Origin of the sequence: Pseudomonas sp. WS 5011, from assembly GCF_012985775.1 — a bacterium.
In the GTDB taxonomy this organism is placed as follows: domain Bacteria; phylum Pseudomonadota; class Gammaproteobacteria; order Pseudomonadales; family Pseudomonadaceae; genus Aquipseudomonas; species Aquipseudomonas peli.
In genome coordinates, this window is record NZ_JAAQXA010000001.1 from 344,998 (window position 1) to 458,937 (window position 113,940).

A 113,940-nucleotide genomic window follows, 5' to 3' on the forward strand; every position below is an offset into this window, starting at 1 on the left:
TCTTTGGCGAAACCAAGGCTGACTTGGTAAGCACTTTCAGCAATACCAAGCCCTTGCATGCCCACCATCAAGCGCGCCGAGTTCATCATGGTGAACATGCACTTGAGGCCCTTGTTCGGCTCGCCAATCAGCCAGCCCTGAGCCCCTTCGAAGTTCATCACACAGGTGGCTGAACCCTTGATACCCATTTTGTGTTCAAGACCACCGCAGAATGCCGGGTTACGGCTGCCGTCTTCCAAGAACTTGGGCACCAGGAACAGTGAAATGCCTTTTACGCTGTCCGGTGCATCGGGCAGCTTAGCCAATACCAGGTGCAGGATGTTGTCGGCCAGATCGTGTTCCCCACCGGTGATCCAGATCTTGGTACCGCTGATGGCATAGCTGCCGTTCGCCTGAGGTACAGCACGTGTACGGATCAAGCCCAGGTCGGTACCGCACTGTGGCTCGGTCAGGCACATGGTGCCTGTCCACTCACCGCTGATCAGTTTTGGCAGGTAGCGTTCCTGCAATTCACGGGCACCGTGAGCAGTCAGCGCATTGATCGCGCCATGAGTCAGGCCTGGGTACATGCCCAGCGACAGGTTGGCCGAGCAAACCATCTCCTCAACCATCATGTTCAGCACATGGGGCAAGCCCTGACCGCCAAACTCGGGGGTACAGGCCAGTGCGGTCCATCCGCCTTCGGCGAACTGTTGGTAAGCAGCGCGGAAACCGTCCGGTGCTTTAACCGATTTACTTTCCGGATCGTACTGACAGCCCTGCTTATCACCGGGGCCATTGAGTGGGGCCAGTACGTTCTCCGCCAATTTGGCGGCTTCTTCCAGAATGGCGCCACCGAGGTCGTTTCCGAACTCGCGCTGACTAGGCAGCGACTGCAAGGTGGCATAAGCGTCGAGCACCTCGTCAAAAACGAAACGCATGTCACGAAGGGGTGCACGGTATTGGGTCATGTTGCTGAGTCCTCAAGCTGTACGAATGGATACAGGCTATACACAAACAAAAAATGTATAGCTTTTGTATAGCCTAAAGACCCAGATAGCAAGCAATTTTCTGTACAAGCTGTACAACTAATTAAAAACGACAGTAATTTCTGGGCACACCAAAGCGCGACCACCCGCCGGGAGGCCGCTCAAATTCAGGGGTACTTAGTGGAGAAATCAGGTATCGAGGTGGCCAGCCAGAAACTGCTGCAGGCGGCGCTGCATCAGGCGGCCTTCATTGCCCAAGCAGGCAATCGGTGAGCCGCTGAGACTTTCCTCGGCGAGGTCAGCACCGTCACCGGCCATCACCAGCGGACAATCCAGCGCCAGCGCAAGGCGCGAGAGCACTTTAGGCAGATCATCAGTGGGCGGCTGGTTGGAGAACAGCACGAGCGCCTGGGGCTGCATTTTTTCACAGATCAGCGTCAGCTCTTCCAACGGCTGGCCCAGGCCCAATACGCTGACCGCCGTTTCGGCGCTGCTCAAGAGCAACCCAGCTACCAGCAGCTCCAACTCGCGGCAGTGGCCCGGCAAGGCCGCCAGCAGCACGCGCTCCTCAACCTGAGCGCGCAACACCTGCAGGCGCTGCAACGTACGTGCACGCAGGAAGGTGTCGAAAAACAGCCATTCGCTGGTCTGGCCGTATTCCTCCTGGCGCAGCAACAGCTCCTGCCACAGCGGCATCAGGATGTCCTGAAACACCACGGGCAGTGGATAGCTGGAGAAAATCTGGCCGTACAGTCGATCCAAGCGCACTTCATCAAAGGCACTGATGGCGCGGCGGAGCTGGGCTTGCCACTCGCCCCATTCGCTGGCACTGACTTCTTCATAAACTGGCGAGCTGGCTGATTTGATCGAACTGCTTTTGGCCAGAATCTTACCGACCTTGCTAACTGCAACGCCGCGCTCGATCCACGCCAGGATGCTGCGCACCGACTCGATATCGACCTGTGAATACAGACGATGACCGCTGTCGGTGCGCGTCGGCTGGATCAACCCATAGCGCCGCTCCCAAGCCCGCAGGGTGACCGGATTGACACCAGTCAGGCGCGCCACTTCACGAATGGGAAATAACTCTTCCTGCTTGAGAGCACTCGAAACGAGGGACGCACTACCAACGTGATCGGACATAGGCGCAGGTATCACAGAAAAAATGTTGGCCGCATTGTAACCCAGCTATTTCCAGCATACTTTGTACAAGACTTATACAAAGAGTTAGACCATGAATATGCAACCGAGCTGGCCCCTGACCCTCTACTACGATGGCGACTGCCCGCTGTGCGCCCGCGAGATCAAGTTGTTGCGCCAGCGTGCTGATGTACAACGGCTGTGCCTGGTTGATATCAGCGTCAACGACTTTCACCCCGAGTCCGTCGGATACAGCCGCGAAACCCTGCAGAACCTCCTGCACGCCCGCTTCGCTGATGGCCAGTGGGTCACCGGCCTGGATGCCACGCTATGGAGCTGGCGCGCGGCGGGCCTTGGGCACTGGGCCACGCCGTTGACATGGCCCGCATTGCGGCCACTGTTTGAACTGGGTTATCGATTGTTTTGCCGGCTACGGCCACACCTTGACTGGCTTCCCCACCCGGATGCGAGTCGTCGCTGCAAGGATGCAACATGCGACGTCAGCAAAAAATCGCGTTAGCGCATCAGCGCAGCGTGATCCGCAGACCTGGGTCTGGCTCAAGCAGTACAGGGCGCCCAATAATTTCGTCGTGACTCTCGGGCTGCAGCAAAAGCATTTGCCTGATACCGCAGCCACGCAGACGCGCCTTAAGCATTGCCAACCCAGGCCATAGCTGGCGGCCCGGGGCATATTCCAGCGTGCGCACGCGACCTGCCCTACTGATCACCTGCACCTTGTAGCCGCAGCAGCGCAGCGTGAGCACTTCCACACGACGCACGCGCCCAAACAGCACTGCAACACTCAATTGTCACGGCTTCATACGCTGCATACCTGTACAAGAAAACCAAATTTGTACACGATTAAAACAATTTTATTCAGCCCTCATCCACAAAAAATACCGATACAGCTCAATGAAATAGGCAAATTAAGCCGTTTAGACGCAGTACCCGCACGGGCCGCATGGTTGTACAAAGCACATTGCTGGTATAACTTTACCCCTGGTTCAGTCGAGGCCGCGTCTTACTGGTCAGGTAACCCGGCGCAGCGTCGCTGAACCCACCTTTTTCCTTCTGCCGAGTCGACCATGAGCGCCAGCGCCGCACCCATCCTGATAACCGGAGCTAGCCAGCGTATTGGCCTGTACTGTGCCGAGCGCCTGCTGGATGACGGCCACGCGCTGATCGTGACCTACCGCAGTGAACGCGACGGCATCGATCGACTCCGGCAACGCGGTGCCCTGGCCCTACAGGCAGATTTTGCCGATGAGGCGGGCATCCTGGCGTTTATTGAACAACTCAAAGGACACACTGACAGCCTGCGCGCCATTGTGCACAACGCCTCCGATTGGCTGGTGGAAACGCCCGGCGAAGAAGCCGCGGCGTTTCAGCGATTGTTCAGCGTGCACATGCTCGCCCCCTATTTGATCAACATGCATTGCCAACCCTTGCTGGAACGCAGCTCGCCGGCCGATATCGTGCACATCAGCGATGACGTGGCACGCAAGGGCAGCGCCAACCGGTCAGCCTATTGCGCCAGCAAAGCCGGACTGGACAGCCTGACGCTGTCATTTGCTGCGCGCTTCGCCCCGCAGATCAAAGTTAACGGTATCGCCCCAGCGCTGATCATGTTCAACCCGGACGACACTGCCGAGTACCGCGCCAAAACCCTCAACAAATCGGCACTGGGCATCGAACCCGGGCCACAGGTGATCTACCAAAGCTTGCGCTACCTGCTCGACAACCCCTATGTCACCGGCACAACCCTTACTGTCAACGGCGGCCGTCATCTCAAATGAACCCGGCCGCGAGGATCCTGCAATGACCCCAGAACTGCCCAATCACTACCGTGAGATTCTTCTTGGCGTCGGTGAAAACCCTGAACGCGAAGGCCTGTTGGACACGCCAAAACGTGCTGCCAAGGCGATGCAATACCTGTGCAATGGCTACCACAAAAGCCTGGAAGAAGTGGTCAACGGCGCGCTGTTCGAGTCCGATAACGATGAGATGGTGATCGTTCGCGACATCGAGCTGTATTCGCTGTGCGAGCACCACATGCTGCCGTTTATCGGCAAGGCCCACGTCGCCTACATTCCTACCGGCAAGGTGCTCGGCCTGTCGAAGGTCGCGCGCATCGTCGACATGTTCGCGCGGCGCTTACAGATCCAAGAAAACCTTACCAAGCAGATCGCCGACGCGATCCAGCAGGTCACCAATGCCGCCGGCGTGGCCGTGGTCGTCGAAGCCAAGCATATGTGCATGATGATGCGCGGCGTGGAGAAGCAGAACTCAGTAATGACCTCCTCGGTGATGCTTGGAGCCTTCCGCGAATCCTGCAACACTCGCCATGAATTCCTGCAACTGATCGGACGGAGCAAGTAATGCCGCGACTGGAACCTGGGATGGCCCGCATCCGCGTCAAAGACCTGCGCCTGCGCACTTACATTGGCATCAAGGAAGAGGAGATCAACAACAAGCAGGATGTGTTGATCAACCTGACCATTCTCTATCCCGCCGTAGAGGCGGTACGGGACAACGACATCGACCACGCGCTGAATTACCGCACCATCACCAAGGCCGTGATCCGCCATGTTGAAGAGCATCGCTTCGCCCTGCTCGAGCGCATGACCCAGGAAATTCTCGACCTGGTGATGGCCAACCCGGACGTAGGCTACGCCGAGGTTGAAGTGGATAAACTGCACGCCCTGCGCTTTGCCGAGTCGGTGTCCATCACCCTCGCTGGACATCGCTAGAGAAAACGCTGAAACGGCCTTATATGATCCCCGGTGCGTCCTGTGCCGGGTCGTTGCCGCCGGGCGGGCATGCTTTTATCATCGCCGCCAACGTACTCCCGCTTGCCTTCAGAGAGCATCGCCATGACCGAGCAAGAACGCCTCGAACTTGAAGCCGCCGCCTTCCGCAGCCTGGTGCACCACCTGCGCTCACGCCCTGACGTGCAGAACATCGACATGATGAACCTGGCTGGCTTCTGCCGTAACTGCTTGTCCAAATGGTTTAAAGCCGCTGCCGATGACATCGGCGTTGCCGTCACACCGGATGAGGCACGCGAAGAGGTCTACGGCATGCCGTATGCAGAGTGGAAAGCTAAATACCAGAAGGACGCCAGCGCCGAGCAGCAGGCCGCCTTCAGCAAGGGAAAAAAGTAATGAGCCACCTCAACGACTTTCGCGCCAAACTGCGCAGCGAGCACTTCACCTTCGCCGAGACCCTGGCGTTTATCGCGGAGCACTACCAGTACCAGCCCAGCGCCTTCGACAATGGCGCAGTGCACAACGCCGCCGGGCAAAATGAAGGTTCGTGCAAGACCCTAGGCCTGGCCTTGCTTGAAGGCCTGAGTGTAGAAGAAGCCCTGCTGTGCTTTGGTGAGCATTACCGCAGCGTACTCAATACCCCGAGCGGCAGCGACCACGGCAATATCCGCGCCTTGATGGAAACTGGCCTGGCGGGCGTACGATTCGAACAGCCATCGCTGCAACGCAACAGTTTGTAATCAATCGCGCGAATGCGCGCGCAGAAACTTGCGCAACTGTCGGCAAAGGCTGACAGACATCTGACTTTAATCCTCCTATGCTGCGCGCCATTACTTGAACGAGAACACCAGGGACGGTGCTCCGTGCTGCGTTATGGCCGTGCGCTCCCGGTTTCTTACCCCTACCTGGCTTGGAGTCGCGTAAATGCAGCAGACCTTGGTATGGAAACCATGGCACAACCCCGGCGTGGAAAACCTGCGCCTGAACATCGATGAACACGGCATCAACGCCACCAGCCATCTGATGCAAAGCCTGCAAGGCCACAGCATCGCCGCGACCTACGTGATTAACTGCGACCCGCGCTGGCGCTTTCGCCGCCTGTGGCTGAAGGTCGACAACCACGGTCAACGCAGCCTTAACCTCAAGCGTGACATCCGTGGCAACTGGTTCCACAACGGTGAGCCACGCCCGGACCTCAGCGAATGCCAGCAGGTGATGCTCTCCGAATCGCCCTTCACCCACACCCCTGCCCTGCAGCGTTGTGCTCTGGAAACCGGGCAGAGTGAACTGATGCAAGTCGCCTACGTTGACCTGCTGACCCTCAAAGTGGAAGCACGCAGCCAGCGCTACCAACGTCTGCGCGAAGAAGGCGGAAGAACCCTCTACCGCAGTGAAGCGCAGGGTAAAAAGAGCAGCGAACTGACCGTCGACGAACACGCCCTGCTGGTCAAAGCCAGCGATCAGTTTTTGCGCATGAGTTCGCGGGACTTGAAGCTGAACACCTGGGTCTAAGAAACTGCTTACGATCTGCTGCGCGTCGGCCATCCGGCGTTAAAAACAGCCTCGGAATGCTCATTTACAACTCGTAAACTCCGCTTCCTCGGCTGTTTTTGCCTTGTCTGGCTCTAGCTCGCAAGATCGTAAACAGATTCTAAGCAGACGGCAGACAACAAAAAGCCTCGATTAAATCGAGGCTTTTTGCATTCTCAGACTTACTGACCGTCGAGATAACGCTCCACATCCAGCGCAGCCATGCAACCGGCACCGGCCGAGGTGATGGCCTGGCGGTAAACGTGGTCAGCCACATCGCCAGCCGCAAACACGCCTGGAATGCTGGTAGCAGTGGCATTGCCTTCGCGGCCACCGTTGACCACCAGATAACCGTCCTTGAGCGCCAGCTGGCCTTCGAATAGCGAGGTGTTCGGCGTATGGCCAATGGCGACGAACAAGCCATCAACGTTCAGCTCGTCAAAGCTGCCATCGTTGTTCTTCACCCGCACGCCGGTCACGCCCATGTTGTTGCCGAGCACTTCATCGACCTCGGCATTCAGCTTGAGCACGATCTTGCCTTCGGCGACCCGCGCTTGCAGCTTGTCCTGCAGAATCTTCTCGGCGCGGAAGGTTTCCCGGCGGTGTACCAGGGTGACCTTACCGGCAATATTGGCCAGATAAAGCGCCTCTTCCACTGCCGTATTGCCGCCACCGACCACCGCGACCTCACGGTTGCGGTAGAAGAAACCATCGCACGTGGCGCACGCGGAAACACCCTTGCCCATAAAGCTTTCTTCGCTGGGCAAGCCTAGGTAACGGGCGCTGGCTCCGGTGGCGATGATCAACGCATCACAGCTGTAGGTGCCGCTGTCGCCGACCAGGGTGAACGGCTTACCGGCCAGGTCCACGGCATTGATATGGTCATAGACGATTTCCGTCTCGAAACGCTCGGCATGCTCCTGCATGCGCTGCATCAGCGCCGGCCCCGTCAGGCCATGTACATCACCGGGCCAGTTATCCACCTCAGTGGTGGTGGTCAACTGGCCGCCGGCCTGCAGGCCGGTGATCAGCAAGGGCTTGAGATTGGCACGCGCAGCATAAACCGCCGCACTGTAGCCGGCAGGGCCGGAGCCCAGAATGATCACGCGGGCATGACGATCAGCAGACATCAACAGCTCCTCCCGGCATTGCCGGCAGCAATAAAAAGGGACTTTCGCGAGGACCTAGGGGAAGGTAATAAGGTCGAAAGCCCCACAAAGGGATGCTGCGCAGCCTATGCCTGCCCGACGCACTGCGGAAATATGCTTTGCCAATACTGTGCATAGGCAAGCGCTATAAGCGCACACCGGCAATCGTTAGCGTCCGTTGCAGAGGCTTTCACCTGCCACACAAAGCCGGTAAGGTCGGCGCGATTTCAACTTCCTGGAGACTCCACCCATGCACGCCCCCGTGCTGACCGGCCCGCAATACCTTGCCGAAGGTCTGAAACTGGTCCTTAGCCCCGGCCTGCGGCTGTTTGTGCTGCTGCCGCTGACGATCAACTTGATCCTGTTTACTGCGCTGATTGTGCTCTCCATGCAGCAGTTCAGTGGCTGGGTCGAGACCTTTATGCCCAGCCTGCCGAGTTGGCTGAGCTTTCTTGAATACGTGCTGTGGCCATTGTTTGTCGTGCTGGTACTGCTGATGGTGTTTTTCACCTTCACCCTGCTGGCCAATATCATTGCCGCGCCGTTTAACGGTTTTCTTGCGGAGAAGGTCGAAGTGGTGGTGCGCGGGCAGGATGATTTTCCGCCCTTCAGCCTGGCCGAACTGACTGCCATGGTGCCACGCACCCTCAGCCGCGAGATGCGCAAGCTGGGCTACTTTCTGCCCCGCGCCATTGGTCTGCTGATCCTGAGCTTTATCCCAGTGGTCAACCTGATTGCCGCACCGCTGTGGTTGCTGTTTGGCGTCTGGATGATGGCGATTCAGTACATCGACTACCCCGCAGACAACAACAAGATGAGCTGGCAGGACATGCTCGCCTGGCTGCGTGAGAAACGCTGGCAGAGCCTGGGTTTTGGCGGCATCACCTACGCCGCACTGCTGGTGCCAGGGCTGAATATCCTGATGATGCCGGCAGCGGTGGCCGGCGCCACGGTGTTCTGGGTGCGTGAGCGTCAGGAACAGGCGATCACGTCCACTTCCTAAGTCATCACCCTGCAGGTTGGCTGCGCTCAAGTACCGCGCGCAGCGCCTGCATCGAGGCCAGGGATTCGCGCTCAATGCGCCGGCTTAGAAGCAGGCGGTTGGCCAAACGCATCAGCAGGCCGTCGAAGCCGTATTCCAGGGTGCGGACAAACTCGCAACCGCCCTCCACTTCTATGCACTCGTAGGTCAGCAGCAACGCCAGCCCGTGATCACCACGAGCGCAGGCCTGCCAGCGGCGATCTGGCTGGTAGTCGAGCACATCCCAGCGCAGATGCCCGGCGCGGCCACCGGCATGAATGTCTTCTTCAAATACCTCACCGGCGAGCAATGCACCCTCCCGGCCATAGATGCGCAGTGAGGATGGATGCCATTCGGGCCAATGAATCGGCGCGGCTGCATAACTCAGCACGTCATCCGCTGGGCGGGTGAGACGGATGCGATGCTGCTGGCGATTCTGCTGATAAATCGGCTCCGGTTCCCAGTGCAGGGTGCCGTACAGCCAGTCCATCAGCGGATGGACGATGCCGAAGTTGCGCGCATGCATCAGCTCACGGCGGTGGTGCAACGCATGCAGGCGGCGCATCTGGCGAATCCACGGCAACCGCGCGACGGGATGCTCGGCCGGAAGATGCTCGCAGGCGTGCACCACCTCGTAGCTCATATAACCCAGCAGCATGCTGCCAGCGAACAGCGCGGCGAGGTTGCCGTCGATGTGGGACAGCAACCACCAAATGCCCAGCAGCGGCAGGCTGTAAAGCACGATCAACCAAGCGGGAAAGAGGATCACCCGCCAGTCGCGCGGCGTCTCGTAGCGCATCTGCCCCTCGACAAAAAAGCTGTGGTGATCGCCGGTGTGGCGCTTGTAGAACAGTTGACCGAAGCGCGTCTTGTTGTGCCCCAGGCGCTTGTGCACCTGGTACTCGCCCCAGCTGAAGAACACCAGGCTCAGCGGCACCAGTAGCCATTGCCAAAGCGCCACCGCGTCCAGCGTGCGCCACAGCAGGCTGATGCAGGTCAGGCCATAGGCCAGCACAAAGGCGGCATGCAGCCAGGGGTTGTACAGCGGGTGGATGGCATCCCGATAACGTGTGCGGAAAGCCTGGGCATTGTCATTGTTATAGGCCACGGCATAACTCCTGTGCAGATTGACAGCAGTCTAGGCGCGGCCAGATCATTCCGATAATGGATATTCAGAAAGAGCATTATTCTTGATAACGAATTTGCGTCAGCTCGACCTCAACCTGCTGCTGGTCTTCGATGCACTGATGCAGGAAGGCAACCTGACCCGCGCGGCCGAACGCCTGCACCTGAGCCAGTCAACCGTGAGCAACGCCCTCGCCCGCCTGCGCCAGCAACTCGGCGAAGAGCTGTTTCTGCGCACCGCCCGGGGCCTAACGCCCACCGCCCGCGCCCAGGCGTTGTATCTGCCGGTACGTCAGGCTTTGCGCCTGCTGCAGACCGGCCTGGGCCCGGCCGAGCCGTTTGATCCACAAACCCCACACGCCTTCAGCCTATCCCTGAATGACTACGCACAAGCTGCGCTGCTGCCCATGCTGCAAGCACACCTGGCGCGCAACGCTGCGCAGGTCGAGCTGCTGGTGCAAGCCGATGATGCCGACAGCCTGGTGCAACGCCTGGAAAGCGGTGCGCTGGACCTGGCCATCGACTACCTGCACTTCGATTCGCCTGACCTGCACTACGCGCCGCTGCGTGAAGAACCGCTGGTGGCCATTGGCCGCGCCGGCCACCCGGCCTTTATCGGCGGGCTGAGCTTGGAGGATTACCAACAGGCGCGGCATATCACGGTCACGCCGCGCGCCGGACGTGGCTCGCCGCTGGAGATCGTCCTCGGCTCGGCCAGGGTGCGGCGGCAGGCGGCGTTGCATTTGCCCAACTACCTACCGATCCCGGCCATCGTCGCCCAGACCGATCTGCTCGGCACCGTGCCCGCGCGTCTGGCCAAAGCCTTCGCTCCGGTGCATGCGCTGGAAATCGCGCCGCTGCCCTTCGATATGCCGCCGGTGCAGGTCAGCCTGATCTGGCATCAGCAGCAGCACCTCGACCCGGCGCACGCCTGGCTGCGCCAACAGCTGATCGAACTGCTCGACTGAAATACAAACGCAACCAAAGTGTCACAGTCGCTACATAACGGCAGCGGAGACTGCTGCCATGAGTACAGCTTCCCTGCATATCGTGCTGATCAGCGAAACCTTCCCGCCGGAAATCAATGGCGTGGCCAACACCCTCGGGCGCCTGGTCGACGGCTTGCGTGGCCGTGGCCATCGTGTGCAACTGGTGCGTCCGCGGCAGAACGTCGACCCGCGCGGTGCGGCCGACCAAGATCTGCTGCTGACCCGTGGCTGGCCGCTGCCCGGTTACCCCGGTTTGCAGTGGGGTCAGGCGTCGCTGCACAAGCTGCTGCGCAGCTGGCAGCGGCAGCGCCCGGATGTGCTGTATATCGCCACCGAAGGGCCGCTCGGGTTGTCCGCCCTGCGCGCGGCGCGGCGCCTGCAGATCCCGGTGGTCAGCGGTTTTCATACCAACTTTCAGCAATACACGGGGCATTACGGCTTTGGCCTGTTAACCCGCCTGCTGACCAATTACCTGCGCTGGTTCCACAACCGCTCGCAGATGACCCTGGTGCCCAGCGTTAGCCAGCAGGTCGAGCTGCAGCGGCGTGGCTTCGACAACCTGGAACTGCTCTCGCGAGGCGTCGACAGCCAGCTGTTCCACCCGGCCAAACGCAGCGAGGCCTTGCGCGAGCGCTGGGGCCTGGCGGAACAGGACATCGCCATCTTGCATGTCGGCCGCCTGGCGGCGGAAAAGAACCTGGCCCTGCTCAGCAAGAGCTTTCAGGCGCTGCAACAGGCGCACCCGCAGCGGCGGCTGAAACTGATTCTGGTCGGGGATGGCCCGCAGCGCGCCAGCCTGCAGCAGCAACTGCCCGAAGCGGTGTTCTGCGGCCTGCAGCGCGGTGAAGAGCTGGCCGCGCATTACGCCTCGGGCGATCTGTTTGTGTTTCCCAGCCTCTCGGAAACCTTCGGCAATGTGGTGCTCGAAGCCCTGGCTTCCGGGCTTGGCGTGGTAGCGTTTGATCAAGCGGCGGCCGCGCAACATATCCGCCACGGCCACAACGGCGCGCTAGCGGGAGCTGAGGACGAACAAGGCTTTATCGACGCCGCCAGCTGGCTGCTCACCGACCACGAGGGCCTGCGCCGGGTGCGCCTGAATGCCCGACTACACGCCTCTCGCCAGGGCTGGCCGGCGATTGTCGAGCTGTTCGAACAGCATCTGCGCAGCGCCATGCAACCTGTGCAAGCGTTACCGGCCGGTAGAACGCAGCATTAAAGAGAAACGGAAAGCTCCGTTCCTACAACCGCACATCCAGACGCTTGATCAGCTGCACACCCTGCGCGCTGATCGCCGCGCCGTAAGCCAGCACTTCCACACCGGCGCTCACCGCCTCACGCAAAGCAGCGGCATAGGCCGGGTCGATTTCCTCGGCCGGGCGCACCGCATCAATGTCCGTCAAGTTCACGCAATACAGCTGCACCGCGCGAATGCCCTCACGGGCCAGTGCCGCCAATTCACGCAGGTGTTTGCTGCCACGCTCGGTACGCGCATCGGGAAAGGCTGCGACGCGGCTGTCGGCGAACCCCAAGGTGACGCTCTTAACTTCGACGAACGCCGCACCTGTCGGGTAGTCCAGGCGAAAGTCGATACGACTGCGCTCCTGACCGTAAGGCACTTCGCGCTTGAGGCTGGTAAAGCCGTTCAGCTCGGCGATCAGCCCGGCACGCAAAGCCTCTTCCACCAGGGCATTAGCGCGCCCGGTGTTGATCACCGCCAGACGACCGTGCGGCGTTTCACCGATTTCCCAGGTGCCTGGCAGCTTGCGCTTGGGGTCGTTGCTGCGACTGAACCAGATACGTGCGCCCTCGCTCATGCAATTGAGCATCGAGCCAGTATTGGCGCAGTGGATAGTCAGCAGCTCACCGCTGGCGGTCTCGATATCGGCGAGAAAGCGCTTGTAGCGACGCAGCAGGCGCCCTTCTTCCAGTGGCGGCTCAAACTGCATGGGGCTTCCAGCTGTTCAAACCACGCTTGATGCGATCCACCGCCTGCTGCAGACGCGGCAAGTCCTGGGTGTAGGCAAAGCGCACATGCTGCGCGGCCTGGTAGCGGCCGAAATCCAGGCCGGGAGTGAAGGCCACATGCTCGGTCTCCAGAAAGTGCTGGCAGAAGGCAAAGGCATCACCGCCGAAGGCACTGATGTCGGCATATAAATAGAAGGCGCCCTCCGGCTCCACAGCAATCTTGAAGCCCAGATCACGCAACGCCGGCAGGAGGAAATCGCGACGGAGCTGAAACGCGTGGCGGCGTTGCTCGAGGATCTCCAGGGTATGCGGCTGAAAACACGCCAAGGCAGCATGCTGAGCCATGCTCGGCGCGCTGATATAGAGGTTCTGCGCCAACTTCTCCAGTTCCGGCACGGCGGCCGGTGGCGCAACCAGCCAGCCGAGGCGCCAGCCAGTCATGCCGAAATACTTGGAAAAACTGTTAAGCACAAAGGCTTCGTCATCCACTTCCAGCACGCTGGCGGCGTCTACGCCGTAGGTCAGGCCGTGGTAGATCTCATCCACCACCAGATGGCCGCCGCGCGCCTTCAAAGCCTGCGACAGCCCGCCCAGCTCGTCGCGACTGAGTAAGGTGCCGGTGGGGTTGGCCGGCGAAGCCACCAACGCGCCAACGCTATCTTGATCCCAATAACGCTCAATCAGGTCGGGCGTTAGCTGATAACGCACATCAGGGCCAACCGGAACCAGCTGCGCCGCACCTTCGACCAGGCGCAGAAAATGGCGGTTGCAGGGGTAGCCGGGGTCAGCCAGCAGCCAGTGCTTGCCGGGGTCGACCAGCAGGCTGGTGGCCAGCAGCAAGGCGCCCGAGCCGCCCGGGGTGATCAGAATGCGCTGCGGATCGATATCCAGACCGTAACGCTGGCCATAGAAACTGGAAATCGCCTCACGCAGGGCCGGCAGGCCGCGCGCGGCGGTGTAACGGGTGTGCCCATCGGCCAGCGCCGCCTGCCCGGCGGCAACAATCGGCGCGGCGGTGGTGAAATCCGGCTCACCGATTTCCAGGTGGATCACATCATGGCCGTCAGCCTGCAGCTGATTGGCACGGGCCAGCAGCGCCATCACGTGAAAAGGTTCTATGGCGCGGCTGCGCGCACTGTAGGACTGAGCCATGGGACTGCCTTGGTCTGGATTAAGCCGCGGATTCTAAAGCATACCCAACGCAGCTTCGACAACCGGGAGTGGCGCAGGCTGAGTTGTTCTGGTAAGTTCGCCCGCTTGCAGCCGCAGGGCCAGTTCTACGCGACGTAGGATCGGCAAGGGACACCGTCCTGCGCAGTGGATTAGAGAGAGTGAGAGGCGGTCATCCATGCCCACCAAAGCAAAAGCAAAAAGCAGCCAACTGACTCGTGGTTTTGAGCCCTATAAAGAAACAAAGGGCGAGGAATACATGGGTGAGCCGATGCGCGCCCACTTCACCGGCATCCTCAACAAGTGGAAGCTGGAATTGATGCAGGAAGTTGATCGTACTGTGCACCACATGCAGGACGAAGCAGCCAACTTCCCCGATCCAGCGGACCGCGCCAGCCAGGAAGAAGAATTCAGCCTGGAACTGCGTGCCCGTGATCGCGAGCGCAAGCTGATCAAGAAGATCGACGAAACCCTGCAACTCATCGAAGACAACGACTACGGCTGGTGCGATTCCTGCGGCGTAGAAATCGGCATCCGCCGACTGGAAGCACGCCCCACCGCCACCCTTTGCATCGATTGCAAAACCCTGGCGGAAATCAAAGAAAAACAGATCGGTTCCTGATCTGACCCAGAGGGTGCTTCGGCACCCTCTGTTGTTTCTGCCTCCCTGTGTGTGCCAGACATGAACACACCCGCGTATATCGGCCGCTTCGCCCCCACACCTAGCGGTTACCTGCATTTCGGCTCACTGGTCGCAGCCCTGGCGTCCTACCTTGACGCGCGCGCGGTAAATGGCCGCTGGCTGCTGCGTATGGAAGACCTCGACCCGCCACGCGAAGTCGCCGGCGCCCAAGTAGGCATTCTCAGAACCCTGGAAAGTTACGGCTTCGAATGGGATGGCGAACTGGTGCGCCAGAGTAATCGTCACGGCGAGTACGCCGCACTGGTCGAACGTCTGCTCAGCCAGGGTCTGGCCTACGCCTGCACCTGCTCACGCAAGCAACTGGAAGGCACTCAGGGCATCTACCCCGGCACTTGCCGCAATGCCGGCCACGGCTTTGCCGATGCGGCGATTCGCCTGCGCGTGCCGGAGCTGAGCTACCACTTTGTCGACCGCGTACAAGGCGACTACCGCCAGCACCTGGGCCGCGAGGTCGGCGACTTTGTGATTCGCCGCCGCGATGGCCTGTATGCCTACCAACTGGCCGTGGTGCTCGACGATGCCTGGCAGGGCATCACAGATATAGTGCGCGGTGCAGACCTGCTCGACTCCACCCCGCGCCAGCTGTACCTGCAGGAGCTGCTTGGCCTATCGCAGCCGCGTTATCTGCATGTGCCGCTGATTATCCAGCCCGATGGCCACAAGCTCGGCAAATCCTACCGCTCGCCACCGCTACCGGCCGATCAAGCCACACCGCTGCTGATTCGCGCCCTGCGTGCGCTTGGCCAGCCGTTACCGGACGGCGCCCCCCATGGCCAGCCTGCCGAACTGCTGCGCTGGGCCAGCCAGCACTGGGATGCATCGCTGATTCCGCGCAGCCTGACCCTCGCCGAAGCCCAACTTCGCTAAACGTCGACACATTTGTGCCTATGTCCGCTAGCGAACAGACGCCAGCCAGCAGCGTGCTGTAGGGTGACGACAATGCTGCGACAGCATTCTTCCCGATGGTGCAGGTTTAATTCGCCATCGCGGTACCCGGGTCTTGGGTGTTGACCGGACACACCAGCGTCTGCGGCCAATATGCAATATCAGCACGGCGAAGCAACAGGGGCACGGCAATCGTGACTTCGTAGGTCCGCTGTCGCGGTTTCTCAGATGGGCCTCGCACCTCGACGCCCATCGCGCATGCCAATGATGGCTGGAACCGCGCCCTATGACCTCCGTCTTTTCTGCTCTATTCAGCCATGCCGCTGCACCCTCGCCATGGCTTGATCACGCCCCGGTACGCGAAGAACTGTTCGGCATCGAACGCCTCGAACAACACGCCTACACCCTGGCCGCTGCCCAACCGATCAGCAGTAAGCCGCCCGCCGTACTGTCCTTGCATCGCCGGCTGAACGACAACGCCAAGGTATTGCTTGCGGCCTACCGCGCCAGTGCTGCGGAACTGGCCAACGGCCGTGGAGTGGTACCGGCAGCCGAGTGGCTGCTGGACAACTATCACCTGGTCGAAGAGCAGATTCGCGAGATCCGCGATGACCTGCCGCCGGGCTATTACCGCCAACTGCCGAAACTCGCCAGCGGTCCCTTTGCCGGTTATCCACGGGTACTGGGCATGGCCTGGGCGTTTATCGCCCACACCGACAGCCACTTCGACCCGGACATCCTGCAGCGCTTTATCGTGGCTTATCAGCAGGTCCAGCCGCTGACCATCGGCGAGCTGTGGGCCGTGGCGATTACCCTGCGCATCGTGCTGATCGAAAACCTGCGTCGCCTGGCCGACCAAATGACCGCCGGGCGCAGCGCGCGGGCCGATGCCGACACACTGGCCAGCCGCCTGCTGGGTAAAGACGCCCCGCACGCGGCGCTCGACAGGGAACTGCACGAGCGTGCCCGCACCGCGTTAAGCGAGCCGTTTGCCGCACAACTGGCCAAGCGCCTGCGTGACCATGACCTGCTCACCACCCCGGCACTGGGCTGGTTGGAAGAGCGCCTCGGCGCGCAGGGCAGCAGCATCGATGAAGTGGTGCAGCATGCGCAGCAGCGCCAGGGCGCGTCCAACCTTACGGTACGCAACATCATCAACAGCATGCGCCTGATTTCCTCCATCGACTGGGCGCAGCTGTTCGAGAACGTCAGCCTGGTGGATGCCCGCCTGGGCGCACGCAGCGATTTTGCCGCGATGGATTTTGCCACCCGCAACCAGTACCGCAGCGCCATCGAGCAACTGGCCCGTGGCAGTCGCTGCAGCGAACTGGAAGTTGCCGAACAAGCGCTGCTGGCTACACAGCAGGCCAGTGCAACCCAGAACGCAGATCCGCGCACAAGCGACCCCGGCTACCACCTGATCGCCGAAGGCCGCCTGGCGCTGGAGCAGCGCATCGATTTTCGTCCGCCGCTGCGCCTGCGCATCAGCCGTGGCCATATCCACCTCGGCATGCCCGGCTACGTCGGCGCCATCGTTGGCCTGGCCAGCCTGCTACTGGGTCTGGCGCTGTACAGCCTGGCTAGCCAGGGCGTGACTGCCGGCTGGCTGCTGGCGCTGGGTGTGCTGGGCTTTCTGCCGGCCACTGAAGTGGCCACCGCGCTGGTCAATCGCGCGGTCAGTTCCAGCTTTGGCGCCATGGGCCTGCCGGGCCTGGAGCTGAGCGAAGGGGTGCCCAGCAGCCTGCGCACGCTGATTGCCGTACCGACCCTGCTCGGCAGCGAAGCTGATCTGCTGGAACAGATCGAGCGCCTGGAAGTGCATCACCTGGCCGGGCATGGCGGCGACCTGACCTTCGCCCTGCTGACCGACGGCCTGGATGCCGACCAGGAGCACCTGGCCAGCGACGACGCCCTGCTGCAACTGGCCAGCACCGCCATCGACCAGCTCAACCAGCGTTACGGGCCGGGTATCGCCGGCAGTCGCTTTCTCCTGTTGCACCGCCGGCGGCAGTTCAACCCCAGTGAAAACGTCTGGATGGGCTGGGAGCGCAAGCGCGGCAAGCTGCATGAACTCAATCGCTTGCTGCGCGGTGCCACTGACACCAGCTTTACTCCGGTGCCTGGGCTAAGCCAGCGCGTGCCGGACGCGGTGCGCTACGTCATCACCCTGGACGCCGACACCCGCCTGCCCCGCGATGCAGCGCTGCGTCTGATCGGCAAAATGGCCCACCCGCTGAACCAACCGCGTTTCAACACCGAGCTACAACGGGTGGTTGGCGGCTACGCGATTCTGCAACCCCGGGTGACCCCATCACTGCCGTTGCAGCGCGAAGGCTCGCTGTACCAGAAGGTGTTTTCCAGTCCCGGCGGCATGGACCCCTACGCTGCAGCCGTGTCCGATGTATATCAGGACCTGTTCGGCGAAGGCTCCTTTACCGGCAAGGGCATCTACGACATCGACGCCTTTGAGGCCGCGCTGGCCTGCCGGGTCAGGGAAAACAGCCTGCTCAGCCATGACCTGTTTGAAGGCGTCTTCGCCCGCGCAGGCCTGGCTTCGGATGTGGAAGTGGTCGAGGAATTCCCCTCACGCTACGACGTCGCCAGCAAGCGTCAGCACCGCTGGACGCGGGGCGACTGGCAGCTGCTGCCATGGATTTTCGGGCCGCTACACGGCAAACCGGCGCTGCCGAGCATCGGCCGCTGGAAGATGCTCGACAACCTGCGGCGCTCCCTGCTGGCACCGGCCACCTTGGCAGCGCTGGGCCTGAGCTGGTTGCTGCCGTTTCCGGCAGCGCTGAGCGCCAGCCTGTTGCTGATTGCCAGCCTGCTGATCCCCGCCTTACTGCCACTATGCTTCGGCCTGCTGCCGGCACGCGCCGGTATCCGCTGGCGCAGCCACCTCGGCAAGCTGCGTGATGACCTGCTGTTGGCCCTGCTGCAAAGCGCGCTGAATCTGACATTCCTCGCCGACCAGAGCTGGCGCATGCTCGATGCGATCAGCCGTACCCTGACCCGCCTGCTGATCACCCGACGTAATCTGCTGGAATGGACCACCGCCGCGCAGGCGGCGATCAGCCCGCGCTTGAAACTGCTGGGTTTCTACTGCGGCATGGCCGGCGGCACCACGCTCGGCTTGCTGCTGTGCGCTCTAGCCCTGTTCTGGTCACCGGCCATCTGGCCGCTGGTACTGCCCTTCGCATTGCTCTGGCTCAGCGCACCGGCAATTGCCCTGCTGGTCAGCCGTTCGCCACGCATGGCCAAACGCCTGCTGATCGACACGACGCAACGCAACGAGCTACGCCTGATTGCCCGGCGTACCTGGCGCTTCTTCGAAACCTTCGTCACCCCAGCCGACAACCAGCTGCCACCGGATAACTTTCAGGAAGATCCCAAGCCGGTTATTGCCCACCGCACCTCACCCACCAATATGGGCCTGTACCTGCTCTCCACCACCGCCGCCCGTGATTTCGGCTGGGCCGGCACCGAGCGCACCGTCGCCCGCCTGCAGGCCACGCTGGCAGTCATGGCACAGTTGCAGCGCCATCGCGGGCACTTCTTCAACTGGTACGACACCGAGGATTTGCGCCCGTTGGCGCCGGCCTATGTGTCATCAGTGGACAGCGGCAACCTGGCCGGCCACCTACTGGTGGTGGCCAATACCTGCGAAGAATGGCTGAAAGCCCCCGTAAGTGCGGACGCCCGCCAGGGTATCGACGACAACGTACAACTGGCCCGCACCGCGCTGGCGGCCCTGCCGACTGCCACTAGCGAACGCAGCCAACAACTGCACGAATTACTGCAACAGATCGAAGCCGGCCTGAATGGCGCGCAGCCGCTGTTTAGCCTGCTGCCAGCCCTGCTGCGCCTCAGTGACAAAGCCACGCAGCTGACCAGCGGCTTCGCCCCACTCGACACGGATAATCAGGCCGGCGAACTGCTGTTCTGGCTGCAGGCCCTCACCCAGGCCCTAGGCGATCTGCAGCAGGATGCCGAGCTGCCAGATAGCCAACACACAACCCTGCACGACGCGCTGCGCAGCGTCGCCGAGCAGGCACGCAACATGGCCCTAGGCATGGATTTCGCCTTCCTGCTGGAACCGGAACGCAAGCTACTGTCGATTGGCTTCTGCCTGGCTGACAACAGCCTGGACAGCAGCTGCTATGACCTGCTCGCCTCGGAAGCGCGCCTGGCCAGCCTGTTCGCCATCGCCAAGGGCGATGTCAGCACTCGTCACTGGTTCCGCCTGGGCCGCACCGCCACGCCACTGGGCAGCGGCTCGGCACTGATTTCCTGGTCCGGCTCGATGTTCGAATACCTGATGCCCTCGCTGGTGATGCGTGCCCCAGCCGGCAGCCTGCTGGAGCAGACCAACCGCCTGGTGGTCGCGCGCCAGGCCGCCTATGGCAATGATTTGGGCATCCCCTGGGGAATTTCTGAATCGGCCTACAACGCCCGCGACATGGAGCAGACCTACCAGTATTCCAACTTCGGCGTACCGGGCCTGGGCCTCAAGCGCGGCTTGTCCGCCAATCGGGTGATTGCCCCCTACGCCACCGGTCTAGCGACCATGGTCGACCCGCAAGGCGCCCTGGCTAACTATCGCCGCCTGAATGAAATGGGCGCCCTGGGCCGTTATGGTTTCTATGAAGCGCTGGATTTCACCCGCACCCGCCTGCCGGATGAGCAACCCTTCGCCATCGTGCGCAATTTTATGGCCCACCATCAGGGCATGAGCATCGTCGCCATTGCCAACACCCTGCATGACGGCCAGATGCGGGCGCGCTTCCACCGCGAACCGATGATCCAGGCCTGCGAGCTGCTGTTGCAGGAACGCATGCCACGCAATGTCGCGGTCGCCCATCCGCGCGCTGAAGAGGTCAGCGCCTGCGCCACAGAAGCCGACTGCACGCTGCACAACGAACGCCGACTGAACCACTTCAACGGCAATCCGCCGGTTACTCACCTGCTCAGCAATGGCCGGTACAGCGTGATGCTCACCGCCAGCGGCGCGGGTTACAGCCGCTGGCGCGATATCGCCATCACCCGCTGGCAAGAAGACAGCACCCGCGACTCGCACGGCTCCTTTATCTTTCTCTGGGACACCCTCAACGGCACCCGCTGGTCCCTGGGCGCGCAGCCGAGCAGCAGCAACCCCTATGACGAAGTGGTGTTCGCCGAGGACTACGCCAGCTACAGCCGCCACGACGGCAATCTCACCACCAGCCTGGAAGTGCTGGTGTCCGGCGAGGACGACGGTGAAGTGCGCCGCGTATCGCTGACCAACAGCGGCCGCATCACGCGGGAGATCGAACTGACCTCCTACGCCGAACTGGTACTGGCCAGCGCCGCCAGCGACAACGCCCACCCGGCGTTCTCCAAGCTGTTTGTGGTCACCGAGTACCTGCCAGCCTTCGGTGCGTTGATTGCCACACGCCGGCCGCGCAGTGCCAGCGAACCGTCGCTGTGGGCTGCGCACTTTGCCGTGATTGAAGGCGAAGTGAGTGCCGAGCCGCAGTACGAGTCCGACCGCGCGAAGTTTCTCGGACGCAGTTGTGCGCTGCATGCCGCCGCGGTAATCCGCCAGGGCCAGCGCCTATCGAATACCGTCGGCACGGTGCTGGACCCGATCTTCTCGCTGCGCCAGCGTCTGCTGATCGAACCCGGCAAGATTGCCCGTGTGGCGTTCTGGACGGTGGTGGCGCCTACCCGTGAGGCGCTGCTTGATTTGATCGACAAGCACCACGACCGCAGCGCCTTCGAGCGCGCGAAAACCCTGGCCTGGACCCAGGCCCAGGTGCAATTGCGCCACCTCGACATGCTCGCCGCCGAAGCCGCCGACTTTCAGCGCCTGGCGGCACCGATCCTGTATGCCGACTCACGTTTTCGCGCACCGCCGGCCAGCCTGCTGCGCGGCCTCGGCAGCCAGTCCGGGCTGTGGTCCCAAGGGATTTCCGGCGACCTGCCGATCGTTCTGCTGCGCATCAGTGACGCCGAAGACATTGCCCAGGTACGGCAACTGCTGCGTGCCCACGAGTACTGGCGGATGAAGCGCCTGGCCGTGGACCTGGTGATCGTCAACGAGCATGCCTCTTCCTACCTGCAGGACCTGCAGGTGGCCATTGAAACTGCCGTGCGCAGCAGCCAATCACGCCCACGCTTTACCGCCGAACTGGCGCAGGGCGCGGTATTCGTGCTGCGAGCTGACCTGCTCAGCGGTGAATACCGCGAACGCCTGCAGGCCGTCGCCAGGGTGCTGCTGGTGGCGCATCGCGGACCCATTGCCGAACAACTGGCACGTATCCCGGCCTGCCCCAGCCCCGTCCCGGCAAGCGCCAGCAACCACAGCGCGCAACCCCTGCCGGTATTCCACGCAGCGCCGCCAAGCCCGCTGGAATGTGCCAATGGCCTGGGCGGTTTCGATCTGGATGGCCGCGAGTACGTGGTGCGCCTGGACGCCTGGAGCAACACCCCGGCACCGTGGATAAACGTGATCGCCAATCCGCAGTTCGGCTTTCAGGTCTCGGCCGAAGGCAGCGGCTACACCTGGGCCGACAACAGCCGGGAAAACCAGCTCACGCCCTGGTCCAACGACCCCGTCAGCGACCCGCCTGGCGAAGCCCTGTATATCCGTGACGAAGACAGCCTGGCGCTGTTCAGCCCCACCGCCCAACCGCTGCGCGACAGCGGCCACTATGAAGCGCGGCATGGCTTTGGTTACAGCCGCTTCAGCCATCAGGCCAGCGGCATTGCCATGGAGCTGCTGCAGTTCGTACCGCTGGACGACCCGATCAAAATCTCCCGCCTGACCCTGCGTAACCTCTCCGGCCGCCCACGCCGCCTCAGCGTGACCGCCTATGCCGAATGGGTGCTGGGCAGCACGCGGGCAGCCAGCGCGCCGTTTATCGTCAGTCAGCAGGACAGCGCCACCGGTGCCGTTCTGGTCCGCAACCCGTGGAGCATCGCCTTTACCGGGCGCAGCGCATTCAGCGACCTGGGCGGCCGGCAAAGCAGCTGGACGGCGGATCGCAGCGAGTTTATCGGGCGTAACGGCAACCTCACGCAACCCGCTGCCCTCGCCCGCCTTGCCCCACTGAGCGGCAGCCTGGGTGCGGGGCTCGATCCCTGCACCGCGCTGCAATGTCAGCTGGAACTGCAACCCGGGGAAAGCGTGGAAGTGCTCTGGTTCCTCGGCCAATGCGCCAGCGAACAGCAGGCCAGCGCCTTGATTACGCAGTACCGCGAGGCCGATCTGGACACGGTGCTACTCAAGGTGCAAGCGCACTGGCAGCGCGTACTCGGCGCGGTGCAAGTGCAGACGCCAAGCCGCGCCATGGACATCATGCTCAACGGCTGGCTGCTCTATCAGACCCTGGCTTGCCGCGTTTGGGCGCGCTCGGCGTTCTATCAGGCCAGCGGCGCCTACGGCTTCCGCGACCAGCTGCAGGACGGCATGGCGCTGACCTTCGCCAGCCCGTCGATCACCCGCGGGCATATCCTGCGCGCGGCCAGCCGTCAGTTTGTCGAGGGCGACGTACAGCACTGGTGGCTGCCGCATTCCGGCCAGGGCGTGCGCACGCGCATCTCCGATGACCGGGTGTGGCTGGCCTACGCCACTGCGCAGTACATCCAGTGCAGCGGCGATGCGGCAATTCTCGATGAGCAATTGGACTTTCTCGAAGGCCCGCTGCTGACCACTGGCGAACATGATGCGTTCTTCCAGCCGATGCAGGCCGATGCGCCGGCTTCGCTGTTCGAGCACTGCGCCCGTGGCCTCGACCAATGCCTGCAACTGACCGGCGAACTGGGCCTGCCGCTGATTGGCGGTGGCGACTGGAACGACGGCATGAACCGTGTCGGCGAGCACGGCAAGGGTGAAAGTGTGTGGCTCGGCTGGCTGCTGCTGCGCACCATTGCGCTGTTCACCCCCTACGCCGAGGCGTATGACAGCGCCCGCGTAGCACGCTGGCGCGCGCATGCTGAGCAGCTGCGCCTGGCGCTGGAAACCTATGCCTGGGATGGCCAGTGGTACCGCCGCGCGACCTTCGATGACGGCACCTGGCTCGGCTCGGTGCAAAGCAGCGAATGCCGGATCGACTCGATTGCCCAGTCCTGGGCGGTGCTGTCCGCCAGCGCTGATCCGCTGCGGGCGAACATGGCCATGGCTGCCATGCAAGGCCAGCTGATCCGCGAGGACGACGGCATTGCCCTGCTGTTCACCCCGCCGTACGACAAAACCCCGCTGGAGCCCGGCTATATCAAGGGTTATCCGCCGGGCCTACGCGAAAACGGCGGGCAATACAGCCATGCGGCGATGTGGGCGATTCTGGCGTACTGCCAGCTCGGCTCGGCCAAGCAGGCGTTCGACCTGTTTGATCTGGTCAACCCGATCAACCACGGCAACAGCCCTGAGGCCTGCCAGCGCTACAAGGTCGAGCCTTATGTACTGGCCGCCGATGTTTACGCAGTGGCGCCGCACAATGGGCGCGGCGGTTGGACCTGGTACACCGGCGCAGCCGGCTGGATGCACCGCGCCGGCGTCGAAGGAATTCTCGGCATTCGCCGCGAGGGTGACTGGCTGTTGCTCAACCCCTGCATCCCTCCCGACTGGCCGGGCTTTAGCGCACGTATCGCCCTGGCTGGCAGCCACTACCAGATTGAGCTGAGCAACCCGGCGCAACGCAGCCAGGGCATTCGCCAAGCCTGGCTGGACGAGCAGCCCATCACTTGCCCGCAAGGGCCATTAAAAGTCGCCCTGGATGGCGCGGCGCATCGCTTGCGGATTGAGTTATAGGTCGTTGTTGGCGCAAGGCTCGGCCAGCAGTTCGGCCAGCTCATCGCAACCACTCTGCACCGCTGCCAGGGCGGCGGCGCAGAGGGCGCGGTAGCGCTGCAGAATCAGCTCGCCGGTGGCGGTGAGCTGGGTGCCACCGCCCTGCTTGCCGCCCGCCAGGGTGCTGACCAGCGGATGTTTAAAACTGCGGTTCATGGTTTCCACCAACAGCCAGGCGCGCCGATAGGACATGCCCATGGCGCGCGCGGCGGCGCTGATCGAGCCGTGCTGGGCGATGGCCGCCAACAGCTCGGCCTTGCCAGGGCCGATGGCAATATCAGAACCGTTATGCAGGCGGATTTTCAGATCAAGACGGTACATGCGGCGACCACAGCGAGGGATACGCTGCGCAGACTAACGCCTGAATCACTCAGGCGAAAGCGGCAAACCACTTGCTGCGCAGCGGCCGTGGGACATGTCAGGTAGCGGTTAAATTCGGCCCATTAACAGCAGCACCAACAGCACCACCACCACTACGCCCAAACCGCCCGTAGGCCCGTAACCCCAGCTTCTGCTGTGTGGCCAGGCCGGTATAGCACCGATCAATAACAGCACCAGCACGATCAATAGAATGGTACCCAGGCTCATGGCGTTCTCCTTGATGAGTTGCAACACGCCGGAACAACAGGTGCCGGCATGGCACCCAAGCGCTGCTTCATCCTGTACGCCACAGCGGCAGGTGTCGGTGCGCTATCGCACCGACGGCGGCCCTGCTATTCGGCCACCAGTGCCCCATCCACGATCTGCTGCGCCTCGCTGAAGATGCGCTGCAGGTGCGCCGCATCGCGGAAGCTCTCGGCGTAGATCTTGTAGATGTCTTCGGTGCCCGATGGCCGCGCGGCGAACCAGCCGCCCTCGCTGATCACCTTGATGCCGCCAATCGCCGCGCCATTGCCCGGCGCCTTGTCGAGCACCTGGGTAATGGCATCACCCGCCAGCTCACGGCTGCTGATCTGCGCGGGCGAGAGTTTGCCCAGGGCTTTTTTCTGCGCAGGGGTGGCCGGCGCATCAACGCGGTCGGCATAAATCGCGCCGAACTCATCGCTCAGCCCCTGGTACAGCTCGCCAGGGTCACGCCCGGTTACTGCGGTCATCTCGGCAGCCAGCAGGGCCAACGCGATGCCGTCCTTGTCGGTGGTCCAGACCCGGCCATCACGGCGCAGGAAGGTCGCCCCGGCGCTCTCCTCGCCGCCAAAGCCCAGGGAGCCGTCGAACAGACCGCCGGCAAACCATTTGAAGCCCACCGGCACTTCCTGCATCGGCCGACCCAGGCGCGCAGCGACGCGGTCAATCATCGCGCTGCTGACCAGGGTTTTACCCACCGCTGCTGTGGCGCTCCATTGCGGGCGATGCTGGAACAGGTAATCGATGGCCACACTGAGGAAGTGGTTGGCCGGTAACAGGCCGACGCTCGGCGCAACGATGCCGTGGCGGTCGTAGTCGGTGTCGCAGGCAAAGGCGATGTCGTAGCCGTTCTTCAGGCCAATCAGGCGCTGCATGGCGTGGCTGGAGGATGGATCCATGCGGATCTGCCCGTCCCAGTCCAGGCTCATAAAGGCGAACTGCGGATCGATGATCTCGCTCACCACGTCCAAATTGAGGCCGTACTGCTCGGCGATGCGGCCCCAGTAATGCACGCCGGCGCCGCCCAACGGGTCGACCCCCAGGCGCAGGCCCGCCGCGCGGATCGGGGCGAAGTCGATGACGTTGCCCAGGTCATTCACATAGCTGGCGAGGTAATCGTATTCCTGCACATTGGCCGCCTGCCGCGCCTGCGCCAAAGGCATGCGCTTGACCTCACGCAGGCCGCCTTCAAGCAACGCATTGGCGCGGTTCTGCACCCAGGTGGTGATATCACTATCAGCCGGGCCGCCGTTGGTGGGGTTGTACTTGAAGCCGCCGCTGTCTGGCGGGTTGTGCGAGGGGGTGATGACGATGCCATCGGCCAGGCCAGCACTGCGACCCTGGTTGTGTACCAGGATGGCCTGGCTGATGGCTGGTGTTGGGGTGAACTCACCGCCCGCAGAGATCATGGTCTGCACACCATTGGCCGCCAGCACTTCAATCGCGCTGTCCAGCGCCGGTTGTGACAGCGCATGGGTGTCGGCGCCGATAAACAGCGGACCGCTGATGCCCTGAGCCGCCCGGTAATCACAGATCGCTTGGCTGATCGCCAGCACATGGGCCTGGTTGAAGCTGTGCGCCAGGGAGCTGCCGCGATGCCCGGAGGTGCCGAATGCCACGCGCTGGCTGGCCACGCTCAGGTCCGGCTGCAGATCGTAATAGGCCGCCAGCAGCGCAGAGATCTCGGTCAACAGGGACGCAGGTGCCGGCTGACCGGCCAAAGGGTGAATACGCGGGCTCACAACAGGCTCCAAAAATGATCGGACGGTGAAAAGTGCGCCAGTCTAGCAGCCCGACCGGGTAATCCCGAGAGGCTTTATATCGAAGCGCGCTAGGTGCGATAGCGCACTGACAAGCCCCTGCAAGCAGCGTATCTAATACTCAGCCCCCGTATTTGCGCCCGCATGGGACTTGCTCAGAGGTGACCATGGACAGACCAACCCAGCGCCAACCCGCCCCACACCCGAACGGCTTGGCCCGCTGATTGGCCATGCCGCGCATCCTGAGCGAAAGCCCGCTTAGCGGGCAGTAAACCTATTGCAGTTGTCGACGTTAGCGCGGGTCAGCTCGCGGCCGGACGTTGTGCGTTGGAGAAGGCACGTGAGACACGTCCATAAACGGGGAGGGATGACATGCACAGGCTCGGATACATCCACGCGATAGCCGGCAGCATCGCCCTGATCCTGCCGGCCTTGCTGGCTGGCAACGCCTCTGCCGAGCTATTTGCGCCAGAAGTGTTCGGCCGCGCGCCACAGCACGTGACAACCACAGAACCGGCGCAGCGCAACAACCTGCACAACGCCAGGCTGCAACCGGAACCAGAGAATACTGAACGCACCAGCAGCAAGACGCGTCTATACGACCGCTGGATCAGCCTGCCGGTAAACGCGCCGCAGTACGACCAGCCGCCACCGCCACGGCTGCGCTTCTGAGCGCGCAACCACACAGCACCTCCCACGATGCTTAACGCCATATCGGCAACGCAGGCGCCTCACCCGCACCGCGTAATGTTGTTCACGGAGGAATAGGCATCATGGCTAATCGCGTTCTGATCATTACCGGCAACAGTGACGACGCCGCGACCTTGGAAGATGTTCTGGATAGAGCCCAGGACGGCCCGTTCCTGATTGAGTGGGTGACCAGCCTGGCGCAGGCCCTGCAGCGCCTGAAAAGCCATCGTAAAGAGCCCATCGACGCGATCATGGTTAATCTCGATCTGCCGGACAGCCAGGGTTTGGCCACCTTCGATCAGCTGTTCGTCCTCGCCTCCAGCATTCCGATCCTCACCCTGAGCACCCTCGAAGATGACCAGCAAACCTGGGACGCCATTCAGCGTGGTGCCCAGGGTTGCCTGTCCAAGGGCCACTTCAACAGTTACCTGGTGCCGCAATCGCTGCGCAATATCATCCAGCGCAAGGCCGTGGAAGAGGCGCTGTTCGTCGAAAAAGCCCGCGCATCACTGACCCTCAACTCGATCAGTGATGCGGTAATCAGTACCGACCTGCAGGGCAACGTCGACTACCTCAACAGCGCCGCCGAACATATGACTGGCTGGCAACTCGACGAAGCCCATGGCCTACCGATCGACAGCGTGATGCACCTGGTCAACGATAAAAGCCGCGAGGCGGTGGCCAACCCCATCGTCAAGGTGCTGCAGCATGATGAGAGCAAACTGCTGGCGGCAGGCACGATACTGATCCGCCGCGATGGCAGCGAGTCCGCCATCGAAGATTCCGCCGCGCCGATCCATGATTCGGCCGGACGCCTCAAGGGTGCGGTAATGGTCTTCCACGACATGACCGCCGCCCACGCCATGACCGAAAAGATGGCCCATCTGGCGCAGCATGACGCCCTGACCAACCTGCCCAACCGCGCCTTGCTCAATGACCGCATCAACCAGGCGATCGCTCTGGCCGAGCGCCGCAGTAGCCACCTGGCGGTGCTGTTTCTCGACCTGGATAACTTCAAGCACATCAATGATTCGCTTGGCCACGGCGTCGGCGACCAGCTGCTGCAAGCGGTAGCGCTGCGCTTGAGCGACTGCGTGCGCAGCTCTGACACGGTCAGCCGTTTGGGCGGTGATGAGTTTGTGGTGCTGCTGAGCGAAAGCCACTCGGCCGACGATGCCGCGCGCACCGCCGAAAAAATCCTCAGTGTCCTGGCCATGAGCCACACCATTGGCCAGCAGCAACTGCACATTACCTCCAGCATCGGCATCAGCACCTACCCCAACGACGCCACGGATGCCGAAGGCCTGATCAAGAATGCCGACACAGCGATGTACCTGGCCAAGGAAGAAGGCCGCAACAACTACCAGTTTTTCCGCCAGGAGATGAATGTTCACGCAGTTGAACGCCAGTTGATCGAAGCGCACCTGCGCACGGCCATGGAAAACAGCGAATTTATCCTTCACTACCAGCCGAAGATCGACCTGCACAGCGGCAGAATCACCAGCGCCGAAGCGCTGATCCGCTGGCAGCACCCGGCATGGGGCATGATTCTGCCGGCGCGGTTTATTCCGGTGGCCGAAGCCTGCGGGTTGATCGTGCCACTGGGCCGCTGGGTGCTGCTGCAAGCCTGCGCCCAGGCCAAACGCTGGGAGAACTGCGGCTATGCCCTGGATTCGGTGGCGGTGAACATCTCGGCCCTGGAGTTTCGCCGCAAGGACTTTGTCGACAGCGTAGAAAGCGCCCTGAGGGTCACCGGCCTTAAACCCAACAACCTGCAGCTGGAGATCACCGAAAGCGTGCTGATGCGCGACGCCCAGGCCAGCGCCACGATCCTGCAGCAACTCAAGACCCTCGGCGTGCAACTGGCGGTGGACGATTTCGGCACCGGTTACTCCAGCCTCAGCTACCTCAACCAGTTCCCCATCGATGTACTGAAAATTGATCGTTCCTTTGTGCAGGACATCCACAACAGCAACGGCATTATCGTCAGCGCCGTGATCGCCATGGGCAACAGCCTGAAACAGCGAGTAATCGCCGAAGGGATCGAAGAAACCGCGCAGCTGGAGTTTCTGCGCAGCCATCACTGCAGCGAAGGCCAGGGCTTTCTGTTCAGCCACCCGGTCAGCGCGGAGCAGTTTGCCAATCTGCTGCGCAGCGGCATCAGCTCGCCGATCAATACGCTTTACCAGACAACGGGCACCCTGGGTTAAAACTGCGCGCGGTAGTCGGCCTGCAGCGCGGCATAACACTCGCAGGCGGCCAACTCCAACCCGGCGCGATCAAGGATATGAATCTCACCTCGGCTATAGCTGATCAATCCGCGTGCCTGCATGGCTGCAGCGGCAATCGATACACCACTGCGGCGCACGCCAAGCATGTCAGCGAGGTACTCATGGGTCAGGTGAAAGTTATCGGCATGCGCACGGTCGTGGGTCATCAGCAGCCAACGCGCCAGGCGTGGCTCGATTTCATGGAAATGCGTACAGGCTGCGCTCTGCGACAGCTGCGTCATCACCACATACAGGTAGCGCTTGAGCGCACGTAGCAGCGCCGGGCTACTCAACAGCTCCTGCTTGAATAACTGACTGCTGATACGCAAGGCACTGCCCGAACCCTGCACCACCGCGCGCATGGGCGCCTGGCCAATGCCCAGGGCAAGGGTTGCGCCCAGCATGCCTTCATTGCCGATCAGGCCCATCTCCAGCGGCTGATGCCCATCCAGGGTGGTCACCAGCGAGACAAAGCCACTCAGCGGAAAATACACATGGCGAATCGGCTGGTTGGCTTCATGCAACACGTTGCCGAAAACCAGGTCCACCGGTTCGCAGCCATTCAGCAGTTGTTTGCGTTGTTTGCTGGGCAGCCCTTCGATCAGACGGCTGAAGATTTGCAGCGGTGCTTTAACAGACATTCACTTGTCCCGAGCACGACGCTTGCCAAAACATGGCACGACAACGGTGCTTGACGCTATCGCCGCTGCAGTCTGCCTGAGCATTTGGCAAAGCTCTGTGCGCTGCGGCACTCAAGCCAAGCCATTAAATGGCTAACCGCGCGCGTAACAGATTGGGGCTTTGGATGCGCTGGCTTTAAGGCAGTAGGCGGTCGGTTTCGCGCTTAACCACGGCGTAACACTCACAGCTCAGGCTTTCCAGCTTGGCGCGATCGAGCACGGTGATCAGCCCGCGGCTGTAATCAATTACGCCTTGGCGATGCAGTTTGCCGGCGGCCTCGGTGACGCCCTCGCGGCGCACGCCGAGCATATTGGCGATCAGTTCCTGGGTCATGGCCAGCTTGTTGTCCCTCAACCGATCAAGCGACAACAACAGCCAGCGGCACAGCTGCTGATCAATCGAGTGATGGCGGTTGCACACCGCCGTCTGCGCCATCTGGGTAATCAGCGCCTGGCTGTAGCGCAGCATCAGCTGCAGCATGTCGCCATGCCGGTTGAACTCTTCCTTGAAGCGTTTGCCGAGTACCCGGTAAGCGCTGCCAGCACTTTGTACAAGGGCGCGACTGGTGGTGCTTTCACCGCCCATAAACAGCGCCACACCAATCACCCCGTCATTACCCACCACGGAAATTTCCGCCGACGCACCGCTTTCCATCACATACAGCAGGGACACAATCGAATCGGTGGGAAAGTACACATGCCGCAGGGTATCGCCTGATTCGTAGAGCACCATGCCCAGCGGCATATCCACCAACTCAAGGTGCGGCAACAGACGCTCCAGCACTTCGTTAGTTAAGGCGGCAAGCAGGTGGTTTTGCTGCGGGTTGGGGGCTGCGGACATCACTGTCTCCGGTCTTCTAAGGCCTGTTGGCGATTGATATGCGCTCGCTACAGAGCCTTAACTGCACACAGCAGCATAATCCAATCTGTTTTTATATCTGTACGGTAGCGCACAGACAGCCCCTATGCTGAGCCGCTGCAAGCAGCGGTACGCTGTCCTTCGTGCAGGCCAGAAATAGGCCGATATGCAGCTTCTACAGCCATTTGCGGCTATCCTTGCCGGCCTCTTTTCTGCCGCAGGATGAACCCAATGAAAGCCCAGCTTGAAGAACTGATCAGCAAAATAAGCTCGGGCTGCATGCTGCCGGAAGAAGTCACGCGCATCGCCGATGAAGCCGCCCAGGCCTACGCCGATCCGCAGGCGTTTCTCGCCGCCAACCCGGACATCAATTTCGACGACAGCTTCCCCATTCCACTCGGCGAATGGGTGGTGGTCGGCAGCCTGCCGGAGACTGTGCTGTTTCAGGCCGACAGCTATGACGCGCTGTTCCAGCAGATCACCGAATCGTTCGGACCAGAGGTGAGCTTTGTACTCAAAGCCAAGCAACTGGCCAAGGTCGAGCCGCTGAAAGCGCTGAATCGCATTCAGGTGCAACTGTCCAGCCTGTCACCGGAAACCAAGGGTTATGTGTTGCTGGATTTCAGCGAGCCGCTGGATGACGAGCTGCAAGCCGTACTGGTGTACAGCACGGACCTGGCGCGGGTGATGGAGCTGGCAGTGGAAGTCGGCATCTACGCCGCGCCGGCCTATGAATCACTTAAAGCCGCGCAAGAAGCCGAGTAAACGAGAAGTGCGCCAGGCCATCGGCCTGGCGATCAGGAATGGTTGCGGCGTAACTCAGCCAGCTTGGCCGCCAAAGCGTCCAGCTCGGCGCTCTGCCCGGGCGGCAGTTGGCGCAGTACCGCCTGACTCAGACGCATCTGTTTGATAAACCGCCGGCAGTGCTGACACATCGCCAGGTGCAAGCGCACGGACATGCGTTTACCCAGGCCCAACTGACCATCAATAAATTCACTGGAGTGGGCCACCAACTCCTTACAACTCAACATTGGCCAGTCTCCTCAAAATGCTCCAGGGTGGCGAATACCTTGAGACGCGCGCGGTGCAGCAGCACCCGCACATTGGAGAGCGAGACCTGCAAAAGATTACAGATTTCTTCCAACTCCAACCCTTCACGCTCACGCAGGTGCAGCACGCTGCCCTGCAACTCGGACAGGCTGGCCAGGGTTTTCTCCAGGCATTCGCGTAATTCGTCCTCGGTCAGCAGGGCTTCCGGGGAGTCGTGATGCCAGGCATGCGGCGCCAGCAGCCAATGGCCATCCGAGCTAAATCGCTCATCACCAATGCTGCCGTGGGGCGAGGGAATGTCGTCGAGCAGCACTTCACGGCGATTGCCCTTGAGACGGGTTTTCGCGGTGTTGGCGGTGATGGTCAGCAGCCAGGTCTTCAGGCTGGAGCGCGCCTGAAAGCCATCGAGGCTGCGCACCACGGCCAGCCAGGCGTCCTGCACCACTTCATCGGCATTACGGCTGCCGACAATGGCAAAGGCCACCGCGCGCATTGCCCCCTGATAGGTGGCAACCAGTTCGCGGTAGGCCTTCTGCTCGCCCGCCCGCAGACGGGCCAGCAGCGCCTGATCGGCTGGGTAATCCATTAGTGCTTACGCAGGATCACGCTACCAATCGAATAACCTGCGCCGAACGAGCTGAGCACACCGAGGGCGCCGCTCGGCAGGTCTTCCTGGTATTTGTGCAGGGCGATCACCGAACCGGCCGAGCTGGTGTTGGCGTAGGTATCGAGAATCACCGGTGCTTCGCCTGGCTCAGCATCGCGGCCAAGCAGCTTGCGTGCGATCAGCAGGTTCATGTTGAGGTTGGCCTGATGCAGCCAGAAGCGTTTCACATCGCCGACGTTCAGCTTGTTCTCGGCCAGGTGCGCGGCAATCAGCTCGGCAACCATCGGGCAGACATCCTTGAACACCTTGCGCCCTTCCTGAACGAACAGCTTGTCACGCGCGCCGACGCCCTCTTCCGCACAGCGGTTGAGGAAGCCGAAGTTGTTGCGGATGTTGTTGCTGAACTGGGTGATCAGCTTGGTGCCGACGATATCGAACTGGTAGTTCGAGGTGGCCTGGTCGGCACGCTCGATGATTACCGCCGTGGCGGCGTCACCGAAGATAAAGTGGCTGTCGCGGTCACGGAAGTTCAGGTGGCCGGTGCAGATTTCCGGGTTGACCATCAGAATCGCGCGGGCCTGGCCCAGCTGCACGCTGTTGGCCGCAGCCTGGATACCGAAGGTGGCGGAGGAACAGGCCACGTTCATGTCATAACCGAAACCCTGGATGCCCAGTGCGGCCTGCACTTCAATCGCCACCGCCGGGTAGGCGCGCTGCAGGTTGGAGCAGGCCACGATCACCCCATCGATATCGGCGGCAGTCTTGCCGGCGCGAGCCATGGCGTCCTTGGCGGCGCCTACGGCCATTTCGCAGAGGATGCCCCAGTCTTCATTGCTGCGCTCCGGTAGGCGCGGCGCCATGCGCTTGGGATCGAGAATGCCGGCCTTGTCCATGACAAAGCGGCTCTTGATGCCCGAGGCTTTTTCGATGAAGCCGCTGCTCGACTCGCTCAGCGCTTCGACTTCACCACTGGCGATGGCCGCGGCGTTGTCGGTATTGAATTGCTGGACGAAGGCGTTGAACGACTCGACCAACTCATCGTTGGAAATACTGTTTGCCGGGGTATAGAGGCCGGTACCACTGATCACGACGTTATGCACAGTCATTCCTCTTGTTCTTCGCCGCAGGCAGCGGCCAGTTATGCAATACACCCTGGCAGGCTAGGCCATGGGCAAAAAAACGGCTGACAGGCTCAGCAAACTCGATCCATGAAACGTCCTGTTACGAGCCTTGGAGTTTGCCACAGCCTGGGGTGCTTCGTCCGCTCAGCACGTCTGGGACCTGCAACATACTGCGGACTATTGAGGCAAAGATGCTCACAACGTCGCGCAAGACACATCCCGCCCAGTGCCTTGATCGGAGACGGTGCGACCTCACCCGTCCGGGGGATAGATGATTGTCGGACAATCTATATGCTCGCCTTTCCCTAATAACAAGAAAGGTTTCCGTCATGCGCAAGCTGCTTCTATTGCTGGTGCTGAGTTTTACCTCCCTGAGCCAGGCCGCCGTGGGTGTATTCCCCGACAGCACCTTCCAGAATCTTGACCACGGCCTGTACTGGTTTGGCTACGGCGATAGCTGGCAAAAAGCCGTGCCTGGCCAGACGAATGCCTATTACGTGGCCAGTAAACCAACACTGATCTACATCCACGGCTGGCAGAACGGCTCGACGCAAAAGAAGAACCGCGAAACCTTCAACCGTAAGGATGCCGGCGGCCCCGATCTGGATCTTGCCAACGCTTGGCTGGCAGCGGGCTACAACATGGGCGTGCTGTATTGGAATCAGTTCGCCGATGAAGGCGAAGTCAAAGATGCCGAGGCCAAGATCTGGACCGCCAGCGGCCCACGCGCCATGCGTTGGCGCAACAGCAGCGGGGTATACACCACAGGCCCCAGCCAATCGGCCAGCGACCTGCTGTTCAACAGTTACAAAGCTAACCTGGCCGGCTACAGCGGCAGCAACATCCGCATCGCCGGTCACTCACTGGGGAACCAGATGGCCATCGTCCTGACCAAGAAAATCAGCGATGCCGTCACTGCCGGAACCATCAACAGCAAACTGCTGCCCAAGCGCGTCGCCCTGCTCGATCCGTTCTACTCCAACAACGCGAAAAGCTACCTGGGTAACAAGTGGGTCGGCGAAGTCTGCCGCACCTATGTCAGCGAGCTAAAAACCAAAGGTGTGATCTTCGAGACCTACCGCACCTCCGGGGCCAGCAGCACCGGTTTTATCGGCGACAGCAACACTGGGCTGATGAACATGACCGCCTTCAGCGAACTCAAGCCCTGGTACTTCAACGCCACGCAACTGACCGAGAAGCACAATGCGGCGGTCTGGCACTACCTGTGGTCGTTCAGCAACAACCCGCCGCTGATCAGCGGCACCAGCAACCAGGCCGCCTCTGCCAAAACCAGCGACAGCCGCATCAATACCTTGATGAATGGCAGCAAGAAATTGGTTCAGGATCAGGGCGCCTACAGCAAGGAACCCTCAGACGATAACTTTAAGGAGGCCAATCGCTGATCCCCATGCGCCGCCCAGGCTGATGAATGCGACCGTGCGACTCAAGCCGGCTTGACTATCTGGGCACAGCATGAAAAAACAGAGGCTCGCAGGGCCGCGCAGGCCCTGCACTCTTGCGTTTCTGGATACCTGTCTTATGGCCCTGCATACCTGGCTAATCTTTCTTACGGCAGTGTTTGGCCTGTCGCTGACTCCAGGCCCTAATGGCCTGCTCGCGCTCAGCCATGGCGCCTTGTATGGCCACCGCAAAACCCTGTTTACCGTCAGCGGCGGCGTGCTGGGATTTACCCTGCTGATGGCCTTGTCGATGCTCGGTATCGGCACCCTGCTGCAAGCCTCGGCGCAGGCCCTCACCATCCTCAAATGGCTCGGCGGCGCCTACCTGATCTGGCTCGGCATTCAGCTCTGGCGCGCGCCGCCACTGCACCTCGCGATGGCCGAAAAAGCAGCCGAGAGCAGCGGCTTCAAGCTGTTTCGCCAGGGCCTGCTATCGGCATTGTCCAACCCCAAGGTGATCCTGTTTTTCGGCGCCTTTCTGCCGCAGTTTCTCGACCCACGCGGTGACCTCTTACTGCAGTTCGCCATCATGGCGCTGACCTTTGCCGTGGTCGAAGGCAGCGTCGAATACCTGTTGGCACGCATGGCCCATCGCGTGCGGCCCTGGCTGCAACGCAGTGGCAAAGGCTTCAATCGCTGCTGCGGCGGGCTGTTTGCCTTGATGGGCGCAGCCCTGCCGATGACCCGCTGAAGCGCCTACAGCGCAAAGGACCTCCCTTGGTGTCCAAGCTGTTACCTGCCCTGCTGTTGCTCACCCTGAGCGGCACATCATTCGCCGCCGAGCGCGCGCTGCGCTTCTCGATCAATGACAGCTGGGCCATGCCCATGGTGCGTATCGAAGACGGCAAGGCAGTGGAAGGCATCCTGGTCGACTTGCATCAGCGTCTGGCCGCCAAGGTTGGGCGCAAGGCAGAAATGGTGGTGATGCCGCGTATGCGCGTGCAGCACGCGCTGGATACCGGCGACATTGATGTGCGCTGTTACGTGAGCCCGAACTGGGTCAACAGTGGCCACCATCGCTATATCTGGAGCCTGCCCTTTATGACGCAGCGTGATGTGCTGGCAGGTGTTACGCCCGAGAAACTGGAGCCCGAGCAACTGCTCAATGAGCGCCTGGGCACCGTCCTCGGCTTCACCTATCCGCGCCTGGAGCCGCTGTTCGCCAGCGGCCAGATCCAGCGTGAAGACGCCCGCACCCAGGATCAGGTGCTGCTCAAACTCAGCGCTCGGCGAAACCGCTATGCCATCAGCAATGAACTATCCCTGCACTGGTTCAACCGCCACCAGGCGCCCGGGGAGAAACTGCACCACCTGAGCGAAGTGGCCAGCGATCCCATCGCCTGCATCGTCCGCGATGCCCCGGATGTCCCGACCATGGCCCTACTGCGCGCCATGGTGCAGATGAAACAGGCTGGCGAATTCGACGAAATACTCGCCCGCTATCGCTGACCTCAACCCCCTACGCACGCGCCGCTTATCGTCCACAGCTTGCCACGTCTTATTTAGTTAGTTAGCCTAACGAAATATAACGGAGAGCAAGCATGCCGATCACCGACAGCCTTAAACGCCTGCAATGGCACATGTGGCACCACTGGCGGCAGTACGCCCAACACAGCGGCAGCATGGAACTGAGCAACAGCGAGTTGGACTACCTGTATGCCCTGATGTCCGCCGAAAACGGCCTGCGCCTGACCGAACTGGCCGAACGGATGAACGTCAGCAAGGCCAGTGCCAGCGCCATGGCCAGCAAGCTGGAGGCACGCGGATACCTGCAGCGCCTGCCCTGCAGTGAGGACGGCCGCGCCATGCGCCTGCTGGCCACGGCCAAATCCAACGCGCTGGAACAGGAAGAGCGCGACGTCTACGTGCAAACCGCCGCCAGCCTTGAACAAAACCTCAGCCCTGAAGAAATGCAGCAGCTGAGCCAGCTGCTGGCCAAAGCCTGCCAGACCCTCGAAATCGGCTGACCCAGCCGCGCAACCGTTTACCCGTGAAAACCTTATGAACAGTCAAAGCATCACCCGCACCTTCTGGCGCTACAGCATCCCGGCCATCGCCGCCTTGATGATCAGTGGCCTGTACATGGTCGTCGATGGCATCTTTATCGGTCATGCCATGGGTGCCACCGGCTTGTCGGCGATCAACATGGCCTGGCCGCTGTCTGGGCTGATGCTGGCCATCGGTATGATGATCGGCATGGGCGGCGGCGCTCAATGCTCCCTGGCCCAGGGCGCCGCACAGTGGCCGGAGGCGCGCAGCTATCTGGCTCAAGCCATCTGGCTACTGGTTCTGCTGGGCATTCCCACAGGCGTGCTGGTAGTACTGATCGGCCCAGAATTTATGGCCATGCAAGGCGCCGAGAACGACCTGGCGCAACTGGGCAATGACTACCTGCGGGTGATCGGCTGGGCCGCGCCTTTGGTATTCGGTTCCATCGCCCTGCCCCTGCTGGTACGCAACCTCGGCGCACCACGCCTGGCTACCCTGGCCATGCTGATGGGCGCGCTCACCAACGTGGCACTCGACTACCTGTTTATCATCGTCTGGCAATGGGGCCTGCACGGCGCAGCCCTTGCCACGGTGATCGGCGAGAGCCTGTCGGTGCTGATCTGCCTGGGCTTTATCTGCAGCCGACATAACCCGCTGCAGATGCCCCTGGCCGCCTGCACGCTGAACCTGCGCAAGAGCCTGGACGTGCTCACCACCGGTTTCTCCAGCATGCTGATGTACCTCTACATGAGCCTGGTGGTGGTGCTGCACAACCTGCTGTTTATGCACTACGGCAGCCCCTTGCAGGTGGCCGCCTATGCCATCGCCGGCTACCTGATGGCCTTCTACTACATGTTTGCAGAAGGCGTTTGCGGCGGTATGCAGCCCCTGGTCAGTTACTTCTACGGTGCCCGCGAGCCGGATAAAGTACGCCGAGTGCTACGCCTGGGCCTGCTCACCGCTGTGGGCAGCGGCGTGCTGATGACTGCAGCGCTGTTAATCCTGCCCAGGTTGTTTGCCGGAATTTTTAGCGGCAGCGACCAAGCCCTGCTGGACGCCAGCGTGTTGGGCCTGCGCCTGCATCTGTTCGCCATGTTCCTTGATGGTTTTATCATCCTCGCGGCGAGCTTCTTCCAGGCCATGGGCCAGGCGCGAAACGCTACGTTGGTGACGGTGGGCAATATGCTGATCCAACTGCCCTTCCTCGCAGTGATGCCACTGCTGCTGGGGCTTAACGGCGTGTGGCTGGCCTTGCCGCTATCCAACGTCTGCCTGAGCCTGGTGGTGATCTGGATGTTGCGGCGCCAGTTGCAGCAGCTAAAAACGCTCGATAGCGCTCCCTAAGCGCAAAACCTAAGCAGCCGCTGTAAGTGACGCACGAGCAAGTGCGTCACTTACAGCCTTCAAATGACCACACGCCGTGCCGGCGGCAGCAAGGCCTTCACCTGGGCATCAGAGAACTTCAGCTGCGTCTGTAAATGCTGAGCAATCTGCTCAGGCGTATACCCAGGCAAGGCCCGGCCACTCAGCACAACACGGAACGACACGGCGATCCCTCGCTACAAATTGAAATGAGTCGGCAGATTAACAAAGCGTGCAGCACTCGCGGCCGGTCACATAGGGCTCAGGTCACCGACAGCTGCGCAGTATTTGCAGGGGGCGCACATTCATCTAAAACCCGCGCCTCAGGTTGGCCATTCCAGACCTGCAACGGCCGTTCGACACCCTTCAGTAACCAACCACTGCGCCCACCCACCAAGGTGCTGACTGCATGCGCACGGCCAAATGAATTGTGCCGAGCCAGCAACAGCACGCTGTCACGCAGCCAGGCCAGGCTGCGGCTGTGAGATTGGAACAGTGGCGTGAGCAGGCGACTGGCTTGGCGGTAATAACGCAGGTGATCACGCCGGCTACTGGCATAGGCGGCGAATACCGCTGACCAGTCGCAGTCGTTTGGGGTGCGTTGTGTGGTGATTGCGGCGGACAAGGCAGCCGCATCCACCAGCGCCATATTCGCGCCCTGGCCCAGTTGCGGGCTCATGGCGTGGGCGCAGTCGCCGATGGCGATCACCCGGCCGTCGTGCCACTGCTGCATACGCACATCGGCATACACCGCCTGGCTCAGTTGCTCGGGACGTTCGATCAGTTCAACAAAGGGTTCGGCAGCGCTGCCCGCCAGTTGCAGCACCTGGGCTTTCCAGGCAGCCAAGCCGGCTTTACGCCAGGCGCCGAACTGCGCCACCGGCAGGCTCCAGAACAAACTGCTCAGCGCTTGCTCGCGGTTCAAGTGAGTACGCCCAGTGGGCATGATGCCGAACATCTGCGCGCAGTCCCGATACCACTGCCGCAGGTCCGTGGTATCCGGTGCGTTTGGCGACAAAGCCGGGGTCGGCACAATGCTCCACAACGCGCCCCAAGGGTAAGGCTGCAGCCACTGCTTGACCTTCATCTGCCCACGCAGTGCCGAGCGCACGCCATCAGCCAGCACCAGCGCGGCGAACTCGCCGAATGGCTGCTCCACGCCCTGTTCGTCCTGGCGATACAACTGCACATGGCTGCCGTGCTGGCTGAAACGGCTGATATGCACGCCGGTTTCAACCTGCACACCGGCGTGCCGCGCCGCGTTGAGCAAGGCCGTGAGCAATACGCTGCGGTGAATGCCCATGCCGAAACTGCCGGGCTGCCAATGCGCGTAACGGGTATCGAGAATCACCCGGCCATTGGCCGAGGTGCCGTACAAGCGACTGACAGGAGCACCCAGGCCGCTGCACTCGGCAAATAGGCCCAACTGCTGCAGCACCGCCAGCCCCGAAGGTTGCAACAACACCCCAGCACCCACCGGCTGCAGCTGCGGCACTCGCTCCAGCAGGCGCACGCTGAAACCCTGACGAACGAGGAACAGCGCCGTGGCCAACCCCGCCGTACCAGCACCGACAATGGCAATCGGCAATCCCTTCACGACCCGTCTCCGTTAATTAACCGAGCGGATTCTACCCTTGCCGCTTGCCCGCACGGCCATACGCAGTAACAGATTGCCGCCAGTCTGAGCGCCAGCGCACATCAGAAAAGAAGGTTATCCGGGTGATGCGCGGGCCGATGCAGACGGCAGAAGTAGCCGGCGCCTGAAAGGGCACCGGCTAACTGAGGGTTACTGAGTAACTGGCAGGATGTCGAAACCTTTACGGTTATCGCTGACGATGCGGAAGTTCTGCATCGAGCCCGGCTCAACTTTCACGGCCAGTTCACGACGCAGGCGGCCCATGCCGCACAGGGTGTCGTCCATCTCGTCGATACCAATGCTCAGCACCCGTGTGCCGACCGGCACATGAAAACGCACCTGCTCACCCACGCCAATGCGTGCGGCCACCTTACGGTCGACCAGCACCGCTACATAGCAGCCGCCGCCCATGCCGCCGAAGTCGCGATTGACCTGCAACTGTCCGCCCTGCCCCAGCGGCGCCTGATAGCCCAGTAAACGGTCTGCCGGCACAGGTTTGACATCCTCTGGCGCGGGCTTCCAGGACGAACAGCCGGCCAACAGCAGCAGCGGTAAAACGGCACAAATCAATCGCATGGGAGCCCTCCATGGGCGCAGAAAACAGCAAAGGGGAACAGCCAAAACGGCTTGAGTATTGCCCCTGGCGCGGCCGGCCTCAAGTACAGACTTTTGCGCCGCCGAAACCAGGCTTTTATCAACCGGCGATGCGCTTGAGCAGACGCGCCTGCAGCGCCGCCAGCTCTTCCGGAGTCGCCTTGCCGCCGGCATGCACGCTGAGCGTCTCGCCGGCATAGCGCGGCACGATATGCATATGAATATGGAACACCGTCTGCCCGGCTGGCGCGCCATTGAACTGCGCCACTTGCACCCCGGCTGGCTCCAGCTCATCGACGATCACACCCGTAAGCTTCTGCACCACGGCCATCACTTTGCTCAGGCTGTCACTGTCGATTTCCAGAATAGTGCGCGCCGCCGAGCGCTTGGGGATCACCAGGGTATGGCCGAAGGACTGCGGGAACACATCGAGAAAGGCCAGTACATCCTCATCCTCGTAGAGCTTGTAGCAAGGGGCTTCGCCGCGGATGATCTGGGCAAAGATATTCTGGTTGTCGTATTCGCCGTGCAGGCTCATCGGGGTTCTCCAGTGTGCTGGGGTTGAGATGGCCCCAACCATACCGATTTCTGCGCGCAGGGAAAAACCTGCAACCTGACCAAATGGCCAATCACCGTTATCCTGCGCCTTTCGCCACCTTAATCCGGAGCGCCCATGTCAGCCCTTTCCGCTTACCCCATTACGCAAAAATGGCCTGCCCAGCACCCAGAGCGCCTGCAGCTCTATTCGCTGCCCACGCCCAACGGCGTCAAAGCCTCGATCATGCTCGAAGAAGTCGGCCTGGCCTATGAGCCGCACCTGGTCAGCTTCGACACTAACGATCAGCTCAGTGAAGAATTCCTCTCGCTCAACCCCAACAACAAGATCCCGGCGATCCTCGACCCCAACGGCCCAGGTGGCAAACCGCTGGCGCTGTTCGAGTCCGGGGCGATCTTGATCTATCTGGCGGAAAAGACAGGCCAGCTATTGGCCCAGGCCCCCGCCACGCGCTATGAAACCCTGCAGTGGCTGATGTGGCAGATGGGCGGCATCGGCCCGATGTTCGGCCAGCTGGGTTTCTTCCATAAATTCGCCGGCAAAGACTACCCGGACAAACGCCCACGCGACCGTTATGTCGCCGAATCCCAGCGCCTGCTCGGCGTGCTCGAACAACGCCTGCAAGGCCGCAGCTGGATCATGGGCGAGGACTACAGCATCGCCGATATCGCCGTGTTCCCCTGGGTGAGAAACCTGGTGGGTTTCTACGAGGCTGGCGAGCTGGTGGAATTCGAGCGCTTCACTAATGTGCAGCGGGTGCTGCAGGCCTTTGTCGCTCGCCCGGCAGTCATCAAGGGCCTGGCCACGCCAGCGCGCGGCTAAAATAGATGCCAGCAGCCCAGTCAACGCATAAGAACAGCACCACGAGAACCAATATGAACAACGCTCTTCAACAGCCCGCGGTGACAGCATGATCGAGGTAACCGAGCTTTCCATTGCTTCACTGCGCGCCGCGCTCGAAGCCGGCCAGACCACGGCGGTCGAACTGGTGCAGGCCTACCTCGCCCGCATCGATGCCTACGACGCTGCCGGCACCCCGACCCAACTTAACGCAGTCGTCGTGCGCAACCCCGATGCGCTGAAGGAAGCCCAGGCATCCGATGAACGCCGCGCCCTTGGTGCAACGCTTGGCCCACTCGACGGCATTCCCTACACGGCCAAAGACAGCTACCTGGTCAAGGGCCTGACCGCCGCCTCCGGCAGCCCAGCCTTCAAGGATCTGGTCGCCTATCGCGATGCCTTTACCGTCGAGCGTTTGCGCGCCGCCGGAGCCATCTGCCTGGGCAAAACCAATATGCCGCCCATGGCCAACGGCGGCATGCAGCGCGGCGTCTATGGCCGTGCGGAAAGCCCGTACAACGCCGACTACCTCACCGCGCCCTTCGCTTCCGGCTCATCCAACGGTGCCGGCACCGCCACTGCCGCGAGCTTTGCTGCCTTCGGTTTGGCCGAGGAAACCTGGTCGAGCGGTCGCGGCCCAGCCTCGAACAACGGCCTGTGCGCCTACACGCCATCACGCGGAGTAATTTCGGTGCGCGGCAACTGGCCGCTGACGCCGACCATGGACGTGGTGGTGCCCTACGCACGCACCATGAGCGATCTGCTCGAAATACTCGACATCGTGGTCGCCGACGACCCAGATACCCGTGGTGACCTGTGGCGCCTGCAGCCCTGGGTGCCAATCCCGAAAGCCTCCGACGTGCGCCCCGCTGCCTATGCCGACCTCGCCGCCAAAGCCGATGCCCTGGCCGGCAAACGCTTTGGCGTGCCGCGTATGTTTATCAACAAAGATGACGCCGCCGGCACCAGCGAAAAACCCGGCATCGGCGGCCCGACTGGCCAGCGCATCCACACCCGGCCATCAGTCATTGCGCTCTGGGGGCAGACGCGCAAGGCGCTGGAAGCCGCCGGCGCCGAAGTGATCGAAGTGGACTTCCCGCTGGTGTCCAACTGCGAAGGCGACCGTCCCGGCGCGCCGACCGTGTATAACCGTGGCATCGTCACCCCAGAGTTCCTCCACGACGAGTTGTGGGAACTGAGCGGCTGGGCCTTTGACGACTTTCTGCGCGCCAATGGCGACCCCAAGCTAAACAAACTGGCCGACGTCGATGGCCCACAGATCTTCCCCCACGACCCCGGCACCCTGCCCAACCGCGAGGGCGACCTGGCCGCTGGCATGGACGAATACGTCAACATGGCCAAGCGCGGCTTGAAGAACTGGGACCAGATCGAAACCCTGCCCGACGGCCTGCGCGGCCTGGAACACACCCGCAAGCTCGACCTTGAAGAATGGATGGATAACCTCGGCCTCGACGCCGTGCTGTTCCCCACCGTCGCCGATGTCGGCCCGGCGGATGCAGACGTCAACCCCGCGTCTGCGGATATCGCCTGGAGCAATGGCGTCTGGGTGGCCAACGGCAACCTGGCCATCCGTCACTTGGGCGTGCCCACCGTCACTGTACCAATGGGCGTGATGGCCGATATCGGCATGCCCGTTGGCCTGACCTTCGCTGGTCGCGCCTATGACGACTCGGCTCTGCTGCGCTTTGCCGCAGCGTTCGAGTCGACCGGTTCGAAGCGCTTGATGCCGCCACGCACACCGCCGCTGTCGCGCGGCTAACGCCGCAGACAACAAAGCCGCTCACATGAGCGGCTTTGAGAGGAATACGCCGGCGTGCCCCTCTACAGTGTGGTCGGCTGATACAACTTGCAGAATTATTCACACAACCGAAGACACGCATGAGCAGCCCAACCACGGCGGTAACTCAGCTGCGAGGAAAACGCTGTGGGTCGCGAAATGCCTCAGTCAAGTGATCGAACACCAGGCGTACGCGGCGTGAAACTGGGCCCTGTTGCGGGCGATAAATGAACAGGTCCCAGGGCGGTGGAGCAAGCTCATCCAACACGGTTATGAGCTTGCCGCTGCGGATTAATGGGCTGGCAAGGTAGGCGGGAATCTGGCCAAAACAGGTGCCGGACAAAATCGCCTCCAGCTCGGTATCAGCATCGTCGCAAATCAACACGGGTTGCCGGGGAGTGAAACTCTGGCCATCGGCGAACAGCCAAGGCCAGGGCCTGCCATTGCGCTGGTCGATCAACGCGGACAATGGGCAGGCGTCAAGCGCCTGAATCGAGCGCGGTGAGCCGATCCGCTCGACCAGCTCCGGGCTGGCAACCACATGCATGGGCACGGGTGCCAGTGCCTTCGCAACGTAGCGACGGTCGCGTATCAAGCCGACCCGAATGCCGATGTCGATCTGCGCCTCCACCGAGTCCGTCATCTGGTCTTCCAGCCGCAAGTGGAACTGCAAGTGTGGATGAGCCGCCATCAGCGGCTGCAGAAACGGAATCAGGTAGTGCCGTCCAATAGTTTGCGGCGCGGTAATACCGATACGGCCTGAAAGCTCAGGTTCACTGCGATGCGAGCGAAACAGTGCATCGAAGTGCTCGAGGGCCAAACGGGCTTCCTGTGCATAGCCTTGGCCAAAGGCGGTGATATGCACCTGACGGGTATTGCGGTGGAAGAGTGGCTCACCCAGCTCGGCTTCCAGCGCCTGAACGGCGCGCGTCACGCTCTGCGGTGAAATACCCAGGCGGCTTGCGGCTGCACGGAAGCTGCCGGACTCGGCAGCGGTGCAGAAGATCCTGACCATCTCCATGCGATTGAGCATGTGTTACCCGCCTTTATTCCAAAATAAGGAATAGCTTAATCCAAACATTTCCATTTATTGAGATTCGCAGTGGCTCTACTGTGCTCGCAAGCCAGGGACATCTCCCGGCGTCGTTCAACCTGTCACGATGAGGTTCAGAGCATGAGCAACAATATTTCCGGAAAAGTAGTCATCATCACTGGCGCCAGCAGCGGTTTGGGCGAGGCCACGGCCCGCCATCTGGCAGAAAAAGGTGCGCGTGTAGTCCTGGCGGCACGCCGCAAGGACAAACTGGATGCGCTGGTTGCAGAGCTGGTAAAGGCTGGTGGCCAAGCGGTGGCCTACCAGACCGATGTCACCTCCCAGGATGACGTCAAGGCGCTGATCCAGGGCGCAATAGACACCTTCGGCCGCCTCGACGTGCTGGTCAACAACGCAGGTCTGATGGCCATCGCCCCGCTGAGCGAAGGGCGGGTGGACGAGTGGGACCGCATGATCGACATCAATATCAAGGGCTTGCTGTACGGGGTAGCAGCCGCACTGCCTGTGTTCCGACAGCAGAACAGCGGGCATTTCATCAATATTGCCTCGGTCGCGGGCCTGAAGGTCTTCAGCCCGGGCGGTACGGTTTATAGCGGTACCAAGTTCGCGGTCCGCGCCATTTCCGAGGGGCTGCGCCATGAAGTGGGTGGTCGTATTCGGACCACCACTATTGAGCCGGGCGCCGTCGACTCTGAACTCAAGTTCGGCAGCTCCCACCAGGCCAGCCGCGATTTCGTGGTCGACTTCTACCAGCAGGCCATTCCCGCCGAATCAGTGGCACGCGCTATCGCCTTCGCCATCGAGCAGCCTGCCGATGTCGACATCAACGAAATCGTACTGCGCCCAACCGTGCAGGATTTCTAAACCAAGCAAGGCGCCTGCGGGCGCCTCTGCTGGAAAACCAGCAAGCGCAGGAAGTCGCGATGGTGAGCGAACGAATGCGCACCGAGCATCTGCAAGGGGCATCACGTTGCGACGGCTATTCAGGTAGGCGTTCGATGACGCCCCCCTTCCATGCAGCGCTCAGCCTTTCTGAGTCGGTTGGACTTATAAACCCAATTGCGAAAGCCCCGGATGGTCATCAGGGCGCCGCCCCAATGGCCAGCGGAATTTGCGTTCGGACTCTTCAATGGGCAGGTCATTGATGCAGGCAAAGCGATGCGCCATCAGACCGTTTTCGGTGAACTCCCAGTTCTCGTTGCCGTAGGAGCGAAACCAGTTGCCCGAGTCGTCGTGCCATTCGTAGGCATAGCGCACGGCGATGCGGTTATCGGTAAACGCCCACAGCTCCTTGATCAAGCGGTACTCCAGCTCCTTGCGCCACTTACGTTCTAAAAACGCCTGCGCCTCGGCACGGCTGGTGACGAATTCGGCGCGGTTGCGCCATTGGGCGTCCGGGGTATAGGCCATGGCCACTTTGGCCGCATCGCGGCTGTTCCAGCCATCTTCGGCAAGGCGGACTTTTAAGATGGCGGATTCCCGGGTAAAGGGCGGAACCGGTTGACGAATTTCAGCGGTAGACATGGCGCTGGCTCCTGCACGTGGTGAGGGATGGAATGACGGGCGGCGCTACACGGGGTGTCCGTAAGGCGGCAAACAGCCGCTTCAACACCCCCATCAGCGCAGCATTTACGTCGTGGCCTGAGTACTCAGGACCAGACAGCAACTGCGGCAGTAAATAATTCACCTCCCAGTGCCCTGGCGTTTCACTCGATGCGTCGGGCGCAGCGTAACGGTCCACTTTTTCGCGGTTCATATTGCAGTACCTCGCTAGAGATCAAGCACCAGGGGTTGGATAGCGCCGTCAAGCTCTGCCGGTATGGCGCAGCAGATCAGCACACTGCCGCTTTCTGGCAGTTGTGCCGGTGGATTGGGGTAATGCACGTTGCCGCTGACCAGGCGCGTTTTGCAGGTGCCGCACGAACCACCCCGGCAGCTGAAGTCAGGGCTCAGACCACGGCTCTCGGCCAGCTCCAGCAAGCTGCCATTGCCCGGTACCCAACGTGCCTCTTTCGCCGACGAGGAGAAATAAACCGGCACGGGGACGCTGGCAGCGGGTAACTGAACCGGTGCAGGAGACTGTTCAACCGCTAAACGTTGCAGTGTCGAAGGGCCGAATGCCTCGGCATGGATGCGCTCATCCGGGATATTCAGCGCCCGCAGCCCGTCGTACATGCTCTGCAGAAAACCGCCGGGGCCGCACAGGTAAAAGTCGTAGTCATCCAGCGGCAGCCGCGCCTTGACCTGGGCGAAATCGAGGCGACCGGTTATTTCAAAATCACGCCCCACAACCGCCTCAGTGCCTGGGTTGCTTAATGCGCGGTGGATGTGCAGGTGCTCGCTATCGCGCTGTTGCAGCGCCTGGAGTTCGGCCTGGAATGGCAGGTCCGCCAGGGTTCGGGCGCTTTGAAACAGATACACAGGGCGTTGCCGCGGCGGCTGACTATTCTGCGCAGCCAGCTCGCGAAACATCGAGAGCAAGGGCGTGATGCCCACTCCGGCAGCGATCAACACCACCGGGCGCTCGGTTTCTTCGATCAGGGTAAAGCTACCCATGGGCGGGCGAACTTCCAGCACATCGCCCACCTGCACCTGGCTATGCAGGTGGTGCGAAGCCGGCCCCTGGGCTTTGACGCTGATGCGCACCTGACCGTCAGACGGTGCACTGGAAACGCTGTACGTGCGGACCAGCGGCAGCTCAACACCTGGAATGTGCAGACGCACCGGCACGTGCTGGCCCGGAGTAAACGCTACCGCCGTGCCATCCAGTGGCTGGAGATAAAACGAGCGAATGTCCTGACTTTCCTGCTGCACCTGGGTCACGCGCCACTGTTGCCACTGGCGGCGTTGCTCACTCTGGCGCAGCTTCGCGTCGGCATCCGCCCAGTTTCCGGTGGCCAGGCTGGTCGGTGCGTAGTCGTGAAAGGTCCAGCGCAAGGAGGTTGCCGCCGGGCGCAGCACAGCCTGCTCAACCTCGAAGGTCCACAGGCGCTCGGCACTTTCGAAGGCGTGGATCATCGGGCTATCGAGAATCAGCTCGGTGCGGCCGGTGAGTTGAAGGATGTCGCCGGAGACAAAGTCGACAAACAACAGCCCCGCAACCGGGTTGGCCTGCAGGTTGCCCAAAGTATTGAAGAACAGGTTGCCGGCGTAATCGGGGATGGTCAGACGGTTGCCTTCGACTTTGACAAAGCCGGCACGGCCACCACGGTGCGACACGTCCACCGAGCGATTGTGCGCGTCATGGTCGAAGTAGCTGGCGATAAAAAAGGTGTCGGCCGCACGGATCATCGCGGTGGTGCGGTCATTCAGTTCGGTGAAGTTCTCGCGCTCAGCGCGCTGCTGCAACGGCTCCGATGAGCGCGTGTAAGAGCGCGCCTGGATGTACTTGGGACAATTGCCGTAAGAGTGCTCGACCGCGACGGCCAGGCCATCAGCAGAAACCTGCTGGATCACCCCGTTGATGCGGTTGCGCCGGCGCGTGTGCAGCTCGATGCCGAGCAAGCCAATCGCCTGATCCGCTTGCAGGCCGCTAGCGGCGGGGTCCTGTGCATCAGGTTGTACGGCCAGGAGCAACTGCTGCGGATCAGGCGAGGTGACGAAGCCTTCCGGCCCCTCCAGCAGGGTCGCCCAGGGCCGCCGCTGTGCATCGACCGCACCGACAACCATAAACGGCAGTTGCTGGTAGAACTCGCGGTGCTGGTCGGGCATGTAATCGCGGATGACCTTCTGCCCAATCACCTCCATGCGTTCGGCGACGCTGTAGATGTCCTGAAGCGTTTTTTCCCCGGGATGCCAGGGCGAACGGCGGTGTTTGGGTAGATGATCCATGCAATGCGCTCCTCAAGACGGCTGCCGGGAGACCCGGCAGCCTGCGTCGACTCAGGCGGCTTGTAGACCTGCGGCAGTGCGCTGCATCGGCACAAAACCTGGCAGTGCTTCGACCCGCGCCAGCCAGGCGCGCACATTCGGGTAGGCCTGCAACGAGACATTGCCTTCCGGGGCATGGGCGATATAGGTGTAGTTGGCGACATCGGCGATGCTGGCGGTTGCACCAGCCAGGAACGGGCTGTTGGCCAGCTCGCTGTCCATCACCTTGAGCAGGGCATGGGAACGGGCGATCACATCCTCGGCATTCAAGGGTGCACCGAACACGGTGATTAGCCGAGCCGAAGCCGGGCCGTAAGCCAGCTGGCCCGCTGCCACCGACAGCCAACGCTGAATGCTTGCTGCCGCGAGGGGCTCTTCCGGCAGCCAGGCACCCTTGCCATAAGTTTTCGCCAGATAAACCAGAATGGCGTTGGAGTCGCTGAGAATGGTGCCGTTGTCATCGATCACCGGCACTTGGCCAAAGGCGTTGATGGCGAGGAATTCAGGTTGTTTGTGCGCCCCGTTGGCCAGGTCGACAAACACCAGTTCGGTGGGCAGCTTTAACAGAGAGAGCAGCAGTTCAACGCGATGGGCGTGGCCGGACAGTGGGTGGCGATAAAGTTTGATGGCTGGCTGAGACATGGTGCGGCTCCTTGTAGAGGGTCAGATGAATCAGCGCTGCGTCACCCAAGCTGGGCGGCTTTTGCGCTGGTAGGTTTATGCTGCGCCTGCTCGCGGCTAAGCAGAATCGCCATGCAGAGCAATGCATAATTCCGTTTTATAAAAGAATGCGACCACACACAGGCACGGTCGCGGCGCCATGTCAGTCTAGAAATGCCGGATGAGCCCGCAGCCTTGGCGTGGCGAAGTCGATAAAGGTGCGCACACGCGCCTCGGCCCGGCGGCCGTCGCGGTAGATCAACTGGGCGGGCAAGGCCTGGCTGGCAAAGTCGTTCAATACCGGCTCAAGCAACCCGCTCTGCAATTCATGGTGCGCTTCGTAGCTCATGCAACGAATCAACCCCAGCCCCAGGGTCGCGGCATGGATGGCGGCGCGCTGAGTGGTGCACGTCAGTACCGGCAAGGGTTTCACCAAGCGTGTGGAGCGTTCGCCATGGAAACGCCATTCGCGTTGCTGGCCGCTGGCGGTAGTCAATACCGTACGGTGCGCTTTGAGGTCCTCAGGTGTTTGCGGGCGTCCCCACTTGGCCAGGTAGGCGGGAGAACCGCAAACAATCGGCCGTACCCTGCCCACCGGCATGGCAAACCCGGACGAGTTCGGCAGATGGCCCACCACCAGGGCAACATCAATGTTCTCCTCAAGCAGTTTGGGCACACCTTCGCAGGCCTGAGTGACCAACTGCACCTCAGGGAACGCCGTCAGATAATCGAGGGCAATTGGCATCAGTACCTGCTGATCCATCAGCAGCGGTAACGACAAGGTCAACCGACCAGCGGGGCACGCATGCACGCCGGAGGCGGAGCGCTCGGCAACAGCGGTGTGTTCGAGAATCTGCCGACAGCTGAGGGCAAACTGCTCGCCTGCCGGGCTTAGCTCGACGCCGCGCGGCCCGCGTAGCAACAGCCTATTGTTCAGGCGTGCTTCCAGGGCGGCGATGCTGCGCATAACGGTCGCGGGCGACTGCTCAAGCTGGCGCGCGGCCGCGGCCAGGCTGCCGGTTTGCACCACGGCGGCGAACACCTGCATCTGCCGATAGCGACTCATGGCTTAAGCACCTTCGCCCCTTTGCAGCGCCGGGTCTTGCAGGAAGCGGCTGGCACAGAAATCGACAAAGGTGCGCACCTTGGCGGGTACTCGTCCGCCGCCTTGATAGAGCACATGCACCGGCAGTGCCGCTGCTTCAAAGGGCTCCAGAATGATCTCCAGCTCACCCTTGGCGACCAACTCGGCCACCTGATACGACAACACCCGCGTCAGGCCCCAACCCAGCCGTGCAGCATTGATCGCCGCCTGGTTGGAACTCACCAGCAGGCGCGGTTTGGGATGCAGGGTAAGAGCGCTGGTGCCCAGGTTGAACTGCCAATCGGTGAGCAGGCTGCTGGCCGAGGACATCACGATGGGCGCCGCCAGTACCTCCTTCGGTTCCTGTGGCCGACCAAAGCGTTCGAGAAAAGCCGGCGCAGCGCAGATGACCGGACGAATATGCCCAACCTTGATGGCCTGCAGGCCGGTTTCCGGCAACTGACCGATGCGGATAGCGACGTCCACGCCCTCCTCCACCATATTCACCAGGCGATCCACCAACAGCGCATTGATCGTCACCTGCGGATGCGCCGACAGGTACTCAGTAATCAGCGGAATCAGGTACAGCTCACCGAACATCACCGGCGCTGTCACGGTCAGGTTGCCCCGCGCCCGAATGCTACTGCCGGTGGCCAACTCTTCGGCCTCTTCCAGCTCCAACAGGATGCGCTTGCAGTCCTCCACATAGCGCCGCCCCGCTTCGGTCAGGCGTAGGCTTCGGGTGCTGCGCGCCAGCAACAGCGTGCCCAAGCGCTTCTCCAAACCGGCAATCACCCGGGTCACGCTGGGTGGCGACATACCCACCAACCGGGCACCGCCGGCAAAGCTTTCTGCTTCGGCAACGGCCAGCAGCACCTTCATTTCCTGAAACCTGTCCACGCTCACCGCCCAACGTTGAGACTGACCTAAAAGATGGCCTAATAGGCACTAGCGTAGCGCTTGCGCGTCGCGGCCGACCACCACGCGGTGGCAGACAACCGGTGGATCATCCGCGTTGGTCTTTGCTCAGCAGATGACCCCGAGCCAGCACAGTGAATGCCTTGAGCGCGGCGGAGGGGTTGCGCCGGTTCGGGTAGTACAGGCACAGGTTGTCGCGGGGCGGCGTCCAATCGTCCAGCACCCGCTCGAACTGTCCGGCGTCGAGTTCAGCCTGCACATCCTGCTGCATAAAAAAGCCCAGCCCCACCCCTGCCTGCACCACCGCTTTGGCGACGCTCGGCTCGTCCAGGGTGAGTTGGCCAGTCACATCAAGCCGAGTCACTTCCCCCGCACGCTCGAAATGCCAGGGGTAAATCGCCCCATTGGGCAGGCGGATGCGGATGCACTGATGTTTGAGCAGATCCGCCGGATTATGTGGACGACCGTGCTGGGCGAAATACGCGGGCGAGCCGACCACGGCGTAGCGTTGCGGCGGGCCGATTGGAATCACGATCATGTCGCTGGGCACAAGACTCTCTGCTCGCACGCCGAGATCGAAACCGTCCGCGACGATGTCCACCAGGCGGCCTTCGGTCACCAGGTCGATATGCACCTTCGGGTAACGCTGCAGAAACGCCAGCACCAGCGGCAGCAACGCGGCGCGGGCGGCACTGGCGAAGGCATTGATGCGCAACACACCCGACGGCCCGGCATTGTGCGAACGCACCGCTTCCAGCGCTGCACGTACATCCTGCAACGCAGGACCGACCTGCTCTAGGTACATCGCACCCGCCTCGGTTAGCGACACGCTGCGGGTGGTGCGGTTGAACAGCCGCGTTTCGAGGCTCGCCTCCAGCTTGGCAATGGTGTTGCTCAATGCCGTGGTCGATACATCCAGGTCGATGGCTGCCTGGCGAAAGGACGCACGGCGTGCCACGGCTAGCACAGCTTCCAGCTCATTGAGACCAAGGCGCGAATCTGCCATGCAATTGTCCTGATAATCGGGATAGGTCGTTAACCTCTATCCCAGTTGAGCAAACTATCAAGCGAGCGGCAAGATCACAGTCGTAAACCCCAACCCACTGTGAGAGGAGATCAGGCCATGAACCTGCACCTGCCTGACGCCGTACAGACCTACTTTGCTGTCAGCAATGGCGGCGATATCTCGCGCCTTGCTGCCTGCTTCTGCGCGCACGCCAGCGTGACCGACGAAAACCGCACGCACCGGGGCATTGCCGCCATCGCAGCCTGGCAACAGGACGCCCGCCGGGCCTTCACCTACAGCGTCGAGCCGCTGACGGCGACGCAGAGTGACGATTCGCTGAGCGTCACGGCGCGGCTGGTCGGCAACTTCCCCGGCAGCCCGCTGCAACTGAATCATCTGTTCCGGCTTGAGGACGGCCAGATCCGCTCACTGGAGATCGCGCCATGAACCTCGACCTAAGCGGCAAACGCGTGCTGGTCACCGGCGGCACCAAAGGCGTCGGCCGCGCGCTGGTCGAGCTGTTCCTTGTCGAGGGCGCACAGGTGCTGACATGCGCTCGGCAGGCCAGCAGCGACCTGCCGGCGGAGCAATTCGTACAGGCCGACCTCACGACCCCGGCAGGCTGCGAAACCGTGGTGGCCGCAGCCAAGCAACGACTGGGCGATGTGGACATCATCGTTCACGTTCTGGGTGGCTCATCGGCCCCCAGCGGCGGCTTTGCGGTATTAGACGACGCGCAGTGGCAACGCGAACTCGACCTTAACCTGCTGCCGGCCGTGCGCCTGGACCGCGCCCTGCTCCCGGCGATGCTAAAGCGCCAGAGCGGGGTGATCATCCATGTGACCTCGATTCAGAACCGCTTGCCCTTACCCGAAGCCACCACGGCTTACGCAGCGGCCAAGGCGGCGCTGTCGACCTACAGCAAAAGCCTGTCGAAAGAAGTCTCGCCGCAAGGCGTGCGGGTGGTGCGGGTGTCGCCGGGTTGGATCGAGACCGAAGCTTCGGTGGCCTTGGCAGAACGATTGGCGCAGGAGGCCGGCACCGATTACGCGGGCGGCAAACGCATCATCATGGATGCCCTTGGCGGCATTCCGCTCGGCCGCCCGGCCAAGCCTGCAGAGGTGGCGGAGCTGATTGCCTTCCTGGCCTCACCTCGTGCGGCATCGATCACCGGAAGCGAGTTTGTGATTGATGGCGGAACCGTGCCAACTGCCTAGCGGTTGTACTCAGAACGGGCGCTGCTGCGCGCGTTCTTTTGCTGCAGGATCAGCGAGGCTTCGTTGTAGGCATGCTGAAACGCGTCACTGCCGATCCAGACCACCGCAGCGTCCTCGTCTTCATCGTGGAACATACCGCGATAGACGATCAGCAGGCCCATCATAAAGTCGGTCGCGGCCTCCTCCGCCTCTTCTGCGACAACCAGCTCCAGTACCGGGTATTGCAGAAACACCAGGCACATCGCCAGCAGGCTGATGCCTTCAGCCATCTTCATCGCCTGGAACAGGTCATCGAAGTGCGCGGGGTCGAAGCCGTTTTCCTCGATATCTTTGAAATCGAAGGTACTCAGGTCAATGTCGACATCATCGAACGGCTCATTGATCAGCGGGTTGGCCAACACCGGGTGAATCACATTGGCCTTGGGCTTGCCCATACGGTTCTGCTTGGCCTTAGTTTTAGCCCGTTGGGCGCGTTTTTGCTGTTTGTCTGGGGAAGCCATATTGGCGAGTTCCTTGTCCGGTACAGCCATGTTCATGGCACTGGGATGATGGTGGGCAAATTGTATTCAGTGTTGGTCGCCTGCGGCTGCAAAGGGACAATTTCTTTGTGGCGGCGCGCAACGGCGTTAATCCGGCTTACGCCAGCAACGCCATAATCCACTGCGTCTGCTGAGTGAGTTGCTGCACTTTCGCCTCAGGCACCGTCTGCCGTGCCTGGGCAAAGTCAGCCAGGGTCTGCTGTTTCAGGCGCAGCAGGCGCTGCCACTTGGCCAGGAACGCCGGGCTGCGCGCCTGCATTTGCAGCGGACCAAAGTACAGCTCCTCGGCGCTGTAAGTCACCGAGCCAGAGCGCTCGGCCACGATGATTTCGTAGGCAAAGCGGTTTTCCCGCAGCACTTCCTCACTGAGGATGCGGTAACCATTGTCCATCAGCCATTGGCGCAGCGGCTGCTCGCCGCCGTTAGGTTGCAGGATCAACCGCTCCTGGCCCCTCAGACGCGCCTTGCCGCTGTCGAGGATGTCGCGAATCCGCTCGCCGCCCATCCCGCAGATGCTGATCGCCGTGATGGCATCGCCCGCCTCAATCGCCGCCAAACCATCGGCCAGGCGCACGCTAATGCGCGGGCTTAGGTCGCTTTCACGCACGCTGCGTTCAGCCGCGTGAAACGGCGTCACGGCCACCTCTCCGGCCACGGCGGCCTCGATAACCCCACGGCGCATCAAGGCCACCGGGAGATAGGCGTGATCCGAGCCAATATCCGCCAACCGCGCGCCAGCGGGCACATGCGCTGCCACGCGTTCCAGGCGCATGGATAGTGTCTGCTCGTTCAACTCAAGCCTCTTCTCAACATCGCCACCCGGCCATTGGGCCGAATCGGTGCGCGATTTTGTCGAGCCACAGCGTGCATGGCAACTTTCGGCGACCAGCGCTCAGCGAGCCATGGCTATAGCACCTCACTGACAGACGGTCTTAACCCCACAGGGCTGTACACAGCAGGCGCTTCGATAGCCAGCTTCAGCTGCTGCGCAGGGCTTTAGCCATGGCCTGGTCAACATGCCGACGCCACTCCCGGTCGCGCATGTCGCTATCGTGCAGTTCACGTTCGATGGCGCTCTCCAGCGCGGCTTGGCATTGGCGAAAGCCATCATCCCAACCTTGTGCGTAGAGGGGTTGCTGCAGGTAGCGCGGAACATCTTTGCGGAAGTCGGCCAATGCTCCAGCCGCTTGCCGACCGCTGCTGCACCCGGCTTCATACCCATCAACAAATGGGGCGGGATACCCTTCGGCGATCATGGCCTCGCGCGTGCTCTGGCAGCCACTTAACAGGCAGATGAGCACACTGACAGTCAGCATGTTTACGCTATGCCGGTATACGAGGCGGACAGTACTGCCAGGGTTGCCGCTCATAAGGCATCGCTCCGCCAGGGGTGAGCGGGGAGTTGCGCTGGCGATGCGTCACAGACCGCACTCGGCCGATACAGCAGCCAGCGGTAAAAGAGCGTGCAGATCAGCCAATCGAAGAGCAGGGTCCACAGGTTGTGCGAAAGGAAATGCGCGCCCTGCATCACCCGCCCGATAGAAAAAATCGTACCCAGGCCCAATGCCAGCGCCAGTGCGACCCGGGCGCATCGCGGGTAGCGATCACGCAGGGCAAAGAACAGCGCAATCAGCGAGAAACCGGCAGACGCATGGCCACCCGGCCAGCAACGCCCAGGGTGGTCTGTAACGGCCCGCTCACCCAGTAACGGGCTGAACGCCTCTTCGCCACCGAACTCGGTCAAGCTCCAGGGGCATTGCATCGCGGTCAGCTTTTTCAGCGGTGTGACAATGCTGGTCGATACCGCGAGAGACAGCACCAGATAGCCGAGCGGCAGGCTCCATGCCCGCCATTGCTTAACCACCAAGCTCAGTAACAAGCCGCCAATCGACAGAACGCCCAGAATGATCACGCCCTGTTTGGCGCGGTCATGCAGGATGTCTTCCAGCCAGAAATTATGCCGACCGACAAACCCCAGCCCCGGCTCATAAAACCGATGCGCCAGTGCGAAGTCCACGCCACTGGGGTCCAGCAGTAAGAGCAGCGCCATCAGCGCCAAGGGAATGCCCAGCGCAAGGCGAAAATCAAAGTAGCGATTGGTATGGGCCGTGCGTACGACTGCCATCACTGCACTCCAGTCAAGGCACTGCCGAGGCAGTGCAGGGATTAGCGGTTGCTGAGCTGTGCTTCAGGCAGGGCTGAGGGTTGCCACGCCATCAAGCGTTTTTGAAACGCGTGGCTGGCGCCCTGGTAGTAGGCGATATCCCGGCGCAGCAAACTGTCGCGGACCGTACTTGAAGACTCGTGGCTCAACCCAAGCGCATCGTCATGCCTGCGCATACTCCGGCGCGGGCTGAGAATGGCGAGGTCGTGACCGTCGAACAGCCCAAGGTGCTGGTAGTTACCAATCAGCGCCCGCCCAGGGGCGCGATCTTTACGCAATACGTTGCGGCCAAAAAAGGTTGAGCTGTAATCGATGTTGAGCAATCCCAGCAGGGTGGGTGCCAGGTCTATCTGGCTCGCCACCTCAGTGAATGCCTGGGGTTGGATCAGGGCTGGGGCGTAGATAAACAACGGGATGTGGTAGTTCGCCACCGGCAGGTCTTCCTGGCCCGCACTGCCGGCCGTGTGATCAGCCACAAAGACGAAGACCGTCTGGTTGAACCAGGGTTTAGCTATGGCCTGCTGCAAGAACTGGCCGATCGCGTAGTCGGTGTACTTCACCGCGCCTTCACGACCCTCGCCAGACGGGATGTCGATGCGCCCATCGGGATAGGTATAAGGCCGGTGGTTGGAGGTGGTCATCAGTTGCAGGAAGAAGGGTTTGCCCTGGGCATAATCCGCGTCGGCGACCTTGAGGGTTTGCTGGTAAAGATCCTCATCGGACATGCCCCAGGCGTTCTTGAAGGTCATATCGCCTTCCGCCACGCTGCTCTGGTCGACAACGCGGTAGCCATTGCCGCTGAAGAAGGCATTCATGTTGTCGAAGTAGCCGCGCCCGCCGTAGATAAACACGCTGTCATAACCGCGGGCATTGAACTGCTGACCCAAGCTGCCATAACCGGATTCACGGCCAATGCGCTTGACGATTGAACGGCCTGGCGTGGGCGGTATGGACAAGGTAATCGCTTCCAATCCGCGGTCGGTACGCGTGCCCGTGGCGTAGAAGTTACTGAAGCTCAGGCTCTGCTGACGCAGGGCATCCAGATTGGGCGTCAGGCCTCGCGTATCGCCGAAGCTGCCTAGGTATTTGGCACTGAGGCTTTCGACGGTAACCAGCACCACGTTCATCACCTGTGGCTGACCGGGGTTGTCGATCAACCGGCGAATGTCCTGAGGGTCGTGACCGATAAAGCGGGCATTGGCTTCGCTTACCTCCTCGCGCAACAGGCTGGCCACTTCCGGCGCCGGCAACGTTGCATAGAACTGCGGGTAGTCCAGTTCGTTATTACGAAAGGCCGCGAAGAACTGAAACGGCCCGTTGCTGGCCAGCTCCCGCTGATAGGTATTACCACCCAGGCCACGCGGGCTGTCCTGACCAACCGACAGACCATCCAACCCGACCAGCAGGCACAGCGCTACCAGGGCTGCATAGGCACGGCCGCGGGGCATGAGTGGCGCTTGAAACGCGGCGTCCACCGGCCGATACAATGCGACGCTGACCCCCATGGCGATCACCGCGAGCAACGCAATCAGCGGATAGATCGGGTACGACTCGAGGATGTTGTTGATCACCTCTTCCGAGTAAACCAAATAGTCCACGGCGATAAAGTTGAACCGCACGCCGAACTCATCCCAAAACAGCCATTCGGCAACCGCCGTAAACAGCATCGCAAACACGCTGACGCCGACCAGGCCAAGCAGCAGGCGTTGATGCCAGCGCCGACACCATAGTCGGGCCGGACACACCAGCAGGTACAGCGCCAGGGGCAACGTGGCATACAGCAAAAAGCTCAGGTCGTAGACCAGGCCAACCCCGTAAACACCGACCCATTGCAGCAGGCTGACATCCGCAGCGGCCAGGTGACTGAACAGCAGTAAACTGCGCGTCAGGACGAACACCGCCAGCCAGGCCAGCACGATGATGGACAGGTAGCGCAGTTGGGCGTAATGAAGCTGAGGCATCGTATGATCCTTGCTGGATGAACGAGCCGCAGTCTGTGGCGAGGCCTGTGAGCCAGGCGTCAACGGGATGTGAAGAAAGTGTCAAAACGAGAGAAAGAGTTCTATCTGTGCGCATCCTAGTGATCGAAGACAACCGCGACATCCTCGCCAACGTGCTCGACTACCTGCAGCTCAAGGGGTTCAGCGTTGACTGTGCACAAGACGGCCTGAGCGGTCTGCACCTGGCCAGCACCGGACACTATGACCTGATCGTGCTGGACATCATGCTGCCAGGCATTGACGGCTATCAGGTGTGCAAACGGCTGCGCGAGGACGGCCGCAATGAGGTACCGATCCTGATGCTCACCGCCCGCGACGCCCTGGATGATCGGCTACAAGGTTTGCAGGCCGGGGCTGACGATTACCTGATCAAACCGTTTGCGCTGTCTGAACTGGTGGCGCGGATTGAGGCGATCCTGAGGCGCAGCCAGGGCAGCCGCAAGCGCCAGTTGAAAGTCGCCGACCTTGTCTATGACCTCGACACCCTGCATGTCAGCCGGGCGGGGCAACCGCTCAAACTCAACCCCCTGGGCCTCAAGTTACTGGCCGTACTGATGCAGAAAAGCCCCGCAGTGGTTCGTCGCGAAGCCTTGGAGGATGCACTGTGGGGCGATGATTGCCCGGACAGCGACAGCCTGCGCAGCCACATTCATCAGCTGCGCCAGGTCCTCGATAAACCGTTCGCGTCCCCATTGCTACACACCCTGCATGGCGTCGGTTATCGACTGGCGGAGCAGACCGATGGTGTCTAAACAGCCTTTTTCCAGGCGCATTCTGATTGCCTTCGTGCTGATGACCACCTTGGTCAGCGGCCTGTTTTCGCTGAGCATCGTGGCCGTGGTGCACTTCATTGAGGAAAACCTGGTTTCCGAGGAGTTGAACCGAGAACTGGGCAAGGTGCTTGAGGAAGATATTCAGCATGGGCGCCCGCCCAGGCTCGACTCCATGACCCATTTTTTCAGCTCCGAACAGCCGCAGTACCCGATACCCGCGCGGTTCGCCGATTTGCCGGCCGGCTTTACCGAAGTGGTTGATGGCACCGAAGCGTTCTACGTCTACAGCCGCAAAATGAATGGCCAGACCCACCTCCTGGCGCAGGAACAGCACGAATTCGAAGCCCATGAGCAAGCCTTGTTCGACGTCGTATTGGCGGGGTTTCTGCTTACCGTGGTCGGTGCTTGGGGGCTTGGGTTGATCGTGGCTCGAAAGGTGATGGCCCCGGTGAGTCGGCTGGCACAGCAGGTGCGCCACCGCGACCAGCTGCATGTGCTGGCGCCACCACTGGCCCCCGAATACCCCGACGATGAAGTGGGCCAACTGGCGGCGGCCTTCGACAGCACCCTGGGCCAGGTGCGCCAATCGCTGGAGCGCGAGCGGCTGTTCACCAGTGATGTCAGCCACGAACTGCGCACCCCCTTGATGATCATTGCCACCTCCTGCGAATTGTTGGCCGAAGGCCATTTGCCGCCGCGTGAGCGCGAGCAGATTGAGCGCATCAGCCGGGCCAGTGAAGAGATGCGCGACCTGGTGCAGACCTTCCTGCAACTGGCGCGCGATAAAGCCAACGCCAGTGCCTTTGTGGCGAACAGCAGCCTGGCCGATGTGGCGGCGGAACAAGCCAACCGCTGGGGACCGCTACTCACTGAAAAGGGCCTGGACTTTCAATGCCGCCAGGAGGGGCCGGATGCAGGCCTCTACAACCCGGTTTTGCTCAACACGGTCATGGCTAACCTGCTGCGCAATGCTCTGCATTACACCGAGCGAGGCTTTGTGCACCTGGTGCTGACCACAGGCGGTTTTCGCGTGGAAGACAGCGGCATGGGCATTGCCCCGGAGCAACATGAGCAGATCTTTCAGCCTTTTGTACGGGGCGCGGAAGCACGCGGTGAAGGGCTTGGCCTGGGCCTCTCACTGGTTAAACGGATCTGCAGCAAACAGGGCTGGATGATCTCGGTACGCAACCTGGAGGAAGGCGGCAGCTGTTTTACGGTGGCATTCAACACGGACGCCTAACCCCGACCATCGGGCGCACGCCAGCTTCGTGCGCCTTAGGGCATCAATGCCACAGCCACGGCCTTGGCAGCATCCTCAACCGCGCGCTCATCGTAGGGCGCAAACCCAGCACCCGTCCCGCGAGCATCAGCCAACAGCGGGGCAGCAGAATTGGCTGACCACTTGGGGCAACGGCCTTATCAAGCGGCCATCAGGCCCAATGCGCCGATGCAGACAAATACGGCAATCACGGGGATCAGTACCGTCACCACAAAGATGTCCTTGTAAGCCTGTTTATGGTTCAGCCCCATGATCATCAACATGGCAATCACCGCGCCGCAATGTGGCAGCGAGTCCAGGCCGCCAGCGGCAATGGTGGCGATACGGTGCAGCACCTCAGGCTCCACGCCCATTTCCAGATACTTGGGGGCCAGGGTTTGCATAAAGATCTGCAGGCCGCCGGAAGACGAGCCGACAATGCCTGACACCACGCTGACCGAGGCGAAAATGGACAGCAGCGGCGGCATGTCCACCGACAGTACCCAGTTGACGAACTGGCCGAAGCCCGCGGTCTGGGTGACCACGCCACCAAAGCCGATCACTGCTGCGGTATTGAGCAGCGGCATGATGGAGTCATCGGCGCCCTGCCCCAGCATCGCCACGGTATTACGCCGTAACGCCGGGAACAGCAGAATGGCCGTCAGCGTGGCAATTGTCAGGGCCAGGCTCGGCCAGATAATGGGCTGACGCTGACTGAAGTTCAGCACTTGACCGAGCATGCCCTCACCCGCCGTCACCCCGCCGCTGAGCAACAGCAAACGGGGCAACATGATGACGCCCAGCACCACGAGAATCGGCAGCAAAGCCATGCCCCAATGCGGGCCTGTACCGGGCTCACCTGCCAACTGCTGCATGCGCAAATCCTGAGCATTGCTCTCAAAGCCCTCGCCCCGGGCACGTGCCATACGCCACTCACGCTGCACATAAGCCATACCCAGGATGATCATCACCGCGCTGGCCAACAGGCCAAGCCAGGCACCGGCGAACAAATCGGTGCCCAGGGCGCTGGAGGCGATCACGTTGTGGATCGAGGGTGAACCCGGCAATGCGGTCATGGTGAATGTGCCAGAACCCAAAGCCGTCGCCGCGCAGAACAGCCGTTTGGGCAAGTTGGCCTCGCGCATCAAGGTAATGCCCAGTGGGTACATGGTGAAAATCACCACAAACACCACCACACCGCCATAGGTCAGCAGAGCACAGACCACCATACTCACCCATAGGGTGCGTTGAATTCCCAGGCTCCGGGTAATCGCTTGAGCAATGCTGCTGGCCGCTTGGCTGGCAGCCATGACTTTGCCGAAGATCGCGCCACAAAGAAAAAGTACAAAGAACTTGCCGGCGAAAGTGAACGCCCCTAACGGCCCGAAGGGAAAATATTCGAGCAAAGCCTTGGGGGCTTCCAGCTCGTTGGTTAACGCCACCACCAACGAACACAGCAGCGCGGCAATTAAAATATTGACGCCGCGCAACGCCATCCAGATGAGCAACGCAAGCCCAACAAACAGCCCTAAATCTCCCAACATAACTGCGCTCCTTGTTATTTATTGTTGTCTTGCCACAGCATCACACAGGCGGCGGAGCGAGTAACAGTGCCGTTAAATCAATAGCGATAGCGCTACCTATTTTTCAGCGGGTCGCGTTTACGGCTGTATATAGCGCTGCACAATCCGCTCATAACGGCCATCAACTACCAATTCGCGCAGCGCATCGGCATAGGCCTGGACAAAATCAGGCCCGATTGAGCGCTTGCTGAATGCAATCTCGGCGGCGTCGCTGGACACCACCACAGCCGTGGGCTTGATCAGCTCGCTGAGGCCCAGTTGCTGGATTTCGTAGGCGCCGGTGTTTTCGTCGGCAATCACCCCATCGATACGGCCCTTGCCAACCATGCGCCAAAGGTTGTTGCGGTTGGCCACCTGTACCACCCGCGCGGCAAACGCCGGATCATCCATCAGTTGTGCGTAGCCTGCGCCGTAGACCACGTTGATCTGTGCGCCCAGGCGGAATTCGCTGTGCTGCAGCTCCAGCAGCTGGGTGATGGGCCAGCGCTGAAGTGCTGGGGCATGCATAAACAGAATATTGCGCGAGGGTGGCAGCACCGGGCCGGAGAAATGCGCATAGACCTCGCGCTCTGGCCGGCGAAAGGCGCCAGGCAAAATATCCAGGCGGCCCAGCTCCAGCTCCTTGAGCGCCCGCGCCCAGGGCAGTTTGCGCAGTTTGATCTGGCAGCCCAAACGGGCCAGCGCCGCACGATTGATTTCAACGTCGATGCCAACCACCGCGCCATCCGCCGTTTGCATGCTGAACGGCGGGTCATCGTCCCAGCGCAGCGTCTTCTCACAGGTGGCTGCCGCCAGACCCGGCCAACAGGCCAGCAGCAACAGGGCAAGCAAAAAGCGGAGGCGCAGTAAGGACGAGCGGCGTACATCGACTGCAATCAAGATCATCACTCACGCGGGCACGACGGGATGTGGCCTGAGTCTAGCAGTACCTTCCGGTGATCAAGCAAGCCGCCGACTCAGGCCAATACTTCAGGGGCGCTCAACCTTCGACGCTGCTCCACTGCTTGCTCAGACGCTTGTCGGAAACTGGCAGCTTGGTGCCCAGCTGCTGAGCGAACAGCGACACGCGGTACTCCTCCAGCAGCCAGCGGTACAGCACCAGCTGCGGGTCGCGTTTGCCTTCCTGGCTGTGTTTGCCCAGGCGCGCCTGGTACTGCTCCCAGTAGCCCGCCAGCTCACCGCTCCACACACGGTCGCGCTGCACCTGGCCGGCGATCTTGTCCAAGCGTTGCTCAATGGCCTTGAGGTAGCGCGGCACTTCCTTCAGCCACTGCGCCGGGGTTTCGCGGACGAAACCTGGATAGACCAGATTGCTCAGCTGCAGCTTGATGTCATTCAGCGCCATGGCCTGAGCTAAGTCGATCTTACCTTTGAAGCGCTTCTGCAGGCCGTGCCAGAGCTTGAGGATTTCCAGGGTCAGTTTGGCCAGGCGTTCGGCCTCGCCGGTCCAGTCGCCACGCTTGCGTTCGGCCAGGGCCGCCAGACCCGCACCGTCGCGCGGCAGCGGCTCGCTGCCTTCGAGGATGCAGCTGTCGAGGCTGGCCAGCAGAATGTCCTCAACCAGCGCATCGACCCGGCCCATATCACGGTACAGCAGCGCCAGCTCGGTCAAACCCGGCAACTTGCCGCGCAGGAATTTGGCCTGCTCAGCCAGTTGCTGCAGCAGCAAGCGCTGCAGCGCACGGCGATGCTGAAACTCGGCCTCGGCCAGGGTCGGGAAGCGCCCTTCCTTGACCACGCCTGCCTCCTCCACCAGCGCCGGGTAGACGGTCATGGACAGACCCGCGACCTGTTGCTGAGTCTTCGCCGCCACTTCACTAAAGGCCTTGGCCTCCACCGGTTGCTGGCTCTTGGCGGTTTTCGGCAGGGCCAGACCCGCCTGAGTCGCCTCGCTGAAACGCGCGGTCAGCTCGGCCAGATCGCGGCCTTCGCCCAGGGGCTTGCCCTGGTTGTCGACCACCTCGATATTCATCCGTAGATGGCCTTCGAGCTGCGCGGCGGACTCGGCCCAAGCCTCGTCGCTGACCCGCGTACCGGTCATGCGCGTCAGCTCGCGGCCCAGGGCCTCGGGCAGGCTGCCGTCGGCAAAACTGATCTTGCCCAGGGCGGCGCCGACAAAATCCGGCACCGGCACAAAGTTCTTGCGTAGCGCCTTGGGTAGGCCGCGTACCAGGGCCATGCACTTGGCTTCCAGCAGCCCCGGCACCAACCATTCCAGGCGCTCAGGCGGCAGTTGCGGCAACAACGGCGCGGGCACGCGCAGGGTCACGCCGTCACGCGGGTGGTTAGGCTCGAAGTGATACGAAAGCGGTAGGGTCAGCTCGCCCAGGCGCAGGGTATCCGGGTACTGGGCGGCAGTGACTTCCTTGGCATCGCGGGCGAGCACGTCCTCTTCGCGCATGATCAGCAGCTGCGGATTCTTGGCGCTTTCCGTCTTGTACCAGCTGTCGAAGGTGGCGCTCTGGTAGATATTCGCCGGCAGGCGCGCCTCGTAGTAGGCAAACAGGGTTTCCTCGTCGGCGAGAATGTCGCGCCGGCGTGCCTTGGCTTCCAGTTCGTCGAGTTTTTCCAGCAGCTGACGGTTGGCCGTCAGGCACTTGGCGCGCGAGTTGATTTCGCCACCGACCAGGCCCTCGCGGATAAACAGCTCACGCGAGGCCACGGGATCAATAGGACCGAAGTGCACCGCACGGCGGCCGACCACGATCAGGCCGTACAGGCTGATTTGTTCATAGGCCACGACCTGGCCGCGCTTCTTCTCCCAGTGCGGTTCCAGGTGGTTTTTCTTGATCAGGTGGCCGGCCAACGGCTCGATCCAGTCTGGCTCGATCTTCGCCACCATGCGCGCAAACAGCTTGGTGGTTTCCACCAGCTCGGCGGCCATCAGCCAGCTGGGTTTCTTGCGGCCGATCACCGAGGATGGATGCACCCAGAATCGCCGCTGACGGGCACCGAGGTAGTCGCCGTCTTCGGTCTTCTGACCGATCTGGCTCAGCAGGCCGGCGAGAATCGCCTTATGCACGGCGGCGTAGCCTTTGGCGCGCTGGGCGGCTTGGTCTTTTTCGGCCAGCTCTTTTTCTTTATGGGCCGCTGATAGTTGTGGTCCGGCATTCCGGCGGTCCTGGGTAGTAGGCGCCTGCTCTTTAGCGCGCGGCTCGCCCCTACCCGCCTCGCTCGCCGGTTTGCCTAACTGCAAATCACGGGTAATCAGCACCAACTGACGATGCGCATCGCGCCATTCGCGCAGGCGTAAGTAGTTGAGGAAGTTCTTGCGGCACCAACTGCGCAGCGCGCTTGAACCCAAAGCCTGGCGCTGTTCTTCAAAGCCGCGCCAAAGGTTGATCAGCGCGGCGAAGTCGGAGTCCACATCCTTCCACTGCGCGTGGGCCTGATCAGCGGCCTGCTGACGGTCGGACGGACGCTCGCGCACATCCTGTACTGACAGCGCACTGGCGATGATCAGAATCTCGTCCAAGCTGCCCTGCTTGGCCCCTTCCAGCACCATGCGGCCCAGGCGCGGGTCCACCGGCAGGCGCGCCAATTGACGACCCAACGGCGTCAGTTGCCCTTCGCGATTAACCGCCGAGAGTTCCTGCAGCAGGTTGAAGCCGTCGCTGATGGCCTTGCCATCCGGCGGCTCGATAAAGGGGAAGGCGTCGATCTCACCGAGGCGCAGGTGGAGCATCTGCAGGATCACCGCCGCCAGGTTGGTACGCAGGATTTCCGGATCGGTAAAGGCCGGGCGGCCGTTGAAATCTTCCTCGCTGTACAGGCGGATGCAGATGCCTGGCTCGACCCGCCCGCAGCGGCCCTTACGCTGGTTGGCGCTGGCCTGGCTGATGGCCTCAATCGGTAAACGTTGCACCTTGGCGCGGTAGCTGTAGCGGCTGATGCGCGCCGTGCCGGAGTCGATCACATAACGGATGCCCGGCACGGTCAGCGAGGTTTCCGCAACGTTGGTGGCCAGGACGATCTTGCGCGCGCCCATGGGCGCGAAAATCTTCTGCTGCTCGGCCGGGGTCAGGCGCGCATACAGCGGCAACACTTCGGTCAGGCGCAGGTTGGCTTTGCGCAGCACCTCGGCAGCGTCGCGAATTTCGCGCTCGCCGGGCAGGAACACCAGGACGTCACCGGGGCGTTTGCCTTCGCTCTTCTCGAACGCGCTGATTTCATCCAGCGTGGCGAGGATCGCCTGATCGACCGAGAGGTCTTCCTCAACGCGGTTACCGTCTTCGTCCTGCTCAGCCGCCAGCGGCCGGTACCAGGTGTCCACCGGAAAGGTACGCCCGGACACTTCGACAATCGGCGCGCCGCCGAAGTGCTCGGAGAAGCGCTGCAGGTCGATGGTCGCCGAGGTGATAATCAGCTTCAGGTCAGGGCGACGCACCAGCAGGGTTTTCAGAAAGCCCAGCAGGAAGTCGATGTTCAGGCTGCGTTCGTGGGCTTCGTCGACGATGATCGTGTCGTACTTTTCCAGATAGCGGTCGTGCTGGGTTTCTGCCAGCAAGATGCCGTCGGTCATCAGTTTGATCAGGCTGCGCTCGTTGCTCTGGTCCTCGAAACGCACCTGATAGCCGACCAGCTCGCCCAGCGGCGTGCCAATTTCCTCGGCAACCCGAGTAGCCACGCTGCGCGCGGCCAGGCGCCGTGGTTGGGTGTGGCCGATCAGTCCATGTACGCCACGCCCCAGTTCCAGGCAGATTTTCGGCAACTGAGTGGTCTTGCCCGATCCGGTTTCCCCGGCGATTACCACCACTTGGTGCGCGGCGATGGCGGCTTTGATTTCATCGCGTTTGGCGGCAATCGGCAGCGCATCGTCGTAACGCATGGTCGGCACACTGAGCCGGCGCGCCTCGACCTTGGCACGGGACGCCTCGAAACGCTGCAGCCACTGCGCCAGCTTGGCTTCGTCCACCGGCGTCTGCTTGCGCAGCTCATGCAACTGGCGGCGCAGGCGATGACGGTCGCCCAGCAGGGTCTGGTCGAGGTTTTTCAGCAGTTGGTCAACGGCGGGCGTGGCGTCGGTCATCGGGTAATCGCGGGGTGGGGTCAAGGGGACGAGCAGGAAGGCGGCGATTGTCGCATTTTTGCCTGGGAGAAAACGACTGAAGGACAGAAAGCAAAAAGCCCATCGATGATGGGCTTTTCTACTGCGGGAGTGGGCTTAAACGGCGGACACGTCGTCAGCCTGCAAGCCTTTCTGGCCCTGGGTCACGGCGAACTCGACCTTCTGCCCTTCGAGCAGGGTGCGATGACCTTCGCCACGGATCGCACGGAAATGCACGAAAACGTCCGCGCCGCTCTCGCGCTGAATAAAGCCATAACCCTTGGAATCATTGAACCACTTGACGGTGCCTGTCTCGCGCTCAGCCATTACCTGTATCTCCAGCGTGCAGTTTTTATTGTTTGGCGCGGCCTGCAGGCGAGTGCCCGGCCATCACCGAAGGCCGAGTATAAAACAGCGTTTATGCCTGAAAAGGACTTTTTGCCGGCAGGCTACAGGCCATACAAGACAAGCTATGCAGCGATATATACGGAGAAGAAAGCAGGCAACAGGATGGGCTCACCGTGCAACGGATAACCCATCCCCGACTCAGGGCTAGTCGCGCTCTGACCACATCACGCCACCGGTGGCCCAGTCGCCCTTTCTAACTTCCTCGAAGATCACATCCACCGCGCTGGCATCGCAGCCGAGCACCTTGGTTGAAGCGTCGGTCAGGGCTTTGGCGTACTCGCGTTTGATCTCATCGCTGCGACCTTCGAATATTTTCACCAGGAGGGTAGGCATCTAATTAATCCTCATAACAGATGAAACAAGACTGGTTAGATCGGTCACGGCGATCCGCTTGGCGCATAGGCGCGCGGGCATTATCTGACCGGCAGGACAGAAATACAAAGGGCCGCATCAAGCGGCCCTTTGCAGGTACAGACGGGTTTAGAACCTATTCCAAGGCTCGCGAGCTAGAGCCATGCAAGGCAAAAACAGACGAGGAAGCGGAGTGTACGGGTGTACATGAGCATTCCGAGCCTGTTTTAACGCAGCAGGGCCGACGCGCAGCAGTCTTTGAACAGGTTCTTAGCCGTGCTTGCGCCGACGCCACAACCACAGCGCCAGCACGCCGAGGGTCAGCACCAGCGGCACCAGAGCGATATTGAGGAACTTGAGCGTGCTGCCCAGGGCTTCGATATCGGCATTCAGTTGGTAGCGCACATCGCGCAGTTCCTTGCGGATCGCCAGTTTCTGCTGCACGAACTGCTGTACCGCGGCCTGCTGCTCAGGCGTCAGTTCCAGGGCCTTGCTCGGATCCTGGTTCTGCTGCAGGGCGGCAAGCTTCTGCTCGGTGTCGGCCAGTTGCGTTTGCAGGGCTTGCTCCTTCTCGCGGAACTGCACCTCGGCGTCACGCTGAATGGCGTCTACGACCTCGAATGGGCGGGTAAAACGACCGCGCGAACGCACGCTGATCAGTGCTTCGGAGCCGGCCAGATTGTCCAGCGCGTTGATCGCAAAACCGGCGTTATCCGCCCACGGCTGCGGAATACGCTGACCGAAGAAGTCCTGCACCTGCACCCACATGCGGTCGGTGAGCATGTCGGTGTCGGCCACCACAATCACGTTGATCGTGTCCGCCTGCTTGAGGCCATCCTTCTGCCCCTCGATGCCCTCAGGTAAAGCCGTTTGCGCCGGGCCGCTGATACGTGCGGCCAGGGTATAGCGCTCACCGGTGGGTTCCAGCTCGCGGATCAGCTCTTCCGGATTGGCCAGCATGCCAAAGCGTTTGGCATCAAACGGCATGGCGTACTGCGAGCTGCGAATCAGCGGGGTGAACTGGGTTTTCGCGCCTTCCAGGGGTTCCAGCATGCCGGCGGTGGCCACCGTGACGGTTTCCAGCGAGGCGGTGCTGATGTCCTCGGCATCCAGGGCATTCTTCGGCAGGCTCAACCAGGCGGCGTGGCGTACCGGGCGTTGGCCTTCGCCCATGCTGACCGACATGGCGTAGGAGCCGTCGCCGAGCACTTTGTCCGGCACCATGCGCAGGCCCCAGGCCTTGAACAGTTCCGGCAGGTCAGAGGCCTTGTCGATCACCATCTCGCCGGGCATTTCGGCCTGGGTATCGGCCTCGCTGAACGGGTCGACGAAGGTCAGCAACTTGCCACCACGCAGGACGAACTGGTCGATGGCGTAGAGGGTCTGCTGCGGCAGGTTTTTCGGGTGGATCAACAGCAGCACCGAAACCTTCTCGGGGATCAGGTCGACGTCGCGCTTGAGGCTTTCGATCTGGAACAGCTGGCGAATTTCCTCGATCAGCATCCAGGCCGGCGTCGGCTGACGCGCGGCCATGTCGAACCCACCGTTGACCTGCAGGCCAGACAGCACGCCAACTACCGGGCGCTCGGGCTTGGCCAGGCTCTGCACCAGGCGGCTGAGTTCGTATTCGAGGAACTCTTCCTGATCCAGGGCGAAGAACGGAATCACCTGGGTCAGGCCTTCGGCATTCTTGCCGGCCAGACCGAAGTAGATCGAGTCGCCGCCCTGTTGCAGCGGAATGCCCTGCAGGCCGAACTCGGCGGCCTTGTCTTCGTCCTCGGAGAACGGCGCAGGATCGATGATATTCAGCTTGAGCTTGTCGCCCGCCTCACGCTGATAAGCCTTGAGCATTTCCTCGACGCGCTTGGCGTAGGTGCGCAGCGCCGGCAGGTCCTTGCTGGCAGTGTCGGAATAGAAGAAGTTCAGCTCAATCGGCTCGTCCAGGTCCGCAAGGATCTGCTCGGTACCGCTTGAGAGGGTGTAGAGCTTCTGCTCGGTCAGGTCCAGCCGTGCGCCACTGAGGCTCAGGCTGGAGAACAGGTTGAACGCGAGAAACGCCAGGGCTATGAGTGCGAGCCCGGCGCTGGAAACCATCAGCTTTTTCATGGGCGGCCTCAGTCAGCTTTCTTCAGATCGATAACCACCGCCGTCGCAGCCAACCAGGCGGCGATCAGGGTGAGGAAATACAGCAGGTCGCGCAGGTCGATCACGCCCTTGCTGATCGCATCGAAACGGGTCAGGAAGCTCAGCGAAGCCACGGCATCCACCAGCCATTGCGGGGCCCAGCCGCTGAAACCGTCGAGCACCATGGGAAAGCCGCTGACGATAAACAGGAAGCACACGCTGACCGCCAGGATAAAGGCGATCACCTGGTTTTTCGCCAGGGCCGACATGCACGAGCCAATCGCCAGATAAGCACCCGCCAGCAGCCAGCTGCCGATATAGCCGGTGATGATCGCACCGTTGTCCGGCTCACCCAGGTAATTGACGGTGATCACCATCGGGAAGGTCAGCAGCAGCGCTAAACCGGCAAACACCCAGGCAGCGAGAAACTTGCCAGTGACCGCATCGAAACGGGTGATCGGCAGGGTCATCAACAGCTCGATGGTGCCGCTCTTGCGCTCCTCGGCCCACAGGCGCATGGCAATCGCCGGCACCAGAAACAGATACAGCCAGGGATGGAAGTTGAAGAACGGTGACAGGTTGGCCTGGCCGCTCTCGAAGAAGCCGCCGAGGTAGAAGGTGAACACCCCGGACAGCACCAGGAAGATCAGGATAAACACGTAAGCCAACGGCGTGGCGAAGTAGCTCGCCAGCTCGCGCTTGAAGATCACCGACAACTGACTCATACCACCTCCCCACGGGTCAGGCTGCGGAACACTTCGTCCAACCGCCCGCGTTCGACATTTAATTCCTTAACCTGCCAACCGCGCTCGGCGATTAGCGCGTTGACCTGCGGGAAGATCACTTCACCCGGCTTGGCGAGGATGCTCAGGCTGTGTTCCTGGGTATTTTCTTCCACCCCGGCCACGCCCGGTAATGCAGCCAGCGCGGCTTGATCCAGCGCCTCATTGGCCACCAGGGTCACCGCTTGGTGATAGCGCGAACGGCTTTCCAGCTCCAGCGGCGTGCCATCGGCCAGCAGCTTGCCGTGGGCGATGACCACCGCACGGGTGCACACGGCGGAGACTTCTTCGAGGATGTGGGTGGAAATGATCACGATCTTGTCGTGGGCCAGGCTCTGGATCAGCTTGCGCACCTGGTGCTTCTGGTTCGGGTCGAGGCCATCGGTGGGCTCGTCGAGAATCAGCACCTTGGGGTCATGCAGAATCGCCTGGGCCAGGCCGACGCGACGCTTGAAGCCTTTCGACAGGGTTTCGATCGACTGTTCCAGCACGGCGTCCAGCTCGACTTGAGCCACCGCTTTGGCCACCCGCTGACGCTTCTCGGCGCCTTTGAAACCTCGCACCTCGGCGATAAATTCGAGGAAGCTGCGCACCGTCATATCGCCGTAGCACGGCGCGCCTTCGGGCAGATAACCGATCTGCCGCTGGGCCTTGAGGGTGTCTTTCTGGATATCGAAACCGAGGATGCTGGCACTGCCTGAAGTCGGCGCCAGAAAGCCGGTGAGCATCTTCATGGTAGTGGATTTGCCGGCACCGTTAGGGCCGAGAAAGCCCAGCACTTCACCGGGCTTAACACTGAAGGACAGGTCGTCAACAGCCGTGTGCTGCGCAAAACGCTTGGTTAGGTTTTTTATTTCGATCATGGCCTCTCACCATTGCGGTAACAGACCCTGCTTGCAGCCGGGCAGGCGCAAGCCGGGCGCGCTTAAATGCCGGGGGAATATAAGGAGTCACGCGCAGGCAGCGCAAGCGAAGAACCGGCGGGTCATGTATCTGTTCGCTACAGCGCTGCTCGCCCACGCGAGCAACGCTGGAAGAGCTAGAGATTAGAGGGTGCCGCGCAGGGCTTTCTCGAACAGCTGGCGGTATTGCTGCGCGGTAAAGGCAATCGGGTTGGTGCCGGCGGACGGGTCAACCTCGGCCATCTGCCCGACCTGCTCGATGCGCGTGTCATCAATGCCGATCTCGCCCAGACTATGCGGGATACCGACCTGCTCACGCAGCGCCATCACCCACTCAAGTACGCCCGTAAAACCGGGCTTGGCCAGGTTCAGGTAGCGCGCCATTTTCTCCATCTGCGGCTCGATGCGCTCACGGTTGGCCACCAGCACATAGGGCATCAGCACCGCGTTGAGCAGCCCATGGTGGGCGTCGTACAGCGCGCCGAGCGGATGGGCCAGGGCGTGCATGGCACCCAGGCCGCGCTGGAAAGCGGTGGCGCCCATGCTCGACGCCACCAGCATCTGCAAGCGCGCTTCAACGTCACTGCCCTGCGCCACCGCGCGCGGTAGATACTCCTGCACCAGGCGCATGCCTTCCAGGGCAATGCCTTCGGCCATGGGGTGAAACAGCGGTGAGCAGAAGGCCTCCAGGTTGTGTGACAGCGCATCCATACCAGTGGCGGCAGTGATCTTGGCCGGCAGGCCGAGGGTCAGTTCCGGGTCGAGGATCACCAGCGCCGGCAACATGCGCGCGTGGAAGATGATGCGTTTGATATGCGCATCATCATCGGTGATCACCGAGGCGCGGCCGACTTCCGAACCCGTGCCGGCCGTAGTTGGCACCGCCACCACCGGGGCCATGCCGGCAACATTGACGCGGTTGCAGTTGTCGCCGATGTCTTCGAAATCCCACAACGGCCGGTCCTGCCCCACCATCAGGGCGATGGCCTTGCCGGCATCCAGCGCCGAGCCGCCGCCAAAGGCGATCACCCCGTCATGCTTGCCGGCCTTGAATGCGGCCACCCCGTCCATCACGTTCTGCCCGGTGGGGTTGCCCTTGATGCCATGGAACAACCCGGCCTTGAGGCCATCATCGCGGCAGTGCAACAGCGCGCGGTCGATCATCGGCAAGGCGGCCAGGCCAGGGTCGGTAACCAGCAGCGGCGCGCTCATGCCCAGTTGCCGGCAGGCCGCCGCCAGCTCGTTGATGCGACCCACGCCGACACGCACCGAGGTCGGGTAATTCCAGTTCATGCGGTAATGATTCAGGTCCATGGCGCGCCTCACAGCTGGGTCTTGAAATGGAAGGATTTCGGCCGAGTCACGTGCTCAAAGCCGACACTGGACAGCGTGCAGCCGCGCCCGGAGTTCTTCACCCCGGTCCAGGCCAGTGCCGGGTCAAGGTAGTCACAGCGGTTGAGAAACACCGTGCCGGCCTGTACCCGGTCAGCCAAGGCCATGGCAGCGTCGACATCACGGCTAAAGATCGCGGCCGTCAGGCCAAACTCGCTGTCGTTCATCAGCGCCAGGGCTTCTTCGTCATCTTTGACCTTCTGGATGCCCACTACCGGGCCGAAGGATTCTTCGGTCATCACCCGCATACCGTGGTACACGTTGGTCAGCACCTGCGGCGCGAGGTACTGCGAGCCGGGATGGTCCATGGCAAAGTCGGCCGGTACCAGATGGGCGATGGCGCCCTGCTCGACGGCATCGTGAATTTGCCCGCGGACGAAATCCGCTGCCTCGGCACGTACCAGTGGGCCGAGGGTGGTGTCCGGGTCATCGGAGCGGCCCAGCTTGTACTGTTTGACCAGCGCCACCGCCTGCTCGACGAAGGCGTCATACAGCGATTCGTGTACATAGATGCGTTCGATGCCGCAACACGATTGCCCGGAGTTGAAGAACGCCCCATCGATTGTGGTTTCCACCGCGTGGGCCAGATCGGCGTCAGCACGAACATAAGCCGGATCCTTACCGCCCAGTTCCAGGCCGATGCTGAGAAAGCGCCCCACCGCCACCCGTTCGACCATGGTGCCGCCCGGTACCGACCCGGTGAAGGCCACGTGGGCGATGGTCGGCGCCTGGATCAGCGCCTCGGTTTCACCGTGGCTCAAGTGCAGGTACTGGAATACTCCGTCCGGCAAGCCAGCTTCGCTGAAGGCTTCGACCATGCGCTCGGCGCACAGCGGGGTTTGCGCAGAGTGTTTGAGCAGCACCGCATTGCCGGCCAGCAGCGCCGGCATCACCGCGTTCACCGCAGTCAGGTAGGGGTAATTCCACGGCGCGATCACCAGCGCCACGCCCAGCGGTTCACGGCGGATAAAGCGAATAAACCCGGGCTTTTCCGGCACTTGGATATCGGCCAGGGCGCTCTCGGCAATGTCCGCCATATAGCTGGCCCGCTCGACAAAACCGCGCACTTCGCCAGCGGCATAGCGGATCGGCCGCCCCATCATCCAGCACAGCTCTTCAGCCAGCTGGGTTTCCTTGGCGGCGAACGCAGCAATCGCCTTACGGCCGATGGCGATGCGTTCAGCCAGCGGGGTGGTCTTCCAGGCCTGCTGCGCCAGCTCGGCCCTGGCCAGAGCAGCCTGAATTTCCGGATTGGAGGCCAGATGGCGCTCGACATACACCGAGCCGTCGATGGGGGAAATACATTGCAGTTTGCTCATTGAAAAGACTCCGTAAGCCCAATCAGCCGGGGCTGCGCGCTAGATAATTTCGAAGTAGCGATCCAGTTCCCAGTCGCTGACATGCCGGCGGTATTCGCGCTCTTCCCACTCGCGGCTGGCGGCGAAATGCTCGACAAACTCGTCACCAAACAACTCCCGCGCCGCCGTCGAAGCCTTCAGCCGTTGCGCGGCATCCCACAAGGTGCGCGGCAGGGCCAGCTCCTCGGGGTGCTTCATCGCGTAGGCATTCCCCACCACCGGCTCGGTCGGCTCCCACTGCTGCATCACGCCATACAGACCGGAGCCGAGCGCCACCGACAGGGCCAGAAACGGATTGCCGTCCGCCGCGCCCAGGCGATATTCCTGACGCTGGGATTTATCGCTCCCGGGGATGACCCGCAACGCAGCAGTACGGTTCTCAAAACCCCAGGTGGCATCGGTGGGCGCCCAGAAGCCGGGAATCAGCCGGCGGTAGCTGTTCAGCGTTGGCGCCACCATGCAGAGGAATTCCGGCATCAGACGCTGCTGCCCAGCAAGAAAGTGGCGCTGAATCTTGCTCATATTGTGCGCCTGGCTCGGGTCAAAGAACGCCGACTTGCCGCTGGCCAGATCACGCAGCGACACATGGATATGTCCGCTCTGCCCCGGGTATTTGCCCGACCACTTGGCCATAAAGGTGGCCATCAGGCCGTTGCGCTGGGCCAGCACCTTCATAAAGGTCTTGAACAGCGCGCCCTTGTCGGCTGCGGCTTCGGCACGGTCATAGGCAATCGCCGCCTCCAGCACGCCGGGGCCGGTTTCGGTGTGCAGGCCTTCGATGGGGAAGTCCATGCGTTCGGCCATTTCCAGAATCTCGTGGTACAGCTCGGCGTGTACCGAGTTGCGAATCATCGAGTAGCCAAACCAGTCCGGGGTAAAGGGTTTGAGGTTGCGAAAACCCTTCTCGCGGGCCGACTCCGGGGTTTCATCGAACATGAAGAACTCATATTCCAGCGCAGCGAAGGCATCGAAACCCATGGCTTTGCAGCGCTCAATCACCCGGCGCAGGGTGCCGCGTGGGCAAACCTTTTCCGCTGCCTCGGCAAACTCACAGATAAACAGCAGCATGCCGTTCTCGAAGGGTAAGTCGCGGCAGGTATGCGGTAGCACCCGCACCGGCGCATCCGGGTAGCCGGTGTGCCAGCCGGTGTATTGAGCGTTGTCATAGAGCTGGTCCTTCACGTCCCAGCCGAGCACCACATCGCAGAAGGCAAAGCCGCTGTCGAGGGCAGAGAAGAATTTGCTGCGGCTGAGGTATTTGCCGCGCATCACGCCATCGTTATCGAACACCCCAACCTTGATATGGCTGAGGCCGCGCTCTTCGACAATACGCTTGGCATCCTGAACGGTTTTCACGTCTCGCGGATTGAGCATAAATGCACCTGTCTATTGTTGTTATGGCCGACATCCGGTGTCAGTCCTGCAGGCAACAACAGCGTCTCAAGCGCATCCCCACAACCACTACACAACGCGCCCTGACGACTACCCAACGCCTGTTAGAACACCCGGCAAAAAGCTCCATCAGTGTGGTACAGGTTTGCCAAGTTGGCTGGTCAATTAGGCAAAACAACCCGCACAAGTTGCATCACAGGTGACGGCAGACACTGCTCTGCTGTAAAAGCACAGATCACCGCCCGCCGAACACTTGGCTGCATGCGCCAAGCGGCCGCCAGAAGCCATACCGGAGATTGTTTGAACCCGATGCCCCGCACCCTGCCAGCGCCCGGCCAGACTCGGCATCGCACAGCAGTTGCCGCCGCAGTGGCGCTGGTACTGGCTGCCTGGCTTGCGTCTCCGGCCTGCTTGGCCCGTGACTGGCTGATCTACACCCACAGCCTGGATAGCCAAGCCGTACTGATCGATGGCCAGTTACGCGGACGCGAACATGCCGGCAAGCGGGCGTTCTTTCTGGAGCTGGTGCGCGAGTTGCTGACTGATATGGCCGAACCGCTGCCAATCCAGGAAGTGCCCTTGGCGCGTGGTCTGGCGCAACTGCAACAGCGTGACGATGTAGTGCTCTTCAACCTTGCCAAAACCCCGGAGCGCCTGCCGCTGGCGCACTGGGTCGGGCCCATCTGGGAAGAGACCGACTGGCTCTACGAAAACAGCCAACGGCCCACCGGTATCCTCAGCCTGGAGGATGCCAAGCACCTGCCGGTGTGCGTACTCAACGGCAGCTCCCATGACGAACGCCTGACAGCCATGGCGTTCACCCAACTAAAGCGCAACAACACTTACAGCACCTGCTTCAGCATGCTCGCAGCCGGCCGGATCGCGCTGGTTGCCTCGGCTGACTCAGAGCTGGCGCAGAGGCTGCGCGAGGCGGGCGTCGCGGCCGACAAGGTGCGCCCAAGCGCCGTGCAACTGGGCCGCGATGAAGGCTTTATCGCCCTGTCCCGTGGCATGCCGGAGCAGGACATCGCGCGCTGGCGCGCTGCTTTGCAACGTGTGCAGCAGGATGGTCGCTTCCAGGCCCTGCACAATCGCTACGCGCACTGACTGAGCCGCCTGCCTGCCACGCAAAAAATACGCCCGCATCTTGCGCTGCGGGCATAGGTTGCAAGCAACACAGCACTAGCCGCGATAGGGCGCGCCGGCCTTGGCCATGAGTGCGTTGTACTTCTTGAAGATTTCCACCACACGGGCGCAGCGTGGGCTCGTCTTGGCGATTTCATCCCAGAACACCTGGGCTTCGGCCTCAACGGTGGCCCACTCCTCGGCCGGGATTGAAGTCAGCTGCAATTTGCCGCCCTCGACCCGCAGTTGCGCTTCACCACCCCAGTACCAGTGCTGGCGATAGTAGTTGGAGCTGTCCATGCACAGTTTGAACAGGGTTTTCAGGTGCTCGGGCACCTCGGCCCATTTGTCCGAGTTGGCGAAGTAGGAGCCGCACCAAGCGCCGGAGATGTTGTTGGTAAGGAAGTACTTGGTCACGTTGGCCCAACCGACGGTGTAGTCCTCGGTGATGCCGGACCAGGCAATGCCATCCAGCTCGCCGGTCTGAATCGCCACCTCAACATCTTCCCAAGGCAGGGTCACCGGGATCACGCCAAAGCGGGTGAGGAATTTACCGGCAGTGGGAAAGGTGAAAATGCGCTTGCCCTTGAGGTGCTCAAGCTTGGTGATCGGCTCGACCGTGGCGAAGTGGCATGGGTCCCAGGCGCCGGCGCCGAGCCAGGTTACGCCTTTGACTTCGCCATAGGCCTCGGCCCAGATTTCATTGAGCCCGTACTGGTTGAACAGCACCGGAATATCCAGGCTGTAACGGGTGGCAAACGGGAAATAGCCGCCGAATACAGAAATATCTACGGGCGCGGCGATGGAGTCGTCATCGCTCTGCACCGCATCAATGGTGCCCTTCTGCATGGCGCGGAACAGCTCGCCGGTGGGCACCAGTTGGTCGGCGTAATACAGCTGGATTTCCATCTCGCCATTGGCAGCCTTGTTGAAGGCATCGATGGACGGTTTGATCACATGCTCGCCCAAGGCGGCGCCGGCATAGGTCTGCAGGCGCCAAACGATTTTCTTCGGCTCGGCGGCGTAGATATGCGCCGAACCCAATGCCGTTGCCCCTGCTGCCCCGGTGGCCACCGCGGCGGTTTTCAGAAAACTGCGTCTCGTACTCATGCTGTTATCTCCAGGCTTGTCGATTCAGATGGCATACAACCGCACTGCCTGGCCCACGGGGCACTGGCAGGGTTTTCAGAGGGGCAACCTGCACCTGATTGCTCAAAAGCCCTTGAGGATTGCGCACGGCATCAGCGGAACGGCGCCGTAGCAATCCTCACTGGCTTTGTCGGTACGACTGCGCTGGCCTACAGCTGAAATTCATGTGCTTATCCGCCGTAATGCCACTGCGGCAACCACAGGGCGATCTGCGGAAAGACCATGACCAGCACCAAGGCCAGGATCATGATCAGCACGAATGGAGTCACCGAAACGTAGATGTCGCGCAGCGAGACTTCCGGCGGAGCCATGGCGCGCATCAGGAACAGGTTGTAGCCGAAGGGCGGAGTCATATAGGCAATCTGGCAGGTGATGGTGTAGAGCACGCCATACCAGACCAGATCAAAGCCCAGTGCGCCGACCAGCGGGATATACAAGGGAGCGACGATTACCAGCATGGCGGTGTCATCAAGGAACATGCCCATCAGGATGAACGACACCTGCATCAGGATCAGCACTTCCCAAGGCCCCAGGCCGAGGTCTTCGAGAAACAGCGCTTCAATCGCTTTGACCGCACCGAGGCCGTCGAAAACTGCGCCGAAGCACAGGGCGGCGAGGATGATCCACATAAACATGCAGCTGATGCCGAGGGTTTTACGCAGGGTTTCTTCCATCACGCTGCGGGTCAAACGCCCCTTGACCAATGCCATCAAGGTGGCCGCCGCTGCGCCCACCGCCGAGCTTTCCACCAGGCTGGTGATGCCAATGAGGAACAGCCCGGTCATACAGAAGAAGATAAATAACGGCGCAATGCCGGCCCTGAGCAGCAGCAGCTTCTCGCGCCGGCTGATCTGCCCACGTTCCTCTTCGGATAAAGCCGGCCCCAGCTCGGGCTGCAAGCGGCAACGGATGGCGATATAGAGGATAAACAGCCCGGCCATCAGCAAGCCGGGAAACACCCCAGCCAGCCACAACTGGCCAACCGGCTGGCGAGCGATCATGCCGTACAGCACCAGCACCACACTGGGCGGAATCAGAATACCCAGGGAGCTGCCGGCCTGAATCACCCCGGTGACCATAATCTTGTCGTAGCCCCGGCGCAGCAGCTCCGGCAGCGCGATACTGGCGCCGATGGCCATACCCGCCACGCTCAGGCCATTCATCGCCGAGATCGCCACCATCAGGCCGATGGTACCGATGGCCAGGCCGCCATTGAGCGGGCCCATCCAGACATGGAACATCTTGTAGAGGTCTTCGGCCAGCCCCGATTCGGAGAGCATATAGCCCATAAACACGAACAACGGCAGAGTCAGCAGCGGGTACCACTTCATCAGTTTCATGGCCGCACTGAAGGCCATTTCCGAACCGCCATCGCCCCACAACAACAGGGCGGCGGCCACGGCAACAAAACCAATGGCACCGAATACACGCTTGCCGGTAAGCAGCAGCAACATCATCGAGGAGAACATCAGCAGGGCGATCAGCTCGTAATCCATTACAGCGTTTCCCCCCGCGCGGCGGCGATGTCCTTGAACAAGGTAGCGATGGCCTGTAGCAGCATCAGGGCGATACCGATGCACATCAGAATCTTGATCGGCGCCATGGGTGGCGACCACGACGAGTAGCTGGTTTCGTTGTACTCAAGGGCGTACTGAGTTGAAGAAATACCGCCATAGAGCAGGAACGCCAGGTAGAAAATCAGAAAGCCTATGGTGATCACATCGACGACAGCACGAGTACGTGGCGACCAGTTGCAATAGAACAGGTCCATGCGCACATGGGCATCGAGCTGCATCGAATAGGCGCCGCCAAGCAGGAAGTAGGCGACCATCAGAAACTGCGCCGACTCCAGCGTCCAGGCGGCCGGCACAAAGAAGGTCTTGCTGATGGAGGAGTACAGCAGCACGCCGAGAATGGCGAAGATCAGGTACATGGCGAAGCGCCCGACAACGCGGTTGAGCGCCTCCACTGCGTGCACAAACAGCCTGATGGCCTTGGGCATACCGCACCTGCCGAATAATTGTTATTCCGAGAGCCTAGACCAAGATAGCGTAAAGCCAACTGGCACCGACAGCGTTAGCACAAAGCACGCCAGCTCTTTTATGCAGGCAATCTCTCTCGAAATATCAGCAGCTTAGTGTGCAGTCAAAAACTGCGGAAAACCCCGGCTAGCCCTCTAGAAAGCCCATCAGCACCGCGACGGTGCGCGCGGGGTCCTCTTCTTGGGGCACATGTCCTAGGTCGTCGAACAGCACCAGGCGGCTGCCCTGGATATCGCGCTTGAAGCGCTCGGCGTTGTCCGGCGGAATCAATTCATCGCGCCCGCCCCAGATAATCAAGGTCGGCACCTTGAGCTCAGCGATACGCGTGAAGCCCTGCCCGGCTTCGGCCTGGATAAAACGCTGACGCAAGGCTTCACGGTTTCCGGCACGCAAGGTCAGTTCGTAGTAGCGGTCGATCAGTTCATCGCTGACCTTGCTCGGGTCGCCATAGACGTTGCGAATGCTCGCCTCGATCATCTGCCGGGGCAGCAGGTTGGCCATTAGCGGCGCCAGCGCGGGGATCTGCGCCAGGCGAAAACCGATGGGAATGGAGGTGGCGTTGCGCGGGTAACCGGCGGAGTCCACCAATACCAACCGTTCGACCCGCTGCGGATGGTCCAGGGCAAACTGCCAGGCCAGTTGCCCGCCAAAACTGTTGCCCGCCACCACCGCTCGCGGCACCTGCAACTGGTCCAGCACATGAGCAAGGAAGGCGCTGTAGTGAGACATACGGTAATCGCCATCGGGGAACGGTCCGGTCAGGCCAAAACCCGGTAAATCGAGACTGATCACCCGACGCTTAGTCTGCAGCGCTGCTACCCAGCCTTCCCAGGTGTGCAAGCTGGCCGAGGTGCCGTGCAGCAGCACAATCGGCGCAGGATCATCCCGCGGCCCCTGGTCACGCAGGTGCACCAGCATGCCGTCGATGGCCAGAAATGAAGATGGTGGCAAGGCCCAGCGAGGTTTGAGATCCGCCAGGGAGCGATCCGGCGCCCAGTTCCAGGCCACTGCAGCGACCAGGCTTATCAGCAACAGCAGAGCAAGGGATACGGATATCTGCACAACACGTTTCATAGTCGGTACCTGATGGCGGGGCACTGGCAATACTAGCCAACGACGCGGCGCTTGCCTGCTGAGTGCTCTGCATCAATGCGTGGTGCCCGCGTACAAGCCAAAGCGCAGACGAAAAAAAGCCCCGATGTGCCGGGGCTTGAGGAGTGTTGCGCCGTTTTGCGGCGCACACGATAAAACGGGGTATTAGACCAGGCTGGTCAGCGCATCACGACTAAACGGCAGAATGTCCTGTTCGCGGCCATCGCGTACTTTTACCGCCCAATCCGGGTCGACCAGCAGTGCGCGGCCTACAGCCACCAGGTCGAACTCCTGCTTGTTCAGACGCTCCAGCAGGTTTTCCAGACTAGCCGGCTGGGCCACTTTGTCGGTGTTGACCATAAACTGCAGGAACTCGCCATCCAGGCCGACGCTGCCAACGGTGATGGTTGGTTTGCCGGTGAGCTTGCGCGTCCAGCCCGCCAGGTTCAGCTCAGAACCGTCGAACTCTGGCTCCCAGAAGCGGCGAGTCGAGCAGTGGAAGATGTCCACGCCAGCATCGCTCAGCGGCTTGAGGAACGCCCCCAGCTCTTCCGGGGTTTGCACCAGGCGTGCGGTGTAGTCCTGCTGCTTCCACTGCGAGAAGCGGAAGATGATCGGGAATTCCGGGCCCACTGCGGCGCGTACAGCCTGGATCAGTTCGATGGCAAAGCGCGAGCGCTGCGCCAGGTCACCGCCGTATTCATCAGTACGCTGGTTGCTGCCGGACCAGAAGAACTGATCAACCAGATAGCCGTGGGCACCGTGGATCTCCACGCCGTCCATACCAATGGCTTTGGCATCCTTGGCGGCTTGGGCGAAGGCGGCGATCACTTCCTTGATGTCGTCCTGAGTCATGCCGTGCACAACCACGTTGCCTTCTTTAATCTTCTCGCTCGGGCCGTAGCCTGGGACGCTGGCGTCCGGTTCGGTGCCCAGCTTGCGCACATTGCCCACGTGCCACAGTTGCGGAACGATCTTGCCGCCTTCGGCGTGTACGGCCTCGACTACTTTCTTCCAGCCGGCCAGGGCGTCTTCACCATAAAAACGCGGCACGTTCGGGTAACCGTTGGCAGCCTTGTGACCGACGGTGGTGCCTTCAGTAACGATCAAGCCAACACCGGCAGCCGCACGGCGGCGGTAATACTCGATAACCTTGCTGTTCGGTACGCCACCTGGGGAAAAGGAACGGGTCATCGGCGCCATGACCACACGGGTCGGCAGCTCCAGGTTGCCTAGGGTAAAGGGTTGGAACAGCGCTTTAACGGGATCGGTCATCATCATTCCTCGGGGCGGCCAGAGCGCCGCAACTGGTTAAAGGGAGCTTGGGATCAGGCCTGCAACAGCAGCTGCAGGCGTTGGATAAAGTCAGTCAGAGCGCGAGTGTTGTTCGCCACCTTGAGCCGGGTCAGCGCGCCTTGCCAGGCATTGGCGATAAAGCTCGCCAGGTTGCGACAATCTTCATCGGCCGGCAGCTCTCCCGCCGCCTGCGCCTGTTCCAGGCAGGCCTGCAGGGTGTCCGCCGAGGCTTGCAAAATCGCATCAACCTGCGCGCCCAACGTCGGCGACAACTCGGCCATCTCGAAACTCAGGCTGCCAATAAAGCAGTGGTATTCCAGGCGTTCCTGGCGAGCGAAGTGCTCCACCAGTTCGGCGTAATAACCGAGGATGCGTTCACGCGGACTCAATGCAGGATTGGCTAAAGCTTCGGCATAACGCGCCAAGCGCGGCTGATAGACCTGCTGCAAGGCCTGCAGGGCGAAGTCTTCCTTGCTGGCGAAATAGTGATAGAAGGAGCCTTTCGGCACCCCCGCCGCCTGGACGATTTCCTGCACGCCGGCGCCGTGATAACCGCGACGGGTCATCACCTCGGCGCCTTTGGCGAGGATCAGGTCACGCTTGTCGAGTCGGATACTGGAGTTCATGCCAGTAAGAATATGACCGGTCGTCTCGCCTCGCCCAGCACTATTGATTTGCGTGATTATTAGCAAGAAGCACAGTGGGCTTTAGAAACGACAAAGCCGCGAACAGGTCGCGGCTTTGTGGGCAGGCGTAAGCCTTAATCAGCGCAGTAGGCGCTGACTCGATGTCAGCTGCGCGCGGCGTTGATCACGTCGATGTAGGGTTCGGCAAAGCGTTGATCCTGGATCAGCGCGATAAAGTCATTGCCCTGGGCATCCTTGGCATTCAGGTCGTAGCCGGCAGCAACGAAGAAGCCGACAAAGCGCTCGAAGTCATCGATACGCAGGCCGCGGTAGGCCTTGACCAGCTTGTGCAGCGACGGCGGCGTGGCATCGGCCGGTTCTACGCTGAGGAACAGCTTGATCGGCTCGTCACCAATCTCTTCGCCAATCACCTGTTTCTTGTCTTTACGCATCACTCACTCCAGCTAACCAGGCCACACGGGGGCGGCAGTGTACCTCCGGGGCGGGCAAGGGCTCAACGGATGCCGGGCAACCACAGGGTTTAACACGCGTTGAGGCTGGCGCACAGCCGACTTAGGTCAACACAGCCCACCGTACTCAAACCCTATACTGCACCTATCGAGTTGGGAGTCATTATGTCGCTGCCCTTACCGCCGCTGTTCTCCGCCTGGCGCCAGACCCTACGCGCCGGCTATGGCTGGAAAAACCTGCGCAGCGACCTGGGCGCTGGCGTTACGGTGGGCATCATCGCCATTCCACTGGCCATGGCCCTGGCGATTGCCGTCGGCGTTGCGCCGCAACACGGCCTGTATACGGTGCTGGTGGCTGGCACGCTGATCGCTCTGTTTGGTGGTTCGCGCTTTAACGTCTCCGGGCCGACCGCCGCCTTCGTAGTGATTCTGCTGCCGGTCACCCAGCAATTCGGCCTCGGCGGTTTGCTGCTGTGCACCCTGATGGCCGGACTGATCCTGATTGCCCTCGGGCTGATGCGCGCCGGGCGGCTGATCGAATTTATCCCCTACCCGGTCACGCTGGGCTTTACCGCCGGTATCGGCATCGTCATCGCCACCTTGCAGATCAAGGATCTGTTTGGCCTGCAACTCAGCAGCCAGCCGAACAACTACATCGAACAACTCAATGGCCTGCTACACGCCCTGCCCAGCCTGCAACTGGGCGACAGCCTGGTGGCGCTGGTATGCCTGGCGACGCTGCTGATCTGGCCGCGCTGGGTGCCAAAAATACCCGGGCATCTGGTGGCCCTAACAATTGGCGCACTGCTTGGCCTGCTGCTGGAAAGCCTACAAATTCCCGTGGCAACAATTGGCGAGCGCTTCAGCCACAGCCTGGATGGCGTTGAGCATCCGGGTATTCCACCGTTTCTGCCGAGCTTTATCTGGCCCTGGCACTTACCGGGGGCCGATGGCCAACCATTGGCGGTGAGCTTTGAGCTGTTTCGCCAACTGCTCGCCCCGGCCTTTGCCATCGCCATGCTCGGGGCGATTGAGTCGCTGCTGTGCGCGGTGGTCGCCGATGGCATGACCGGCAGCAAGCACGACCCCAATGGCGAGTTGATCGGCCAGGGCATCGGTAATCTGGTTGCGCCGTTCTTCGGTGGTATCACCGCCACCGCCGCGATTGCCCGCAGCGCCGCCAACGTGCGCGCGGGCGCTTACTCACCACTGGCGGCGATTACCCATGCCGGCGTGGTGCTGATTGCCATCCTGTTTCTCGCGCCCCTGTTCAGCTACCTGCCGATGGCGGCGCTGGCGGCCTTGCTGCTGGTGGTGGCGTGGAACATGAGCGAGCCGCGGCATGTGCGGCATACCCTGCGCATCGCCCCACGCAGTGATGTACTGGTGCTGCTGACCTGCCTGATTCTCACCGTGCTCTTCGATATGGTGCTGGCCGTGGGCGTCGGCCTGCTGCTGGCCGCCGGGCTGTTTATCAAACGCATGAGCGATCTGACAGATACCGAAGCGCTGCCCAAGCATTTTCACCAGGCGCTTAATGACCTGCCCGAACACGTGCTGGCCTACGCCATTCGCGGCCCGCTGTTCTTCGGCGCAGCAGAAAAAGCCCTGAGCGTGCTCAGACGCTTTACCCCTGGAGTGAAGGTGGTAATCGTCGATATCAGCGCCGTGCCGCTGCTGGACATGACCGCCATCGCCGCCCTGGACAATGTGCTGCGCGACTACCGCGAGCAACATGTAGGTCTGGTGCTGAGCGGACTAACGCCACAGGTGCGCCTGCAATTACGCCGCGCGGGAATAGTGCGCGTTGAAGGGCAGTTGGCCTATGTGCGCGACCTGGTCCAGGCGAGGGAAAAGGCGCTGCGTTGGCTCCTACCGAAGGCAGATGGGGAAACGGCCGTGTAGCCGAAGGCAATCCGGGCTAGATAAATTGCGCGCGCATCCAGGCCTGGTACTCGGCAACGCCCGGCTCACCTTCACGCGGCGCCCAGCTGGCCTGCTCGCCATCACCTACTGGCTTGTAGGGCCCGGTTTTGCACTCGAATAGAATGCTGTCGGCTTCCAACACCACCAGGGCGTGAAACACCCCAGGCGACAGGTCGACGCCAACACAGTCACCACCAGCTTCCAGCACGCGCTTATCCAGCACGTCACCGCTGTCATTGAAAATCAGCAAGCCAAGCCGACCTTTCAGCACCAGTAGCGCTTCGGCCTTGTCCGCAGAAAGATGACGGTGCGGCGGGATATAGGTATTCGGCTGCAGCCCGACCGCCATGCGATGGCAAGACTCGTCCATCTGATGGAAGTTATGGTGCTGGCGTTGCCGTGGGCTGGCCGCCGCTTGCTCGGCCAGCGCGCCAAACAGGGCCTGATCGAGAAAGCGTGGACTTTTCATTATTTCCCAGAACCTTTTTAGTATCTCGCGAGCTAGAGCCAGACAAGGCAAAAACAGTCGAGGAAGCGGAGTTTACGTGTTGTAAATGAGCATTCCGAGGCTATTTTTAACGCTGGATGGCCGACGCGCAGCAGATCATGAATAGGTTCTTAAAGACCTTTAACTGCGTAGATACCCGGCGCATTACGCCAGTAGCCCTTGTAGTCCATGCCGTAGCCAAACACATATCGATCAACGCAGGACATACCGACGTAATCGGCTTTGAGGTCCGGACGTGCTTTACGGTCGTGGGTTTTATCTACCAGCACGGCGATGCGCACGTTCTTGGCGCCGGCGTGACGGCAAAAATCGATGATTGCACCGAGGGTGTGCCCTTCATCGAGGATGTCGTCGATGATCAGCACGTCACGGTCAATAAAGGAGATTTCCGGCTTGGCCTTCCAGAAAAGCTCACCGCCGCTGGTTTCATTGCGGTAGCGGGTGGCGTGCAGGTAGGACAGTTCCAGCGGGAAGTTGAGCTTTGGCAGCAGCTTGCCGGAGAAGATCAGCCCACCGTTCATCACGCAGAACACCACAGGGTTGCTGTCGGCCATCTCGCTGTTGATGGCGGCCGCCATGCTGTCGATGGCCAGCTCAACCTCGGCATTGCTGTGCAGGCAATCGGCTTCGGCCATAACTTGGCGGATATGCGCGAGATCGACGGACATGCTGTTTCCTCTTGGGAGCGGGACGGACAGATCAGAAAGCTGATCGATGCGTCAAAATAAAAGCCGGCAAAGGTACGCATCTGCGTCATGCAGAGCAAGCCCCAGCAGACCAACTGCGGCAATTACCCGCAAGCCACGACACGTTAGGCGCTATTTAGCGATATTAGGCCATCTTGGCCCAGCACTTGGCATAGCCAATGCTTTAATCTAGGCCAGTTTTTTACCCGTCCTGCCGGAGACCCCCGCCATGCCCATCCTCGAGATCCGCCATCCGCTGATCCGTCACAAACTCGGCCTGATGCGCCGCGCCGATATCAGCACGAAGAACTTTCGGGAGCTGGCTCAGGAAGTCGGTGCACTGCTGACTTATGAAGCGACCAAGGATCTGCCCCTGGAAAACTACGAGATCGAGGGGTGGTGCGGCACCGTGCAGGTTGAAAAAATCTCTGGCAAAAAAATCACTGTGGTGCCGATCCTGCGCGCTGGCATCGGCATGCTCGAAGGTGTGCTCAGTCTGATTCCAGGGGCCAAGGTCAGCGCCGTCGGCGTAGCACGCAACGAGGAGACGCTGCAGGCGCACACCTACCTGGAAAAACTGGTACCGGAAATTGACGAGCGCCTGGCGATGATCATCGATCCCATGCTGGCCACCGGCGGCTCGATGGTCGCCACCATCGACCTGCTGAAAAAAGCCGGCTGCAAGGAAATCCGCGCCATGGTCCTGGTCGCGGCGCCAGAAGGCATCAAAGTAGTCAACGACGCGCACCCGGATGTGACGATCTACACCGCATCCATCGACCAGCGCCTGAACGAACACGGCTACATCATTCCCGGCCTCGGTGATGCCGGCGACAAGATCTTCGGCACCAAACAGAAGGATGCGTAAGCATGCAGGATGAGTACAACGATCCACTCTGGCGTCAGGGTATTTCCGGCGCGCAGATGCTGTTTGTGGCCTTTGGCGCCCTGGTGCTGATGCCGCTGATCACCGGCATGGACCCTAACGTGGCGCTGTTCACCGCGGGTATCGGCACCCTGCTGTTCCAACTGGTAACCGGTCGCCAGGTGCCGGTATTCCTGGCCTCCAGCTTTGCTTTTATCGCACCAATTCTCGCCGCCAAGGGTGAGTTTGGCTTGCCGGCCGTGCTGGGCGGCATCGTCGCATCGGGCCTGGTGTATATCCTGCTCAGCGCCGTGGTACGGGTTAAAGGCGCGGGCTTTATCGACCGCCTGTTGCCGCCGGTAGTCATCGCGCCGGTGATCATTTCTATCGGCCTGGCGTTGTCGCCGGTGGCGGTGAACATGGCCATGGGCAAAGCTGGAGACGGCAGCGCGCAGTTGGTGCCGTATGAAACCGCCATGCTGATTTCCATGTCGGCGCTCATCACCACCGTGCTGGTCGCGGCCATGGGGCGCGGCTTGCTGCGTCTGGTGCCGATCCTCGCGGGGATCATCGTCGGCTGCATCGTCGCGGCGTTCTGCGGGGTGATCGACACCAGCAATATCGCGGCCGCACCCTGGCTGGCGATTCCGGCGTTCGTGACGCCTGAGCTGCACTGGGGCGCGATCCTCTACATCGTTCCGGTCGCTTTGGCGCCGGCCATCGAGCACATCGGCGGGGTAGTGGCGATCGGCAGCGTGACCGGCAAGAACTTTATCAAGAAACCCGGCCTGCACCGCACCCTGCTCGGCGACGGCCTGGCCACTTCGGCGGCCGGTCTGTTCGGCGGCCCACCGAACACCACCTATGCAGAAGTTACTGGCGCGGTAATGCTGACCAAGAACTACAACCCGAAGATCATGACCTGGGCGGCCTGCTTCGCCATCGGCCTGGCCTTCGTAGGCAAGTTCGGCACCGCGCTGCAGAGCATTCCGGTACCGGTGATGGGCGGCATACTCTGCCTGCTGTTCGGCTCCATCGCAGTGGTGGGCCTGAATACCCTGATCCGCCATCAGGTCGACCTGTCGGAGGCGCGCAACCTGATCATCGTCTCGGTAACTCTGGTGTTCGGCATCGGCGGCATGGTGATCGGCAACAGCGACTTCGCCCTCTCCGGCATCTCGCTGTGCGCCATCTGCGCCCTGGCGCTTAACCTGGTACTGCCAGGCGGCCAAGGCTGGCGCAGCAAGACCGTGCTGGAAGAGCCAGACCTGTAACTCGCACCCACTAAAAAGCCCCGCAAATGCGGGGCTTTTTTATTTTTGGAGTACGTCAGGCGGACTGAGCTGACCACTGCTGCAACCGCACCACGCTCTCTCGGTAAGGCTTGAGGCTCATGCTCAGCAGCACAATCGAACTGAATACGGCGATGCTGGTGACGATCAGCAGCGAGTAACGCAGCGCCATGTCATCGGCAAACACATAGTCGGTCACCAGCGCCACCGCCGTCGGGCCGATGCCCAAGCCGATCAGGGTGATGACAAACAGGTAGATTGCCGAGGCTTGGCCGCGCATCGAGTTGGGCATGATTTCCTGAATCGCCGCTGGTGCGACGCCAAATGGCATGCTCAGGAAGAACACCGTCGGCGCAGTCAGAATCGCCGCCCATAGCGCCGTTTCCATCAGCGGGAAGGCCAGCACAAAAGGCACCGCGCCAACGGCCGCATACAGGCCGACGCGCATATTGGCGTCGCTGCTGCCGCGCTTGGCCATCCAGTCCGCCAGACGACCACCGAAGACAATGCCCAAACAACCGAACACCGCCACGATGCTGCCGTAAACAATACCGACCTGGCCGGCATCCCAACCGTACGTACGAATAAAGAAAGTCGGAATCCAGGCGGCGCTGCCATAACCGGCAAACGCCAGGCCGGCAAAGCCGAAGTTGTGGCAGAGCACGGTACGCCGGTTGGCGCGGATATACCGGCCAACATCCGCCAGCGGTACCGCGACACCAGCCCCGACGCCCCGACGTGCAGGCTCCTTGACCGCCAGCAGGAGCAGGGTGAAAAGAATCCCCGCGCCGCCAAGAATCAGAAAGATCAATTGCCAAGGCCGTACTTCACCCAATACCGGCAGCACCACATCGCCTTGAGCCGAGGCGAACTGAATCACCAGACCACCGAGCAGAAAGGCCAGCCCGGAACCGAGGTAAACCCCCATGGAATAAACGCTGATGGCGGTAGCGCGGCGTTCAGCCGGAAAACTGTCGGCAATCAGCGAGTAGGCCGCTGGCGACAACGCCGCCTCGCCAACGCCCACGCCAATGCGGCAGAGCAGAAATTGCCAGTACAGCTTGGCCATGCCGCAGGCGGCGGTGGCGGCACTCCAGAACAGCACGCCAAAAGCAATCAAGCCACGACGGCTCTTGGTATCGGCCAGACGGCCCAGGGGAATCCCGCAAACGGTGTAGAACAACGCAAAGGACAGGCCCATCAACAGGCTCATCTGCGTGTCGCTGATCATCAGGTCACGGCGGATCGGGCCGACCAGCAGATTGAGAATCTGCCGGTCGATAAACGACAGCACGTACGCCACCATCAGGATGGCGACAGTCACCCAGGCACGGGTGGAAGAGGGATAGCCGTTATTGTTGTTGAGCACTGGCAGTCTCCTCGGCACCGTTGGTGCGGTGCACGACGGTTGAAAGAACTGCCAGCTTAGGCTGAGTTGCAGGGCGCTGAGTATCGCTCGTAGGTGTTATTAGCCAGGCGAATGCGCGGCATCCTTTCGGGCGAATAACCGTCACAGCATATTTCTCTAGAGCTGTAGCGGTGCACGCTCGCTGAGGGTTTTCAGGGCAGTGACCCAGCTGGGATGATCATTCAGACACGGCACCAGCTGCAGGCTTTCACCGCCAGCCTCAACAAACTGCTCGCGACCACGATCGCCGATCTCCTCCAGGGTTTCGATGCAGTCGGCGACAAAGGCCGGGCACATCACCAGCAACTTCTTCACGCCCTGCTTGGCCAACTCATCGAGACGTGCCTCAGTGTAGGGTTCGATCCATTTGGCGCGACCCAACCGCGACTGGAACGACACCGACCACTGTTCGGGTTTAAGCCCCATGCGCTGGGCAAATAGCTCGGCGCTGCGCAAGCACTGAGCGCGGTAACAGTTGGCCAACACCTCAGGTGAGGCCGTACGGCAGCAGTCGTCGCCCTTCAGACAATGGCCAGTGGCGTCCAGCTTGTGCAAGTGTCGCTCCGGCAGGCCGTGAAAGCTTAGGAGCAAATGGTCGAAATCCTGCTCCAGATAAGGCTTGGCGCTATCCACCAAGGCATCCAGGTATTCCGGCTGATCGTAGAACGGCGGCAGGATGGAAAAGCGAATCGGCAGCTGCTGCTCACGCACCACGCGCTTGGCTTCTTCGATCACCGTGGTGGTGGTGCTGTCAGCAAACTGCGGGTACAGCGGCGCCAACGTGACCTGCTTGATGCCCTGAGCAGCCAGGCGAGTCAGCACGGTTTGCAGCGACGGCTCGCCATAACGCATGGCCAGCTCCACCGGACCGTGGGGCCAGGACGCCTTCATCGCCTGATGCAGGCGCTTGCTCAGCACCACTAACGGCGAGCCGTCTTCCCACCAGATCGAGGCATAGGCATGTGCAGAGGCTGCCGGACGCTTGATCAGAATCAGCGAAACCAGCAAACGCCGCAGCGGCCAAGGCAGGTCAATGACATAGGGGTCCATCAGAAACTGGTTGAGGTAACGACGCACGTCGGCCACATCAGTGGAGGCCGGCGAGCCCAGGTTTACCAACAGCAAGGCGTGATCGGTCATGCAAAGTCCTAATCAGTGGTGGCCGAGCAAATCTGCCAGGGCCACATCCAAATGAGTAAAACGAAAACTGAAGCCAGCCTCCTGCAAGCGCGTCGGCATCGCGCGCTGGCCACCGAGCAGCAGCACTGACAGCTCACCCAGCAGCATGCGCAGGGCAAATGCAGGGGCCGGCATAAAGGCCGGGCGATGCAGCTCGCGGCCCAGGGCCTGGCTGAAGGCGCGGTTACGCTCCGGCGTCGGCGCGCAGGCATTATAAGGACCGCGCGCAGAGTCCTGCTGCAGGAGAAAATCAATCAGGGCGATTTGGTCGCTGAGATGAATCCACGGCATCCACTGCCGGCCATTGCCGAGCGGGCCACCCAAGCCAAGCTTGAACGGCAACAGCAGGCGCTTGAGCAGCCCGCCGTCAGCAGCCAGCACCAGCCCCGTGCGCAGCAACACCACACGGATGCCTAAGTCCTCAGCACGCAGGGCGGTTTCTTCCCAGGCACCGCACAGTTGGGCGGCGAAATCCTTGCTGACGGGCGGCGAATCTTCATGCAATTCACGCTCGCCACCGTCGCCATACCAGCCAACTGCCGAACCGGACAACAACACCTGCGGTTTGTGCGCGCGGCTTTCCAGCCAGGCCAGCAATTGTTCGGTCAGGCCAATCCGGCTGGCCCATAGCAGTGCCTTGCGTTTACGCGTCCAAGGCCGGTCGGCAATCGGTGCGCCGGCCAGGTTGATCACAGCATCCAGCGGTTCTTCACCCAGCTCTTCGAGCCGACCAATACCGCGCACCGCGTTCCCGCAGAGCGCCGCGACCTGCTCGGGCCTTCGGCTCCACACCGTCAGTTGGTGGCCTTGTTGCAACCAGTGTCGGCAAAGCGCCTGCCCGATCAAACCGGTTCCGCCCGTCAGAAGAATGTGCATAGAAATGCCCTCGTATGACCGTGCTTAATAGGTGACCACCGACGGATTAATCGCGTTTGTGGCTTCAATCCGGCTGCAGGTTGTCTTAACTATAGAAAGGCAGGATCGACTCCGGCATAGCTTATACACAAAAACGATATTGTATAGCTTTTGTCTAAAGCGTAGCCTAACGCTTGAAAACACGAGGTAGACCATGACCGCTCTTCACCCCATCGCCATCATCGGCACCGGCATCGCCGGGCTGTCTGCCGCGCAGGCGCTGCATGCCGCCGGGCACCCCGTACAACTGTTCGACAAGAGCCGCGGCAGCGGTGGCCGTATGGCAAGTAAGCGTAGCGATGCCGGCGCGTTGGATTTGGGCGCGCAGTACTTCACCGCCCGCGACCGCCGGTTTGTCGAGGTGGTGCAGCAGTGGCAAGCGCGTGGCTGGGTCGCCGAGTGGACCCCCAGTCTCTACAACTTCAACAACGGCCAGCTCAGCGCCTCGCCGGATGAACAAGTGCGCTGGGTCGGCAGCCCGCGCATGAGTGCAATTACTCGCGCGATGCTTGGCGCACTACCCGTAGCCTTCTCCTGCCGCATTACCGAAGTATTCCGCGGCGAACAGCATTGGCATCTGCAGGACGCCGAAGGCAACAGCCATGGGCCGTTCAGCCATGTGATCGTTGCCACCCCCGCGCCTCAGGCCACAGCGCTGCTGTCGAGCGCGCCGAAATTGGCTGGCGCGGCGGCCAGCGTGGCCATGGACCCAACCTGGGCAGTGGCCCTGGCCTTCGACATCCCGCTGGAAACCCGCGTCGAAGGTTGCTTCGTGCAAGACAGCCCGCTCGACTGGTTGGCACGTAACCGCAGCAAACCAAGCCGCGACACCCACCTTGACACCTGGGTGCTGCACGCCACCAGTCAGTGGACCAAACAGCACCTGGATCTGCCCAAGGAAGCCGTCACCGAACACTTGCTAGGCGCATTCGCCGAATTGATCGGCTGCGCCGTACCAGCCCCCGCCTTTAGCCTGGCGCACCGCTGGCTTTATGCGCGCCCAGCCAGCGCGCACCAGTGGGGCGTACTGGCCGATGCTGACCTGGGCATTTATGCGTGCGGCGACTGGTGCCTGTCCGGCCGGGTTGAAGGCGCCTGGCTCAGCGGCCAGGAAGCTGCCCGCCGCCTGCTTGAGCACCTGCAATGACCCCTCACGCGCACAATGCACCGGCGAAGCACCGGCTCAATCCGCGCAAGCTGCTGTTGTCGAAATGGACAGCGGTGCTGCCGCAGAACCGTGAGAAGCACTTTCTTGTCACCGAGCTTTTCTGCGACGAGGAGGGCACGGTGCTGCAGATAGAACTGCAAGCGGTGCTCAATCAACGCTGTCAACGGCTGGACTGGCGCGTGTTGGAAAACCCCGAACACTGGCGCATGGGCTGGACGTAACAGCCTTACACACAAAACCCTACAGTAGTTGTACAAAGATATTGACTTGTACAATTACAAACCTATGATGAAGACAAGTTGTACATCCAACAGGATCTGTACAAGTCGCACATCAGAGGTTGCCCATGAGCCCATCACCACACGCCACTGGCAAACCCAAACTGGGCATTAGCGCTTGCCTGCTCGGCACCGAGGTACGCTATAACGGCGGCCACAAGGAATCACGCCTGTGCAGCCGCACGCTCAGTGAGTACTTCGACTTTGCCCCGCTCTGCCCAGAAGTGGCGATCGGCATGGGCGTACCCCGCGAGCCCATCCGCCTGGTCGGTGATCCTCAGGCGCCACGCGCAGTGGGCACGGTCAGCCGTGAGGTGGATGTCACCGCACCGCTGGCCGCCTACGGTGAACGCATGGCCGGTGAGTTGACCGATATCTGCGGCTACATCTTTATGCAGCAGTCGCCGTCTTGCGGCTTGCACCGGGTCAAGGTTTACCAGGAAAACGGTCGCCCCAGCGAACCCGGGCGCGGCATCTTTGCCCAGGCATTTTGTGCGCGGCACCCAAACCTGCCGGTGGAAGAAGACGGTCGCCTGAATGATCCAATCCTGCGCGAGAACTTCATCACACGCGTGTTTGCTTACTCCGAATGGCAACAGCTGTTACGCGATGGACTAACGCGCAAAAGCCTGATCGACTTCCACTCGCGCTACAAATACCTGCTTATGGCCACCAATCCGGTGCAGTACAAACACTTGGGTCGCATGCTCGGCAACCTTGGCCAGCAAGACCTCAACGAACTGGCACCGCGCTACTTCAGCGAGTTGATGAGCGCCCTGAAAAGCTGCGCCACCCGCCGCACCCACAGCAACGTGCTGCAGCACCTCAGTGGCTACCTCAAGCAATCACTGAGCAGCGACGAAAAGCAGGAAATGCAGCAGCTGATCGGTCAATACCGTCATGGCGTCGTGCCGCTGGTGGTGCCCATGACCCTGCTTAAGCACCACTTCCGTCGCCATCCTGATACCTATATTGCGCAGCAGGTGTACCTGCAGCCTCACCCGGAAAACCTCAGCCTGCGTAACGCGCTATGAGCCTTGAACCCATGAATGACGGCGCAGCCGCCGACGACTACCAGGCGGCCATTGCCCAAGGCTTTATGCCGATCCGCGATGTGGCGCGTATTACCGGCGTTAACGCCGTTACCTTACGTGCCTGGGAGCGGCGCTATGGCCTGATCGTGCCGCACCGCACCCCCAAAGGGCATCGCCTGTATGCCGATGAGCACGTCACACGCATCCAGGCGATTCTGACCTGGTTGAATCGTGGCGTGTCGGTCAGCCAAGTCAAAGGCTTGATACGCGCTGGCCAACCGGCGTTTGCCGAGGCCAGCTCGCAATGGGACGCGCGGCGCCAGCAGCTGCAGGAAGCGATCTGCAACCTCAACGAGCGCCGCCTGGACGACTGTTTCAACAGCGAGTTGGCGCTGTATCCGCCCCATACCCTATGCCAACAGCTGCTTCTGCCGTTGTTTGAGGAACTGGAACTGCGCTGGCGCAACCAGTTCGGCGCACAGGCCGAGCGCGTGTTTTTCTATTCCTGGCTGCGCAGCAAACTTGGCGCGCGCCTGTACCACAACAACCGCCAGTACAACGGCGCGTCGCTGTTGCTGATCAACGTCTCCGACCTGCCGATGGCCCCTGGCCTGTGGCTGACCGCCTGGCTGGCAAGCAGCGCCGGCTGCCCAGTGGAGGTCTTTGACTGGCCACTGCCACCCACCGAACTCGCCCTGGCGGTTGAGCACATTCAACCGCGTGCGGTGTTGCTGTATTCCAGTCAGGCGCTGAACAGCACCCACCTGCAACGCCTGCTCGGCGGTTACGACTGCCCCTGCCTGCTGGTCGGCCAGGTGGTACAGATTCACGCCGAGGAACTGGTGGCGATCACCGCGCAGAATGCTGAGCTGAGCCTGGCAGCAGACCCTCTGGCTGCACTGCACAGCCTTACCGATCTCAACCTGCTGCACAGCTGATGGGAAATACCATGCTGCAACTGATGTGGTTTCGTACCGACCTGCGCGTGCAGGACAACAGCGCCCTGGCCGCCGCCATGAGCAGTGGGCCAACCGTGGCGCTGTTCCTGATCAGCCCTAGCCAATGGCTGGCGCACGATGACGCGCCGAGCAAAGTCGACTTCTGGCTGCGCAACCTAAACGAACTGGCCACCGAGCTGAGCAAACTCAACGTGCCATTGCTGGTGCGTGAGGCTGACGACTGGAGTGCCGCGCCGCAGGTGATTGGCGAATTGTGCCAACAGCTGCAAATTGGCAGCGTGCAGGTCAATGAAGAGTACGGCGTGCATGAAAGCCGCCGCGATCAGGCCGTAGCGAAGACGCTTGATGGCTTGGGGATAAATTTCCGCAGCCACCTGGATCAACTGTTCTTTAAGCCCGGCAGTGTACTGACCAAATCCGGCGGCTACTTCCAGGTGTATAGCCAGTTCCGCAAGGTCTGCTATCAACGCCTGCACACGGCCCTGCCGGCACTGGTCGCCACGCCCAAGGCGCAGGCGCCGCTGGCGATCCAACAGGATGCGATCCCTGAGCACGTTACCGGCTTCGCCCTGCCCCCGAAGGACTTGCGTGAACTGTGGCCCGCCGGAGAAACCGAGGCCGCGCGGCGTCTGGATGCGTTTGCCGCGCAGCAGATCGACTTCTACCAAAGCGCCCGCGACTTCCCCGCACAGCCCGGCACCAGCCAGCTGTCCGCCTACCTGGCTGCTGGCGTAATCTCGCCACGCCAATGCCTGCATGCAGCCTTGCAGGTTAATCAGGGCGAGTTCGACAGCGGCAACGTGGGGGTGATTACCTGGATCAACGAACTGCTCTGGCGCGAGTTCTACAAGCACATCCTGGTGGGCTACCCGCGCGTGTCCATGCACCGAGCCTTCCGCCCGGAAACCGAGGCCGTAGCCTGGCGTGATGCTCCGCTGGAGCTGAAAGCCTGGCAGGAAGGGCGTACCGGCTTTCCGATCATTGATGCAGCCATGCGCCAACTATTGGCTACTGGCTGGATGCACAACCGCCTGCGTATGATCGTGGCCATGTTTCTCACCAAAAACCTGCTGATCGACTGGCGCGAGGGCGAGCGATTCTTTATGCGCCACCTGATTGACGGCGACCTGGCGGCCAATAACGGCGGCTGGCAATGGAGTTCCTCCACCGGCACCGATTCGGCGCCGTATTTCCGCATCTTCAACCCGCTGAGCCAGTCACAGAAATTCGACCCAGATGGCCGCTTTATCCGCCAATGGCTGCCTGAACTGGTGGGACTGAACAAAACCAATATCCACAACCCTGCTGGGATGGGTGGTTTGTTTGGTATCGCCGACTATTCGACGCCAATTGTCGACCTGAGCAAGAGCCGCGCGCGCGCGCTGGCCGCATTCAAAAGCCTGCCGCACTTTGCCGGCGAGGAGGCCCTGTGAGCGACTTTCTGCGTCAGTTCGCCCAAGACTTTGCCGGGCTGAACAAAGACAATCTCGATCGCCTCGGCCAGCTGTACAGCGACGACGCGCTGTTCTGCGACCCGCTGCATGAAGTGCGCGGACTGGCCAATATGCAGCGTTACTTCGGCGACATGTACGCTAACGTCAGCGAACTGCGCTTTGACTTCTACGGTTTTGACCAGGTGCGCGACGGTGAAGGCTACCTGCGCTGGACCATGAGTTACCGCCACCCACGCCTCGCTGGCGGTCAACTGATCCGCGTGGAAGGCTGCTCGCACCTGCTGTGGCAGGACAAGGTCTATCGTCACCGTGACTATTTCGACGCCGGCAGCCTGCTCTACGAGCATCTGCCCTTACTCGGCTCGGCAATTCGCTGGCTGAAACGGAGGTTGGCATGAACGCGAACGCACGGCGCATCTGGCTCACCGGCGCCAGCAGTGGCATCGGCGCCGCACTGGCAGAACAACTGCTCGAACAAGGCCACCGCCTGGCCCTCAGTGCGCGCAGCCTTGAGCCTTTGCAGGCACTGGCCAAGCGCTATCCGCAGCAAGTACTGGTGGTGGCCGGCGACCTCAGCGATGCCGCGCAAGTACGCAGCATCGCTGAGCACATTGCCCAAGTCTGGGGGGCGCTGGACTGCGCCATCCTTAATGCCGGCACCTGCGAATATGTCGAGGTCAGCGCCTTCGAGGCGGCGATGGTCGAACGCGTGATGCGCGCCAACCTGCTCTCGGCCAGTTACTGCATCGAAGCCGCCCTGCCCTTGTTGCGCCTGGGGAACCGCGCTCAGCTGGTAGGGGTGGGCAGCTCAGTGACGTTCATGCCACTGCCACGTGCAGAAGCCTACGGTGCCTCCAAGGCCGCCATGCGCTACCTGATGGAAGCGTTGCGCATCGACCTGCACGCCGAGCACATAGCCGTCACCCTAGTCAGCCCCGGGTTTGTCGACACCCCGCTGACGCAGAAAAACGACTTCCCCATGCCGATGCGCTGGCCGGTTGAAAAAGCCGCGCGCTATATCGCTGAGCGCCTGCACCAGCAGCCGTTTGAAATCAATTTCCCGGGCCCGTTTATCGCCATGCTCAAACTGCTGGGCCATTTGCCTAAGCGTTTGCAGGTGGCCATCGGCGCCCGCATGGCCCGCACTGAAGCCAAGACTAAGGACAGCCAATGAAGATCGCCATTATCGGCAGCGGTATCGCCGGTTTGACCAGCGCATACCTGCTCAACCGTAACCACGCCATCACGGTGTTTGAAGCCAGTGACTGGATTGGCGGTCACACCCATACCGTGGACGTACAAGTCGATGGCCAGAGCTATGCCGTGGACACTGGTTTTATCGTGTTTAACGACTGGACCTACCCCAACTTCATCCGCCTACTGAGTCAGCTCGGCGTGGGCTTCAAGGCTACCGAGATGAGCTTCTCGGTCAGCGACCCCATCAGCGGCGTGGAATACAACGGCCACAACCTCAACAGCCTGTTCGCTCAGCGTCGTAACCTGCTGTCGCCGAAATTCTGGGGCATGGTGCGTGACATCCTGCGCTTCAACCGCGAGGCGCTGAACGACCTTAATCAGCAACGCATCGCCAGTGACATGACCCTGGGCGATTACCTCAAGGCCAATGGCTACAGCGAGCGTTTTATCCAGCATTACATCGTGCCGATGGGTGCAGCAATCTGGTCAATGTCGCTGAATGACATGCTCGGTTTCCCGCTGCAGTTCTTTGTGCGGTTCTTCAAAAACCATGGCCTGTTGTCGGTCAGCGACCGCCCGCAGTGGTGCGTGATCGAAGGCGGCTCCAGCAGCTATGTGGCGCCGTTGACCGAATCGTTCAAGCAACACATCCGCCTGAACTGCGCGGTGACCCGAGTTGAACGCGATGGCGATGGTGTGACCGTGCACAGCGCTGCCGGCAGCGAGCGCTTCGACAAAGTGGTGTTTGCCTGCCACAGCGACCAGGCCCTGGCGTTGCTGGCTGCACCGACACCGACCGAACAGGCCATCCTCGGTGCGCTGCCCTATGCCGATAACGACGTGGTGCTGCACACCGACACCCGCCTGTTGCCGAAACGGCCACTGGCCTGGGCCAGCTGGAACTACCGCCTCGGCGGCCCAGTGGATCAGCCCGCCGCCGTCACCTACGACATGAACATCCTGCAAGGCATTCAGAGCGACACCACCTTCTGCGTCAGCCTGAACCAGACCGCCGCCATCGACCCAAGCAAAATTCTGGCGCGCTACACCTACGCCCACCCGCAATACAGCCTGGCCGGCATGGCCGCACAGGCGCGTTGGGAAGAGCTGCTCGGTGCCAACCACAGCTACTTTTGTGGTGCTTACTGGGCCAATGGTTTCCACGAAGATGGCGTGGTCAGCGCGCTGCGCGTGGCTCGTGAATTCGGCGAAGCACTCTAGTGAACAGCACCACGGCACTGAACAGCGCCCTGTACAGCGGCTGGGTGCAGCACCGGCGCTTTGCCCCGCGGCTGCATAACTTTCGCTATCGCATGGGCCTGCTTTACCTCGATCTGAGTGAGCAGGAGGCCGTGCTTGCGCTATCGCCCTTGGCCGGGCGTGGCCGCTTTGCGCCCTTTGCCTTTCGCGAAACCGACTACTTGCCGCAGTTCACCAGTGCTGGTATCCGCCTCATCGATGCCGTGCGCCAACGCGTCACTGAAGCGCTGGGCCGCACGCCCCTGGGCCGCATTTGCCTGCTAACCCAGCCGCGCAGTTGGGGGTTGAGTTTCAACCCGGCGAGTTTTTTCTACTGCCATGAAGCCGATGGCCGCCTGGCAGCGATTCTCTGCGAAGTGAGCAACACGCCCTTCCGTGAGCGTTATCACTACGTGCTGCCGGCCGAGGGTGAGGGGCACCTGCATGTTGCTGTGGCCAAGGCGTTTCACGTCTCGCCCTTTCTGCCGCGCGAGCTGGAATACCGCATGAGTTTCAGCCCGGCCGGTGAGCGTCTGGGCATTCATATGGCCGACTGGCAAGGCGAGGAAAAACTCTTCGACGCCAGCCTCAGCCTGCAACGCACTGAACTCAACCGCGCCAGCCTACACCGCTATTTGCTTCACTTTCCCTGGATGACTGGCAAGACCGTGGCCGCCATTTACTGGCAAGCCCTGCGCCTGCTGCTCAAACGTATTCCCCTGTTCACCCACCGGGCCGCTGAAGGTGATTTCCGCGTCGCCCGCCCCGCATCAAAGGACGCCCTCCATGAAAAGCTCTAGCCTGACCTCCGCCAAACATGTGGTGCGTGCCGGCAGCGGCATTGGTGCCAGCCTGCTGCGCCGTGCGGTACTGCGCCAGCTGAAACAACTGCGCCATGGCCAGCTGGTGATCGTTGAAGGTGATGAACGCATGGAGTTCGGCGATGCCCATTCCAGCCTCAGTGCCGAGATCCAGGTGCAGGATGGTGCGGTCTGGGGGCTGGTGGCCGGCAATGGCTCGATCGGCTCGGGTGAAGCCTATATCCACGGTTACTGGACCACTCCGGACCTGACCGCGGTGATCCGCGTATTCGTCAGCAACCTCGACGTGCTCGACGCCATGGAAAGCGGTCTGGCTCAGCTGGGTCGTCCGCTGATCCAGGGCCTGCACTGGCTCAACCGCAATACCCGCAAGGGCTCGCGCAAGAACATCTCGGCGCATTACGACCTCGGCAATGATCTGTTCGAGCAGTTCCTCGACCCGACCATGATGTATTCGGCGGCCATGTTTCGCAGCGCCGATGACAGCCTTGAGCAGGCGCAAATGAACAAGCTAGAGCGTATCTGCCAGAAGCTTGCCCTCAAGCCCAGCGACCACCTGCTGGAAATCGGCACGGGCTGGGGCAGCATGGCGATCTACGCCGCGACCCATTACGGCTGCAAGGTGACCACCACCACCTTATCGCGTGAGCAGTACGCCTACACCGAACGACGCATTCAGGAGCAAGGCCTGCAAGGGCAGATCACCCTGCTACTAGAGGATTACCGCGACCTGAGCGGGCAGTTCGATAAGCTGGTGTCGATCGAGATGATCGAGGCCGTTGGCCATCGTTTCCTGCCCACCTACTTCCAGCAATGCGCCAACCTGCTCAAGCCCGACGGCCTGATGCTGCTGCAGGCCATCACCATCCGTGACCAGCGCTATGAGCAGGCGAAAAACGCGGTGGACTTCATTCAACGCTACATCTTCCCCGGTGGTGCCTTGCCGTCGGTGAATAAAATGCTGGAAATCATCAGCGCCAAAACCGACATGAACCTGCACCACATGGAAGATTTCGGCCTGCACTATGCGCGCACCCTGCGCATCTGGCACGACAACCTGCGCCAGGCACGGCACAAGCTGGAGCAGCAGGGTTATGACGACTACTTCTTCCGCCTCTGGGAGTTCTACCTGTGCTACTGCGAGGGCGGCTTTATCGAGCGCACCATCGGCACCGCACAGCTGTTGCTGGCCAAGCCGGCGGCACGTCCAGCTCCGCTACTGGGAAACTTCAATGCCTAAATTGATCGTCAACACCCTGCTATTTCAGCTTGGCTGGTTTGCCTGCGTCTTCGGCGGCGACAGCCTATGGCTGCTGAGTGTGGCAGCGATGCTGGCGGTGCACCTGCTGTGGACCAGCAGCTGGGCGGCAGAAGGCAAGCTGCTGATCACGGTGTTTCTCGCTGGCAGCGCGCTGGACAGCTTCCTGCTCAACCTCGGCGTGTTCGATTTCGGCGAGCCACGCACATTGATCCCGCTGTGGCTGGCCAGCCTGTGGCTGCTGATGGCCACCACGCTCAACCACTGCCTGGCCTGGACCGCGCAACCCTGGTGGCGCGGCAGCCTGCTCGGTGCGATTGGCGCACCGCTGTCCTATTACGGCGGCGCGCAGATCGCAGGCGTCAGCCTGCCCTACGGCACCTGGCAAAGCTTGCTGCTGATCGGCGCGATCTGGGCCGTGGTGATGCCCGTGCTGCATGGCTTCGCCAAACTTTATCGCAGCCAGTACGAGCAACGCTTGCGCACACGCCAGTCGGCGTAGCCGGCAAGCGCCACACAACGCCGATGGACAACGCCCTACGTCGGCCTTAAGCGCCGGCGTAATGCTGATGGCGTACACTGCGCGGCATGAGTCAACACATCCCGCATACCCAACTCGCCGACGAACCCGCAGTCAGCTGCAGCAACTGCGCCGCCTGCTGCTGCCAGCTCGAAGTCATGCTGATAACCGACACTGGCGTGCCGCCCCGCTATATCGACACCGATGATTGGGGCGGCGAAGTCATGCTGCGCCTGGACGACGGCTGGTGCGCCGCACTGGACCGCGACACCATGCGTTGCACCATTTACGAAGTGCGCCCACTGATCTGCCGCGAATTCGAAACCGCCTCCCCCGAATGCCTGGACGAGCGCAAGGGCATGAGCAGCATCTACCGCTGAGTGCGCGGTTTACTGCAGGCACACAATATCGCCAGGAACGTTTTTAACGTCGCACAGCGATGACTCCGTAGGGGTGACCGCCATGGACGGCAGGCCAGAAAAAAGCCGGATAACAATCCGGCTTTTTAACAGCTCAAACCGCTAGAAACTCATGCGGTAATGCAGGCTATAACTCTCAACGCCGTCGTTAGGTTGTTTAAGCCCGGCGTTGGAGTAATGCAGGGCGCGCAAGCCGACTTCCTGCCCGGCGAAACGTACGCCGAAACCGATGCGGTCTTCAAACTGGAAAGACGAGCCCAGGTCGTTGTCTTCCAGCTCGGTGCTGCTAAAAGCGGCAATGCCGATACCGGCTTCGATATAGGGTTTGACGCGCTCGCCAGCAAACTCGTAGACGAACACCGGGCTGAGCGAGAGGCTGTGGTTGCTAGAGGTTTCGTCACCGTCCCAGTAGGTGTAAGCAGCATCCCAATAGCCAGTCAAGCGACCGACATCACTGACAAACCAGCTCTGGTTGAAATCGAACTGGGTGCCCAGGCGGTAGGTCATGGTCGAGTCGCCCGTTTGGCCGACCGCCACGCTTAGATCCATCGCCTGCACTGCACTGACTTGCCCCCAAGCCAAGACTGCCAACGCAGCCAGAGTCATGACTTTTCTCATGGTAATAATCCTTATCCGCCCAAGTAGAAGCTTGCTGACACTGCTTGAGAGTATAGAAATCTTTAGCTACCGAGAAAGCCGACTTATGGCTAAACCGTGCCAGGCAGGCCACTGACTAGCGCCGCCTCGCCCCACAGCAAAGGCAACACACGCTGCATGGCTGCGGGATCACCACTCGACCAGAACTGTGCTGGCAGAGCCGGACCGCTGGCGAGCAGATCATGGCTGGTCAGCAGGCGCTGGACTTGCCGCGCCACCGCCGCGCCCGTGTCGATCAGGCTGATCGAGTCCGGCACCAAACTGCGCAGCAACGGTTTGATAAAGGGGTAATGGGTACAGCCGAGAATCAGAGTGTCGCAGCCCTCGGCCAGTAGCGGTGCGACAAAGCCCTGCAGCAGCTCGCGGGTGGCAAGGCTATCCAGCTCGCCGACCTCGATACGCTCGACCAACCCCGGACAAGGCTGGGTAATCACCCGCACATCGCTGGCAAAACGGTCGAGCAAGGCGGCGAACTTGGCGCTTTTTAGCGTGCCTGTGGTGGCCAGCACACCGACCACGCCACTCTGCGTGGCGGCAGCTGCAGGTTTGACCGCCGGCTCCATGCCCACCAACGGCAGCTGCGGATACAGCTCACGCAACTCGGCCACTCCCGCCACCGTGGCGGTGTTGCAGGCCAGCACCAGCGCCTTGGCGCCCTGGGCAAGCAGAAACTCGGCCAGCACCCGGCAGCGCTCGCGAATAAATTCCAGGCTCTTCTCGCCGTAGGGCACATGGCCGCTGTCGGCCACATACAGCAGCGACTCATTCGGCAGCAACGCGCGAATCTCGCGCAGCACCGACAAGCCGCCGACGCCGGAGTCGAATACGCCAATCGGCGCGTTACTCACCGCTGGCCACTCCACACACGCTACAGCCCGGATCACGCTTGACCCGCAGCTCGCGGAAACGGCTACCAAGCGCATCGATCAACAGCAGACGCCCTACCAGCGGCTCGCCAAACTGCGCCAGCAGCTTCAAGGCTTCCAGCGCCTGCAAACTACCGACCAGGCCAACCAATGGGCCGACCACACCGGCTTCGCTACAGGTAAGCTCGGCCTCGCTGCCGTGGCCATAGATGCAGTGGTAGCACGGACTGTCGCCACGGCGCGGATCGAACACCGAGAGCTGGCCTTCCAGGCGAATCGCCGCACCACTGACCAGCGGCACCTTGGCCGCCACACACGCGGCGTTGACCGCCTCGCGGGTGCTGAAGTTGTCCGAGCAATCCAGCACCAGATCGACTGCCGCCACCGCTGCGGCCAGCGAATCGCTGTCCAGGCCCTGCCGATGGGCTTGCAATCGCAGCTGCGGGTTGATCGCCAGCAGGCGCTTGCTCGCCGAGTCGACCTTACTCAGGCCGATGCTGGCTGTGTCGTGGACGATCTGCCGCTGCAGGTTGGTCAGGTCGACCGTATCAAAGTCCGCCAGATGCAACTCACCGACCCCAGCGGCGGCCAGGTAAAGCGCCACCGGCGAACCCAGGCCGCCGAGGCCGATAATCAGCGCACGGCTGTTTTTCAGGCGCAGCTGGCCGGCGATATCGATCTGTTGCAGTAGAATCTGCCGGCTATAGCGCAGCAGTTCCTCGTCATTCAGCATGTCCTGCGCACTCATGGCGTCACTCATTATCGAAGCGTCCCAGACTGATGCGCTCATGGCCGCCCAGGTCACGCCGGCTTTCCACCGCGCTAAAACCGCGCGCGCTGAGCAGCTCGCGCACTGCCGCCGCCTGATCGAAGCCATGTTCCAGCAGCAACCAGCCACCCGCTTGAAGATAGTTCGGGGCCTGCTGGATGATCAGTCGGATATCGTCCAGCCCATCCGCGCCCGCCACCAGCGCGCTGCTCGGCTCGAAGCGTACATCGCCTTCGGCCAGGTGGCGATCATCGGCGGCGATATACGGCGGGTTGCTGACAATCAGCTGATAACGCTGCCCGGTCAGCGCGCTAAACCAGTGGCTTTCACTAAAGCTGGCATTGTTCAGGTTGAGCCGCGCTCGGTTGCGTTCGGCCAGGGCCACCGCCTCCACCACACGATCCACACCGGTTAGTCGCCAGGCCGGACGCTCGCTGGCCAGGGCCAGAGCAATAGCGCCAGTGCCGGTGCCTAGATCAAGCAGCGCGGCAGGCGTGGCTGGCAGCAGCGCCAGAACGGTTTCCACCAGCAGTTCGGTATCCGGCCGTGGGATCAGGGTATGCGACGCAACTTCCAGCTCCAGACTCCAGAAGCCCTGCTGACCGAGGATATAGGCCACCGGCTCACCGGCCTGACGCCGCACCAGCGCCGCCTGATAACGCTCAAGTTGCGGAGTATCGAGTTCGCGCTCCGGCCAGGTATGCAGATAGCTGCGCGACTTGCCTAGGGCGTGGGCGAGCAATAGCTCAGCATCCAAACGCGGAGTCGGCGAGTCAGGTAGTTCGGCGTGGTTGAGCAGAGATTCAATAGTGGCCATGGCATTTATTCCGTAGCCCGGATGTAATCCGGGACATGCGTCAACGGTCGCTCCCGGATTGCATCCGGGCTACGAAAAGCGCGAATCAATCGCCCAGCGCGGCCAGCTGATCGGCCTGATATTCGACCAGCAGCGGCTCGATAATCGCTTCGACGCCGCCGGCAATCACTTCGTTCAGCGAATACAGAGTCAGGTTGATACGGTGATCGGTCACTCGCCCTTGCGGGAAATTGTAGGTGCGGATGCGCTCGGAACGGTCACCGGAGCCCACCAGCAACTTGCGCGAATCGGAAATTTCCTTGTGCGCAGCGGCTTCCTGCTGGTCTTTGAGTTTCGCCGCCAGCCAGGCCATGGCCTTGGCGCGGTTCTTGTGCTGCGAGCGCTCTTCCTGACATTCCACCACGGTGCCGGTGGGAATGTGAGTGATACGGATCGCCGAGTCGGTGGTGTTAACGTGCTGACCACCGGCACCGGAGCTGCGGTAGGTGTCCACGCGCAGATCGGCTGGGTTGATGTCGATGGCCATCTGCTCATCCGGCTCGGGCAGCACGGCGACGGTACAGGCCGAGGTGTGGATACGGCCTTGGGATTCAGTTTCGGGCACGCGCTGCACGCGGTGCGCACCGGACTCGAATTTGAGTTTGCCGTAAACGTTGTCGCCCTCGACCCGGGCAATGACCTCTTTGTAGCCGCCATGCTCGCCTTCGCTGGCCGACAGCACTTCTACACGCCAGCCCTGCTTCTCGGCATAACGCGAGTACATACGGAACAGGTCGCCGGAGAAGATCGCTGCCTCGTCGCCGCCGGTGCCGGCGCGCACTTCGAGAAATACGTTACGGCCGTCGTTGGGGTCTTTCGGCAGCAGCATGCGCTGCAGGCTGACTTCCAGCTCGATCAGCTGCTCCTTGGCCTCGGAAACTTCCTCTTCGGCCATCTCGCGCATGTCCGGGTCGCTGTCTTTGAGCAGCGCCTGGGCGCCTTCGAGGTCGGACTGGACTTTCCGAAACGCACTGAACGCCTGGTATACCGGCTCAATCTCGGCGTACTCCTTGGAGTAGGCGCGAAACTGCGGCTGGTTGCTGATCACCTCGGCATCGCCGAGCAACGCGGTCAGCTCTTCGAAACGATCCTGCAACAGGTCGAGTTTATTGATCAGTGACGCTTTCATTGCAGACCTTTATTTATTAGCCGAACTGCTATGGGTAGAAGCAGGCGGCGCGCCCTCGTCGAGGGCAAACAGTTCTTGGGCCACGCCCAGCGCATCGACGCGGCCGTCAGCAGAGAATTTTTTCAGCTGCACACTGGGCGCATGCAGCAGCTTGTTGGTGAGGCCGCGGGCCAGCAGCGCCAGCACATCCTCGGCCGAACTGCCATTGTTGAGCAGACGCAGGGCCTTGTTCAGCTCCTCATCACGCAAACGCTCAGCCTGCTGACGGTAGGCCTTAAGCACATCCACTGCGGCCAGCTCGCGCAGGCGCTGCATGAAGTCGCGGGCGCCGACACTGACCAGCTCTTCGGCGGCCTGGGCCGCGCCCTGGCGGCTCTTGAGGTTCTCCGCGATCACTTCGTGCAGGTCATCGACGGTGTAGAGGTAAACGTCGTCCAATTCGCCGACTTCCGGCTCGATATCGCGCGGTACGGCGATGTCGACCATAAAGATCGGCTTGTGCTTACGCTGCTTCAACGCGCGCTCGACCGCGCCCTTGCCGAGAATCGGCAGCTGGCTGGCAGTGGAGCTGATCACGATATCGCTGTTGACCAGCTCATCGGGGATTTCCGACAGCAGCACGGCATGCGCGCCAAATTGTTCGGCCAGGCTACTGGCGCGCTCCAGGGTGCGATTGGCTACCACAATGCGCTTGATGCCCTGGTCGTGCAGATGGCGGGCGACCAGGCTGATGGTTTCACCGGCGCCGATCAGCAGGGCCTGACTGCGATGCAAGTCGGCGAAAATCTGCTTGGCCAGGCTGACGGCGGCAAAAGCCACGGATACCGGGTTTTCGCCAATCGCGGTATCGGTGCGCACTGTCTTGGCGGTGCTGAAGGTGGCCTGAAACAAGCGCCCAAGCAGCGGGCCGAGGGTGCCGGCCTCACGGGCTACGGCAAATGCCGATTTCATTTGGCCGAGAATCTGCGGCTCGCCCAACACCATCGAGTCCAGCCCCGAGGCCACGCGCATCATATGGCGCACGGCTTCGTCATCGGCATGGATATAGGCGCAGGCGCGCAATTCTTCGAGGCTCAAGCGATGGTAGTTGGCCAACCAGGCCAGCACTTCGTCAGCGCTCAGCTCATCCTGCTCGAGATACAGCTCACTGCGATTGCAGGTCGAGAGAATCGCCGCCTCTCTACTGCTGGTGCGCTGACACAGCTGCTGCAATGCCTCAACCAACTGCTCAGGAGTGAAAGCCACGCGTTCGCGGACGTCCACCGAGGCGGTCTTGTGGTTGATACCGAGGGCAATAAAGGCCATGCACGTCGCTGACAGGGAGTGGAAGCCGGCAATTGTCCTACTTCGGCAAAGCGAGAACAACCACTGCGGCCGATTGTCCCAATAGCCAGGTTTATCTCTTAATCCGCATCATTGCAGCCCATGGGCTTGCCCCAGCGCTTGTGTCATGATGCCCAAACCGCAGGTTGGCCACATACTCTTCCTATGAATAGATCCTTCGCGTTGCTGACTGCCGCTGCCTTTTTAAGTGGCTGCCAGACCTTTACTCCCTCTGCCCCGGATGGCACGCCACCGGTGGAAGAGCCCGCTGTTGTTGCCGCAGAAATCCAGCCGCAGGTTTACCGCAATTTCAGCCAGGAAACCCTGCTGTCGCTGCTGGTCGCGGAACTGGCAGGCCAGCGCAACCGCTTCGACATTGCCCTGGGAAACTATGTAGAGCAGGCCAATGCCACTCAGGATGCTGGCGTCGCCGAGCGTGGCTTTCGCATTGCCGAGTACCTAGGGGCCGAACAGCCCGCGCTGGAAACCAGCCTGCTGTGGGCCAAGACCGCTCCCGAGAATATCGACGCGCAGCGCGCCGCCGCCGTGCAACTGGCACGTGCCGGCCGCTATGACGAATCCATGACCTTTATGGAGCAGGTACTGCAGCGTCAGGGCGATACGCATTTCGACTTCCTGGCGCTGTCCGCAGCTGAAACTGACCCGGATACCCGTGCCGGCCTGCTGCAAAGCTTCGACCGCCTGCAGGCAAAGTACCCGGACAACAGCCAGCTGCAATTTGGCAAAGCCCTGCTGCTGCAACAGAATGGCCAGCCGCAGGAGGCCCTGGAGCTACTGGAGCAGCAACCCAGCAAAGACCGCCCCATTGCCTCAATCTTGTTGCATGCCCGCCTGCTGCAAAGCCTTGAGCGCAACGATGAAGCCCTGCCGCTGCTGGAAAAAGGCATCGAGCAATACCCAGACGACAAGCGCCTGCGCCTCACCTATGCACGCCTGCTGGTGGCCGAAGACCGCCTGGACGAAGCCAAAGGCGAGTTTGCCTCACTGCTGCAACAGAACCCTGATGATGATGACCTGCGCTTTTCGCTGGCACTGGTCTGCCTTGAAGCCAAAGCCTGGAAAGAGGCCATCGTCTACCTCGAAGAACTGGTCGAACGCGGCAGCCACAGTGAAGCCGCGCATTACAACCTGGCCCGCGCCTATGAAGAACTCGGTGATACCGCCAGCGCATTGATCGAGTACGCCCTGGTCGGCCCCGGCAACGATTACCTGCCGGCCCAAGCCCGGCAGAGCGAACTGCTGTTCAAGGCACAGCGCGCTGAAGAAGCCGCCGAGCGCCTGCGTCAAGCTCGCGAAAGCCAGCCTGACTATGCCATCCAGCTGTACCTGATCGAAGCCGAAGCCTGGTCCAAGCAGCAGGACACCGAACGCGCCTGGCAGCTGATCCAACAAGGATTGGAACAGTTCCCCGAAGACCTCAACTTGCTCTACACCCGCGCCATGCTCGCGGAAAAGCGCGATGATCTCGCCCTGCTGGAGCGTGACCTGCGCTTTATACTCGAGCGCGAACCAGACAACGCCATGGCACTCAATGCACTGGGCTACACCCTGGCCGACCGCACCACGCGCTACGCCGAAGCCAAACAGTTGATCGAGCAGGCGCACCAACTCAACCCTGAAGACCCTGCAGTACTCGACAGCCTCGGCTGGGTGAATTACCGCCTGGGCAATTTGGATGAAGCTGAACGCCTACTGCGCAGAGCACTGCAGGAATTTCCCGACCACGAAGTCGCCGCCCACCTGGGTGAAGTGCTGTGGGCACAAGGGAAACAGAAAGAAGCGCGCAAACTCTGGCGTGAAGCCCTGAAACAACAACCCGACAGCCCAATCCTGCGCAGCACCCTGCTGCGCCTGACCGGAGCAGAGACGCTTTGATGCTTGGGCGCCACCTGATAGTTTTCAGCCTGATTACATTACTGGCAGGCTGCGCCGGCCTGACCTCCCGCGAAGCCCTTGAAGGCCAGGGCAACGCGCAAAGCTGGCAAGCGCACAAGCAACAGATCAGCGGCCTGGATGCCTGGCAGATCAATGGCAAAGTCGGTATCCGTGCACCGAAAGACTCCGGTAGCGGCACTCTTTTCTGGCTACAACGCCAGGACTATTACGACATCCGACTGTCCGGCCCATTGGGTCGCGGCGCCGCTCGCCTGACCGGGCGCCCAGGCGCCATTCAACTGGAAGTGGCCAACCAGGGCCGCTACCAGGCTGAATCACCAGAACAACTGCTGCGCGACCAACTGGGCCTGAACCTGCCCGTTTCACACCTGTTCTGGTGGATTCGCGGCCTGCCTTCGCCAGACAGCAAAAGCCGCCTGAACCTCGACAGCCAAAGCCACTTGGCGCAGTTGAGCCAAGACGGCTGGGATGTCGAGTACCTCAGCTATGCCGAGCAGAATGGCTTCTGGCTGCCGGAGCGCATCAAGCTCAGCGGCTTTGACCTGCAAGTCACCCTGGTAATCAAGGACTGGCAACCGCGCCAGCTCGGCCAATGACCACACCGGCCATACCCGCCGCTGCCGAACTGATCCTGCCGGCACCGGCCAAGCTCAACCTGATGCTGCATATTCTCGGCCGCCGCGCCGACGGCTATCACGAGCTGCAAACCCTGTTTCAGTTTCTCGACTTCGGTGACGAGCTGGGCTTTGCCCTGCGCCCCGACGGTGAAATTCACCTGCATACGCCCATCGACGGCGTACCCCACGACAGCAACCTGATCGTGCGTGCCGCGCGCATGCTGCAACAGCACGCAAACTGCACCCTGGGTGCCGACATCTGGCTGGACAAGCGCCTGCCCATGGGCGGCGGCATTGGCGGCGGCAGTTCGGATGCCGCGACCACCCTACTCGGCCTCAACCATCTGTGGCAGCTGAACTATAGCGAAGATCAACTGGCTTCCCTGGGCCTCAGCCTGGGCGCAGACGTACCGGTATTCGTGCGCGGTCACGCGGCATTTGCCGAAGGCGTCGGTGAAAAGCTGCAACCGGTGACCCTGAGCGAACCCTGGTTTCTTGTTGCCATTCCGCAAGTACTTGTCAGCACAGCGGAAATTTTCTCCGACCCTGAGTTGACACGGGATACGCCGCCCATTAAAGTTCGCAGCCTTCTTGAGGGGGGTGGTCGTAATGACTGCCAGCCGGTGGTCACGAAGCGTTATTCAGAAGTTCGTAACGCTCTGATCTTGTTGAACAAATTTGTTCCAACTAGATTAACCGGCACTGGAGCTTGTGTGTTTGGGAGCTTCCCAAACCAGGACGATGCTGATAAAGTCGCCCGCCAACTTCCAGCCACATTGCCAAGTTTTATTGCCCAAGGCCGTAACATTTCTATGTTGCACCGCAAGCTCGAAACATTGGTCAGGAAGTGAATGTTCGCTCTTAGTAATTTAAGAGCACAGAGTTGTACGGTAATAGGGGCGTCGCCAAGCGGTAAGGCACCAGGTTTTGATCCTGGCATGCGTTGGTTCGAATCCAGCCGCCCCTGCCATTTCCGCCCTGGAGCGGATACACAACTCAAAGCATTCGGTTACACAGGATACAGGGGCGTCGCCAAGCGGTAAGGCACCAGGTTTTGATCCTGGCATGCGTTGGTTCGAATCCAGCCGCCCCTGCCATTTCTGTACTCATCCAGGTATACCCCCAGCCGGCAGGTACTGCGCGTGTCCAAGATGATGGTTTTTACGGGGAACGCTAACCCCGATCTGGCGCGACGTATCGTACGTCAGCTGCACATTCCCCTCGGTGATGCTTCTGTCGGTAAGTTTTCCGACGGCGAGATCATGATTGAAATCAACGAAAACGTCCGCGGTAAAGACGTCTTCCTGATTCAACCGACGTGCGCGCCAACCAACGATAACCTGATGGAACTGGTAGTGATGGCTGATGCCTTCCGCCGCTCATCAGCGACCCGAATTACTGCAGTTATCCCCTACTTCGGCTATGCCCGCCAGGATCGCCGTCCGCGCTCCGCCCGCGTGGCAATCAGTGCCAAAGTTGTGGCTGATATGCTCACCGTTGTAGGCATCGACCGGGTTTTGACCGTCGACCTGCACGCTGACCAGATCCAGGGTTTCTTCGATATCCCAGTAGATAACATCTACGGCTCCCCAGTACTGGTGGACGACATCGAAGACCAGCGCTTTGAAAACCTGATGATTGTCTCCCCGGACATCGGCGGCGTAGTGCGTGCGCGCGCTGTAGCCAAGTCCCTGGGTGTTGACCTGGCGATCATCGACAAGCGCCGCGAGAAAGCCAACCACTCCGAAGTGATGCACATCATCGGTGATGTTGAAGGCCGTACCTGCATCCTGGTCGACGACATGGTGGATACCGCTGGCACGCTGTGCCACGCCGCCAAAGCGCTGAAAGAACACGGCGCCTCGAAAGTCTTCGCGTACGCCACACACGCTGTACTGTCTGGCCGCGCAATCGAAAACATTGAAAAATCCGTACTCGACGAGCTGGTGGTGACTAACACCATCCCGCTGTCCGCCGCCGCGCAATCCTGCTCGCGTATTCGCCAGCTGGACATCGCCCCGGTAGTCGCTGAAGCGGTTCGCCGCATCAGCAATGAAGAATCGATCAGCGCGATGTTCCGTTAATTCGGTATACGCCCTGAACGCAAACGCCCTGCCCTGACGGCAAGGCTTTTCAACCAACTGTCCCGTCGCTGGTCGCAAGCGTAACGGACGGTTTGGTTATTTTGGAGAAGTGAAATGACTGAATTTGCCCTGAATGCCGAAGTGCGTTCCGACTTGGGGAAAGGTGCGAGCCGCCGCCTGCGTCGTAACGTTGCCATGGTTCCTGCCGTAATTTACGGTGGCGAAAAAGCTCCACAATCGATCAGCCTGCTGGCCAAAGAACTGGCCAAACTGCTGGAAAACGAAGCAGCCTACAGCCACGTGCTGAGCCTGAACGTAGCCGGCAGCAACGAAAGCGTGATCATCAAAGCTCTGCAGCGCCATCCAGCCAAAGGCTACGTGCTGCACGCTGACTTCGTTCGCGTAGTCGCTGGCCAGAAACTGACCGCTATCGTTCCCCTGCACTTCATCAACCAAGAAACTTCGGTTGGCGTTAAGCAGCAAGGCGGCGAAGTCTCCCACGTCCTGGCTGAAGTAGAAGTTTCCTGCCTGCCGAAAGACCTGCCTGAATTCATCGAAGTCGACATGGCTGCCGTTGAAGTGGGTCAGATCGTTCACCTGGCCGACCTGAAACTGCCGAAAGGCGTTGAGCTGGTTGCACTGGCTCACGGTAACGACCTGGCAGTGGCTAACATCCACGCCTCCCGCGTTGCTAAAGACGAAGGCGCTGCCGAGTAATCCTCGCAGTGTCGGAAACCAGCTCGGTATGCGATTCTGCCGAGCTATTTCCACAAAAG

At 61.3% G+C, this 113,940-nt stretch carries 108 protein-coding genes and 2 tRNA genes (1 of these 110 only partly in view); 51 read left to right on the top strand and 59 right to left on the bottom strand.

Annotation, left to right across the window (positions count from 1 at the left end; genetic code table 11):
- Both HBN63_RS01680 and HBN63_RS01685 read right to left on the bottom strand, forming a co-directional pair.
- Positions 1-950, bottom strand: partial view of an acyl-CoA dehydrogenase C-terminal domain-containing protein gene (locus HBN63_RS01680; protein WP_170048139.1) — the 5' portion only. It extends 829 nt beyond the left edge of the window; only the first 950 of its 1,779 coding nucleotides appear in the window; it begins with the start codon at positions 948-950; its stop codon lies off the left edge, out of view.
- A 207-nt stretch (positions 951-1,157) separates the two neighbouring features.
- Positions 1,158-2,111: a MerR family transcriptional regulator gene (locus HBN63_RS01685; protein WP_160088183.1), complete on the bottom strand. Its 954-nt coding sequence runs from the start codon at positions 2,109-2,111 to the stop codon at positions 1,158-1,160.
- A 91-nt stretch (positions 2,112-2,202) separates the two neighbouring features.
- On the opposite strand from HBN63_RS01685, the gene HBN63_RS01690 reads away from it, so the two are divergent.
- The 7 genes from HBN63_RS01690 (at position 2,203) to HBN63_RS01720 (ending at position 6,388) form a co-directional block, all read left to right on the top strand.
- The gene (locus HBN63_RS01690; protein WP_090251679.1) at positions 2,203-2,628 is read left to right on the top strand and encodes a DUF393 domain-containing protein; all 426 of its coding nucleotides are present in this window, start codon (positions 2,203-2,205) and stop codon (positions 2,626-2,628) included.
- Between the two features lie 565 nt (positions 2,629-3,193).
- Entirely contained in the window at positions 3,194-3,904 is a 711-nt protein-coding gene (folM, locus tag HBN63_RS01695; protein WP_170048140.1) for a dihydromonapterin reductase, read from the top strand.
- A 22-nt stretch (positions 3,905-3,926) separates the two neighbouring features.
- Positions 3,927-4,487 (top strand): GTP cyclohydrolase I FolE, encoded by a 561-nt coding sequence (gene folE / locus HBN63_RS01700; protein ID WP_090251672.1) that lies wholly within the window; start codon positions 3,927-3,929, stop codon positions 4,485-4,487.
- The gene (gene folX / locus HBN63_RS01705; RefSeq protein ID WP_170048141.1) at positions 4,487-4,858 is read left to right on the top strand and encodes a dihydroneopterin triphosphate 2'-epimerase; all 372 of its coding nucleotides are present in this window, start codon (positions 4,487-4,489) and stop codon (positions 4,856-4,858) included. The genes folE and folX overlap by 1 nt, the downstream gene beginning before the upstream one ends.
- A 123-nt stretch (positions 4,859-4,981) precedes the next feature.
- Positions 4,982-5,272, top strand: coding sequence for a DUF1244 domain-containing protein (locus HBN63_RS01710; RefSeq protein WP_090251667.1), 291 nt, complete (start codon positions 4,982-4,984; stop codon positions 5,270-5,272).
- The gene (locus HBN63_RS01715; RefSeq protein WP_170048142.1) at positions 5,272-5,616 is read left to right on the top strand and encodes a HopJ type III effector protein; all 345 of its coding nucleotides are present in this window, start codon (positions 5,272-5,274) and stop codon (positions 5,614-5,616) included. The genes HBN63_RS01710 and HBN63_RS01715 overlap by 1 nt, the downstream gene beginning before the upstream one ends.
- A 184-nt stretch (positions 5,617-5,800) precedes the next feature.
- Positions 5,801-6,388 (top strand): putative glycolipid-binding domain-containing protein, encoded by a 588-nt coding sequence (locus HBN63_RS01720; protein ID WP_160088191.1) that lies wholly within the window; start codon positions 5,801-5,803, stop codon positions 6,386-6,388.
- Positions 6,389-6,588: 200 nt separating this feature from the next.
- Here HBN63_RS01720 and trxB read toward each other — a convergent pair whose 3' ends face one another.
- Complete coding sequence (gene trxB, locus HBN63_RS01725) at positions 6,589-7,536, bottom strand: thioredoxin-disulfide reductase (RefSeq protein WP_170048143.1); 948 nt, start codon at positions 7,534-7,536, stop codon at positions 6,589-6,591.
- A 268-nt stretch (positions 7,537-7,804) separates the two neighbouring features.
- Between trxB and cysZ the strand changes: the two genes are divergently transcribed.
- Positions 7,805-8,557 (top strand): sulfate transporter CysZ, encoded by a 753-nt coding sequence (gene cysZ, locus HBN63_RS01730; protein WP_170048144.1) that lies wholly within the window; start codon positions 7,805-7,807, stop codon positions 8,555-8,557.
- 4 nt (positions 8,558-8,561) lie between these two features.
- Here cysZ and HBN63_RS01735 read toward each other — a convergent pair whose 3' ends face one another.
- The gene (locus HBN63_RS01735) at positions 8,562-9,683 is read right to left on the bottom strand and encodes an SRPBCC family protein (protein WP_170048145.1); all 1,122 of its coding nucleotides are present in this window, start codon (positions 9,681-9,683) and stop codon (positions 8,562-8,564) included.
- An 82-nt stretch (positions 9,684-9,765) separates the two neighbouring features.
- On the opposite strand from HBN63_RS01735, the gene HBN63_RS01740 reads away from it, so the two are divergent.
- Positions 9,766-10,668, top strand: a complete 903-nt coding sequence (locus HBN63_RS01740) for a LysR family transcriptional regulator (RefSeq protein ID WP_170048146.1) — start codon at positions 9,766-9,768, stop codon at positions 10,666-10,668.
- Between the two features lie 58 nt (positions 10,669-10,726).
- Positions 10,727-11,905 (top strand): glycosyltransferase family 1 protein, encoded by a 1,179-nt coding sequence (locus HBN63_RS01745; RefSeq protein ID WP_170048147.1) that lies wholly within the window; start codon positions 10,727-10,729, stop codon positions 11,903-11,905.
- 22 nt (positions 11,906-11,927) lie between these two features.
- Here HBN63_RS01745 and sfsA read toward each other — a convergent pair whose 3' ends face one another.
- Together sfsA and HBN63_RS01755 are read right to left on the bottom strand one after the other, a co-directional pair.
- Positions 11,928-12,635: a DNA/RNA nuclease SfsA gene (gene sfsA, locus HBN63_RS01750; RefSeq protein ID WP_170048148.1), complete on the bottom strand. Its 708-nt coding sequence runs from the start codon at positions 12,633-12,635 to the stop codon at positions 11,928-11,930.
- Complete coding sequence (locus tag HBN63_RS01755) at positions 12,625-13,806, bottom strand: pyridoxal phosphate-dependent aminotransferase (protein ID WP_170048149.1); 1,182 nt, start codon at positions 13,804-13,806, stop codon at positions 12,625-12,627. The genes sfsA and HBN63_RS01755 overlap by 11 nt, the downstream gene beginning before the upstream one ends.
- Before the next feature lie 196 nt (positions 13,807-14,002).
- Here HBN63_RS01755 and dksA point away from each other — a divergent pair, with 196 nt between their 5' ends.
- The 3 genes from dksA to HBN63_RS01770 all read left to right on the top strand — a co-directional run bounded on the left by dksA (position 14,003) and on the right by HBN63_RS01770 (position 24,203).
- On the top strand, positions 14,003-14,446 hold the full coding sequence (dksA, locus tag HBN63_RS01760) for an RNA polymerase-binding protein DksA (RefSeq protein ID WP_090251641.1): 444 nt from the start codon (positions 14,003-14,005) through the stop codon (positions 14,444-14,446).
- A gap of 60 nt (positions 14,447-14,506) precedes the next feature.
- Positions 14,507-15,394, top strand: a complete 888-nt coding sequence (gene gluQRS, locus HBN63_RS01765; RefSeq protein WP_170048150.1) for a tRNA glutamyl-Q(34) synthetase GluQRS — start codon at positions 14,507-14,509, stop codon at positions 15,392-15,394.
- Between the two features lie 304 nt (positions 15,395-15,698).
- Complete coding sequence (locus tag HBN63_RS01770) at positions 15,699-24,203, top strand: glucoamylase family protein (protein ID WP_170048151.1); 8,505 nt, start codon at positions 15,699-15,701, stop codon at positions 24,201-24,203.
- Here the strand turns inward: HBN63_RS01770 and HBN63_RS01775 are convergent.
- The 3 genes from HBN63_RS01775 to pgm all read right to left on the bottom strand — a co-directional run bounded on the left by HBN63_RS01775 (position 24,198) and on the right by pgm (position 26,608).
- Positions 24,198-24,563 (bottom strand): winged helix-turn-helix domain-containing protein, encoded by a 366-nt coding sequence (locus HBN63_RS01775; RefSeq protein ID WP_170048152.1) that lies wholly within the window; start codon positions 24,561-24,563, stop codon positions 24,198-24,200. The two genes, HBN63_RS01770 and HBN63_RS01775, sit on opposite strands and share 6 nt — an antisense overlap.
- A gap of 108 nt (positions 24,564-24,671) precedes the next feature.
- Positions 24,672-24,830, bottom strand: a complete 159-nt coding sequence (locus HBN63_RS01780) for a DUF3309 family protein (RefSeq protein WP_090251631.1) — start codon at positions 24,828-24,830, stop codon at positions 24,672-24,674.
- A 125-nt stretch (positions 24,831-24,955) separates the two neighbouring features.
- Complete coding sequence (gene pgm, locus HBN63_RS01785) at positions 24,956-26,608, bottom strand: phosphoglucomutase (alpha-D-glucose-1,6-bisphosphate-dependent) (protein WP_170048153.1); 1,653 nt, start codon at positions 26,606-26,608, stop codon at positions 24,956-24,958.
- Positions 26,609-26,998: 390 nt separating this feature from the next.
- Between pgm and HBN63_RS01790 the strand changes: the two genes are divergently transcribed.
- Together HBN63_RS01790 and HBN63_RS01795 are read left to right on the top strand one after the other, a co-directional pair.
- Positions 26,999-27,298 (top strand): hypothetical protein, encoded by a 300-nt coding sequence (locus HBN63_RS01790; protein ID WP_170048154.1) that lies wholly within the window; start codon positions 26,999-27,001, stop codon positions 27,296-27,298.
- 101 nt (positions 27,299-27,399) lie between these two features.
- Entirely contained in the window at positions 27,400-29,526 is a 2,127-nt protein-coding gene (locus HBN63_RS01795) for an EAL domain-containing protein (protein WP_170048155.1), read from the top strand.
- Here the strand turns inward: HBN63_RS01795 and HBN63_RS01800 are convergent.
- Positions 29,523-30,227: a Crp/Fnr family transcriptional regulator gene (locus HBN63_RS01800; protein WP_170048156.1), complete on the bottom strand. Its 705-nt coding sequence runs from the start codon at positions 30,225-30,227 to the stop codon at positions 29,523-29,525. The two genes, HBN63_RS01795 and HBN63_RS01800, sit on opposite strands and share 4 nt — an antisense overlap.
- A gap of 175 nt (positions 30,228-30,402) precedes the next feature.
- Positions 30,403-31,107 (bottom strand): Crp/Fnr family transcriptional regulator, encoded by a 705-nt coding sequence (locus HBN63_RS01805; protein ID WP_090251619.1) that lies wholly within the window; start codon positions 31,105-31,107, stop codon positions 30,403-30,405.
- 249 nt (positions 31,108-31,356) lie between these two features.
- On the opposite strand from HBN63_RS01805, the gene HBN63_RS01810 reads away from it, so the two are divergent.
- Positions 31,357-31,890, top strand: a complete 534-nt coding sequence (locus tag HBN63_RS01810) for a hypothetical protein (protein WP_170048157.1) — start codon at positions 31,357-31,359, stop codon at positions 31,888-31,890.
- A 32-nt stretch (positions 31,891-31,922) separates the two neighbouring features.
- On the opposite strand, the gene HBN63_RS01815 is transcribed toward HBN63_RS01810, so the two are convergent.
- The 3 genes from HBN63_RS01815 to HBN63_RS01825 are packed head-to-tail and all read right to left on the bottom strand — an operon-like array spanning position 31,923 to position 33,882.
- Complete coding sequence (locus HBN63_RS01815) at positions 31,923-32,156, bottom strand: zf-HC2 domain-containing protein (protein ID WP_090251613.1); 234 nt, start codon at positions 32,154-32,156, stop codon at positions 31,923-31,925.
- Positions 32,150-32,761 carry an RNA polymerase sigma factor gene (locus tag HBN63_RS01820; protein ID WP_090251611.1) on the bottom strand — a complete coding sequence of 204 codons (612 nt, stop codon included), beginning with the start codon at positions 32,759-32,761 and terminating at the stop codon, positions 32,150-32,152. The genes HBN63_RS01815 and HBN63_RS01820 overlap by 7 nt, the downstream gene beginning before the upstream one ends.
- Positions 32,761-33,882, bottom strand: a complete 1,122-nt coding sequence (locus HBN63_RS01825; RefSeq protein ID WP_090254040.1) for a beta-ketoacyl-ACP synthase III — start codon at positions 33,880-33,882, stop codon at positions 32,761-32,763. The genes HBN63_RS01820 and HBN63_RS01825 overlap by 1 nt, the downstream gene beginning before the upstream one ends.
- Before the next feature lie 350 nt (positions 33,883-34,232).
- On the opposite strand from HBN63_RS01825, the gene HBN63_RS01830 reads away from it, so the two are divergent.
- The 5 genes from HBN63_RS01830 to HBN63_RS01850 all read left to right on the top strand — a co-directional run bounded on the left by HBN63_RS01830 (position 34,233) and on the right by HBN63_RS01850 (position 38,696).
- The gene (locus HBN63_RS01830; protein ID WP_090251608.1) at positions 34,233-35,306 is read left to right on the top strand and encodes a hypothetical protein; all 1,074 of its coding nucleotides are present in this window, start codon (positions 34,233-34,235) and stop codon (positions 35,304-35,306) included.
- Positions 35,307-35,442: 136 nt separating this feature from the next.
- A complete protein-coding gene (locus HBN63_RS01835; RefSeq protein WP_090251605.1) occupies positions 35,443-36,054 on the top strand; it encodes a LysE family translocator in 612 nt (203 codons plus the stop codon).
- Between the two features lie 29 nt (positions 36,055-36,083).
- Positions 36,084-36,812 (top strand): ABC transporter substrate-binding protein, encoded by a 729-nt coding sequence (locus HBN63_RS01840; RefSeq protein ID WP_244152872.1) that lies wholly within the window; start codon positions 36,084-36,086, stop codon positions 36,810-36,812.
- Positions 36,813-36,904: 92 nt separating this feature from the next.
- Positions 36,905-37,330: a MarR family transcriptional regulator gene (locus HBN63_RS01845; protein ID WP_169852838.1), complete on the top strand. Its 426-nt coding sequence runs from the start codon at positions 36,905-36,907 to the stop codon at positions 37,328-37,330.
- 34 nt (positions 37,331-37,364) lie between these two features.
- Positions 37,365-38,696, top strand: a complete 1,332-nt coding sequence (locus HBN63_RS01850) for an MATE family efflux transporter (RefSeq protein ID WP_090251601.1) — start codon at positions 37,365-37,367, stop codon at positions 38,694-38,696.
- Positions 38,697-38,755: 59 nt separating this feature from the next.
- Here the strand turns inward: HBN63_RS01850 and HBN63_RS01855 are convergent, their stop codons facing one another.
- The 4 genes from HBN63_RS01855 to HBN63_RS01870 form a co-directional block, all read right to left on the bottom strand.
- Complete coding sequence (locus tag HBN63_RS01855) at positions 38,756-38,899, bottom strand: hypothetical protein (RefSeq protein ID WP_167354450.1); 144 nt, start codon at positions 38,897-38,899, stop codon at positions 38,756-38,758.
- Between the two features lie 77 nt (positions 38,900-38,976).
- Positions 38,977-40,311, bottom strand: a complete 1,335-nt coding sequence (locus tag HBN63_RS01860; protein ID WP_090251598.1) for an NAD(P)/FAD-dependent oxidoreductase — start codon at positions 40,309-40,311, stop codon at positions 38,977-38,979.
- 189 nt (positions 40,312-40,500) lie between these two features.
- Positions 40,501-40,926 (bottom strand): 3-isopropylmalate dehydratase, encoded by a 426-nt coding sequence (locus HBN63_RS01865; protein WP_090251595.1) that lies wholly within the window; start codon positions 40,924-40,926, stop codon positions 40,501-40,503.
- Positions 40,927-41,044: 118 nt separating this feature from the next.
- Positions 41,045-41,482 carry an HIT family protein gene (locus HBN63_RS01870; protein ID WP_090251593.1) on the bottom strand — a complete coding sequence of 146 codons (438 nt, stop codon included), beginning with the start codon at positions 41,480-41,482 and terminating at the stop codon, positions 41,045-41,047.
- Between the two features lie 135 nt (positions 41,483-41,617).
- On the opposite strand from HBN63_RS01870, the gene HBN63_RS01875 reads away from it, so the two are divergent.
- Together HBN63_RS01875 and HBN63_RS01880 are read left to right on the top strand one after the other, a co-directional pair.
- Positions 41,618-42,322 (top strand): glutathione binding-like protein, encoded by a 705-nt coding sequence (locus tag HBN63_RS01875; RefSeq protein ID WP_170048158.1) that lies wholly within the window; start codon positions 41,618-41,620, stop codon positions 42,320-42,322.
- 88 nt (positions 42,323-42,410) lie between these two features.
- Entirely contained in the window at positions 42,411-44,120 is a 1,710-nt protein-coding gene (locus tag HBN63_RS01880) for an amidase (RefSeq protein WP_170048159.1), read from the top strand.
- Positions 44,121-44,265: 145 nt separating this feature from the next.
- Here HBN63_RS01880 and HBN63_RS01885 read toward each other — a convergent pair whose 3' ends face one another.
- Positions 44,266-45,171 carry a LysR family transcriptional regulator gene (locus tag HBN63_RS01885; protein WP_170048160.1) on the bottom strand — a complete coding sequence of 302 codons (906 nt, stop codon included), beginning with the start codon at positions 45,169-45,171 and terminating at the stop codon, positions 44,266-44,268.
- 141 nt (positions 45,172-45,312) lie between these two features.
- Here HBN63_RS01885 and HBN63_RS01890 point away from each other — a divergent pair, with 141 nt between their 5' ends.
- Positions 45,313-46,056 (top strand): SDR family oxidoreductase, encoded by a 744-nt coding sequence (locus tag HBN63_RS01890; protein ID WP_170048161.1) that lies wholly within the window; start codon positions 45,313-45,315, stop codon positions 46,054-46,056.
- 183 nt (positions 46,057-46,239) lie between these two features.
- Here the strand turns inward: HBN63_RS01890 and HBN63_RS01895 are convergent, their stop codons facing one another.
- The 6 genes from HBN63_RS01895 to HBN63_RS01920 all read right to left on the bottom strand — a co-directional run bounded on the left by HBN63_RS01895 (position 46,240) and on the right by HBN63_RS01920 (position 52,730).
- Entirely contained in the window at positions 46,240-46,716 is a 477-nt protein-coding gene (locus tag HBN63_RS01895; RefSeq protein WP_170048162.1) for a nuclear transport factor 2 family protein, read from the bottom strand.
- Positions 46,717-46,962: 246 nt separating this feature from the next.
- Positions 46,963-49,023 carry a pyridoxamine 5'-phosphate oxidase family protein gene (locus HBN63_RS01900; protein ID WP_170048163.1) on the bottom strand — a complete coding sequence of 687 codons (2,061 nt, stop codon included), beginning with the start codon at positions 49,021-49,023 and terminating at the stop codon, positions 46,963-46,965.
- A 51-nt stretch (positions 49,024-49,074) separates the two neighbouring features.
- Complete coding sequence (locus HBN63_RS01905) at positions 49,075-49,704, bottom strand: glutathione S-transferase (RefSeq protein ID WP_170048164.1); 630 nt, start codon at positions 49,702-49,704, stop codon at positions 49,075-49,077.
- A gap of 181 nt (positions 49,705-49,885) precedes the next feature.
- Complete coding sequence (locus HBN63_RS01910) at positions 49,886-50,788, bottom strand: LysR family transcriptional regulator (RefSeq protein ID WP_170048165.1); 903 nt, start codon at positions 50,786-50,788, stop codon at positions 49,886-49,888.
- A 3-nt stretch (positions 50,789-50,791) separates the two neighbouring features.
- The gene (locus HBN63_RS01915; RefSeq protein WP_170048166.1) at positions 50,792-51,688 is read right to left on the bottom strand and encodes a LysR family transcriptional regulator; all 897 of its coding nucleotides are present in this window, start codon (positions 51,686-51,688) and stop codon (positions 50,792-50,794) included.
- Positions 51,689-51,812: 124 nt separating this feature from the next.
- Positions 51,813-52,730: a LysR family transcriptional regulator gene (locus tag HBN63_RS01920; protein ID WP_170048167.1), complete on the bottom strand. Its 918-nt coding sequence runs from the start codon at positions 52,728-52,730 to the stop codon at positions 51,813-51,815.
- 117 nt (positions 52,731-52,847) lie between these two features.
- Between HBN63_RS01920 and HBN63_RS01925 the strand changes: the two genes are divergently transcribed.
- Entirely contained in the window at positions 52,848-53,177 is a 330-nt protein-coding gene (locus HBN63_RS01925) for a nuclear transport factor 2 family protein (protein WP_170048168.1), read from the top strand.
- The gene (locus HBN63_RS01930) at positions 53,174-53,947 is read left to right on the top strand and encodes an SDR family oxidoreductase (RefSeq protein ID WP_170048169.1); all 774 of its coding nucleotides are present in this window, start codon (positions 53,174-53,176) and stop codon (positions 53,945-53,947) included. The genes HBN63_RS01925 and HBN63_RS01930 overlap by 4 nt, the downstream gene beginning before the upstream one ends.
- Here the strand turns inward: HBN63_RS01930 and HBN63_RS01935 are convergent.
- From HBN63_RS01935 to HBN63_RS01955, 5 genes are all read right to left on the bottom strand, one after another.
- The gene (locus tag HBN63_RS01935) at positions 53,944-54,447 is read right to left on the bottom strand and encodes a hypothetical protein (protein ID WP_170048170.1); all 504 of its coding nucleotides are present in this window, start codon (positions 54,445-54,447) and stop codon (positions 53,944-53,946) included. The two genes, HBN63_RS01930 and HBN63_RS01935, sit on opposite strands and share 4 nt — an antisense overlap.
- Positions 54,448-54,583: 136 nt before the next feature.
- Positions 54,584-55,279, bottom strand: coding sequence for a tRNA (adenine(22)-N(1))-methyltransferase TrmK (locus HBN63_RS01940; protein WP_170048171.1), 696 nt, complete (start codon positions 55,277-55,279; stop codon positions 54,584-54,586).
- A 184-nt stretch (positions 55,280-55,463) separates the two neighbouring features.
- Positions 55,464-55,802, bottom strand: coding sequence for a hypothetical protein (locus HBN63_RS01945; protein ID WP_170048172.1), 339 nt, complete (start codon positions 55,800-55,802; stop codon positions 55,464-55,466).
- A gap of 50 nt (positions 55,803-55,852) precedes the next feature.
- Positions 55,853-56,611, bottom strand: coding sequence for a phosphatase PAP2 family protein (locus tag HBN63_RS01950; protein ID WP_170048173.1), 759 nt, complete (start codon positions 56,609-56,611; stop codon positions 55,853-55,855).
- A gap of 41 nt (positions 56,612-56,652) precedes the next feature.
- Positions 56,653-58,611 (bottom strand): LTA synthase family protein, encoded by a 1,959-nt coding sequence (locus HBN63_RS01955; protein ID WP_170048174.1) that lies wholly within the window; start codon positions 58,609-58,611, stop codon positions 56,653-56,655.
- 107 nt (positions 58,612-58,718) lie between these two features.
- Here HBN63_RS01955 and HBN63_RS01960 point away from each other — a divergent pair, with 107 nt between their 5' ends.
- A complete protein-coding gene (locus HBN63_RS01960; RefSeq protein ID WP_160088265.1) occupies positions 58,719-59,402 on the top strand; it encodes a response regulator transcription factor in 684 nt (227 codons plus the stop codon).
- Positions 59,392-60,663 carry a HAMP domain-containing sensor histidine kinase gene (locus HBN63_RS01965; protein ID WP_170048175.1) on the top strand — a complete coding sequence of 424 codons (1,272 nt, stop codon included), beginning with the start codon at positions 59,392-59,394 and terminating at the stop codon, positions 60,661-60,663. Before HBN63_RS01960 ends, HBN63_RS01965 begins: the two co-directional genes overlap by 11 nt.
- Positions 60,664-60,842: 179 nt before the next feature.
- Here the strand turns inward: HBN63_RS01965 and HBN63_RS01970 are convergent, their stop codons facing one another.
- The 11 genes from HBN63_RS01970 to HBN63_RS02020 all read right to left on the bottom strand — a co-directional run bounded on the left by HBN63_RS01970 (position 60,843) and on the right by HBN63_RS02020 (position 76,002).
- Positions 60,843-62,225, bottom strand: coding sequence for a GntP family permease (locus tag HBN63_RS01970; RefSeq protein ID WP_167145621.1), 1,383 nt, complete (start codon positions 62,223-62,225; stop codon positions 60,843-60,845).
- Positions 62,226-62,342: 117 nt separating this feature from the next.
- On the bottom strand, positions 62,343-63,149 hold the full coding sequence (locus tag HBN63_RS01975) for a transporter substrate-binding domain-containing protein (protein WP_170048176.1): 807 nt from the start codon (positions 63,147-63,149) through the stop codon (positions 62,343-62,345).
- A gap of 94 nt (positions 63,150-63,243) precedes the next feature.
- Positions 63,244-67,293, bottom strand: a complete 4,050-nt coding sequence (gene hrpA, locus HBN63_RS01980) for an ATP-dependent RNA helicase HrpA (protein ID WP_170048252.1) — start codon at positions 67,291-67,293, stop codon at positions 63,244-63,246.
- A 135-nt stretch (positions 67,294-67,428) separates the two neighbouring features.
- Positions 67,429-67,638 carry a cold-shock protein gene (locus HBN63_RS01985; protein ID WP_090251540.1) on the bottom strand — a complete coding sequence of 70 codons (210 nt, stop codon included), beginning with the start codon at positions 67,636-67,638 and terminating at the stop codon, positions 67,429-67,431.
- A gap of 225 nt (positions 67,639-67,863) precedes the next feature.
- Positions 67,864-68,052, bottom strand: a complete 189-nt coding sequence (locus HBN63_RS01990; RefSeq protein WP_170048177.1) for a 4-oxalocrotonate tautomerase — start codon at positions 68,050-68,052, stop codon at positions 67,864-67,866.
- Positions 68,053-68,340: 288 nt separating this feature from the next.
- Positions 68,341-70,176 carry a Gldg family protein gene (locus HBN63_RS01995; protein ID WP_170048178.1) on the bottom strand — a complete coding sequence of 612 codons (1,836 nt, stop codon included), beginning with the start codon at positions 70,174-70,176 and terminating at the stop codon, positions 68,341-68,343.
- A gap of 8 nt (positions 70,177-70,184) precedes the next feature.
- Positions 70,185-70,919, bottom strand: a complete 735-nt coding sequence (locus HBN63_RS02000; protein WP_170048179.1) for an ABC transporter permease subunit — start codon at positions 70,917-70,919, stop codon at positions 70,185-70,187.
- A complete protein-coding gene (locus HBN63_RS02005; RefSeq protein WP_170048180.1) occupies positions 70,916-71,839 on the bottom strand; it encodes an ABC transporter ATP-binding protein in 924 nt (307 codons plus the stop codon). The genes HBN63_RS02000 and HBN63_RS02005 overlap by 4 nt, the downstream gene beginning before the upstream one ends.
- Positions 71,840-72,022: 183 nt before the next feature.
- Positions 72,023-73,192 (bottom strand): iron-containing alcohol dehydrogenase, encoded by a 1,170-nt coding sequence (locus tag HBN63_RS02010; RefSeq protein WP_170048181.1) that lies wholly within the window; start codon positions 73,190-73,192, stop codon positions 72,023-72,025.
- A gap of 8 nt (positions 73,193-73,200) precedes the next feature.
- Positions 73,201-74,589 (bottom strand): aldehyde dehydrogenase family protein, encoded by a 1,389-nt coding sequence (locus HBN63_RS02015; RefSeq protein ID WP_170048182.1) that lies wholly within the window; start codon positions 74,587-74,589, stop codon positions 73,201-73,203.
- A gap of 39 nt (positions 74,590-74,628) precedes the next feature.
- On the bottom strand, positions 74,629-76,002 hold the full coding sequence (locus tag HBN63_RS02020) for a glutamine synthetase (protein WP_170048183.1): 1,374 nt from the start codon (positions 76,000-76,002) through the stop codon (positions 74,629-74,631).
- A gap of 327 nt (positions 76,003-76,329) precedes the next feature.
- Here HBN63_RS02020 and HBN63_RS02025 point away from each other — a divergent pair, with 327 nt between their 5' ends.
- A complete protein-coding gene (locus tag HBN63_RS02025; protein ID WP_262498864.1) occupies positions 76,330-77,127 on the top strand; it encodes an ABC transporter substrate-binding protein in 798 nt (265 codons plus the stop codon).
- Between the two features lie 75 nt (positions 77,128-77,202).
- Here HBN63_RS02025 and HBN63_RS02030 read toward each other — a convergent pair whose 3' ends face one another.
- The 7 genes from HBN63_RS02030 to HBN63_RS02060 all read right to left on the bottom strand — a co-directional run bounded on the left by HBN63_RS02030 (position 77,203) and on the right by HBN63_RS02060 (position 83,802).
- A complete protein-coding gene (locus HBN63_RS02030; RefSeq protein WP_160088285.1) occupies positions 77,203-78,255 on the bottom strand; it encodes a TRAP transporter substrate-binding protein in 1,053 nt (350 codons plus the stop codon).
- 209 nt (positions 78,256-78,464) lie between these two features.
- Positions 78,465-79,790 (bottom strand): TRAP transporter large permease subunit, encoded by a 1,326-nt coding sequence (locus HBN63_RS02035; protein WP_170048185.1) that lies wholly within the window; start codon positions 79,788-79,790, stop codon positions 78,465-78,467.
- Positions 79,790-80,296 carry a TRAP transporter small permease subunit gene (locus HBN63_RS02040; RefSeq protein WP_170048186.1) on the bottom strand — a complete coding sequence of 169 codons (507 nt, stop codon included), beginning with the start codon at positions 80,294-80,296 and terminating at the stop codon, positions 79,790-79,792. Before HBN63_RS02040 ends, HBN63_RS02035 begins: the two co-directional genes overlap by 1 nt.
- Positions 80,297-80,462: 166 nt before the next feature.
- Positions 80,463-81,410 carry an alpha/beta hydrolase gene (locus HBN63_RS02045; RefSeq protein ID WP_170048187.1) on the bottom strand — a complete coding sequence of 316 codons (948 nt, stop codon included), beginning with the start codon at positions 81,408-81,410 and terminating at the stop codon, positions 80,463-80,465.
- Between the two features lie 183 nt (positions 81,411-81,593).
- On the bottom strand, positions 81,594-82,703 hold the full coding sequence (locus tag HBN63_RS02050) for an NADH:flavin oxidoreductase (RefSeq protein ID WP_170048188.1): 1,110 nt from the start codon (positions 82,701-82,703) through the stop codon (positions 81,594-81,596).
- A gap of 53 nt (positions 82,704-82,756) precedes the next feature.
- Positions 82,757-83,350 (bottom strand): TetR/AcrR family transcriptional regulator, encoded by a 594-nt coding sequence (locus tag HBN63_RS02055; RefSeq protein WP_167145643.1) that lies wholly within the window; start codon positions 83,348-83,350, stop codon positions 82,757-82,759.
- A gap of 164 nt (positions 83,351-83,514) precedes the next feature.
- Complete coding sequence (locus tag HBN63_RS02060) at positions 83,515-83,802, bottom strand: PA4642 family protein (RefSeq protein ID WP_170048189.1); 288 nt, start codon at positions 83,800-83,802, stop codon at positions 83,515-83,517.
- Between the two features lie 183 nt (positions 83,803-83,985).
- Here HBN63_RS02060 and dauA point away from each other — a divergent pair, with 183 nt between their 5' ends.
- Positions 83,986-85,725, top strand: a complete 1,740-nt coding sequence (gene dauA / locus HBN63_RS02065; protein ID WP_170048190.1) for a C4-dicarboxylic acid transporter DauA — start codon at positions 83,986-83,988, stop codon at positions 85,723-85,725.
- Between the two features lie 16 nt (positions 85,726-85,741).
- Here dauA and HBN63_RS02070 read toward each other — a convergent pair whose 3' ends face one another.
- On the bottom strand, positions 85,742-86,215 hold the full coding sequence (locus HBN63_RS02070) for a WbuC family cupin fold metalloprotein (protein ID WP_170048191.1): 474 nt from the start codon (positions 86,213-86,215) through the stop codon (positions 85,742-85,744).
- 149 nt (positions 86,216-86,364) lie between these two features.
- The gene (locus HBN63_RS02075) at positions 86,365-86,922 is read right to left on the bottom strand and encodes a hypoxanthine-guanine phosphoribosyltransferase (protein ID WP_170048192.1); all 558 of its coding nucleotides are present in this window, start codon (positions 86,920-86,922) and stop codon (positions 86,365-86,367) included.
- 247 nt (positions 86,923-87,169) lie between these two features.
- Here HBN63_RS02075 and upp point away from each other — a divergent pair, with 247 nt between their 5' ends.
- Together upp and HBN63_RS02085 are read left to right on the top strand one after the other, a co-directional pair.
- Complete coding sequence (gene upp / locus HBN63_RS02080; protein ID WP_108487097.1) at positions 87,170-87,808, top strand: uracil phosphoribosyltransferase; 639 nt, start codon at positions 87,170-87,172, stop codon at positions 87,806-87,808.
- Positions 87,809-87,810: 2 nt separating this feature from the next.
- Entirely contained in the window at positions 87,811-89,079 is a 1,269-nt protein-coding gene (locus HBN63_RS02085) for a uracil-xanthine permease family protein (RefSeq protein WP_170048193.1), read from the top strand.
- 55 nt (positions 89,080-89,134) lie between these two features.
- Here the strand turns inward: HBN63_RS02085 and HBN63_RS02090 are convergent, their stop codons facing one another.
- From HBN63_RS02090 to HBN63_RS02100, 3 genes are all read right to left on the bottom strand, one after another.
- Positions 89,135-90,466, bottom strand: a complete 1,332-nt coding sequence (locus HBN63_RS02090; protein ID WP_170048194.1) for an MFS transporter — start codon at positions 90,464-90,466, stop codon at positions 89,135-89,137.
- Between the two features lie 156 nt (positions 90,467-90,622).
- On the bottom strand, positions 90,623-91,645 hold the full coding sequence (gene hemH, locus HBN63_RS02095) for a ferrochelatase (protein ID WP_170048195.1): 1,023 nt from the start codon (positions 91,643-91,645) through the stop codon (positions 90,623-90,625).
- A 12-nt stretch (positions 91,646-91,657) separates the two neighbouring features.
- Entirely contained in the window at positions 91,658-92,560 is a 903-nt protein-coding gene (locus tag HBN63_RS02100; protein WP_170048196.1) for a TIGR01777 family oxidoreductase, read from the bottom strand.
- A gap of 193 nt (positions 92,561-92,753) precedes the next feature.
- On the opposite strand from HBN63_RS02100, the gene HBN63_RS02105 reads away from it, so the two are divergent.
- From HBN63_RS02105 to HBN63_RS02160, 12 genes are all read left to right on the top strand, one after another.
- Positions 92,754-93,746, top strand: a complete 993-nt coding sequence (locus HBN63_RS02105) for an NAD(P)/FAD-dependent oxidoreductase (protein ID WP_170048197.1) — start codon at positions 92,754-92,756, stop codon at positions 93,744-93,746.
- Entirely contained in the window at positions 93,743-93,988 is a 246-nt protein-coding gene (locus HBN63_RS02110) for a TIGR02450 family Trp-rich protein (protein ID WP_167145654.1), read from the top strand. Before HBN63_RS02105 ends, HBN63_RS02110 begins: the two co-directional genes overlap by 4 nt.
- A gap of 125 nt (positions 93,989-94,113) precedes the next feature.
- A complete protein-coding gene (locus HBN63_RS02115; RefSeq protein ID WP_170048198.1) occupies positions 94,114-95,079 on the top strand; it encodes a 2-thiouracil desulfurase family protein in 966 nt (321 codons plus the stop codon).
- A gap of 11 nt (positions 95,080-95,090) precedes the next feature.
- Entirely contained in the window at positions 95,091-96,017 is a 927-nt protein-coding gene (locus HBN63_RS02120; protein ID WP_170048253.1) for a MerR family transcriptional regulator, read from the top strand.
- A gap of 14 nt (positions 96,018-96,031) precedes the next feature.
- Positions 96,032-97,471 (top strand): deoxyribodipyrimidine photo-lyase, encoded by a 1,440-nt coding sequence (gene phrB, locus HBN63_RS02125; RefSeq protein WP_170048254.1) that lies wholly within the window; start codon positions 96,032-96,034, stop codon positions 97,469-97,471.
- On the top strand, positions 97,468-97,890 hold the full coding sequence (locus HBN63_RS02130) for a nuclear transport factor 2 family protein (protein WP_090251474.1): 423 nt from the start codon (positions 97,468-97,470) through the stop codon (positions 97,888-97,890). The genes phrB and HBN63_RS02130 overlap by 4 nt, the downstream gene beginning before the upstream one ends.
- Entirely contained in the window at positions 97,887-98,666 is a 780-nt protein-coding gene (locus tag HBN63_RS02135; protein WP_170048199.1) for an SDR family NAD(P)-dependent oxidoreductase, read from the top strand. The genes HBN63_RS02130 and HBN63_RS02135 overlap by 4 nt, the downstream gene beginning before the upstream one ends.
- On the top strand, positions 98,663-99,910 hold the full coding sequence (locus HBN63_RS02140; protein ID WP_170048200.1) for an FAD-dependent oxidoreductase: 1,248 nt from the start codon (positions 98,663-98,665) through the stop codon (positions 99,908-99,910). The genes HBN63_RS02135 and HBN63_RS02140 overlap by 4 nt, the downstream gene beginning before the upstream one ends.
- Positions 99,911-99,927: 17 nt before the next feature.
- Positions 99,928-100,728 carry a DUF1365 domain-containing protein gene (locus tag HBN63_RS02145; protein ID WP_170048255.1) on the top strand — a complete coding sequence of 267 codons (801 nt, stop codon included), beginning with the start codon at positions 99,928-99,930 and terminating at the stop codon, positions 100,726-100,728.
- Positions 100,715-101,989 carry a cyclopropane-fatty-acyl-phospholipid synthase family protein gene (locus tag HBN63_RS02150; protein ID WP_170048201.1) on the top strand — a complete coding sequence of 425 codons (1,275 nt, stop codon included), beginning with the start codon at positions 100,715-100,717 and terminating at the stop codon, positions 101,987-101,989. The genes HBN63_RS02145 and HBN63_RS02150 overlap by 14 nt, the downstream gene beginning before the upstream one ends.
- The gene (locus HBN63_RS02155; protein ID WP_170048202.1) at positions 101,982-102,509 is read left to right on the top strand and encodes a DUF2878 domain-containing protein; all 528 of its coding nucleotides are present in this window, start codon (positions 101,982-101,984) and stop codon (positions 102,507-102,509) included. The genes HBN63_RS02150 and HBN63_RS02155 overlap by 8 nt, the downstream gene beginning before the upstream one ends.
- Positions 102,510-102,595: 86 nt before the next feature.
- Complete coding sequence (locus HBN63_RS02160; RefSeq protein ID WP_090251460.1) at positions 102,596-102,907, top strand: YkgJ family cysteine cluster protein; 312 nt, start codon at positions 102,596-102,598, stop codon at positions 102,905-102,907.
- Between the two features lie 141 nt (positions 102,908-103,048).
- On the opposite strand, the gene HBN63_RS02165 is transcribed toward HBN63_RS02160, so the two are convergent.
- The 6 genes from HBN63_RS02165 to hemA all read right to left on the bottom strand — a co-directional run bounded on the left by HBN63_RS02165 (position 103,049) and on the right by hemA (position 108,528).
- The gene (locus tag HBN63_RS02165) at positions 103,049-103,564 is read right to left on the bottom strand and encodes an acyloxyacyl hydrolase (protein WP_170048203.1); all 516 of its coding nucleotides are present in this window, start codon (positions 103,562-103,564) and stop codon (positions 103,049-103,051) included.
- Between the two features lie 89 nt (positions 103,565-103,653).
- On the bottom strand, positions 103,654-104,451 hold the full coding sequence (gene murI / locus HBN63_RS02170; protein ID WP_345940461.1) for a glutamate racemase: 798 nt from the start codon (positions 104,449-104,451) through the stop codon (positions 103,654-103,656).
- Positions 104,444-105,202: a molybdopterin-synthase adenylyltransferase MoeB gene (locus HBN63_RS02175; RefSeq protein WP_170048256.1), complete on the bottom strand. Its 759-nt coding sequence runs from the start codon at positions 105,200-105,202 to the stop codon at positions 104,444-104,446. The genes murI and HBN63_RS02175 overlap by 8 nt, the downstream gene beginning before the upstream one ends.
- Before the next feature lie 19 nt (positions 105,203-105,221).
- Complete coding sequence (prmC, locus tag HBN63_RS02180; protein ID WP_170048205.1) at positions 105,222-106,055, bottom strand: peptide chain release factor N(5)-glutamine methyltransferase; 834 nt, start codon at positions 106,053-106,055, stop codon at positions 105,222-105,224.
- Between the two features lie 85 nt (positions 106,056-106,140).
- Complete coding sequence (gene prfA / locus HBN63_RS02185; protein WP_170048206.1) at positions 106,141-107,223, bottom strand: peptide chain release factor 1; 1,083 nt, start codon at positions 107,221-107,223, stop codon at positions 106,141-106,143.
- Positions 107,224-107,232: 9 nt separating this feature from the next.
- The gene (hemA, locus tag HBN63_RS02190) at positions 107,233-108,528 is read right to left on the bottom strand and encodes a glutamyl-tRNA reductase (RefSeq protein ID WP_090251448.1); all 1,296 of its coding nucleotides are present in this window, start codon (positions 108,526-108,528) and stop codon (positions 107,233-107,235) included.
- A gap of 183 nt (positions 108,529-108,711) precedes the next feature.
- Between hemA and HBN63_RS02195 the strand changes: the two genes are divergently transcribed.
- The 7 genes from HBN63_RS02195 to HBN63_RS02225 all read left to right on the top strand — a co-directional run bounded on the left by HBN63_RS02195 (position 108,712) and on the right by HBN63_RS02225 (position 113,881).
- The gene (locus HBN63_RS02195; RefSeq protein ID WP_170048207.1) at positions 108,712-110,442 is read left to right on the top strand and encodes a tetratricopeptide repeat protein; all 1,731 of its coding nucleotides are present in this window, start codon (positions 108,712-108,714) and stop codon (positions 110,440-110,442) included.
- Complete coding sequence (lolB, locus tag HBN63_RS02200) at positions 110,442-111,059, top strand: lipoprotein insertase outer membrane protein LolB (protein ID WP_170048208.1); 618 nt, start codon at positions 110,442-110,444, stop codon at positions 111,057-111,059. Before HBN63_RS02195 ends, lolB begins: the two co-directional genes overlap by 1 nt.
- Complete coding sequence (gene ispE, locus HBN63_RS02205; protein WP_170048209.1) at positions 111,056-111,931, top strand: 4-(cytidine 5'-diphospho)-2-C-methyl-D-erythritol kinase; 876 nt, start codon at positions 111,056-111,058, stop codon at positions 111,929-111,931. The genes lolB and ispE overlap by 4 nt, the downstream gene beginning before the upstream one ends.
- A gap of 44 nt (positions 111,932-111,975) precedes the next feature.
- Positions 111,976-112,050 (top strand) — tRNA-Gln (locus tag HBN63_RS02210).
- A gap of 52 nt (positions 112,051-112,102) precedes the next feature.
- Positions 112,103-112,177: transfer RNA gene (locus HBN63_RS02215), tRNA-Gln, on the top strand.
- A 45-nt stretch (positions 112,178-112,222) separates the two neighbouring features.
- Positions 112,223-113,164: a ribose-phosphate pyrophosphokinase gene (locus HBN63_RS02220; RefSeq protein ID WP_090251437.1), complete on the top strand. Its 942-nt coding sequence runs from the start codon at positions 112,223-112,225 to the stop codon at positions 113,162-113,164.
- Between the two features lie 114 nt (positions 113,165-113,278).
- A complete protein-coding gene (locus HBN63_RS02225; protein ID WP_090251434.1) occupies positions 113,279-113,881 on the top strand; it encodes a 50S ribosomal protein L25/general stress protein Ctc in 603 nt (200 codons plus the stop codon).
- Positions 113,882-113,940 lie beyond the last annotated feature (59 nt).

Excerpts from the sequence above, each read along its gene's own strand:
- HBN63_RS01870 (WP_090251593.1), bottom strand. The coding sequence starts at position 41,482 with ATGAGCCTGCACGGCGAATACGACAACCAGAATATCTTTGCCCAGATC.
- HBN63_RS01810 (WP_170048157.1), top strand. The coding sequence starts at position 31,357 with ATGAAAGCCCAGCTTGAAGAACTGATCAGCAAAATAAGCTCGGGCTGC.
- HBN63_RS02015 (WP_170048182.1), bottom strand. The coding sequence starts at position 74,589 with ATGAGCAAACTGCAATGTATTTCCCCCATCGACGGCTCGGTGTATGTC.
- prfA (WP_170048206.1), bottom strand. The coding sequence starts at position 107,223 with ATGAAAGCGTCACTGATCAATAAACTCGACCTGTTGCAGGATCGTTTC.
- HBN63_RS01865 (WP_090251595.1), bottom strand. The coding sequence starts at position 40,926 with ATGCGATTGATTTGTGCCGTTTTACCGCTGCTGCTGTTGGCCGGCTGT.
- HBN63_RS02075 (WP_170048192.1), bottom strand. The coding sequence starts at position 86,922 with ATGTCCGTCGATCTCGCGCATATCCGCCAAGTTATGGCCGAAGCCGAT.
- HBN63_RS01790 (WP_170048154.1), top strand. The coding sequence starts at position 26,999 with ATGCACAGGCTCGGATACATCCACGCGATAGCCGGCAGCATCGCCCTG.
- HBN63_RS02000 (WP_170048179.1), bottom strand. The coding sequence starts at position 70,919 with ATGAGTCAGTTGTCGGTGATCTTCAAGCGCGAGCTGGCGAGCTACTTC.
- hemH (WP_170048195.1), bottom strand. The coding sequence starts at position 91,645 with ATGACCGATCACGCCTTGCTGTTGGTAAACCTGGGCTCGCCGGCCTCC.
- HBN63_RS01845 (WP_169852838.1), top strand. The coding sequence starts at position 36,905 with ATGCCGATCACCGACAGCCTTAAACGCCTGCAATGGCACATGTGGCAC.
- HBN63_RS01955 (WP_170048174.1), bottom strand. The coding sequence starts at position 58,611 with ATGCCTCAGCTTCATTACGCCCAACTGCGCTACCTGTCCATCATCGTG.
- HBN63_RS01885 (WP_170048160.1), bottom strand. The coding sequence starts at position 45,171 with ATGCTCAATCGCATGGAGATGGTCAGGATCTTCTGCACCGCTGCCGAG.
- HBN63_RS01710 (WP_090251667.1), top strand. The coding sequence starts at position 4,982 with ATGACCGAGCAAGAACGCCTCGAACTTGAAGCCGCCGCCTTCCGCAGC.
- cysZ (WP_170048144.1), top strand. The coding sequence starts at position 7,805 with ATGCACGCCCCCGTGCTGACCGGCCCGCAATACCTTGCCGAAGGTCTG.
- HBN63_RS01755 (WP_170048149.1), bottom strand. The coding sequence starts at position 13,806 with ATGGCTCAGTCCTACAGTGCGCGCAGCCGCGCCATAGAACCTTTTCAC.
- HBN63_RS02005 (WP_170048180.1), bottom strand. The coding sequence starts at position 71,839 with ATGATCGAAATAAAAAACCTAACCAAGCGTTTTGCGCAGCACACGGCT.
- HBN63_RS01905 (WP_170048164.1), bottom strand. The coding sequence starts at position 49,704 with ATGTCTCAGCCAGCCATCAAACTTTATCGCCACCCACTGTCCGGCCAC.
- prmC (WP_170048205.1), bottom strand. The coding sequence starts at position 106,055 with ATGGCCACTATTGAATCTCTGCTCAACCACGCCGAACTACCTGACTCG.
- HBN63_RS02155 (WP_170048202.1), top strand. The coding sequence starts at position 101,982 with ATGCCTAAATTGATCGTCAACACCCTGCTATTTCAGCTTGGCTGGTTT.
- HBN63_RS01930 (WP_170048169.1), top strand. The coding sequence starts at position 53,174 with ATGAACCTCGACCTAAGCGGCAAACGCGTGCTGGTCACCGGCGGCACC.
- HBN63_RS01985 (WP_090251540.1), bottom strand. The coding sequence starts at position 67,638 with ATGGCTGAGCGCGAGACAGGCACCGTCAAGTGGTTCAATGATTCCAAG.
- HBN63_RS02040 (WP_170048186.1), bottom strand. The coding sequence starts at position 80,296 with ATGCCCAAGGCCATCAGGCTGTTTGTGCACGCAGTGGAGGCGCTCAAC.
- HBN63_RS01965 (WP_170048175.1), top strand. The coding sequence starts at position 59,392 with ATGGTGTCTAAACAGCCTTTTTCCAGGCGCATTCTGATTGCCTTCGTG.
- HBN63_RS02085 (WP_170048193.1), top strand. The coding sequence starts at position 87,811 with ATGCAGGATGAGTACAACGATCCACTCTGGCGTCAGGGTATTTCCGGC.
- HBN63_RS01900 (WP_170048163.1), bottom strand. The coding sequence starts at position 49,023 with ATGGATCATCTACCCAAACACCGCCGTTCGCCCTGGCATCCCGGGGAA.
- HBN63_RS01850 (WP_090251601.1), top strand. The coding sequence starts at position 37,365 with ATGAACAGTCAAAGCATCACCCGCACCTTCTGGCGCTACAGCATCCCG.
- HBN63_RS01770 (WP_170048151.1), top strand. The coding sequence starts at position 15,699 with ATGACCTCCGTCTTTTCTGCTCTATTCAGCCATGCCGCTGCACCCTCG.
- HBN63_RS01745 (WP_170048147.1), top strand. The coding sequence starts at position 10,727 with ATGAGTACAGCTTCCCTGCATATCGTGCTGATCAGCGAAACCTTCCCG.
- dksA (WP_090251641.1), top strand. The coding sequence starts at position 14,003 with ATGCCCACCAAAGCAAAAGCAAAAAGCAGCCAACTGACTCGTGGTTTT.
- HBN63_RS02110 (WP_167145654.1), top strand. The coding sequence starts at position 93,743 with ATGACCCCTCACGCGCACAATGCACCGGCGAAGCACCGGCTCAATCCG.
- HBN63_RS02160 (WP_090251460.1), top strand. The coding sequence starts at position 102,596 with ATGAGTCAACACATCCCGCATACCCAACTCGCCGACGAACCCGCAGTC.
- trxB (WP_170048143.1), bottom strand. The coding sequence starts at position 7,536 with ATGTCTGCTGATCGTCATGCCCGCGTGATCATTCTGGGCTCCGGCCCT.
- HBN63_RS02115 (WP_170048198.1), top strand. The coding sequence starts at position 94,114 with ATGAGCCCATCACCACACGCCACTGGCAAACCCAAACTGGGCATTAGC.
- HBN63_RS01875 (WP_170048158.1), top strand. The coding sequence starts at position 41,618 with ATGTCAGCCCTTTCCGCTTACCCCATTACGCAAAAATGGCCTGCCCAG.
- gluQRS (WP_170048150.1), top strand. The coding sequence starts at position 14,507 with ATGAACACACCCGCGTATATCGGCCGCTTCGCCCCCACACCTAGCGGT.
- sfsA (WP_170048148.1), bottom strand. The coding sequence starts at position 12,635 with ATGCAGTTTGAGCCGCCACTGGAAGAAGGGCGCCTGCTGCGTCGCTAC.
- HBN63_RS02175 (WP_170048256.1), bottom strand. The coding sequence starts at position 105,202 with ATGCTGAATGACGAGGAACTGCTGCGCTATAGCCGGCAGATTCTACTG.
- ispE (WP_170048209.1), top strand. The coding sequence starts at position 111,056 with ATGACCACACCGGCCATACCCGCCGCTGCCGAACTGATCCTGCCGGCA.
- folM (WP_170048140.1), top strand. The coding sequence starts at position 3,194 with ATGAGCGCCAGCGCCGCACCCATCCTGATAACCGGAGCTAGCCAGCGT.
- HBN63_RS01835 (WP_090251605.1), top strand. The coding sequence starts at position 35,443 with ATGGCCCTGCATACCTGGCTAATCTTTCTTACGGCAGTGTTTGGCCTG.
- HBN63_RS02150 (WP_170048201.1), top strand. The coding sequence starts at position 100,715 with ATGAAAAGCTCTAGCCTGACCTCCGCCAAACATGTGGTGCGTGCCGGC.
- HBN63_RS01915 (WP_170048166.1), bottom strand. The coding sequence starts at position 51,688 with ATGAAGGTGCTGCTGGCCGTTGCCGAAGCAGAAAGCTTTGCCGGCGGT.
- HBN63_RS01975 (WP_170048176.1), bottom strand. The coding sequence starts at position 63,149 with ATGATCTTGATTGCAGTCGATGTACGCCGCTCGTCCTTACTGCGCCTC.
- HBN63_RS01805 (WP_090251619.1), bottom strand. The coding sequence starts at position 31,107 with ATGTCCGCAGCCCCCAACCCGCAGCAAAACCACCTGCTTGCCGCCTTA.
- HBN63_RS02100 (WP_170048196.1), bottom strand. The coding sequence starts at position 92,560 with ATGCACATTCTTCTGACGGGCGGAACCGGTTTGATCGGGCAGGCGCTT.
- HBN63_RS01995 (WP_170048178.1), bottom strand. The coding sequence starts at position 70,176 with ATGAAAAAGCTGATGGTTTCCAGCGCCGGGCTCGCACTCATAGCCCTG.
- HBN63_RS01820 (WP_090251611.1), bottom strand. The coding sequence starts at position 32,761 with ATGGATTACCCAGCCGATCAGGCGCTGCTGGCCCGTCTGCGGGCGGGC.
- HBN63_RS01910 (WP_170048165.1), bottom strand. The coding sequence starts at position 50,788 with ATGAGTCGCTATCGGCAGATGCAGGTGTTCGCCGCCGTGGTGCAAACC.
- HBN63_RS01970 (WP_167145621.1), bottom strand. The coding sequence starts at position 62,225 with ATGTTGGGAGATTTAGGGCTGTTTGTTGGGCTTGCGTTGCTCATCTGG.
- HBN63_RS02225 (WP_090251434.1), top strand. The coding sequence starts at position 113,279 with ATGACTGAATTTGCCCTGAATGCCGAAGTGCGTTCCGACTTGGGGAAA.
- HBN63_RS01895 (WP_170048162.1), bottom strand. The coding sequence starts at position 46,716 with ATGTCTACCGCTGAAATTCGTCAACCGGTTCCGCCCTTTACCCGGGAA.
- HBN63_RS01950 (WP_170048173.1), bottom strand. The coding sequence starts at position 56,611 with ATGGCAGTCGTACGCACGGCCCATACCAATCGCTACTTTGATTTTCGC.
- HBN63_RS02030 (WP_160088285.1), bottom strand. The coding sequence starts at position 78,255 with ATGAGTACGAGACGCAGTTTTCTGAAAACCGCCGCGGTGGCCACCGGG.
- HBN63_RS01720 (WP_160088191.1), top strand. The coding sequence starts at position 5,801 with ATGCAGCAGACCTTGGTATGGAAACCATGGCACAACCCCGGCGTGGAA.
- HBN63_RS02035 (WP_170048185.1), bottom strand. The coding sequence starts at position 79,790 with ATGGATTACGAGCTGATCGCCCTGCTGATGTTCTCCTCGATGATGTTG.
- upp (WP_108487097.1), top strand. The coding sequence starts at position 87,170 with ATGCCCATCCTCGAGATCCGCCATCCGCTGATCCGTCACAAACTCGGC.
- HBN63_RS01685 (WP_160088183.1), bottom strand. The coding sequence starts at position 2,111 with ATGTCCGATCACGTTGGTAGTGCGTCCCTCGTTTCGAGTGCTCTCAAG.
- HBN63_RS01935 (WP_170048170.1), bottom strand. The coding sequence starts at position 54,447 with ATGGCTTCCCCAGACAAACAGCAAAAACGCGCCCAACGGGCTAAAACT.
- folE (WP_090251672.1), top strand. The coding sequence starts at position 3,927 with ATGACCCCAGAACTGCCCAATCACTACCGTGAGATTCTTCTTGGCGTC.
- HBN63_RS02135 (WP_170048199.1), top strand. The coding sequence starts at position 97,887 with ATGAACGCGAACGCACGGCGCATCTGGCTCACCGGCGCCAGCAGTGGC.
- hrpA (WP_170048252.1), bottom strand. The coding sequence starts at position 67,293 with ATGACCGACGCCACGCCCGCCGTTGACCAACTGCTGAAAAACCTCGAC.
- HBN63_RS02050 (WP_170048188.1), bottom strand. The coding sequence starts at position 82,703 with ATGACCGATCCCGTTAAAGCGCTGTTCCAACCCTTTACCCTAGGCAAC.
- HBN63_RS01815 (WP_090251613.1), bottom strand. The coding sequence starts at position 32,156 with ATGTTGAGTTGTAAGGAGTTGGTGGCCCACTCCAGTGAATTTATTGAT.
- HBN63_RS02120 (WP_170048253.1), top strand. The coding sequence starts at position 95,091 with ATGAATGACGGCGCAGCCGCCGACGACTACCAGGCGGCCATTGCCCAA.
- HBN63_RS01780 (WP_090251631.1), bottom strand. The coding sequence starts at position 24,830 with ATGAGCCTGGGTACCATTCTATTGATCGTGCTGGTGCTGTTATTGATC.
- HBN63_RS01800 (WP_170048156.1), bottom strand. The coding sequence starts at position 30,227 with ATGTCTGTTAAAGCACCGCTGCAAATCTTCAGCCGTCTGATCGAAGGG.
- hemA (WP_090251448.1), bottom strand. The coding sequence starts at position 108,528 with ATGGCCTTTATTGCCCTCGGTATCAACCACAAGACCGCCTCGGTGGAC.
- HBN63_RS01690 (WP_090251679.1), top strand. The coding sequence starts at position 2,203 with ATGAATATGCAACCGAGCTGGCCCCTGACCCTCTACTACGATGGCGAC.
- HBN63_RS02060 (WP_170048189.1), bottom strand. The coding sequence starts at position 83,802 with ATGCGTAAAGACAAGAAACAGGTGATTGGCGAAGAGATTGGTGACGAG.
- HBN63_RS01775 (WP_170048152.1), bottom strand. The coding sequence starts at position 24,563 with ATGTACCGTCTTGATCTGAAAATCCGCCTGCATAACGGTTCTGATATT.
- HBN63_RS01890 (WP_170048161.1), top strand. The coding sequence starts at position 45,313 with ATGAGCAACAATATTTCCGGAAAAGTAGTCATCATCACTGGCGCCAGC.
- HBN63_RS01925 (WP_170048168.1), top strand. The coding sequence starts at position 52,848 with ATGAACCTGCACCTGCCTGACGCCGTACAGACCTACTTTGCTGTCAGC.
- lolB (WP_170048208.1), top strand. The coding sequence starts at position 110,442 with ATGCTTGGGCGCCACCTGATAGTTTTCAGCCTGATTACATTACTGGCA.
- HBN63_RS02025 (WP_262498864.1), top strand. The coding sequence starts at position 76,330 with ATGCCCCGCACCCTGCCAGCGCCCGGCCAGACTCGGCATCGCACAGCA.
- HBN63_RS02010 (WP_170048181.1), bottom strand. The coding sequence starts at position 73,192 with ATGGACCTGAATCATTACCGCATGAACTGGAATTACCCGACCTCGGTG.
- HBN63_RS01830 (WP_090251608.1), top strand. The coding sequence starts at position 34,233 with ATGCGCAAGCTGCTTCTATTGCTGGTGCTGAGTTTTACCTCCCTGAGC.
- HBN63_RS01945 (WP_170048172.1), bottom strand. The coding sequence starts at position 55,802 with ATGCTGACTGTCAGTGTGCTCATCTGCCTGTTAAGTGGCTGCCAGAGC.
- HBN63_RS02195 (WP_170048207.1), top strand. The coding sequence starts at position 108,712 with ATGAATAGATCCTTCGCGTTGCTGACTGCCGCTGCCTTTTTAAGTGGC.
- HBN63_RS02020 (WP_170048183.1), bottom strand. The coding sequence starts at position 76,002 with ATGCTCAATCCGCGAGACGTGAAAACCGTTCAGGATGCCAAGCGTATT.
- folX (WP_170048141.1), top strand. The coding sequence starts at position 4,487 with ATGCCGCGACTGGAACCTGGGATGGCCCGCATCCGCGTCAAAGACCTG.
- HBN63_RS01920 (WP_170048167.1), bottom strand. The coding sequence starts at position 52,730 with ATGGCAGATTCGCGCCTTGGTCTCAATGAGCTGGAAGCTGTGCTAGCC.
- HBN63_RS02070 (WP_170048191.1), bottom strand. The coding sequence starts at position 86,215 with ATGAAAAGTCCACGCTTTCTCGATCAGGCCCTGTTTGGCGCGCTGGCC.
- HBN63_RS02165 (WP_170048203.1), bottom strand. The coding sequence starts at position 103,564 with ATGAGAAAAGTCATGACTCTGGCTGCGTTGGCAGTCTTGGCTTGGGGG.
- HBN63_RS01715 (WP_170048142.1), top strand. The coding sequence starts at position 5,272 with ATGAGCCACCTCAACGACTTTCGCGCCAAACTGCGCAGCGAGCACTTC.
- HBN63_RS01880 (WP_170048159.1), top strand. The coding sequence starts at position 42,411 with ATGATCGAGGTAACCGAGCTTTCCATTGCTTCACTGCGCGCCGCGCTC.
- dauA (WP_170048190.1), top strand. The coding sequence starts at position 83,986 with ATGTCGCTGCCCTTACCGCCGCTGTTCTCCGCCTGGCGCCAGACCCTA.
- HBN63_RS02045 (WP_170048187.1), bottom strand. The coding sequence starts at position 81,410 with ATGAAACGTGTTGTGCAGATATCCGTATCCCTTGCTCTGCTGTTGCTG.
- HBN63_RS02105 (WP_170048197.1), top strand. The coding sequence starts at position 92,754 with ATGACCGCTCTTCACCCCATCGCCATCATCGGCACCGGCATCGCCGGG.
- HBN63_RS01795 (WP_170048155.1), top strand. The coding sequence starts at position 27,400 with ATGGCTAATCGCGTTCTGATCATTACCGGCAACAGTGACGACGCCGCG.
- HBN63_RS01990 (WP_170048177.1), bottom strand. The coding sequence starts at position 68,052 with ATGCCTACCCTCCTGGTGAAAATATTCGAAGGTCGCAGCGATGAGATC.
- HBN63_RS02055 (WP_167145643.1), bottom strand. The coding sequence starts at position 83,350 with ATGAACTCCAGTATCCGACTCGACAAGCGTGACCTGATCCTCGCCAAA.
- HBN63_RS02140 (WP_170048200.1), top strand. The coding sequence starts at position 98,663 with ATGAAGATCGCCATTATCGGCAGCGGTATCGCCGGTTTGACCAGCGCA.